General features: G+C 71.9%; 69 protein-coding genes and 3 pseudogenes (1 of these 72 cut by a window edge). 24 read left to right on the top strand and 48 right to left on the bottom strand.

Going from position 1 to position 81,041, the window contains the following annotated elements:
• Positions 1-209: 209 nt before the first annotated feature.
• Entirely contained in the window at positions 210-683 is a 474-nt protein-coding gene (locus tag ACF089_RS15265; RefSeq protein WP_392026233.1) for a pyridoxamine 5'-phosphate oxidase family protein, read from the bottom strand.
• A gap of 109 nt (positions 684-792) precedes the next feature.
• On the opposite strand from ACF089_RS15265, the gene ACF089_RS15260 reads away from it, so the two are divergent.
• Positions 793-2,436: an MFS transporter gene (locus ACF089_RS15260; RefSeq protein WP_392026232.1), complete on the top strand. Its 1,644-nt coding sequence runs from the start codon at positions 793-795 to the stop codon at positions 2,434-2,436.
• Positions 2,437-2,620: 184 nt separating this feature from the next.
• On the opposite strand, the gene ACF089_RS15255 is transcribed toward ACF089_RS15260, so the two are convergent.
• The 3 genes from ACF089_RS15255 to ACF089_RS15245 all read right to left on the bottom strand — a co-directional run bounded on the left by ACF089_RS15255 (position 2,621) and on the right by ACF089_RS15245 (position 10,136).
• On the bottom strand, positions 2,621-4,081 hold the full coding sequence (locus ACF089_RS15255; RefSeq protein ID WP_392026230.1) for a glutamate synthase subunit beta: 1,461 nt from the start codon (positions 4,079-4,081) through the stop codon (positions 2,621-2,623).
• Entirely contained in the window at positions 4,074-8,708 is a 4,635-nt protein-coding gene (gene gltB, locus ACF089_RS15250) for a glutamate synthase large subunit (RefSeq protein ID WP_392026228.1), read from the bottom strand. Before gltB ends, ACF089_RS15255 begins: the two co-directional genes overlap by 8 nt.
• Before the next feature lie 699 nt (positions 8,709-9,407).
• Positions 9,408-10,136: a VIT1/CCC1 transporter family protein gene (locus ACF089_RS15245; protein ID WP_392026226.1), complete on the bottom strand. Its 729-nt coding sequence runs from the start codon at positions 10,134-10,136 to the stop codon at positions 9,408-9,410.
• Positions 10,137-10,342: 206 nt separating this feature from the next.
• On the opposite strand from ACF089_RS15245, the gene ACF089_RS15240 reads away from it, so the two are divergent.
• Genes ACF089_RS15240 through ACF089_RS15210 form a run of 7 tightly spaced genes read left to right on the top strand, consistent with a single transcriptional unit; the run spans position 10,343 to position 18,555 of the window.
• The gene (locus tag ACF089_RS15240; protein ID WP_392026225.1) at positions 10,343-11,440 is read left to right on the top strand and encodes an ADP-ribosylglycohydrolase family protein; all 1,098 of its coding nucleotides are present in this window, start codon (positions 10,343-10,345) and stop codon (positions 11,438-11,440) included.
• The gene (locus ACF089_RS15235) at positions 11,437-12,783 is read left to right on the top strand and encodes an ADP-ribosylglycohydrolase family protein (protein ID WP_392026223.1); all 1,347 of its coding nucleotides are present in this window, start codon (positions 11,437-11,439) and stop codon (positions 12,781-12,783) included. Before ACF089_RS15240 ends, ACF089_RS15235 begins: the two co-directional genes overlap by 4 nt.
• Entirely contained in the window at positions 12,746-13,927 is a 1,182-nt protein-coding gene (locus tag ACF089_RS15230) for an ADP-ribosylglycohydrolase family protein (RefSeq protein WP_392026221.1), read from the top strand. Before ACF089_RS15235 ends, ACF089_RS15230 begins: the two co-directional genes overlap by 38 nt.
• The gene (locus tag ACF089_RS15225; protein ID WP_392026220.1) at positions 13,924-15,663 is read left to right on the top strand and encodes an ADP-ribosylglycohydrolase family protein; all 1,740 of its coding nucleotides are present in this window, start codon (positions 13,924-13,926) and stop codon (positions 15,661-15,663) included. Before ACF089_RS15230 ends, ACF089_RS15225 begins: the two co-directional genes overlap by 4 nt.
• Positions 15,660-16,547 carry a ribokinase gene (gene rbsK / locus ACF089_RS15220; RefSeq protein WP_392026218.1) on the top strand — a complete coding sequence of 296 codons (888 nt, stop codon included), beginning with the start codon at positions 15,660-15,662 and terminating at the stop codon, positions 16,545-16,547. The genes ACF089_RS15225 and rbsK overlap by 4 nt, the downstream gene beginning before the upstream one ends.
• A complete protein-coding gene (locus tag ACF089_RS15215; RefSeq protein WP_392026216.1) occupies positions 16,544-17,752 on the top strand; it encodes a CaiB/BaiF CoA transferase family protein in 1,209 nt (402 codons plus the stop codon). The genes rbsK and ACF089_RS15215 overlap by 4 nt, the downstream gene beginning before the upstream one ends.
• Entirely contained in the window at positions 17,749-18,555 is an 807-nt protein-coding gene (locus tag ACF089_RS15210) for an HpcH/HpaI aldolase/citrate lyase family protein (RefSeq protein ID WP_392026214.1), read from the top strand. Before ACF089_RS15215 ends, ACF089_RS15210 begins: the two co-directional genes overlap by 4 nt.
• A 96-nt stretch (positions 18,556-18,651) precedes the next feature.
• Here the strand turns inward: ACF089_RS15210 and ACF089_RS15205 are convergent, their stop codons facing one another.
• The 12 genes and pseudogenes from ACF089_RS15205 to hisI form a co-directional block, all read right to left on the bottom strand.
• The gene (locus tag ACF089_RS15205) at positions 18,652-19,128 is read right to left on the bottom strand and encodes a GNAT family N-acetyltransferase (RefSeq protein ID WP_392026212.1); all 477 of its coding nucleotides are present in this window, start codon (positions 19,126-19,128) and stop codon (positions 18,652-18,654) included.
• 343 nt (positions 19,129-19,471) lie between these two features.
• Positions 19,472-20,333: pseudogene (gene lgt, locus ACF089_RS15200) on the bottom strand (prolipoprotein diacylglyceryl transferase); the annotation flags it as partial.
• Positions 20,334-20,456: 123 nt separating this feature from the next.
• A complete protein-coding gene (locus tag ACF089_RS15195; RefSeq protein ID WP_392026210.1) occupies positions 20,457-21,404 on the bottom strand; it encodes a DsbA family protein in 948 nt (315 codons plus the stop codon).
• A gap of 86 nt (positions 21,405-21,490) precedes the next feature.
• Positions 21,491-22,315: a tryptophan synthase subunit alpha gene (gene trpA / locus ACF089_RS15190; RefSeq protein ID WP_392026208.1), complete on the bottom strand. Its 825-nt coding sequence runs from the start codon at positions 22,313-22,315 to the stop codon at positions 21,491-21,493.
• Positions 22,312-23,550: a tryptophan synthase subunit beta gene (gene trpB, locus ACF089_RS15185; protein WP_392026207.1), complete on the bottom strand. Its 1,239-nt coding sequence runs from the start codon at positions 23,548-23,550 to the stop codon at positions 22,312-22,314. Before trpB ends, trpA begins: the two co-directional genes overlap by 4 nt.
• Positions 23,551-23,900: 350 nt before the next feature.
• Positions 23,901-24,095, bottom strand: a complete 195-nt coding sequence (gene trpM, locus ACF089_RS15180) for a tryptophan biosynthesis modulator TrpM (protein ID WP_392026206.1) — start codon at positions 24,093-24,095, stop codon at positions 23,901-23,903.
• Positions 24,096-24,102: 7 nt separating this feature from the next.
• Positions 24,103-24,912: an indole-3-glycerol phosphate synthase TrpC gene (gene trpC, locus ACF089_RS15175; RefSeq protein ID WP_392026205.1), complete on the bottom strand. Its 810-nt coding sequence runs from the start codon at positions 24,910-24,912 to the stop codon at positions 24,103-24,105.
• A gap of 136 nt (positions 24,913-25,048) precedes the next feature.
• Positions 25,049-25,486, bottom strand: coding sequence for a DUF2752 domain-containing protein (locus ACF089_RS15170; protein ID WP_392026463.1), 438 nt, complete (start codon positions 25,484-25,486; stop codon positions 25,049-25,051).
• Positions 25,487-25,706: 220 nt separating this feature from the next.
• Positions 25,707-25,973: an HGxxPAAW family protein gene (locus ACF089_RS15165; protein WP_392026203.1), complete on the bottom strand. Its 267-nt coding sequence runs from the start codon at positions 25,971-25,973 to the stop codon at positions 25,707-25,709.
• Positions 25,974-26,161: 188 nt separating this feature from the next.
• On the bottom strand, positions 26,162-26,809 hold the full coding sequence (locus ACF089_RS15160; protein ID WP_392026201.1) for a TIGR02234 family membrane protein: 648 nt from the start codon (positions 26,807-26,809) through the stop codon (positions 26,162-26,164).
• A 41-nt stretch (positions 26,810-26,850) separates the two neighbouring features.
• A complete protein-coding gene (locus tag ACF089_RS15155; protein WP_392026200.1) occupies positions 26,851-28,347 on the bottom strand; it encodes an anthranilate synthase component I in 1,497 nt (498 codons plus the stop codon).
• 11 nt (positions 28,348-28,358) lie between these two features.
• Positions 28,359-28,733 carry a phosphoribosyl-AMP cyclohydrolase gene (hisI, locus tag ACF089_RS15150; protein WP_392026199.1) on the bottom strand — a complete coding sequence of 125 codons (375 nt, stop codon included), beginning with the start codon at positions 28,731-28,733 and terminating at the stop codon, positions 28,359-28,361.
• Positions 28,734-28,983: 250 nt separating this feature from the next.
• On the opposite strand from hisI, the gene ACF089_RS15145 reads away from it, so the two are divergent.
• Positions 28,984-29,622 (top strand): TIGR03085 family metal-binding protein, encoded by a 639-nt coding sequence (locus ACF089_RS15145; RefSeq protein ID WP_392026198.1) that lies wholly within the window; start codon positions 28,984-28,986, stop codon positions 29,620-29,622.
• 178 nt (positions 29,623-29,800) lie between these two features.
• Here ACF089_RS15145 and ACF089_RS15140 read toward each other — a convergent pair whose 3' ends face one another.
• From ACF089_RS15140 to hisD, 9 genes are all read right to left on the bottom strand, one after another.
• A complete protein-coding gene (locus ACF089_RS15140; RefSeq protein WP_392026196.1) occupies positions 29,801-31,006 on the bottom strand; it encodes a cytochrome P450 in 1,206 nt (401 codons plus the stop codon).
• A gap of 337 nt (positions 31,007-31,343) precedes the next feature.
• Positions 31,344-32,099, bottom strand: a complete 756-nt coding sequence (hisF, locus tag ACF089_RS15135; protein ID WP_392026194.1) for an imidazole glycerol phosphate synthase subunit HisF — start codon at positions 32,097-32,099, stop codon at positions 31,344-31,346.
• Positions 32,096-32,491, bottom strand: a complete 396-nt coding sequence (locus ACF089_RS15130; RefSeq protein WP_392026192.1) for a RidA family protein — start codon at positions 32,489-32,491, stop codon at positions 32,096-32,098. Before ACF089_RS15130 ends, hisF begins: the two co-directional genes overlap by 4 nt.
• On the bottom strand, positions 32,488-33,213 hold the full coding sequence (gene priA / locus ACF089_RS15125) for a bifunctional 1-(5-phosphoribosyl)-5-((5-phosphoribosylamino)methylideneamino)imidazole-4-carboxamide isomerase/phosphoribosylanthranilate isomerase PriA (RefSeq protein ID WP_392026191.1): 726 nt from the start codon (positions 33,211-33,213) through the stop codon (positions 32,488-32,490). The genes ACF089_RS15130 and priA overlap by 4 nt, the downstream gene beginning before the upstream one ends.
• Positions 33,210-33,851 (bottom strand): imidazole glycerol phosphate synthase subunit HisH, encoded by a 642-nt coding sequence (gene hisH / locus ACF089_RS15120; RefSeq protein ID WP_392026189.1) that lies wholly within the window; start codon positions 33,849-33,851, stop codon positions 33,210-33,212. Before hisH ends, priA begins: the two co-directional genes overlap by 4 nt.
• Positions 33,848-34,012, bottom strand: coding sequence for a hypothetical protein (locus ACF089_RS15115; RefSeq protein ID WP_392026188.1), 165 nt, complete (start codon positions 34,010-34,012; stop codon positions 33,848-33,850). Before ACF089_RS15115 ends, hisH begins: the two co-directional genes overlap by 4 nt.
• Entirely contained in the window at positions 34,009-34,602 is a 594-nt protein-coding gene (gene hisB / locus ACF089_RS15110; protein WP_392026187.1) for an imidazoleglycerol-phosphate dehydratase HisB, read from the bottom strand. Before hisB ends, ACF089_RS15115 begins: the two co-directional genes overlap by 4 nt.
• Positions 34,599-35,702 carry a histidinol-phosphate transaminase gene (locus ACF089_RS15105; protein ID WP_392026185.1) on the bottom strand — a complete coding sequence of 368 codons (1,104 nt, stop codon included), beginning with the start codon at positions 35,700-35,702 and terminating at the stop codon, positions 34,599-34,601. Before ACF089_RS15105 ends, hisB begins: the two co-directional genes overlap by 4 nt.
• A complete protein-coding gene (hisD, locus tag ACF089_RS15100) occupies positions 35,699-37,030 on the bottom strand; it encodes a histidinol dehydrogenase (protein ID WP_392026183.1) in 1,332 nt (443 codons plus the stop codon). Before hisD ends, ACF089_RS15105 begins: the two co-directional genes overlap by 4 nt.
• A gap of 180 nt (positions 37,031-37,210) precedes the next feature.
• Here hisD and ACF089_RS15095 point away from each other — a divergent pair, with 180 nt between their 5' ends.
• The 4 genes from ACF089_RS15095 (at position 37,211) to ybaK (ending at position 41,399) form a co-directional block, all read left to right on the top strand.
• Positions 37,211-38,812, top strand: a complete 1,602-nt coding sequence (locus ACF089_RS15095) for an oxidoreductase (protein WP_392026181.1) — start codon at positions 37,211-37,213, stop codon at positions 38,810-38,812.
• A 265-nt stretch (positions 38,813-39,077) separates the two neighbouring features.
• Positions 39,078-40,133 carry a hypothetical protein gene (locus ACF089_RS15090; RefSeq protein ID WP_392026179.1) on the top strand — a complete coding sequence of 352 codons (1,056 nt, stop codon included), beginning with the start codon at positions 39,078-39,080 and terminating at the stop codon, positions 40,131-40,133.
• An 11-nt stretch (positions 40,134-40,144) separates the two neighbouring features.
• Positions 40,145-40,885 carry an LON peptidase substrate-binding domain-containing protein gene (locus ACF089_RS15085; protein WP_392026177.1) on the top strand — a complete coding sequence of 247 codons (741 nt, stop codon included), beginning with the start codon at positions 40,145-40,147 and terminating at the stop codon, positions 40,883-40,885.
• A gap of 19 nt (positions 40,886-40,904) precedes the next feature.
• A complete protein-coding gene (gene ybaK / locus ACF089_RS15080; protein WP_392026175.1) occupies positions 40,905-41,399 on the top strand; it encodes a Cys-tRNA(Pro) deacylase in 495 nt (164 codons plus the stop codon).
• Between the two features lie 341 nt (positions 41,400-41,740).
• Here ybaK and ACF089_RS15075 read toward each other — a convergent pair whose 3' ends face one another.
• Genes ACF089_RS15075 through ACF089_RS15060 form a run of 4 tightly spaced genes read right to left on the bottom strand, consistent with a single transcriptional unit; the run spans position 41,741 to position 45,476 of the window.
• The gene (locus ACF089_RS15075; protein WP_392026173.1) at positions 41,741-42,367 is read right to left on the bottom strand and encodes a DUF2567 domain-containing protein; all 627 of its coding nucleotides are present in this window, start codon (positions 42,365-42,367) and stop codon (positions 41,741-41,743) included.
• Between the two features lie 34 nt (positions 42,368-42,401).
• On the bottom strand, positions 42,402-43,232 hold the full coding sequence (locus ACF089_RS15070; protein WP_392026172.1) for an ABC transporter permease: 831 nt from the start codon (positions 43,230-43,232) through the stop codon (positions 42,402-42,404).
• Positions 43,229-44,203, bottom strand: a complete 975-nt coding sequence (locus tag ACF089_RS15065; RefSeq protein ID WP_392026461.1) for an ABC transporter ATP-binding protein — start codon at positions 44,201-44,203, stop codon at positions 43,229-43,231. The genes ACF089_RS15070 and ACF089_RS15065 overlap by 4 nt, the downstream gene beginning before the upstream one ends.
• A gap of 37 nt (positions 44,204-44,240) precedes the next feature.
• On the bottom strand, positions 44,241-45,476 hold the full coding sequence (locus ACF089_RS15060) for an NYN domain-containing protein (protein ID WP_392026171.1): 1,236 nt from the start codon (positions 45,474-45,476) through the stop codon (positions 44,241-44,243).
• Positions 45,477-45,876: 400 nt separating this feature from the next.
• Here ACF089_RS15060 and ACF089_RS15055 point away from each other — a divergent pair, with 400 nt between their 5' ends.
• Positions 45,877-46,062 carry a hypothetical protein gene (locus ACF089_RS15055; RefSeq protein ID WP_392026169.1) on the top strand — a complete coding sequence of 62 codons (186 nt, stop codon included), beginning with the start codon at positions 45,877-45,879 and terminating at the stop codon, positions 46,060-46,062.
• An 81-nt stretch (positions 46,063-46,143) separates the two neighbouring features.
• On the opposite strand, the gene dnaE is transcribed toward ACF089_RS15055, so the two are convergent.
• Positions 46,144-49,686, bottom strand: a complete 3,543-nt coding sequence (gene dnaE / locus ACF089_RS15050) for a DNA polymerase III subunit alpha (RefSeq protein WP_392026167.1) — start codon at positions 49,684-49,686, stop codon at positions 46,144-46,146.
• 261 nt (positions 49,687-49,947) lie between these two features.
• Between dnaE and ACF089_RS15045 the strand changes: the two are divergent.
• From ACF089_RS15045 to ACF089_RS15010, 8 genes and pseudogenes are all read left to right on the top strand, one after another.
• A pseudogene (locus ACF089_RS15045) lies at positions 49,948-50,310 on the top strand (DUF2252 family protein); the annotation flags it as partial.
• 30 nt (positions 50,311-50,340) lie between these two features.
• Positions 50,341-51,948 carry a recombinase family protein gene (locus tag ACF089_RS15040; RefSeq protein WP_392026165.1) on the top strand — a complete coding sequence of 536 codons (1,608 nt, stop codon included), beginning with the start codon at positions 50,341-50,343 and terminating at the stop codon, positions 51,946-51,948.
• 299 nt (positions 51,949-52,247) lie between these two features.
• Complete coding sequence (locus ACF089_RS15035) at positions 52,248-53,024, top strand: HNH endonuclease (RefSeq protein WP_392026459.1); 777 nt, start codon at positions 52,248-52,250, stop codon at positions 53,022-53,024.
• 286 nt (positions 53,025-53,310) lie between these two features.
• Positions 53,311-53,895: a recombinase family protein gene (locus ACF089_RS15030; RefSeq protein WP_392026163.1), complete on the top strand. Its 585-nt coding sequence runs from the start codon at positions 53,311-53,313 to the stop codon at positions 53,893-53,895.
• 556 nt (positions 53,896-54,451) lie between these two features.
• Complete coding sequence (locus tag ACF089_RS15025; protein WP_392026161.1) at positions 54,452-54,991, top strand: ATP-binding protein; 540 nt, start codon at positions 54,452-54,454, stop codon at positions 54,989-54,991.
• Positions 54,992-55,044: 53 nt separating this feature from the next.
• A pseudogene (locus ACF089_RS15020) lies at positions 55,045-56,058 on the top strand (DUF2252 family protein); the annotation flags it as partial.
• Positions 56,059-56,124: 66 nt separating this feature from the next.
• Positions 56,125-56,805 (top strand): hypothetical protein, encoded by a 681-nt coding sequence (locus ACF089_RS15015; RefSeq protein ID WP_392026159.1) that lies wholly within the window; start codon positions 56,125-56,127, stop codon positions 56,803-56,805.
• Positions 56,806-56,989: 184 nt separating this feature from the next.
• Positions 56,990-57,805, top strand: a complete 816-nt coding sequence (locus ACF089_RS15010; RefSeq protein WP_392026157.1) for a DsbA family protein — start codon at positions 56,990-56,992, stop codon at positions 57,803-57,805.
• A 93-nt stretch (positions 57,806-57,898) separates the two neighbouring features.
• On the opposite strand, the gene ACF089_RS15005 is transcribed toward ACF089_RS15010, so the two are convergent.
• Positions 57,899-58,474 carry a dienelactone hydrolase family protein gene (locus ACF089_RS15005; RefSeq protein ID WP_392026155.1) on the bottom strand — a complete coding sequence of 192 codons (576 nt, stop codon included), beginning with the start codon at positions 58,472-58,474 and terminating at the stop codon, positions 57,899-57,901.
• Positions 58,475-58,497: 23 nt separating this feature from the next.
• Here ACF089_RS15005 and ACF089_RS15000 point away from each other — a divergent pair, with 23 nt between their 5' ends.
• Positions 58,498-59,682 (top strand): mechanosensitive ion channel family protein, encoded by a 1,185-nt coding sequence (locus tag ACF089_RS15000; RefSeq protein ID WP_392026153.1) that lies wholly within the window; start codon positions 58,498-58,500, stop codon positions 59,680-59,682.
• A 53-nt stretch (positions 59,683-59,735) separates the two neighbouring features.
• On the opposite strand, the gene ACF089_RS14995 is transcribed toward ACF089_RS15000, so the two are convergent.
• The 5 genes from ACF089_RS14995 to ACF089_RS14975 form a co-directional block, all read right to left on the bottom strand.
• Positions 59,736-61,325, bottom strand: a complete 1,590-nt coding sequence (locus ACF089_RS14995) for a Na+/H+ antiporter (RefSeq protein WP_392026152.1) — start codon at positions 61,323-61,325, stop codon at positions 59,736-59,738.
• Between the two features lie 324 nt (positions 61,326-61,649).
• Entirely contained in the window at positions 61,650-62,132 is a 483-nt protein-coding gene (locus ACF089_RS14990; RefSeq protein ID WP_392026150.1) for a GNAT family N-acetyltransferase, read from the bottom strand.
• Positions 62,129-63,070 (bottom strand): RluA family pseudouridine synthase, encoded by a 942-nt coding sequence (locus ACF089_RS14985; protein WP_392026149.1) that lies wholly within the window; start codon positions 63,068-63,070, stop codon positions 62,129-62,131. The genes ACF089_RS14990 and ACF089_RS14985 overlap by 4 nt, the downstream gene beginning before the upstream one ends.
• Before the next feature lie 155 nt (positions 63,071-63,225).
• Positions 63,226-63,786, bottom strand: coding sequence for a signal peptidase II (lspA, locus tag ACF089_RS14980; protein WP_392026147.1), 561 nt, complete (start codon positions 63,784-63,786; stop codon positions 63,226-63,228).
• 59 nt (positions 63,787-63,845) lie between these two features.
• Positions 63,846-64,784, bottom strand: a complete 939-nt coding sequence (locus tag ACF089_RS14975; RefSeq protein WP_392026146.1) for a TraR/DksA family transcriptional regulator — start codon at positions 64,782-64,784, stop codon at positions 63,846-63,848.
• Between the two features lie 625 nt (positions 64,785-65,409).
• On the opposite strand from ACF089_RS14975, the gene ileS reads away from it, so the two are divergent.
• Positions 65,410-68,556 (top strand): isoleucine--tRNA ligase, encoded by a 3,147-nt coding sequence (gene ileS, locus ACF089_RS14970; protein ID WP_392026144.1) that lies wholly within the window; start codon positions 65,410-65,412, stop codon positions 68,554-68,556.
• Between the two features lie 309 nt (positions 68,557-68,865).
• Here the strand turns inward: ileS and ACF089_RS14965 are convergent, their stop codons facing one another.
• The 12 genes from ACF089_RS14965 to murF all read right to left on the bottom strand — a co-directional run.
• Entirely contained in the window at positions 68,866-70,065 is a 1,200-nt protein-coding gene (locus ACF089_RS14965) for a DivIVA domain-containing protein (RefSeq protein ID WP_392026142.1), read from the bottom strand.
• Between the two features lie 64 nt (positions 70,066-70,129).
• Positions 70,130-70,420: a YggT family protein gene (locus ACF089_RS14960; RefSeq protein ID WP_392026141.1), complete on the bottom strand. Its 291-nt coding sequence runs from the start codon at positions 70,418-70,420 to the stop codon at positions 70,130-70,132.
• 66 nt (positions 70,421-70,486) lie between these two features.
• Positions 70,487-71,104 (bottom strand): cell division protein SepF, encoded by a 618-nt coding sequence (locus tag ACF089_RS14955; RefSeq protein WP_344475324.1) that lies wholly within the window; start codon positions 71,102-71,104, stop codon positions 70,487-70,489.
• A 125-nt stretch (positions 71,105-71,229) separates the two neighbouring features.
• On the bottom strand, positions 71,230-72,000 hold the full coding sequence (locus ACF089_RS14950) for a YggS family pyridoxal phosphate-dependent enzyme (protein ID WP_392026140.1): 771 nt from the start codon (positions 71,998-72,000) through the stop codon (positions 71,230-71,232).
• Positions 71,997-72,782, bottom strand: a complete 786-nt coding sequence (pgeF, locus tag ACF089_RS14945; protein WP_392026139.1) for a peptidoglycan editing factor PgeF — start codon at positions 72,780-72,782, stop codon at positions 71,997-71,999. The genes ACF089_RS14950 and pgeF overlap by 4 nt, the downstream gene beginning before the upstream one ends.
• Positions 72,779-73,975 carry a cell division protein FtsZ gene (ftsZ, locus tag ACF089_RS14940; protein WP_392026138.1) on the bottom strand — a complete coding sequence of 399 codons (1,197 nt, stop codon included), beginning with the start codon at positions 73,973-73,975 and terminating at the stop codon, positions 72,779-72,781. The genes pgeF and ftsZ overlap by 4 nt, the downstream gene beginning before the upstream one ends.
• A gap of 275 nt (positions 73,976-74,250) precedes the next feature.
• Positions 74,251-75,060 carry a cell division protein FtsQ/DivIB gene (locus tag ACF089_RS14935; RefSeq protein ID WP_392026137.1) on the bottom strand — a complete coding sequence of 270 codons (810 nt, stop codon included), beginning with the start codon at positions 75,058-75,060 and terminating at the stop codon, positions 74,251-74,253.
• 52 nt (positions 75,061-75,112) lie between these two features.
• Entirely contained in the window at positions 75,113-76,207 is a 1,095-nt protein-coding gene (murG, locus tag ACF089_RS14930; RefSeq protein WP_392026136.1) for an undecaprenyldiphospho-muramoylpentapeptide beta-N-acetylglucosaminyltransferase, read from the bottom strand.
• 6 nt (positions 76,208-76,213) lie between these two features.
• Complete coding sequence (gene ftsW, locus ACF089_RS14925) at positions 76,214-77,734, bottom strand: putative lipid II flippase FtsW (protein ID WP_392026135.1); 1,521 nt, start codon at positions 77,732-77,734, stop codon at positions 76,214-76,216.
• A gap of 90 nt (positions 77,735-77,824) precedes the next feature.
• On the bottom strand, positions 77,825-79,255 hold the full coding sequence (gene murD / locus ACF089_RS14920) for a UDP-N-acetylmuramoyl-L-alanine--D-glutamate ligase (RefSeq protein ID WP_392026134.1): 1,431 nt from the start codon (positions 79,253-79,255) through the stop codon (positions 77,825-77,827).
• On the bottom strand, positions 79,252-80,322 hold the full coding sequence (gene mraY / locus ACF089_RS14915; protein ID WP_392026133.1) for a phospho-N-acetylmuramoyl-pentapeptide-transferase: 1,071 nt from the start codon (positions 80,320-80,322) through the stop codon (positions 79,252-79,254). The genes murD and mraY overlap by 4 nt, the downstream gene beginning before the upstream one ends.
• Positions 80,319-81,041, bottom strand: partial view of a UDP-N-acetylmuramoyl-tripeptide--D-alanyl-D-alanine ligase gene (gene murF / locus ACF089_RS14910; protein WP_392026132.1) — the 3' portion only. 708 nt of this gene lie beyond the right edge of the window; 723 of the gene's 1,431 nt are visible here — the last part of the coding sequence; the start codon falls outside the window, past its right edge; it ends in the stop codon at positions 80,319-80,321. The genes mraY and murF overlap by 4 nt, the downstream gene beginning before the upstream one ends.

Raw genomic sequence — 81,041 nt, 5'->3', positions numbered from 1 at the left:
CTCACCCACCCACCTCGGGGCCCAGGTCCGTCCTCAAACGCCGGACGGGCTGGGTTTGTCCTCCCGGACCGCCGGCATACGGGGCGCGGGCTCCACATCTCAGCCCGGTCGGCGATCGAGGCGCGAGGCCCGGGGCGGAGCCCCACGACACACCTGAGCGCGATCCGCTCGGGCCCGGGCGGTGTGAGGGGTGGGCGGGTGGTGGGGGATCAGTCGCGGGTGCGGGTCTGTGCGGGGGCGCCGGGGCGCCAGGATTGGATCAGGAGGTGGTCGCCCCGCACGGAGGTGCGGACGACTTCGGTGAGGGTGACGCGGAAGAGGTGGAAGGGCGGGGGCTGGCCGATGGCGTCGCCGAAGCGGGCGATCTCGGCGGCGTCCAGAACCTCCGCCGCACGGCCGGCGATCTTCACATCGCCGCCGTCCATGGAGTCGTCGGCCCCGGGGTTGGCGTGGACGGCGAGGCGCGGGTCGCGGCGGAGGTCGAGGGCCTTGACCGAGCCGGGCATCATCCCGAGCCACAGCTCGCCGTCGCGGAAGATCACCTCAAGGCCGGTGACCCGGGGCGAGCCGTCCTTGCGGAGGGTGGCGAGCACATGGTGCCGGTGTCGTTCGAAGCGGGCCCGGACGGTGGCGGCGAGTTCGGGCTCGGCCGCCAGGAAGTCGGCCCACGAGGTCGTTGTCATACCCCAAGCCAATCACCCCATCCAGACACCCGCTGTCCGGATTGACCTCCGCGAGCGAGTACGGGGAGAGGGTTGACCTCAACTTAAGTTGAGGCGTGAGGGTGTGGCCATGAACCCACCACGCCCGTCCCGCTCCGTCCTCGGTCTGCTGACCGTCCTCCTCGGCTACTTCGTCCTGCCCATGGCGATGACGGGAACCTCCGTCGCCCTGCCCGAGATCGGCCGGGATCTCGACGCCTCGGGAGCCTCGCTCCAGTGGGTGGTCACCGGCTATGTGCTGGCGGCCTCGTCGGTGATGCTGGTCGCGGGCTCGCTGGGCGATCTGTTCGGGCGGCGCAAGGTGTACGCGATCGGGATCGCGCTCTACGCGGCGGGGACCCTGGCCGCCGCGGCCGGGCAGAGCATCCTCGTACTGGACGTCGCGAGGACCGTCGCGGGCGTCGGCGCGGCGGCGGTGATGGCGGGCGGGGTGGCGATCCTCGCGGGGATGTACGACGAGACGGCGCGGCCGAGGGTGTTCGCGACGGTGGGGACGACGGCGGGCGTGGGCATAGCGCTGGGGCCGACGCTGTCGGGCGCGCTGGTCGGAGCCTTCGGCTGGCGGTCCTCGTTTCTGCTCTTCGGCGCCGCCGGAGTGCTGATCCTGCTGCTCACCCGGCTGATTCCGGAGTCGCGGGCGGCCGAGCGGCCGACGGTGGACCGCCCCGGGGTGGTCACCTTCATCGCCGGTCTGGCCCTGCTGATGTTCGCCCTGACCCAGGGCTCCCGGGCCGGCTGGGTCAGTCTCGCGGTACTGGGCCCGCTGGGTGCGGGGGCCGCGCTGCTCGCGGTCTTCGTCGCCGTGGAGCGGCGCGCGGCGAACCCGGTGCTGGATCTGTCGCTGATCCGCGACCGGAGGTTCTCCGGCTGGCTGGTCGCCGCGATGGCCGTCACGCTGGGCTCGACCGGGGTGCTGGTCTTCCTGCCGACGTATCTCCAGGGCACGGGCGGTCTCACGGCGGCCGGGGCCGGGACGCTGATGCTGCTGATGACCGTGCCGGTCTTCGCGCTGCCGTCCTTCAGCGGTCTGCTGGTCGCCCGGGGGCTGCCCCCGCGACGGCTCGCGACGGCGGCGCTGCTGCTGTCGGCGGCGGGCAATCTCTGGCTGGCGCTGGTGCTGGCCCCGGACGCCGGCGCCGCCGCGCTCGCCCCGCCGCTGCTGCTGATCGGGGCGGGCAACGGGCTGGGGCTCGGGCAGTTCGACGCCCAGGCGCTCGGCTCGGTCTCCGCCGAGCGGATGGGCATGGCGTCCGGGCTGCTCTCCACGGGCCGCAGCGTCGTGGGCACGCTGGTGCTGGCGGGCTTCGGCGCGGCGCTGATGACGTTGGTGGAGTCCGGCCTCGGCGACCGGGCGGCGGCGGACCGGGTGGTGACGGGCCGGGGCGCGGAGATCGCGGGCGAGTTCACCGGGGCCTGGCAGACGCTGGTGGGCGCGATCGCGGCGGCCCTGGTCCTCGCCGCGGTGCTGGTGCGGTGGATGCTGCGCCCCGGCACCGCCCCGGCCGCCCCGGCCGCCCCGGGGCCCGGGGAGCCCGCGCCGGCCGAGCGGCGGACCTCGAAGGACCGGACCTCGAAGGACCGGGTCTCGGAGGAACGGGTCTCGGAGGAACGGGTCTCGGAGGAACGGGTCGCGAAGGATCAGGCCCCCGAGCAGCGAGCCTCGAAGGAGCGGGCCCCCGAGCACCGGACCTCGGCGGAGGCCCCGGCCGGCTGACAGCCCCGACGGCCCCGACGACCCCGACGACCGGGCGGCCCGGACGGCCGGCGGCCGGACCGCGAGAGCCGCGGTCCGGCCGGGGACGCGCAACAGCGCCCGCCCATGTCCGGTCGGGGACGGGGCAGGCGCCGTTGTCAGTTCCGCACGCCGTTGTACGGGACGATGGTGGGCCCTTCGGACGTCAGACGGTGAGCGCCCGGTCCGTGGGGCGGACCGGTGCGGGCAGATCGCTCGCGCCGGTCAGATAGCGGTCCACGCCGCGGGCGGCCGAGCGGCCCTCGGCGATGGCCCAGACGATCAGGGACTGGCCCCGGCCCGCGTCCCCGGCGACGTACACGCCGTCGACGTTGGTCGCGTACTCCTTGTCCCGGGCGATGTTGCCGCGCTCGTCCAGCTCCAGGCCGAACTGCTCGACCAGGCCGTTGGCCCGGTCGGTGCCGGTGAAGCCCATCGCGAGGGTGACCAGCTGCGCCGGGATGCTGCGCTCGGTGCCCGGCTTCTGGGTGAGCTTCCCGTCGACGAACTCGACCTCGACCAGGTGCAGGGCCTGCACCCGGCCCTCGTCGTCGCCCTCGAAGTGGGTGGTGGAGACGGAGTAGACCCGCTCGCCGCCCTCCTCGTGGGCCGAGGTGACCTTGTAGAGCATGGGGAAGGTCGGCCAGGGCTGGCCGGCGGCGCGCTCGTCGCCCGGCCGGGGCATGATCTCCAGCTGGGTGACGGAGGCCGCGCCCTGGCGGTGGGCGGTGCCCACGCAGTCCGCGCCGGTGTCGCCGCCGCCGATGACGACGACGTGCTTGCCCTCGGCGGTGATCGGCGGGGCGATGAAGTCGCCCTCCTGCACCTTGTTGGCGAGCGGCAGATACTCCATCGCGAAGTGGATGCCGCTCAGCTCACGGCCCGGTACGGGCAGATCGCGGGAGACGGTCGCGCCGGCCGCGACGACCACCGCGTCGTAACGGCGGCGCAGCTTGGCCGCGTCGATGTCGCGGCCGATCTCCACCTCGGTGCGGAACTTGGTGCCCTCCGCGCGCATCTGCTCGATGCGGCGGTTGATGTGGACCTTCTCCATCTTGAACTCGGGGATGCCGTAGCGCAGCAGTCCGCCGATGCGGTCGGCGCGCTCGTACACCGCGACCGTGTGGCCGGCCCGGGTCAGCTGCTGGGCGGCGGCGAGGCCGGCGGGGCCGGAGCCGATGACGGCGACGGTCTTGCCGGAGAGCCGCTCCGGGGGCTGCGGGGTGACGTCGCCGGAGTCCCAGGCCTTGTCGATGATGGAGACTTCGACGTTCTTGATGGTGACGGCGGGCTGGTTGATGCCCAGCACACAGGCCGACTCGCAGGGCGCGGGGCAGAGCCGCCCGGTGAACTCGGGGAAGTTGTTGGTGGCGTGCAGCCGCTCGGAGGCGGCCGCCCAGTCCTCGCGGTAGGCGTAGTCGTTCCACTCGGGGATCAGATTCCCGAGCGGGCAGCCGTTGTGGCAGAACGGGATGCCGCAGTCCATGCACCGGCCGGCCTGCTTGCTGATGATCGGCAGCAGGGAGCCGGGAACGTAGACCTCGTTCCAGTCCTTGAGACGCTCGCCCACCGGGCGGGTGCACGCGGTCTCGCGCCCGGTGGTCAGGAAGCCCTTGGGGTCAGCCATTGATCGCCGCCTCCATCATCTTCTCGGTGGTCTCCTGCTCGGAGAGACCGGCCAGCTCAGCGGCGTCCTTGGCGGCGAGCACTGCCTTGTACGTGGTCGGGATGATCTTGCTGAAGCGCTCGGCGGCGGCGGGCCAGTCGGCGAGCAGCGTCCGGGCGACGGTGGAGCCCGTCTCCTCCTGGTGGCGGCGCACGACATCGTGCAGCCACTGCCTGTCGGAGTCGGTGAGGGTCTCGACCGCGCCCAGGTTGCCGGAGTTGACGTTGTCCCGGTCGAGGTCGATGACGTACGCGACGCCGCCCGACATCCCGGCCGCGAAGTTGCGTCCGGTCTCGCCGAGGACCACCGCGTAACCGCCGGTCATGTACTCGCAGCCGTGGTCGCCCACACCCTCGGAGACCACGGTGGCGCCGGAGTTGCGGACGCAGAACCGTTCGCCGGTGCGGCCGCGCAGGAAGAGTTCGCCGCCGGTGGCTCCGTACCCGATGGTGTTGCCCGCGATGGTGGAGTACTCGGCGAGGTGGTCGGCGCTCCGGTCGGGGCGGACGATCACCCGGCCGCCGGAGAGGCCCTTGCCGACGTAGTCGTTGGCGTCGCCCTCCAGGCGGAGGGTGACTCCGCGCGGGAGGAAGGCGCCGAAGGACTGGCCGGCCGAGCCGGTGAAGGTGATGTCGATGGTGTCGTCGGGCAGTCCCGCGCCGCCGAACCTGCGGGTCACCTCGTGGCCCAGCATGGTGCCGACGGTCCGGTTGATGTTCCGGATCGGGACCTGGGCGCGGACCGGCTGGGCGCTCTCGGCGGAGTCGGCGCTCAGCGCGTCGACGGCCAGCTTGATCAGCTGGTTGTCGAGCGCCTTGGCCAGTCCGTGGTCCTGCTCGATCAGGGCGTAGCGCACCGCGCCCTCGGGCAGCTCGGGTACGTGGAAGAGCGGGGCGAGGTCCAGGCCCTGGGCCTTGAAGTGGTCGACCGCGCGCTCGGTGTCGAGGAGTTCGGCGTGGCCGACGGCCTCCTCGATGGTGCGGAAGCCCAGCTCGGCGAGGAGTTCGCGGACCTCTTCGGCGATGAAGCGGAAGTAGTTGACGACGTACTCGGCCTTGCCGGAGAAGCGGTCGCGGAGCACCGGGTTCTGGGTGGCGATGCCGACCGGGCAGGTGTCGAGGTGGCAGACGCGCATCATGACGCAGCCGGAGACGACCAGCGGCGCGGTGGCGAAGCCGAACTCCTCGGCGCCCAGCAGGGCGGCGATGACGACGTCCCGGCCGGTCTTGAGCTGGCCGTCGGTCTGGACGACGATCCGGTCGCGCAATCCGTTGAGCAGCAGGGTCTGCTGGGTCTCGGCGAGGCCCAGCTCCCAGGGGCCGCCCGCGTGCTTGAGGCTGGTGAGCGGGGAGGCTCCCGTACCGCCGTCGTGTCCGGAGATCAGCACCACGTCGGCGTGGGCCTTGGAGACGCCGGCGGCGACGGTGCCGACGCCGACCTCGGAGACCAGCTTGACGTGGATCCGGGCCCGCGGGTTGGCGTTCTTGAGGTCGTGGATCAGCTGGGCGAGATCCTCGATGGAGTAGATGTCGTGGTGCGGCGGCGGGGATATGAGCCCGACGCCGGGGGTGGAGTGCCGGGTCTTGGCGACCCACGGGTAGACCTTGTGGCCGGGCAGCTGGCCGCCCTCGCCGGGCTTGGCGCCCTGGGCCATCTTGATCTGGATGTCGTCGGCGTTGACCAGGTACTCGCTGGTGACGCCGAAGCGGCCGGAGGCGACCTGCTTGATGCTGGAGCGGCGGGCGGGGTCGTAGAGCCGCTCCGGGTCCTCGCCGCCCTCGCCGGTGTTGGACTTGCCGCCCAGCTCGTTCATCGCGATGGCGAGGGTCTCGTGGGCCTCGCGGGAGATGGATCCGTACGACATCGCGCCGGTCGAGAACCGCTTGACGATCTCGGAGACCGGCTCGACCTCGTCGATCGGGATCGCTTCCCGGCCGGACTTGAAGCCGAAGAGCCCGCGCAGGGTCATCAGCCGCTCGGACTGCTCGTTCACCCGGTCCGTGTACTGCTTGAAGATGTCGTAGCGGCGGTTGCGGGTGGAGTGCTGGAGGCGGAAGACCGTCTCCGGGTCGAACAGGTGCGGCTCGCCCTCGCGGCGCCACTGGTACTCGCCGCCGATCTCCAGCGCGCGGTGGGCCGGGGCGATGCCGGAGACGGGGTACGCCTTGGCGTGGCGGGCGGCGACCTCGTCGGCGACGACGGAGAGGCCCGCGCCGCCGATCTTGCTGGCGGTGCCGTTGAAGTACCGCTCCACGAAGGCCCCGTCCAGGCCGATGGCCTCGAAGACCTGCGCGCCCCGGTAGGAGGCGACGGTGGAGATGCCCATCTTGGACATGACCTTCAGCACGCCCTTGCCCAGGGCGTAGATCAGATTGCGGATGGCCCGCTCGGGCTCGATGCCGTCGATGAAGGTGCCGGCCCGGACCAGGTCCTCGACGGACTCCATGGCCAGGTACGGGTTGACGGCGGCGGCGCCGTAGCCGATCAGCAGCGCCACATGGTGGACCTCGCGCACATCGCCGGCCTCGACCAGCAGGCCCACCTGGGTGCGCTGCTTGGTGCGGATGAGGTGGTGGTGGACGGCGGAGGTGAGCAGCAGGGAGGGGATCGGCGCGTGCTCGGCGTCGGAGTGCCGGTCGGAGAGGACGATCAGCCGGATGCCCTCGGCGATGGCCGCGTCGGCCTCGGCGCAGATGGCGTCGATCCGGGCGGCGAGCGCGTCGCCGCCGCCGCCGACCCGGTAGAGGCCGGAGAGGGTGGCGGCCTTCATCCCGGGCATGTCGCCGTCGGCGTTGATGTGGACGAGCTTGGCCAGCTCGTCGTTGTCGATGACCGGGAAGGGGAGGGTGACGCTGCGACAGGAGGCTGCGTTGGGCTCCAGCAGATTGCCGGCCGGGCCGAGCGTGGAGAGCAGGGAGGTGACCAGTTCCTCGCGGATGGCGTCCAGCGGGGGGTTGGTGACCTGGGCGAAGAGCTGGGTGAAGTAGTCGAAGAGCAGCCGGGGCCGCTGGGAGATGGCCGCGATCGGGGAGTCGGTTCCCATGGAGCCGAGGGGCTCGCCACCGGTCCTCGCCATCGGCGCGAGGATGATGCGGAGCTCCTCCTCCGTGTAACCGAAGGTCTGCTGGCGGCGGGTGACCGAGGCGTGGGTGTGCACGATGTGCTCCCGCTCGGGCAGGTCCTCCAGCTCGATGGTCCCGGCGTCGAGCCACTCCTCGTAGGGGTGCTCGGCGGCCAGACCGGCCTTGATCTCGTCGTCCTCGATGATGCGGTGCTCGGCGGTGTCCACGAGGAACATCCGGCCGGGCTGGAGGCGGCCCTTGCGGACGACCTTGGCGGGGTCGATGTCGAGGACGCCGACCTCGGAGGAGAGCACGACGAGGCCGTCGTCGGTGACCCAGTAGCGGCCGGGGCGCAGACCGTTGCGGTCCAGGACCGCGCCGACCTGGACGCCGTCGGTGAAGGTGACGCAGGCGGGGCCGTCCCAGGGCTCCATCATCGTGGAGTGGTACTGGTAGAAGGCGCGCCGGGCGGGGTCCATGGAGTCGTGGTTCTCCCACGCCTCGGGGACCATCATCAGCACGGCGTGGGGCAGCGAGCGGCCGCCGAGGTGGAGCAGCTCCAGGACCTCGTCGAAGGAGGCGGAGTCGGAGGCGTCCGGGGTGCAGACCGGGAAGATCCGGTCCAGCTCGGCGCTGCCGAAGAGGCCGGAGGCGAGCTGGGACTCGCGGGCGCGCATCCAGTTGCGGTTGCCCTTGACCGTGTTGATCTCGCCGTTGTGGGCGACGAAGCGGTACGGGTGGGCCAGCGGCCAGCTCGGGAAGGTGTTGGTGGAGAACCGCGAGTGGACGAGGGCCACGGCGGAGGCGAGCCGGCGGTCGGAGAGGTCCGGGAAGAACGGCTCCAGCTGGCCGGTGGTGAGCATGCCCTTGTAGACGATGGTGCGGGCGGAGAGCGACGGGAAGTAGACGCCCGCCTCGCGCTCGGAGCGCTTGCGCAGGACGAAGGCCTTGCGGTCGAGCGCGATGCCGGTGGCCCGGGCGGCGGTGCCGGTGGCGGTGGTGCTGCCGGTGCCGGTGTCGCCCGTGGTGCCGGTGTCGCCTTCGGTCTCGGCACCGTCGGCGACGAAGATCTGGCGGAAAACAGGCATGGTCGCGCGGGCGCCGTTGCCGAGGAGGTCCGGGGTGACGGGGACCTCGCGCCAGCCGAGGACGGTGAGCCCTTCCTCGGCGGCGATCGTCTCGATGCGCGAGACGGCGTCCGCGGTGCCGGCCTCGGGGAGGAAGGCGATGCCGACCGCGTAGGCGCCGGCCTCGGGCAGCTCGAAGGGGCTGACCTCGCGCAGGAACGCGTCGGGCACCTGGAACAGGATTCCGGCGCCGTCCCCCGAGTCGGGCTCCGAACCGGTGGCACCCCGGTGTTCGAGGTTCCGCAGTACTGTCAGCGCCTGTTCCACCAGCTCATGGCTGGCAACACCGGTCAGGGTGGCCACAAACCCGACGCCGCAGGCGTCGTGTTCGTTACGGGGGTCGTACATCCCCTGAGGAGCGGGGCGACCGTCCATGGGCGACCAGGCGTCGGAACGCATCGGCTCTCCCGTCGTCGTCGTGGCATGTTCAGTACCGAGGGACGACGTTGGCCCTCCGCGAAATTTCGTGCAGGTTACATGATGGAGAGGTTCTCGGAAAGCGGATAGCTCATTCCAGCATGCGGACACCGCGCTCAGCGGTACAGGTGGGTCGCAATCGGACAGATCGGTATCCGCAGGACCTTCGCAAAGCAGGCTTCATTGCCCGCGGCGCCCTCGGCTCATGCCCGGTGATGAAGGATGTGAAACCGACGAGTTACGGCTACTTTTGCGGTGCCTTGCATAGTGTCTCACCCCAGAGGCGACGGGGCCGCCCCAGGGGCGGGGGCTTCGGCTCCGCGCTCCGCATAACGCGCGGGGCACGGGAGGGGAATCCCTTCCTCCGGAGTGGCGAGGGGCGGGGTTCGGGGCTTTACCCGGCCCGGGCCCGCCCAAAACCCGGGACGGCTCGCCCCGGCCGGTCCTCGCCCCGAGGGGGCGGGGCTCACGGCTCGCGCGCACTGGGCCGAGGAGGTCGCGCCCCGGGGGCGGGGGGCGGTGCGCCGGGGGGCGGCCGGGGCTCGGGCAGGGGGCGGCCGGGGCGCGGGCAGGGCCCGGGCAGAGGGCGGCCGGCGCGGGCAGGGCCCCGCCCGGGCCCTTCGCAGGGCCCTGCACGACCACGGGCCCACAGGGTCCGTACGGGCCCCGCGGGCCCACAGGTCAGAGGGCCGCGCCGAAGGCCATGCCCAGGCCGTAGGTCACCGCCGCCGCCGCACCGCCCAGCAGCAGCTGGCGCGCACCGCTGTACCACCAGCCGCGCGCCGTCACCCGGGCCACCAGCGCGCCGCAGCCGAAGAGCCCCGCCAGCGCCAGCAGCACCGCGGGCCACAGCGTCGTCGCGCCGAGCAGATACGGCAGCACCGGCAGGAGCGCGCCCGCAGCGAAGGAGGCGAAGGAGGAGACGGCGGCCACGGTCGGCGAGGGCAGATCGTCCGGATCGATGCCCAGCTCCTCCCGGGCGTGGATCTCCAGCGCCTGCTCCGGATCCCTGGAGAGCTGCATCGCCACCTCGCGGGCGAGCGCGGGCTCCACCCCGCGCGCCGCGTACAGCGCCGCCAGCTCCTCCATCTCGTCGACCGGGTGCTTGCGCAACTCGCGCCGCTCGACCTCCAGTTCCGCCTGGATCAGCTCCCGCTGGGAGGCGACGGAGGTGTACTCCCCCGCCGCCATCGAGAACGCGCCCGCCGCCAGACCCGCGAGACCCGTGATCACCATGGTCTGCTGGGAGGCCGCGCCGCCCGCCACACCCGTCATCAGCGCGAGGTTGGAGACCAGTCCGTCCATCGCCCCGAAGACCGCGGGACGCAGCCAGCCGCCGTTGACGTCACGGTGGGTGTGGTTGTCGCGGTGCGCCTCGTGCAGTGGCGCCTCGGTCTCGATGATGGACACAGCTCTCCCCTTCCCCAGATGCGGAACTGATCGTTCCGCACCGTTCGAACATCATCGAAAGTACGCACGAAGTAAGGGGCGCGCCAGCAAGCCAGGCCATACTTACCTCGCGTCGAGGGGGTGACAGAAAGGTTTCTTCGACTCGCGGACGACGACCCGGGGCACAGATTCAGCAACCAGGCTCGCGCGCGAAAGGGGCCCGTCCCATGGAGTTGGCCGCAGTCAGTCCGCCCGATCCGCCCGGGCCCGGCCCCGCCCTCCCGACGACCGGCCCCGCGCCGGACCCCGCCCCGACCGCCGCCCCCGCCCCGCCCTCCGCGCGGGAGCGCGCGTACGGAGCACTGCTGGGCCTGGCGGTGGGCGACGCGCTCGGCGCCCCCGCGGAGAATCTGCGGCCGTCCGAGATCCGCCGCCGGTGGGGGCGGATCGAGGGCTTCGTGAACGACGACCCGGCGGGCACGGACGACACCGAGTACGCGATCTTCTCCGGGCTGCTGCTCGCCCGCCACGGCTCGGCGCTGACCGTCGCCCATGTGGAGACGGCCTGGCACCACTGGATCGCCGATCTGGACGAGGGGCCGTTCCGGGGCGCCGGGTTCAGCGAGCGCGGCACCCTGGAGAATCTGCGGCGCGGACTCGCCGCCCCCATCTCGGCCCAGCACCGGCACGCCTGGAGCGACGGTCTGGCGATGCGCGCGGCCCCGTTCGGCGTGTTCGCGGCCGGGCGGCCCCTGGAGGCGGCCCGGCTGGTGGCGATCGACGGGACGGTCAGCCACGACGGCGAGGGCATCTACGGCGGACAGGCGGTCGCCGCCGGGGTGGCCGCCGCGATGGCGGGCGCGGGCCCGGCCGGGGTGATCGGCGCGGCGCTCTCGGTGATCCCGATGGACTCGTGGACGGCCCGCTCGCTGCGTCGGGGGGTGGTGACCGCGCAGCGCGACTACGCCGACACGCTCACCATGGAGCGGGCGGTCCGCTCCTCGGTGGTGATCGGCGGCTACCCCTGGACGGATCTGGCCCCGGAGGCGGTGGGCCTGGCCTTCGGCGCGTTCACCGCCGCCCGCGGCGACTTCCGTACGTCGGTGCTCACCGCGGTCAACATGGGCCGCGACGCCGACACCACGGCGGCGGTCGCCGGAGCGCTGGCGGGCGCGGTGTCCGGGGTACGGGCCATTCCGCCGGAGTGGTCGTCGGCGATCGGCCCGGTGCGCGGGAGCTGCCTCCCCTCCATGAGCGGTCATCACATCCTGGACGTCGCCGATCTGCTGACGCCCGACGAGGACCAGCCCCGGGCGGCGTCATGACCAGCACCGCCACCGACCCGGCCGTCCCGGAGCCCCCGGAGCCCCCGGATTCCGCGGCTCCCCCGAGCGCGTCGGACGCCCCCGGCCCGTCCGACGCGAGCGGAAGCGGAAGCGAGGCCGCCGGGGCGGCCGGCCGGCCCGGGCGGGAGCGCCTCGTGTTCCGCCGCGCCCGGCGGACGGGAAGCGGACGGGCACGGCCCGTCGAGGGGCTGCTGCTGGGCCTCGCGGCGGGGGACGCCGCCGGGTGGCCCGCCGCGCGGCACCGGGCGGCGCGGATGCCGGAGTGGACCCGCAGACTCACCCGGGAACTCGACACCTTCGCGGAGCAGAACGCCACCACCACCCTCCCCGTCCCCATCGCCCTCAACCAGCCCCCCGAGCCGCTGCGGCTCGGCCCCTCCGACGACGCCGAGTGGGCCGCCTTCACCGCCGAGACCGTCCTCGCCGCCGGGCGGCTCTTCGCCGGGCTCACCCCCGGCCGCCGGATGCGCGCCGCCGTCGACCTCGCCTGGAACTCCCTGGCGGGCGAGGTCGCCGCGGCCGCGGCCCGGGCCCCCGAGGTGGAGTCCGCCGTACTCCCGCTCCGCGCCCGGATCTCCGTACGCGCCGGACTGGGCAATCTCGCCACCGGGCTGCGCCCGCCCGCCACCGGTCATGACAACCCGCACTACTTCGACGACGCGGCCTGTGTCCGGGCCGCCGTCCTCGCCGTCGTCCACGCGGGCGATCCGGCGTCGGCGGCCGCGCTCGCCGAGTTCGACGCGCGCTACACCCAGGACGGCGACGGGGTGCACGGCGCGCGGGCCATGGCGGCGGCCGTCGCCGCGGCCCTCGGCGGCGCGGCCGTCGACGACGCCGTGGACGCCGCCCTCGCCCAGCTGCCCGAGGCCACGGAGATCGGGCGCAACGCCCGGCACGCGGTGGGGCTCGCCCGGGACGCCGACGCCGCGTTCGATCTCGTACCCCTGCTGGAGCATCAGATCGTGGACCACGTCTACAGCTACGGGATCGCGGCGGCCGAGACCGTGCCGGTCGCGCTCGCCATCGCCACGGCCGCCCGGGGCCGGGTGGCGGAGGCGGTGCCCACCGCGGCCTGTCTCTCCCGGGTCGCGGACTCGGCCCCGGCGCTCGCCGGGGCGCTGACCGGCGCGCTCGGCGGCGGGGACGCGATCCCGGCCGGCTGGCGGGACGCCTGCCGCACCCTGGCGGGGTGCGCGCTGCCCCGGCTCGCCGGGACGGATCTGGTGGAACTCGCCGGGATGCTCGCAGACACGGAACTGAGCGCCCCGGGTGGACAATTCCGACATGACCCAGACATCTCCCGCACATCCGGCACTCGATGACCGGATCGCCGGCAGTCTGATCGGCGCGGCCGTCGGCGACGCGCTCGGCGGTCCGGTGGAGGGCTATACGCCCGAGCAGATCGCCGAACGCCACGGCGGCCCGGTCCGCGGCGTCGTCGGCCCCTGGCACGGCGACGACTGGCGCACCGCCCGCCCGATCGCCCCGTACCACAAGGGCGACGGGCACGTCACCGACGACACCCTGATGACCCATGCCCTGATCAGGGTGTACGTCAGGGTCCGCGACCATCTCGACGCCCATGACATCGCGGACCACCTGGTGCCGGACCTGATCTCCACCCCCCGCTGGATCCCGGAGCTGGAGGCCGAGGCGCTCCCGCTCCAGCGGATCTTCCTCGCCGAGAAGTGGCTGGTGGCACGGCTCCACTACGGCCACCACGATCCACGCGAGGCCGGCTCCGGGAACATCGTGAACTGCGGCGCGGCGATGTACATGGCCCCGGTGGGACTGGTCAACGCGGCCAATCCGGAGGCCGCCTACGCCGAGGCGCTGGACATCGCGGGCGCCCATCAGTCCTCGTACGGGCGCGAGGCGGCGGGGGTGCTGGCGGCGGCGGTCGCGGCGGCGTGTCTGCCGGGGGCGACGCCCTCCTCGGTCGTCGACACCGTCCTCGGCCTGGCGAAGGACGGCACCCGGGCGGCGATCGAGGCGGTGGCGCTGGAGGCGGCGCGGCACACGGACCCCGAGGCGGCGATCGGCGCGCTGCGCACGGCGGTCGCTCCCTTCGACACGGTCGGGCCGGACTACCGCGCCCCCTCGCTGGCGGCCCGCCGGCCCTCCCGGGTGCACTCCGTGGAGGAGCTGCCCATCGCCCTGGGCATGCTGCTGGCCGGCGACGGCGACTACCGGCGGACCGTGCTGGGCGCGGTGAACTACGGCCGGGACTGCGACTCCATCGCCACGATGGCCGGGGCGGTCGCCGGGGCGCTGCGGGGGGAGGAGGCGGTGCCCCGGGAGTGGGCGAAGCGGGTCTCCGGGGCGAGCCGTCTCGATCTGCGCGCCCCGGCGGTGGAGCTGGCCTCGGTGGCCCGGGAGGTGTTCGCCCGCGACGGGGAGCGGCGGCGCGCCCACGAGGCCGCGTTCGCCGGGCTGACGGCGGACGACGAGGACGACGCCCGGTGACCGGGGCGCTGCGGCTGACCTGGGTGCAGCCGGAGGACCTCGTCGGGCACGAGCTGCGGCAGGCTGCGGAGGACGGCCGGGACGCGGCGGGGATCGCCGCCGTGTGGCGGGCGGCGGGCGGCCCGTGCGCGCCCCCGGCGGCGGGCGCCTCCCCGGCGCCCGCCGCGCCCGCCCTGCGGGCCCTGGCCGACCGGCTTCTGGACGAACTCGCCGCTCTGCCGGCCCCGCTGGCCGCGCTGGAGCCCACCGATCTCCCCGCCATCCGCGCCGCCTGCCCGGACTGGCCCGCCCCGCCCGCCCGCCCGGCGCACCGCGCCCCGGACCCGGCCATCACTCGGGAGCCGGCCCCGCCCGCCGCTCAGGAGCCGGACCCGGCGATCGCTCAGGAGCCGGCGGTGAGCACGAGAGCGGCGCTCGCCTCCTCCGTCACGCCCGCCTCACCCGTCACGCCGACCGCGCCCGCCTCCGGGACGGACCACCGCACCGCCTCCCGACCCCCGGCCCCGGCCCCGGCGCCCACCCCCGCTCCAGCTCCAGCTCCAGCTCAGCCACCCCCTCCCCCGAACCGGTCGAGCGCCCACGCCGTCGTGGTGTCACACCTCGTGGTGCCACCCCCCGTGGTGTCGGCGGCCGGGGTCCCGGCAGCGGACCGGGCCGGGATCTCCCCGGCCGGGGCGGGGCTCACCGTCGAGGCGCTGCACGCCGCGTGGCTCGGGCGGGCGGCGGGCTGTCTGCTGGGCAAACCGGTGGAGAAGCTTCCGCTGCACGGCATCCGCGCGCTCGCCCGAGCCACCGGGAACTGGCCGCTGCGCACCTGGTTCACCGCCGAGGGGCTCCCCGCCGAACTGGCCCGCGCGCACCCCTGGAACCGGCGCTCCGCGCCCACCTCGCTCGCCGAGAACATCGACGGCATGCCGGAGGACGACGACCTCGACTACCCCCTGCTCAACCTCCTTCTGCTCCAGCGGTACGGACGCGGCTTCCGCACCGCCGACGTGGCGCGGCTGTGGCTGGACGAACTCCCGGCCGGACGCGCCTTCACCGCCGAACGCGTCGCCTACCGCAATCTCCTCTCCGGGATCGAACCCCCGCTCACCGCGCTCCGCCGCAACCCCTTCCGGGAGTGGATCGGGGCGGCCATCCGCGCCGACGTCCACGGCTGGACCTGCCCCGGCGACCCGGGCGCGGCCGCCGAGCAGGCCCATCGGGACGCCACGCTCACCCACACCGCGAACGGTGTGCACAGCGCGATGTTCGTCGCGGCCGCCATCGCCTCGGCGGCCGGCGGCGGCGTCGATGTGCACGGCGCGCTCGCCGCCGGGCTCGCCGTGGTGCCCCCGCGCTCCCGGCTCGCCCGGGCCGTCCGCCTCGGCATCGAGGAGGCCCGCGCCGAGGACCGGTTCGACGCCGTCGTGGACCGGCTCCACTCCGTCTACGGCGACTGCCACTGGGTCCACGCCGTCCCCAACGCCGCCCTGCTCGCCGCCGCGCTGACCCACGCCGACGGCGATTTCACCGGCTCCATCTGCCGTGCGGTCTCCGGGGGCTGGGACACCGACTCCAACGGGGCCACCGCCGGATCGCTCGCGGGCCTGCTCGCCGGCCGGCCCGACGCCCTCCCCCGGCGCTGGACCGAACCGCTGCGCAATCGGCTCGCCACCTCCGTCGGCGGATTCGACGGCATCGGCTTCGACGCGCTCGCCCGGCTCACCCATCAGGAGGCACTCCGCCCATGACCGCCGTCGTGGTGCTCGGCAGCACCAATATGGACCTCGTGACCCGGGTGGCCGCCGCGCCGGGGCGCGGCGAGACCGTCACCGGACGGGAGTTCCGCACCGTGCCCGGCGGCAAGGGGGCCAACCAGGCCCTCGCCGCCTCCCGCGCCGGCGGGGACGTCTCGATGATCGGCGCGGTCGGCTCGGACGACTTCGGCGCGCTGCTGCGGCAGACCCTGGTCGCCTCGGGCGTCGACACCGATCTGCTGCGGACCGCGCGGGGGCCCTCGGGCACCGCGCACATCGTCGTGGACGACGACGGGGGCAACGCGATCGTCGTCGTCCCCGGCGCGAACGGGACCGTCACCTGTCTCGCCCCCGGGGACGAGGCCCTCATCGCCACCGCCGCCACCCTCCTGCTCCAACTGGAACTCCCCCTCTCCGCCGCGCTCGACGGCGCGCTCGCCGCCCGCCGCCACGGGGTGCGGACCGTGCTCACCCCCGCGCCCGTCCAGCCGCTCCCTGCCGAACTGCTCGCCGCCGTGGACCTGCTCGCGCCCAATGAGCACGAGGCCTCCGCCCTGACCGGCTTCGCCGACCCGCGCGCGGCCGCCGAGGCGCTGCTCCGCCGGGTCCCGGAGGTGGTGATCACCCTGGGCCGGGCGGGCTGTCTGTACGCGGCCCGGGGCGCCGAACCGCTCACCGTCCCCGCGCCCGAGGTCACCGCCGTGGACACCACGGGGGCCGGCGACACCTTCGTCGGGGCCCTGGCCGTCGCCCTCGGCGAGGGGAAGCCCGTCGAACGGGCCCTGCGCTGGGCCACCGCGGCCGCCGCCCTGTGCGTCCAGCGCCCGGGCGCGTCCACCTCCATGCCGTACCGCCAGGAGATCGACACCGCCTCATGACACAGACCGCCCCCACCGCTCCCGCGCCCCTTCGGGGGCTGCGCGTCCTGGATCTGGCGACCCTCTTCGCGGGGCCGCTCGCCGCCACCATGCTCGGCGACTTCGGCGCCGAGGTCATCAAGGTCGAACACCCCCGCCGTCCCGATCCGTCCCGGGGGCACGGGCCCGCCAAGAACGGCGTCGGCCTCTGGTGGAAACTGCTCGGCCGCAACAAACGGACCATCACCCTCGATCTCTCCTCCCCCGGCGGCCGGGACACCCTGCTGCGGCTGGCCGCCACCTCCGATGTGATCATCGAGAACTTCCGTCCGGGCACTCTGGAGAAGTGGGGGCTGGGCTGGGAGGAGCTGAGCGCCGTCGCCCCCCGGCTGGTGCTGACCCGGGTCACCGGCTTCGGGCAGTTCGGCCCCTACTCCCACCGTCCCGGCTTCGGCACCCTCGCCGAGGCCATGAGCGGCTTCGCCGCCATGACCGGCGAGCCCGACGCCCCGCCGACCCTCCCTCCCTTCGGACTCGCCGACTCGATCGCCGCCCTCGCCACCTCCTACGCCGTGCTCACCGCCCTCACCGCCCGCACCGCCACCGGGCGCGGCCAGGTGGTGGACCTGGCGATCATCGAACCGATCCTCACCGTGCTCGGCCCCCAGCCGCTCTGGTACGACCAGCTCGGCCATGTCCAGGAACGCACCGGCAACCGCACCCGCAACAACGCGCCGCGCAACACCTACCGCACCGCCGACGGACACTGGGTCGCCGTCTCCACCTCGGCCCTGTCGATCGCCGAACGCGTGATGCACCTGGTCGGCCGGCCCGAGCTGACCGAGGAGCCCTGGTTCGCCACCGGGACCGGGCGGGCGGAGCACACCGAGGAGCTGGACGCGGCGGTCGGCGGCTGGATCGCCCGCCGCACCCGGGCGGACGCGGTGGCGGCCTTCGAGAAGGCCGAGGCGGCGATCGCCCCCGTCTACGACATCCGCGATGTGATGGACGATCCGCAGTACCAGGCGCTGGACACCGTCACCGAGGTGCCCGATCCCGAACTCGGGCCCCTCCGTATGCAGAACGTCCTCTTCCGGCTCTCCGAGACCCCAGGAGCGATCCGCTGGGCCGGGCGGCCGCACGGGGCCGACACCGACGAGGTCCTCGGCGAACTCGGCCTGACCGGGGACGACATCGCCGGTCTGCGGGCCCGGGGGGCGGTGTGACCACCCCCCTCACCTATCTCTACGCCCCCGGCGACCGGCCGGAGGTGGTGCGCAAGGCGATCGCCTCCCGCGCCGATGTGGTGATCGTCGATCTGGAGGACGCGGTCTCCCCCGACCGCAGGAAATACGCCCTCGCCGCGACGGCGGAACTCCTCACGGCCCATCAGCCACTGCCCGTCCATGTCCGCATCAACTCCCCCGAGGACATCGAGACGCTGACCGGACTTCCCGGCCTCGGCGCCTTCCGTGTTCCCAAGGTCGCACACGCCACTGACATTCGCCGGATCGCGGAACTGGCCCCCGGCGTTCCGCTCCATCCGCTGCTGGAGTCCGCGCTCGCGATCGAGCACGCGTACGCCATCGCCACCGCGCACCCCGCCGTCCGCGGCGTCTCGATCGGCGAGGCCGACCTCCGCGCCGACCTGGGCGTACGGGACGGCTCCTCGCTGGACTGGCCGCGGATGCGGATCGTCGTCGCCGCCCGCGCGGCCGGTCTCCCCCCGCCGCCGCAGTCCGTGTTCCCCGACATCCGGGACCTGGACGCCCTCTACGCGTCCTGCGCCCACGGCCGTGCGCAGGGCTTCCTGGGCCGGGCCGCCATCCATCCCCGGCAGCTCCCGGTCATCGAGCGGGCCTTCCGGCCCACGCCGGGGGAGATCGAGGCGGCGGAGCAGATCGTCGGGGCGGCCTCGGCGGGCGAGGGCGCCCTCGCTCTGCCGGACGGCCGTTTCGTGGACGCGGCGATCGTGGCGGCCGCACGGCGCACCCTCGCCCTCGCCCACCGGGAGGACCCCTCCCCCTAGACCACCGGCCGCACCCGCCGCACCAACCGCACCAACCGCACCGACCGCACCGACCGCACCCACGACACCGGCCGCGCCGGCCCGGCGGGGGCGCGCTCAGGACCGGGGCGCGCCCACCCCGTCCCCCAGCCGCCGCTCGAAACACCGGGAGCCGCTCACCCCGGCGTACGCGCCGAAGTTCGGGATCCGCTCGTACCCGGAGCGGGTGTAGAAGCGGACGGCGTCGGGCTGGGCGTCCCCGGTCTCCAGCCGCAGGGCGGTCCAGCCCTGTCCGGCGGCCCACTCCTCAAGCTCGCGCAGAATCCGCGACGCCATGCCCGAGCCGCGCCGGGGCGGGGCGACGTACATGCGCTTGACCTCGCCGGTCCGCTCCCCCAGCCGGCGGAGTCCGGCGCACCCGGCGGCCGCGCCGTCCTCGTCGTACGCCACGAGGAACACCGCCATGTCCGCCGCCGACGGGGCCGGCCCGGGCTCGCTGTCCGTGGTGCCGTATCTCTCCGCGATCTCGGCCCGCTGCCGGGCGCGCAGCGCGACCGCGTCCGGATGTGCCCAGTCCACCTGTTCGATCTTCATATCGCCGGATTCTGCCGAAGGTCTGTTTCCGACGGGTAAATCCGGCCGATACGGAAGGGTCCGCAGGGAGAGGCGGCAGGGGGAACGGCGAGAGGCCGCCGGGAGCACCCTCTGAGGGTGCTCCCGGCGGCCTCGTCGTCAGTCGAGTGCCCCGCGCTCCGGCGCGGTCAGCCCTTCTCGGCCGAGGCCGACGCCGACCCGGAACCCGATCCGGACGACCCAGATCCGGACTCGGACCCGGACCCGGAAGACCCGGACCCGGCCGAACCCGACCCGGAAGAGCCCGACCCGGAAGAGCCCGAGCCCGACCCTGAGCCCTTGGCCGAACCGCCCTCCGCCTCGGCGTCCGCGTCCGCGCCGCCCTCGGCGCCGGCGCCGGTGCCGACACCGGCCCGCTCGGGTTCCACGATCTCCTCGCGGCCCGGCCGCAGCCGCGCCGAGACGACGATGTAGACCACGGCGAGGACGAAGACCACGATCGAGGTCCACACATTGAGCCGCAGGCCCAGGATCTCGTGCGCCTCGTCGACCCGCATGTACTCGATCCAGCCGCGGCCCGCGCAGTATCCGGCGACGTACAGGGCGAAGGCCCGGCCGTGGCCCAGCCGGAAGCGGCGGTCGGCCCAGATGACCAGCAGCGCGACGCCCACACACCACAGCGACTCGTACAGGAAGGTGGGGTGGTAGAGCCCCGCCTCCCGGTTCGGTCCCTCGCTGATCTTCAGCGCCCAGGGCAGGTCGGTCGGCTTTCCGTACAGCTCCTGGTTGAACCAGTTGCCCCAGCGGCCGATCGCCTGGGCGAAGGCGATGGCCGGGGCGAGGGCGTCCGCCCAGGCCGGGAGCGGGATGCCGCGACGGCGGCAGCCGATCCAGGCGCCGACCGCGCCGAAGGAGATCGCGCCCCAGATGCCGAGCCCGCCCTCCCAGATCTTGAAGGCGTCGACCCAGTTCTCACCGTCGCTGAAGTAGAGCTGATAGTCGGTGATCACGTGGTAGAGGCGGCCGCCGACGAGGCCGAAGGGCACCGCCCAGACGGCGATGTCGGCCACCGTGCCGGGCTTGCCGCCACGGGCGATCCACCGCTTGTTGCCGTACCAGACGGCTACGAAGACGCCGACGATGATGCAGAGCGCATAGCCGCGCAGCGGAAGCGGTCCAAGATGGATCGCGCCGCTCGACGGGCTGGGAATGTAGGCAAGTTCCATGGCAGGACCGACGCTACCCTGCCGCACGGCGGACCCGGCAACCCGCCCGGGCAACGTATGGATAACGGGGCCGCGCGGCGGGGGCCCGGCGGCGGACCGCCGGACCCGTGCGGCCCGGCCCGGTCAGGGAGCCGTGGCGGCCGCCGGGGTCGCCGACGGGGTGGGCGCGGACGGCGTCGCGGCCGCTCCCGGCGGCGGTGCGGAGGCGGCCGGATCCGAGGCGGGGGGCGCGGAGGCGGGCGGGGTGGAGGCGGGCGGGGCCGGCGTCCGGGTCCCCGGCTTCTTGCCCTTGTTCGCCTCGGCGACCCACTTCTCCAGATTGGCCACCGAGATCTGCAGACCGGCCTTGTCCGGGAAGATCGACTCCCCGTTCAGCAGCACGGTCGGCGTGCCCCGGAAGCCGCCCTTGGCGAAGGCCGCGTTCGACTTCGCGACCCAGGAGTCGTGCGCGCCGTCCTGCACACAGGCGCGGAACGCGGGCGTGTCCAGCCCGTCGACCTTCCCCGCCAGCTCGATCAGCCTGCTGTTCTTCCCGAAGGCGTCGTCGGACTCCTGCGGCTGGTTCTGGAAGAGCACGTCGTGGTACTCGGGGAACTTGCCCGCGTCCTGGGCGCAGGCCGCCGCGTTGGCCGCGCGCAGCGAGCCGGTGCCGCCCATATTGCCGTCGATGATCGTGGCGAGGTTGTACTCGACCTTCAGCTGACCGGACTTCGTCAGCTCGTGGACGGACTCGCGGAAGACGTTCTCGAACTGCGCGCAGACCGGGCAGCGGAAGTCCTCCCACACCGTGAGCGTGGACGGCGCGTCGCTCGCGCCGACGGGGATGGCCAGCTGCTCCTCGCCCTCCACGCCCGAGGGCGCCAGCAGCGGGCCGGAGGAGGAGCCGCCGTCCTTGTCCGATCCGGCGGTCGCCGCGATCACTCCGACGACGGCGGCCAGACCGAGAACGGCCACCACCGCCGCGGAGACGATCAGCGTCCGCCGCCGCTTCTCACGGGCCTTCTCCCGCTCGCGTTCCCTCTGGAGCCGCTCTCGCGCGGTCCCCTGCCGTTCCTGATTGTTGTCGCTCACATCCCGCAAACGAACCGGGGAGGCACGTACGCGCCTCCCCGGTCCCAGATCCACCCGTACGAGCGATCGCGTACGAGCGACGCGTCCTACGCTCCGGTGCGCCCCCGTCGTACGCCCCGGGCCAGCTCGGCGGCCAGCTCCCGTACGGCGACCAGGCCGGCGGGGCCGTCCGGGGCGTCGAGGAGGCGCTGGACGAAGGCGGATCCGACGATCACCCCGTCGGCGAAGCCGGACACCTCGGACGCCTGTTCGGCGTTGGAGACCCCGAGGCCGACGCAGACCGGCAGGTCGGTGGTGGCGCGGGTGCGCTCGACCAGGTCCTGGGCCTGCGCGCCCACCGAGGCGCGGGTACCGGTGACGCCCATCAGCGAGGCCGCGTACACAAAGCCGGAACCGGCCTCGACGATCCGGGCGATCCGGGCGTCCCGGCTGCTCGGCGCGACCACGAAGACGGTGGCCAGCGAGTGCTTCTCAGCATGCTCGCGCCACAGCCCCGCCTCCTCCACCGGCAGGTCGGGCAGGATGCAGCCCGCGCCGCCGGCCTCCGCCAGCTCCGCGGTGAACCGCTCGACGCCGTAGCGGTCGATCGGGTTCCAGTACGTCATCACCAGCACCGGCTTGCCGGAGGCCGCGTGGGCCTCGCGGACGGTGCGCATCACATCGGCGATCTTGACGCCGCCGCGCAGGGCGATGTCGTCGGCGGTCTGGATGACCGGCCCGTCGAGGACCGGATCGCTGTGCGGCAGACCCACCTCCACCACGTCGGCGCCCGCGTCCAGGACGGCCTTGACCGCCTCGATGCCGCCGTCGACGGTCGGGAATCCGGCCGGGAGGTAGGCGATCAGCGCGGAGCGGTTCTCCGCCTTCGCCGCCGCCAGCGTCTCGTTCAGAAGCCGCAGCTGTCCGCTCACTTCGCGTCCTCCCCGTCGTACAGCCCGAAGTAGCGGGCGGCGGTGTCCATGTCCTTGTCGCCCCGGCCGGAGAGGTTGACGACGAGCAGCCCGTCCTCGCCCAGCTCACGGCCGACGTCCAGCGCGCCGGCCAGCGCGTGCGCGGACTCGATGGCCGGAATGATGCCCTCGGTGCGGGAGAGCAGCCGGAGCGCGCCCATCGCCTCCTCGTCGGTGACCGCGCGGTACTCGGCGCGGCCGATGTCCTTGAGGTACGAGTGCTCCGGGCCGATGCCCGGGTAGTCGAGCCCGGCGGAGATCGAGTACGGCTCGGTGATCTGGCCCTCCTCGTCCTGGAGGACGTAGGACCGCGAGCCGTGCAGGATGCCCGGCTCGCCCGCGGTCAGGGTGGCCGCGTGCTCGCCGGTCTCGATGCCGTGGCCGGCCGGCTCGCAGCCGATCAGCCGGACGCCGGCGTCGGGGATGAGCGCGTGGAAGAGCCCGATGGCGTTGGAGCCGCCGCCGACGCAGGCGACGGCCGCGTCCGGGAGGCGTCCGGCGCGCTCCAGGATCTGGCGGCGCGCCTCGACGCCGATCACCCGGTGGAAGTCGCGGACCATGGCCGGGAAGGGGTGGGGTCCGGCGACCGTGCCGAAGAGGTAGTGGGTGCGGTCCACATTGGCGACCCAGTCGCGGAACGCCTCGTTGATGGCGTCCTTGAGGGTCCTGCTGCCGGACTTCACCGGGATGACCTCGGCGCCGAGCATCCGCATCCGGGCGACGTTGAGCGCCTGGCGCTCGGTGTCGATCTCGCCCATGTAGATGGTGCACTCCAGCCCGAAGAGGGCGCAGGCGGTCGCGGTGGCGACGCCGTGCTGGCCCGCACCGGTCTCGGCGATGACGCGGGTCTTGCCCATCCGCCGGGTGAGCAGCGCCTGGCCGAGCACGTTGTTGATCTTGTGGGAGCCGGTGTGGTTGAGGTCTTCCCGCTTGAGGAAGATCCGGGCGCCGCCCGCGTGCTGGGCGAACCGGGGGACCTCGGTGAGCGCGCTCGGCCGGCCGGTGTAGTTGACCAGCAGATCGTTCAGTTCGGCGGCGAAGGCGGGGTCGGCCTTGGCCTTGTCGTACTCGACGGCGACCTCGTCGACCGCGGCGACGAGGGCCTCGGGGATGAACTTGCCCCCGAACGCGCCGAAGTAGCCGGCGGCGGTGGGGACCTGACCGTCAGGGTCCGGAATGAAGAAGTCAGAAGACATCCGACGTACTCCTCGGGCGGGGCCGGTGAGCCCCGTAAGAGTGAAAGGTGCAAAGGACACGGTGTGCGCACGGTGACACGGTGTGCCGACGCCACGCCCGCGGCGGGCCGGTCCGGCTCGCGAGCCGGACCCGGGGCCCGGGCGGGAAGCGGACCGCGGCGCCGGCGGACGGCCGGGCGGCCCGGGGGCGCGTACCGGAGGACCGGTGGTACGCCGGAGCCGGGGCCGATGGGCCGAAGCCGGTACGCCGGAGGCCGGTGCGCCGGGGCGCGGGACCCGCGCGCCGGAGCGGAGGCCTTACGCCGGAGCGCAGGGCCGGTGTGCCGGAGCGGGGCCGGGCTTCGCCGGTGTCAGTGGTGCGCGGCGGCCGCGCGTCGCCATCGCATGCCGTTGACCTGGCCGGGCTCGGAGCCGATCACATAGCGGACCCGGCGGCCGTGCACCCGCCTGGCCGGCGCGCGGCAGCCCCGGGGGCGGCAGCCGCGCGCGAGGCGCGCGTACCCCTCCCCCGGGACGGGTCGCGGACGGCTCTGGGCGGCGGGCACGGAAGGTTCAGCTCCGCCCGTGGCGCAGGGCGGGGTGGGCGCCGGCCGCGACGAGGTCGGCGACGGCGGCCTTGGGGTCACGGCCGGTGACCAGGGACTCGCCGACGAGCACCGCGTCCGCGCCGGCGTTGGCGTAGGCGATGAGGTCGTGCGGACCGCGCACCCCGGACTCGGCGATCTTGACGATGTGCGCCGGGATGTCGTCGGCGACGCGCTCGAAGGTGGAGCGGTCGACCTTGAGGGTCTTCAGATCGCGCGCGTTGACGCCGATGATCTTCGCGCCGGCGGCCACCGCCCGCTCGATCTCGTCCTCGTCGTGCGCCTCGACCAGCGGGGTGAGCCCGATCGACTCGGCGCGCTCGATCAGCGAGACCAGGGCCTCCTGCTCGAGCGCGGCGACGATCAGCAGCACCAGGTCGGCGCCGTAGGCACGGGCCTCCCACAGCTGGTACGCGGTGACGATGAAGTCCTTGCGCAGCACGGGGATGTCCACCCGTGCGCGCACGGCCTCCAGGTCGGCGAGCGAGCCGCCGAAGCGGCGCTCCTCGGTCAGCACGGAGATGACGGCCGCGCCGCCCGCCTCGTAGTCGGCGGCGAGTCCGGCCGGGTCCGCGATCGCGGCGAGCGCGCCCTTGGAGGGGCTGGAGCGCTTCACCTCGCAGATCACCTGGACGCCTTCGCCGCGGAGCGCGGCCACGCCGTCCTTGGCCGCGGGAGCCTGGGACGCGCGCTCCTTGAGCTCGTCGAGGCTGACGCGCGCCTGCCGTTCCGCGAGGTCGGCGCGTACGCCTTCGATGATCTCGTCGAGCACACTCACCCGAGCGGCCCCCTTCCGGAACGATTGATGGTTAAGGATCAGCCATGTCGATGGTATCCGCAGCGGGGCTCCGGCCTCGCATCCGGTTGACGGCCGTCCCACTGGATGGGACTGCGGGCGGCCACCCCTGGGGACGTCAGGGGGCCAGCACGGAGCCGAAGGGGAGGTTCCGGACCACGCTGAACAGCAGGGCCGCCCCGCCGAGCGACCACCACCACACCGGGGAGAGGGAGAGTCCCGACGGTCTGGCCCTGAGGGCGCTCATCAGCCAGATCACCCAGACCACGGCGAAGACCAGATATCCGACGACGGCGATCGCGTTGGCCCCGAGCGCGGCGGGGAGATCCCCGGTGACGAAGGCGTGGGCGCTGCGCAGGCCGCCGCAGCCGGGGCAGTACACGCCGGTGACGCTCAGCAGCGGGCAGACCGGGTAGTGGCCCGGTTCGTTGGGGTCGACCGCGCCGACGTACGCGAAGGCCCCGGCGACCGCGGCCAGCGTGGCCAGGGGCGGGGCGAGACGGCGGGCCATCGGGGCGGGTCGGGGCGGCGGCCCGGGGGCGACGGGGGGAGTCATGGCGTCCACCCGGCGATTGTCCCCGTGCCGGGCTCCGCGGGCCCCCGGAACGCGCGAGTCCGCGCCTTCCCGGCGGCCTGCTCGGGGGCTTTCCCGGCGGCTTTCCCGGGAGCTTGCCCGCAAGCTTTCGCGGCGGGACTCACCGGGGCGGGGCGAAGGGCGTACGAAGGCGCGGCCCGGCGGTGCCGGTCCGCGCCTCGCGCCGTCGGGCCCCCGGAGGTCAGACGGAGGCCCCGCCGCGGGCGCGCGCGGCCACGGTGGCCCGCTCACGGGCCTCCAGCTGCTCGGCGGACTTCTTGGGCATGCCGAGGCCCGCCATCATCATCCCCAGGCCGACGGCCCCGCCGACGAAGATGATCACAATGCCGCCCCAGAAGCCGAGCGGGTTGGCGGCGACCATGAAGACGCCTGCGACACAGAAGCCGATGAACGAGATGACGACACCGGTCCAGGCGGCCGGGGTGTGTCCGTGGGCGGAGGCCGACATGAGTTGCTCCTCGTTGTGAAGTCCGTGGTGGGCGCGGCGCCGGCGCTCCGGGAAGAGCGCGGCTCCGTGCCGCCGAGCCGCTGTCCGGGACGGTGCCGGGGCTCGTCGCCCATTGTCCCGTACGCCGCGTTCCGGTACGCGTCCGGGGGCATGGAGTTGCCCGTACGGGGGTGCGGGCGGGCAGGCGGTCAGCCGGTCGGGTCCTCGCCGCGGTCCAGGGCCTTCCAGAGGTCCTCGGGCCGGTCGGGGTCGACGGGGGCGGGCTTGCGGGCCCGGGGCGAGCCGTCCCGCTCGTAGCGGCCCGACATGGCGGGCCAGCGGGCGCCGTAGCGGAGCGCGAGGAGCCCGGCGAGCAGGATCAGCACGGCTCCGGCGGTGGTCGCGTAGGGCCAGGCCGTATGGGTGAGGGCGTCGACCGTGGCGGAGGAGTCGCCGACGGTCCGCGCGGCCTGGTGGTCCAGGGCCTCGCGGTCGGAGGCGCCGAGGAACGCGGCGAGGCCGGCCCCCGCGCCGCTCAGGGCGAGCAGCGCCGACACGAGGACTCTGCTGGTGCGGCGGACGGCGAAGACGGCGACGAGGGCGGCCAGACCGACGATGGCGAGGGCGGTGGGGACACCGGTGACCTCGCTGCCCTTGGCGTCCAGCGGCAGGGCTCCGCCGCCGACGGCCGCGGTGCCCTCGGCCCAGATCTGGCCGGAGGTGAGAAGGACGACGGTCGCGCCGACGGCGCCGAGGAGCAGTGCCGCGGCGAGGCTCCGGCGGCCGCTGTCAGCGGCGGCGGCCGAAGCGGGGGTGGCGCGGGGCTGGGGTACGGGAACAGCACTCACATACCCCACTATCCCTTACGCCCCCCGGCGCTCGTCGGGCGGTCGGGGGGCTACCGGGCGGTACGGTCGTGCAGCCGGTTGGCGGTGTGGACGGCGCGGAGCACCGCGGCCGCCTTGTTCCGGCATTCGGTGTCCTCGGCGACCGGGTCGGAGTCGGCCACCACACCGGCTCCGGCCTGCACATACGCCGTTCCGTCGCGCAGCAGCGCGGTACGGATGGCGATCGCGGTGTCGGAGTCGCCCGCGAAGTCCAGATAGCCGACGCAGCCCCCGTACAGTCCGCGCCGGGAGGGCTCCAGCTCGTCGATGATCTGCATCGCGCGGGGCTTGGGCGCGCCGGAGAGGGTGCCCGCGGGGAAGCAGGCGGTGAGCACGTCGAAGGCGGTGTTGCCGTCGGCGACCCGGCCGGTCACGGTCGACACGATGTGCATCACGTGGGAGTACCGCTCGATGGACATGAAGTCGACGACCTCGACGCTGCCCGGGGCGCAGACCCGGCCCAGGTCGTTGCGGCCGAGGTCGACGAGCATCAGATGCTCGGCGCGCTCCTTGGGGTCGGCCATCAGCTCGTCGGCGAGGGCCTGGTCCTCCTGCGGGGTCGCGCCGCGCGGGCGGGTCCCGGCGATGGGGTGGACCATCGCGTGCCCGTCCTCGACCTTGACCAGGGCCTCGGGGCTGGAGCCGACGACGTCGAAGCCGTCGAAGCGGAACAGGTACATGTACGGGCTGGGGTTGGTGGCCCGCAGCACCCGGTAGACGTCGAGGGCGCTCGCCGTGCAGTCGGTCTCGAACCGCTGGGACGGCACCACCTGGAACGCCTCGCCGGCCCGGATGCGCTCCTTGATGTCCTCGACGGCGTCCTGGTACTGCTCGCCGCCCCATTTCGCGGAGAACTCGGGCAGCTCGGAGGGGGGCAGCACGGCGGGGGCGGAGGCGAGCGGCCGGGCGAGGTCGCGCTCCATGGCGTCCAGCCGGGCGACCGCGTCGGCGTGGGCCTCGTCGACGCCGGTGTCGAGGTCGTTGTGGTTGATCGCGTTGGCGATCAGCAGGACCGTGCCGTCCCAGTGGTCGAGCACCGCGAGATCGGAGGTGAGGAGCATGGTCAGTTCGGGGAGCCGCAGATCGTCGCGGTCGCCGGGGCCGATCTTCTCCAGCCTGCGGACGATGTCGTATCCGAGGTAGCCGACCATGCCGCCGGTGAAGGGCGGCATTTGGGAGGCCAGGTCGCGCGGAGTGTGCAGGGTCTCCACGGTGGCGCGCAGCGCGGCGAGCGGATCGCCGTCGAGGGGGACGCCGACGGGCGGGGTGCCCAGCCAGTGGGCGCGGCCGTCGCGCTCGGTGAGGGTGCCGGCGCTGTGCACGCCCACGAAGGAGTAACGGGACCAGGCTCGACCGTTCTCCGCGGACTCCAGCAGGAAGGTGCCGGGGCGTTCGGCCGCGAGCTTGCGGTAGAGCGCGACCGGGGTGTCGCCGTCCGCGAGGAGGCGGCGGCTGACGGGGATGACACGCCGGTCGACGGCGAGTTTGCGGAAGGTCTCCAGGTCCATGGCGGTCGACCCTACTCGCCGAGCGGGAGGGAGCCGGCGTCGAAGCAGGTGCGGTCGCCGGTGTGACAGGCCGCGCCCACCTGGTCGACCTTGACCAGGAGGGTGTCGCCGTCGCAGTCGAGGGCGACGGACTTGACGTGCTGGACATGACCGGAGGTGTCGCCCTTGACCCAGTACTCCCGGCGGCTGCGGGACCAGTAGGTGCAGCGGCCGGTGGTCAGGGTGCGGTGCAGGGCCTCGTCGTCCATCCAGCCGAGCATCAGCACCTCACCGGTGTCGTACTGCTGGGCGATGGCCGCGACGAGGCCGCCGGGGTCGCGCTTGAGGCGGGCGGCGACGGCGGGATCCAGGGAACTGGCGGGGACACTGCTGGTCATGCCCTCCATTGTGCCGCGCCCCGGCGGGCCGGCGGCCCGTTGTCCACAGGGCGGACCCCGGCTGACGCTTCCGGGACCCCGGCGGGGCCCGGGCGGGATCCGGAGACGGTCCGGGCAGGTCCGGGCAGGTCCGGGCAGGGCCCGGTGGCGGTCCGGGCGGGATGCGGGCGGCGCGGGCGGCCCCCGGTGCGGTCCGCGCGGGGCCCGGGGACGCACGGCCCGCCGGGCGAACGGGGCGCGGTCGCCGTAGGCTGGCCGTATGTCGACCCATGCCAAGCGCGAACGGCTCCTGCTCGCCGATCTGTTGGAAGCGGCGGGCCCCGATGCCCCGACCCTGTGCGAGGGCTGGACCACCCGGGACCTCGCGGCCCACACGGTGGTGCGCGAACGCCGCGCCGACGCGGCCGCCGGACTGCTCCTCTCCGTCCTGCGCGACCGGCTGGAACGGGTGCAGGCGGAGTTCGCCGCCAAGCCGTACGAGGAACTGATCCAGCTGATCCGCACCGGGCCGCCGCGGCTCTCCCCGTACGCCCTCAAGCAGGTGGACGAGGCGGCGAACACCGTGGAGTTCTTCGTCCACGCCGAGGATGTGCGCCGGGCCCAGCCGGACTGGACGGCGCGGCCGCTGGACGCGGTGTTCCAGGACGCGCTGTGGGCGCGGCTGGAGAAGAGCGCCCGGCTGCTGGGCCGGAAGTCGCCGGTGGGGCTGGTGCTGCGCCGCCCGGACGGGCAGACGGCGGTGGCGCACCGGGGGGCTCCGGTGGTGACGGTGACCGGGGAGCCGGGTGAGCTGACGGTCTTCGTCTTCGGGCGGCAGGACGCGGCCCAGGTGGATCTGGCGGGGGACGAGGAGGCGGTGGAGCGGGTGCGGAAGGCCTCGCTCGGCATGCCCCTCTGAAGCCGCTCGAGCCTCAGACGCCTCGGACGGCCCGGCCCGGGCGGTCCGGGGCTCTCCGCCGGCCCCGGCCGGCGCCCCGCGGCCCGGTTCTCCCGTACGGTCCCGTCCGCCCGGGTCCCCGCCGCCCCGTACGGCCCCGGGCCCGGCCCGTGCCGAAGGCCCCCGGGGCGCGGGGCCCTCACCAGCGGACCGGCAGCTCCCGTACGCCGCGTATCAGCATCCCGGGGAGCCAGGACAGCTCCCCCTCGTCCGTGTCCGGGGTGAGGGCGGGGAAGCGGTCCAGCAGGCCGCGGACGGCGATCCGGCCCTCCAGACGGGCCAGCGGCGCGCCCAGGCAGTGGTGGAGGCCGTGGCCGAAGGCGAGGTGGCCCCGGGCGTCCCGGTGGATGTCGAACCGCTCCGGATCCTTGAAGCGCGCCGGGTCCCGGTCGGCGTCGGCCACCGAGATCAGGACCGTGGAGCCCGCGGGGACGACGGTCCCGCCCATCTCCACGTCCTCCAGGGCCAGCCTCATGGTGCTGTTCTCCAGCGGGCCCTCGTAGCGGAGCATCTCCTCGACCGCCCCGCCGAGCAGGTCCGGGTCGGCGCGCACCTGGGCGAGCTGGTCGGGGTGGGCGAAGAGCGCGCGCATGCCGTTGGCGATGAGATTGACCGTGGTCTCGTGCCCGGCGACCAGGATCAGGAAGGACATGCCGATCAGCTCGTCGGGGGAGAGCCGGTCGCCGCCCTCGTCGACGACATGGATCAGCGCGCTGAGCAGATCGTCGCCGGAGCGGGCGCGTTTCTCCTGGACCAGCTCGCGGAGGTAGGCCGCGATCTCGCGGAACGCGTTCCCCTGGCGCTCGGGGTCGGTGGGCGCGACGATCTCGTTGGACCAGCCGCGGAAGGCGGTGCGGTCGAGTTCGGGCACGCCCAGCAGCTCGCAGATGACGGTCATCGGCAGCGGGAAGGCGAAGGAGGCGACCAGATCGGCCCGGCGCTCCTCGTTCGCCGCCATCGCGTCCAGCAGTTCGTCGGCGATCTCCTGGACGCGCGGGGCCATGGCCTCGACCCGGCGGGCGGTGAAGCCGCGGGCGACCAGCCGGCGCAGCCGGGTGTGGTCGGGCGGGTCCGACATGAGCATGTTGGTGAGGGCGGGCAGATCGGGGCCGACGCCCATGGCCGGGTTGGGGGGCCCTTTTTTGATCCAGTCGCGGCTGAGCCGGGGGTCGGTGAAGGCGGTGCGGCAGGCGTCGTGTCCGACGACGATCCACAGCTCCGTCCCCTTGGGATCGCGCACCTGGTGAACGGGTCCCCGCGCGCGGAGCGCGGCGTAGACGGGGTAGGGATCCTTGATGAAGTCGGGGCTGAGCTCCAACAGATCGGCGATGGGACGGGCCGCCATGCTGCTCCTCGCTGTTCACGTGTTACTCGCGGGTCCACAAGGGATCCAGCAGCACGCTAGCCCGGCTCCGGGGCCCGAAGAACACCACTTTCGGCCGTCTGGCCCGCTGTCCGGTCGCCGCGATGGCGCGATCCGGGCGGCCCGGGACCGGCGGACGAGGGTCGTCCGGAGGGGCCTTCGGCGGCGGAACGGCCGGGCGGCCCGGGTCCGGTGCGTCGCTCGCGCACCGGACCCGGGCCGCCGGACTCAGCGGACCGGACCCGGGGGCACGGGGCTCGGCGCACCGGACCCACCCGGGCCCACGGGGCTCGGCGGACCCGACCCGGGCCCACCAGGCTCAGCGGACCGGGTGACCGGCCTCGCGCAGCGCGTCCTTCACCTGGCCGACGCGCAGATCGCCGAAGTGGAACACCGAGGCGGCCAGGACCGCGTCGGCGCCCGCGTCGATCGCCGGGGCGAAGTCCGCCAGGCGGCCCGCGCCGCCGCTGGCGATCACGGGCACGGTGACATGCCGGCGGACCGCCGCGATCATCTCGGTGTCGTAGCCGTCCTTGGTGCCGTCGGCGTCCATCGAGTTGAGCAGGATCTCGCCCGCGCCCAGCTCGGCGGCCCGGTGGGCCCATTCGACGGCGTCGATGCCGGTGCCCCGGCGGCCGCCGTGGGTGGTGACCTCGAAGGAGCCGGAGGGGGTGCGGCGCGCGTCGACGGAGAGCACCAGCACCTGGCGGCCGAAGCGCTCGGCGATCTCCCGGATCAGCTCGGGCCGGGCGATCGCGGCGGTGTTGACGCCGACCTTGTCGGCGCCCGCGCGCAGCAGCCGGTCCACGTCGTCGGCCGCGCGGACCCCGCCGCCGACGGTGAGCGGGATGAAGACCTGTTCGGCGGTGCGGCGCACCACGTCGTAGGTCGTCTCGCGGTCGCCGGAGGAGGCGGTGATGTCGAGGAAGGTCAGCTCGTCGGCGCCCTCGGCGTCGTAGAGCTTGGCCATCTCGACGGGGTCGCCCGCGTCGCGCAGATTCTGGAAGTTGACGCCTTTGACGACCCGGCCGTTGTCGACGTCCAGGCAGGGGATGACTCTGACGGCGAGTGTCATACGGGCTCACTCCGATAGGCCTCGACCTCGACCTCGACGACCAGTCGCGGGTCGATCAGGCCGGAGACGACGAGCATGGAGGCGGCCGGGCGGGCCGCGTCGAAGAGTTCCTTGTGCGCGCGGCCGACCTCGTCCGCGTCCCGGGCGTGGGTGAGGTACATCCGGGTGCGTACGACGTCGGCGGCGCCGAGGCCGAGTCGCTTCAGCGCGCCGAGGGCTGCGTTGAAGGCGTTCACCGCCTGGTCGTAGGGGCCGCCCTCGGCGATCGCGCCGTCGATCACCGAGGTGCAGCCGGAGACCAGGACGAGGCCGCCGGGGAGTTCGACGGCCCGGGAGTAGCCGAACCGCTCCTCCCAGGGGGCGTCGGAGGCGAGTCGTCGTACCTCGGTCACGCCGACACCGCCGCGAGCGCTTCCTCCAGGGTGAAGGCCTTGGCGTAGAGGGCCTTGCCGACGATCGCGCCCTCGACGCCCTGGGGGACGAGGGAGGCGATGGCTCGCAGATCGTCCAGCGAGGAGACGCCGCCGGAGGCGACGACGGGCTTGTCGGTGACGGCGCAGACGTTCTTCAGCAGCTCCAGGTTGGGGCCCTGGAGGGTGCCGTCCTTGGCGATGTCGGTGACGACGTAGCGGGCGCAGCCCTCGGAGTCGAGACGGGCGAGGGTCTCGTAGAGGTCGCCGCCGTCGCGGGTCCAGCCGCGGCCGCGCAGGGTGGTGCCGCGGACGTCCAGGCCGACCGCGATCTTGTCGCCGTGCTCGGCGATGACCTTGGCGACCCATTCGGGGGTCTCCAGGGCCGCGGTGCCCAGATTGACCCGGGTGCAGCCGGTGGCGAGGGCGGCGGCGAGCGAGGCGTCGTCGCGGATGCCGCCGGACAGCTCGACCTTGATGTCCATCGCGCCGGCGACCTCGGCGATCAGCGCGCGGTTGTCGCCGGTGCCGAAGGCGGCGTCCAGGTCGACCAGGTGCAGCCATTCGGCGCCCGCGCGCTGCCAGGCGAGGGCGGCGTCGAGCGGGGAGCCGTAGGAGGTCTCCGTACCGGACTCTCCGTGGACGAGACGGACGGCCTGGCCGTCGCGGACGTCGACGGCGGGGAGGAGTTCGAGCTTGGTCACAGTGTTCCGATCCAGTTGGTCAGCAGCTGGGCGCCGGCGTCGCCGGACTTCTCGGGGTGGAACTGCGTCGCCGTCAGCGCGCTGTTCTCCACGGCGGCGACGAAGCGCTCGCCGTGGCGGGCCCAGGTGACCCGGGGCGCGCGGATGGCGGGGTTGGTCACTTCCAGGTCCCAGTCGTGCGCCGCGTAGGAGTGCACGAAGTAGAACCGGGCGTCGGGGTCGAGTCCGGCGAAGAGGGCGCTGTCGGCGGGGGCCTCGACGGTGTTCCAGCCCATGTGGGGGACGACGGGGGCCTTGAGCGGGCCGACCGTGCCGGGCCACTCGTCGAGTCCCTCGGTCTCCACGCCGTGTTCGATGCCCCGCGCGAAGAGGATCTGCATGCCGACGCAGATGCCCAGCACCGGACGGCCGCCGGAGAGCCGGCGGCCAACGATCCAGTCGCCGCGGGCCCCGCGCAGTCCGTCCATGCAGGCGGAGAACGCGCCGACGCCGGGGACGAGGAGTCCGTCGGCGTTCATCGCGGCGTCGAAGTCGCGGGTGATCTCGACGTCGGCGCCGACCCGGGCGAGGGCGCGCTCGGCGGAGCGGACATTGCCGAATCCGTAGTCGAAGACGACGACCTTCTTGGGTGCGCTCATGACCACACGCTCATCCGGAGTATGCCGGCGACCAGACACATGGCGGCGCCGATGGAGAGGAGGACGACGACGCTCCTGGGCTGCTCCTGCTTGGCGAAGGAGTAGACGCCGCCGAGGAGGAAGAGCCCGAGGACGATCAGGACGGTGGAGAGGCCGTTCACAGCGCGCCCTTCGTGGAGGGGAGGATCCCGGCGGCGCGCGGGTCGTGCTCGCTTGCGTAGCGCAGCGCCCGGGCGAGCGCCTTGAACTGGCACTCCACGATGTGGTGCGCGTTGCGTCCGTAGGGGACGTGGACGTGCAGGGCGATCTGGGCCTGGGCGACGAAGGACTCCAGGATGTGCCGGGTCATCGTCGTGTCGTACGAGCCGATCATCGGCGCCATGTTCTCGGGCTCGGTGTGCACGAGGTAGGGGCGGCCGGAGAGGTCCACGGTGACCTGGGCGAGCGACTCGTCCAGGGGCACGGTGCAGTTGCCGAAGCGGTAGATGCCGACCTTGTCGCCGAGGGCCTGCCTGAAGGCGGCGCCGAGGGCGAGGGCGGTGTCCTCGATGGTGTGGTGCGAGTCGATGTGGAGGTCGCCCTCGGTCTTCACCGTGAGGTTGAACAGCCCGTGCCGGCCGAGCTGGTCCAGCATGTGGTCGTAGAAGCCGACCCCGGTCGACACATCGACTTTTCCGGTGCCGTCGAGGTCGATCTCGACGGCGACGGACGTCTCCTTGGTGGTGCGCTCCACCCTGCCCACGCGGCTCATGCGCTCTGCTCCTTCTTCAACTCACGGACCGCGTCGAGGAACGCGTCGCTTTCGGCGGGGGTGCCCGCGGTGACCCGCAGCCGGCCGGGGACGCCGTTGTCCCGGACCAGGACGCCCCGGTCGAGAATGCGCCGCCAGGCGTCGTGGGCGTCGGGGAACCGCCCGAACTGCACGAAGTTGGCGTCGGAATCGGTGACCTCGTACCCGATGGCGCGCAGCTCGGCGACCAGGCGGTCGCGTTCGGTCTTCAGCTGCTCGACATAGCCGAGCAGGGTGTCGGTGTGCTCCAGCGCGGCGAGCGCGGTGGCCTGGGTGACGGCGGAGAGGTGGTACGGCAGCCGGACCAGCTGTACGGCGTCGACCACCGCGGGGCAGGCCGCGAGATAGCCCAGTCGCAGTCCGGCCGCGCCGAACGCCTTGGACATGGTGCGGGAGACCACCAGATGGGGGCGGTCCGCCAGCAGCGGCAGCAGCGAGGGGCGGTGGCTGAACTCGACGTACGCCTCGTCGACCACGACCAGCGACGGGCGGGCGGCCTGGGCCGCCTCGTACAGCGCGATCACGGTCTCGGCGTCGACGGCGGTGCCGGTGGGGTTGTTGGGCGAGGTGATGAAGACCACCTCGGGCCGGTGCTCGGCGATCGCGCGCCGGGCGGCGGGCAGGTCGACGGTGAAGTCGTCGGAGCGCGGACCGGAGATCCAGCCGGTGCCGGTGCCCCGGGAGATCAGACCGTGCATCGAGTACGAGGGCTCGAAGCCGATCGCGGTCCGGCCGGGGCCGCCGAAGGTCTGGAGCAGCTGCTGGATGATCTCGTTGGATCCGTTGGCGGCCCAGACGTTCTCGACGCCGACGGCGTGTCCCGAGGTGCGGGTGAGATAGGCGGCCAGCTCGGTGCGGAGTTCGACGGCGTCCCGGTCGGGATAGCGGTTGAGCCCGCGCGCGGCCTCCCGCACCCGCTCGGCGATCCGCTCCACCAGCGCCTCGGGCGGCGGGTAGGGGTTCTCGTTGGTGTTCAGCTGTACGGGGACGTCCAGCTGGGGGGCGCCGTACGGGGACTTGCCGCGCAGCTCCTCGCGGATGGGCAGGTCGTCGATCCTCACTTGCCGGGCACCTTCCAGGCGAATCGGGCCTTCATCGCCGCGCCGTGCGCGGGCAGGTCTTCCGCCTCGGCGAGGGTGACGACGTGGTGGGTCACCTCGGCGAGCGCGTCGCGCGTGTAGTCCACGATGTGGATGCCGCGCAGGAAGGACTGGACGGAGAGCCCCGAGGAGTGGCAGGCGCAGCCGCCGGTGGGCAGGACGTGGTTGGAGCCCGCGCAGTAGTCGCCGAGGGAGACCGGCGACCAGGGGCCGACGAAGACGGCTCCGGCGTTGCGCACGCGGGCGGCGACGGCGGGGGCGTCGGCGGTCTGGATCTCCAGGTGCTCGGCGCCGTAGGCGTTGACGACCCGCAGTCCTTCCTCGACGCCGTCGACGAGGACGATCGCGGACTGCCGGCCGGACAGGGCGGGCACGATCCGGTCCTCGACGTGCTTGGTGGCGGCGATCTGCGGCTCCAGCTCGCGCTCGACGGCGTCGGCCAGCTCGGTCGAGTCGGTGACCAGCACGGCGGCGGCCAGCGGGTCGTGCTCGGCCTGGCTGATCAGGTCGGCGGCGACATGGACCGGGTCGGCGCTCGCGTCGGCGAGGACGGCGATCTCGGTCGGTCCGGCCTCGGTGTCGATGCCGATCCGGCCGGTGAAGTAGCGCTTGGCGGCGGCGACCCAGATGTTGCCGGGGCCGGTGACCATGTTCGCCGGGGGGCAGCCGTCGGGGCCCTGGGTGCCGTACGCGAACATCGCGACGGCCTGGGCGCCGCCCGCCGCGTACACCTCGTCGACGCCGAGGAGGGCGCAGGCGGCGAGGATCGTCGGGTGGGGCAGACCGCCGTGCTCCTTCTGCGGCGGGGAGGCGAGCGCGATCGACTCGACGCCGGCCTCCTGCGCCGGGACCGCGTTCATGATCACGGAGGAGGGGTAGACGGACCGGCCGCCGGGGGCGTAGAGCCCGACGCGCTCGACCGGGACCCACTTCTCGGTGACGGTCCCGCCGGGGACGACCTGGGTGGTGTGCTCGCTCCGGCGCTGGGCGCGGTGGACGATCCTGGCCCGCCGGACGGACTCCTCCAGGGCGGCCCTGACCTCCGGGTCCAGCTCCGCCAGGGCCCGGGCGAGGGCCTCGGCGGGCACCCGGACGCGCTCCAGCTCGACGCCGTCGAAGGTCTTCGCGTACTCGATCAGCGCCTCGGTGCCGCGATGATGCACGTCCTCGCAGATGGGCCGCACCTTCTCCAGGGCGGCTTCCACGTCGAACTCGGCACGGGGCAGCAGGGCGCGCAGGGCGGCCCCCTCGGGGAGGGCGTCGCCGCGCAGATCGATTCGAGAGATCACAGGGTCAATTCTCGCAGACCGGATTCGGCTGCCGTTCCGCGTATCACTGGCTGATACACGTCGCCGGGCCCTCGCAAGATCGGATGACCACTAGCGTTCACCCGGTCACTCAGCGGGAAGAACGACTGTACGACACGGTGTGCGACGACTGATGCACACAGAGGAATCGGAGGAGCGGCCTTGACTGAGCCGCCGGACGACGGACCCCCGGACGGGCTGACCCCGACCGAGCAGCGGATGTGGAACGCGTTCCGGAACGGGAGCACCTACGATCTGAGCGATCCCGATCCGCTGCTGAACGACGCCTTCTCGCCGCGCCCCTGGGGATCCGAACGCAGCGTGCGCGCCTCGATCGTGGCGCGGCTGCTGCTCAGCGGGCCGTCGCCGCACCCCGGGCGGGTCGCGGCGCTCAAGCTGCGCGGGGCCGCGATCACCGGCACGCTCAAGCTCGCGGGCGGCAGCGTCTCGCCCTATGTGGAGCTGTACGGCTGCCGGTTCGAGAGCGAGGTGTGGCTGCCGGAGGCGCATTTCACCACCGTGCGGATGGTGGGCTGCGCGATCCCCCGGCTGGAGGCGGCCCGGCTGCGCACCGAGGGCGATCTGCATCTGCCGCGCTGCCGGGTGGAGCACGGGATCCGGCTCACCGACGCGCAGATCGGCACGGATCTGCTGATCAACCAGATCCACGTACGGCCGGACCGGCGGGGCCGGGCGATCACCGCGGACGGTCTCTCGGTGGCGCAGGACCTCCAGGCCGAGCTGATCGAGACCTATGGCGAGGTGAGTCTGCGCGGCGCGAAGGTCGGGGTGTCGCTGAGTCTGCGCGGCAGCCGGCTGCGGGCCGCCGCCGAGCGCCGCGCGTTCAACGCGCCCCAGCTCAGCGTGGAGCGGACGCTGTACATGACGGGCGCGTGGGTGAGCGAGACCACGGGCGATCCGAACACCACTCCCCCGTTCGGCATCGGGATCGACGACGCGCACCGGCGCAACACCCGGCTGCGGCCCTTCGAGTGCTACGGCGGGGTGCGGCTGGACGACGGCCGGTTCGGGGACGCGGTCGATCTGCACCGGGCGCGCTTCGTGATGAGCCAGGGCGAGGAGCTGTCGCTGCGCCGGATAGTCAGCCCCGAGCTGCGGTTCAACGCGCAGCGCCCCGAGGAGGGGCGGGTGGTGCTGAACGGCGCGAAGGTGATCACCCTGGTCGATCTGGCGGCGAGCTGGCCGGGGCCGGGCGGGCTCGCGATGGGCGGCTTCGTCTACGAGAACCTGGTGCCGTACGAGGAGTTCCCGCTCAGCCGCCGGCTGGAGTGGGTGGCGTCGGCGACGCCCGAGTACTCCCCGGAGCCGTACGAGCGGCTGGCGACCGTGCTGCGCAACAGCGGGGAGGACGCGGACGCGCGCGAGGTGCTGCTGGCGAAGCAGCGCCGCCGCCGCGAGACGCTGCCGCTGGCCGCGAAGCTGTGGGGCTATCTCCAGGACTGGACGGTGGCGTACGGCTACCGGCCCGGCCGGGCGGCGCTGTGGATGGCGGTGCTGTGGGCGGCGGGCGCGCTGGCCTTCTCCCAGGTGGATCCGGATCCGATCAAGAAGGAGGAGCATCCGCAGTGGAACGCGGCGCTCTACGCGCTGGATCTGCTGATCCCCGTGATCAATCTCGGCCAGGACGGGTTCTGGCGGCTGGAGGGGAACTGGCAGTGGGCGGGGGCGGTGCTGGTGATGCTGGGGTGGATTCTGGCGACCACGGTGGCGGCGGGGGCGACGAGGCTGCTGAGCCGGGGGTGAACTGCTGAGGCGGGGATGCAGTCCTGAGCCGAGGGTGCACTCCTGAGCCGGGGGTGCAGGGAGAGCGGAGCTGAGCCGGGGGTGGACGGAGTCCGGAGCTGAGCCGAGGGTGGGCGGGGAGCGGGGGTGAGACGGGCGGCGGGCCCGCTCGGTCACCCGCTCCGGCGTTTCTTTACAGTCTCTTGGCTTTTCCCAGGACAACCATTCCGGCCGCCACCAAAGCTTCACAGCCATCCTCTGGCGCGGCCCCTACCTGCGGTTTTCAATGGTCCGCACCATGTCATTGCTTCGAGCACTGCTGCGCACCGCTCGTATGATCCGTCACACACCGAGACTCGCCGACGGTCTGCCGCCCGCCGAGGCGGTGCTGCTCGACGCGCCCGACGACCGGCTCGGCCCGGCGCTGGTCGCGGCGGCGGTCGGCGAGTTCGAGCCCGCCGCGAAACTGCTGGCCACCACCCGGGAGGCGGCCCAGTGGGAGAGCCGGGACCGCTATGTGATGCGGCTGGCCGTCTTCGCCCACTCGCGGGGCGAGTGGCTCTCCTCGTGGCTGGCGGCCGCGCCGCGCGATCCGGACGCCCTGATCGTCAAGGCGGAGCTGGCGATCCGCAGGGCGTGGGACTCGCCGGCGCGGGCCGAACGGCTGCGGGAGGTCGGCCCGCTCATCGACGCGGCGGCGGAGGCGGCCCCGGCCGACCCGGTGCCCTGGCGGATCGCGCTGGACCACGCGCGCGGCGCCCACGCGACCCACACGGCGTTCGAGGCGCTCTGGGAGCAGGCGGTGCGCCGCTCCTCGCACCACTACGGATGCCATGTGGCGGCGCTGCGCTATCTGTCGGCCCAGTGGTACGGCTCGCACCGCGAGTGCTTCGACTTCGCGGAGAAGGCGGCGGCGGACGCGCTGCCGGGCTCGCTGGTGCGGGCGCTGCCGGTGCGGGCGGCGTTCGCGCGGATGGAGTGCCACACCTCCGCCGCCGGGGTGCTGGAGCCGGTACGGCTCTCCCACGCCCTGGAGGCCGAGCGGGTCGACGCGGCGGCCGATCTGGCGATCACCCTCTCCGGCGGCTACCCCGAGGGGGATCCCTGGCCCGCCGAGGTGCGGAATCTGACCGCGTACGTGCTGGTGGGGCGCGGGCGCTGGGCGGAGGCGCTGGAGCAGTTCCGGCTGATCGGGACGCGGGCGACCTCGTTCCCCTGGAACCGATTCTCCGACGATCCGCTCGGCCAGTTCCTCGACGCCCGCGACGGTGTGCGGATCCAGGTGGCGTCCACGACGCCTCTGGGGTCTTCCACCGGACGGAGCGGGCCCGCGGGCCATTAGGCTAGTCGGTTGTGACCACCGCTCGACTGCCCCTCTTCCCGCTGAACTCGGTGCTGTTCCCCGGGCTCGTCCTGCCCCTGAACGTCTTCGAGGAGCGATATCGCGCCATGATGCGCGAGCTGCTGAAGACGGACGCGTCCGAGCCGCGCCTCTTCGCCGTGGTCGCCATCCGCGACGGCCGGGAGGTCGCGACGACCGCGCCGGGTCTGCCGGACCCCACCTCGCTGCCGGAGCGGGGGCCGGCCGCGGGCTTCGGCGAGGACCCGATGCGCTCGTTCCACCCCGTGGGGTGCGTCGCGGACGCGGCGACCGTCCGGGAGCGCGAGGACGGCAGCTTCGAGGTCCTCGCCACCGGGACGACCCGGGTCCGGCTGCTCTCGGTCGACGCGAGCGGGCCCTATCTGACGGCCGAGCTGGAGGAGATCCCGGAGGAGACCGGCGAGGGCGCGGGGGCGCTCGCCGAGGGAGTGCTGCGGGCCTTCCGCGCCTATCAGAAGCGGCTCGCGGGCGCGCGGGAGCGGACCCTGTCCACGGGCGCGGAGCTGCCGGACGAGCCGTCGGTGGTCTCGTACCTGGTCGCGGCGGCGGCGGTGCTGGACACCCCCGCGAAGCAGCGGCTGCTGGAGGCCCCGGACACCGCGGCGCGGCTGCGGGAGGAGCTGGGGCTGCTGCGCGCCGAGACGGCGGTCATCCGTCATCTGCCCTCGCTGCCCGCGGTGCAGCTGACGCAGGAGCCCACCAACCCCAACTGAACGGACAGGACCCGGCGACGTGGCGAAGAAGGCCAGGAAGACCGGCGGCACCCCCGCCACAGTGGCCCTGACGGCGGCGGGCACGCCGTTCACGGTGCACGCGTACGAGCACGACCCCGCCTCCGCGTCGTACGGCGAGGAGGCCGCCGAGGCGCTCGGGGTCTCCCCCGAGCGGGTCTTCAAGACGCTCGTGGCCGAGGTCGACGGCGCGCTCACGGTCGCGGTGGTGCCGGTGGCCGGACAGCTCGATCTCAAGGCCCTGGCGGCGGCGGTCGGCGGCAAGCGGGCGGTGATGGCGGACCCGGCGGCGGCGGAGCGGACGACGGGATACGTCCGGGGCGGGATCTCGCCCCTGGGCCAGCGCCGACGGCTGCCGACGGTGCTGGACGAGACGGCTTCGCGGCATCCCACGATCTGTGTGTCGGCGGGGAGGCGGGGGCTGGAGGTGGAGCTGTCGCCCGGGGATCTGGCGGGGCTGACGGGCGCCGTGGTGGCCCGCATCGGCCGGGCGTGAGGGCTCTCCGGGGCCCGGGGGCGGGCAGGACGCGGACCGGATCGGCCCAGGGTCTCGGCGACGGGACGCGGACCGGACCGGACCCGGGGATCACCGGGACGCGGACCGGAGGAGCGCGGCGGCTCGCCGGGGCCCGGATCGGGCGGGTTCAGGGGCTCGACGGGGGCCCGGTTCTCCGGTATTCCCCTGAGGAGGGAGACCGTGAACCGAGGAGGGGCCGTGTCGAAACGCACCCGTAAGCGCAAATGGCGCACGCGTAAGGCGAACCACGGGCGCAGGCCCGCGTAGCCGTACCGCTGAGCCGTACCGCGTCCGCGGGCCCCTCCCCGGCCCGCGGGCGCTCACTTGTCCTGGGGGGACCAGTCCGGCAGCGGGGCCGGCTTCGGGTCCGGGTCCCTGGGGGTGAGCAGGGCCGTGAGCACGAGATGGACGAGCACGGCGGCCAGCGGCCAGGCCAGGAGCATGCCCTTGGCGCCCAGCTTGAGGGGAGCGTCGAAGGTGACGCCCCTGCCGACCTCCTTCGCGTGGGCCGCGACATCGGACGTCGGACCGAGCCATACGCCCAGCCGCCAGGCCAGCACGGAGGCCAGCAGTCCGCCGAGGGCCAGCGCGATCACCAGGACGATGCCGCCGCGGCGGCGGAGGAAGTAGACGGCCGCGCCGCTCAGCGCGCCGAAGCCCAGCGCCAGCAGCGCGAAGACGCCGTCCGCGCCGACCGCCGCCTCGCCCTCGGTGTTCTTCAGGAACACCGCCTCGCCGTCGGAGATCAGCGGCACACGCGGGGCCAGCCAGAGCCACAGCAGCCCCAGGGCGATGCCCAGGACGGTCACGGCCGACGCCACCAGAAGGCCGTCCCGCAGCTCCGAGCGGAGATCCGGATCGCCGGGGGCCGCGTACGCCGGGCCGGGCGGCGGGGGAGCCTGCCACGGGTTGTCGTTCGGCGGGGGCGGCGTCAGAGGTGCGGTCACCCCGCCATCGTGCCAGGCGGGCGCGGACCGCGCCTCACCGGACCGCTGCCCGCCGGTACGCCCAGGTCGCCACCGCCAGCGAGACCACGCCGACCACCGCGCAGACCCCGAGATCGAAGGCGACTCCCGCCCAGTCGGGATTCGGGTCGAAGGTCCTGGCCAGCGCCTCGACGCCATAGGTGGACGGGAGCAGATCACGCGCGTACGAGATCACCCCGGGCAGCCGGTCGGCCGGGAGCACGCCCAGCAGCAGGGCGGCGGACATGCCCAACTGACCGAGCAGAGTGGCGAGTTCCTGACGCGGGGCGAGCAGGCCCAGCGCCGCCCCGAGACCGGCGAGCGCCGCCCCGGCGAGCGGGATCACGGCTGCCAGCACCCACAGATGCGTCATCGGGAGCGAGAAGAGGACACTGCCGGCCACGGCGGTCACCACGGTGCCGGGCACGGTGAAGGAGGCGTACGCACCGGCCGCGCCGAGCACCACGGCCGCGGGCGGCACCGGCAGGGTGGCGTAGTGGTCGAGTCCGCCGCTCGCCCGCAGCTGCCCGAAGTACTGGGCGAGCAGATTGAGCGCCACGAACGCCACGACCAGCACGGACGAGCCGGCCACCACGGCCCGCGCCTCCGCGCCGCCGTCGACGACCCCGCGCATCAGGACCATGATCCCGACGGACTGGAAGGTCGCCACGAAGAGCAGCGGGATCCGGGCCACCCGAGCCCTCGACAGCTGGGCCCGGTACACCGCGCCCATCGCGGGCAGCAGCCGGGCCCGGGGCGCGAGCGGCGCGGGCGCCGTCACCGCCTCCGAATGCCGGTCCCTGATCTGTGTCCGCCCGGACACCGCCTCCACGGGCACGATGCTCACGCCTTGACCAGCCCCTTCGTCGCGTTCCCCCCGAGCGCCAAGTACACGTCCTCCAGGCTGGGCGTCGCCAGCGTGAAGTCGTCGAGCGCCGCGAATGCCGCGCCGCCCGTCACGGCGGCGACCGCCGCCCGCGCCTCGTCCGGGGCCAGCCGGAGCACCCAGCGGCGCCCGGACTCCTGTGCGGACTCACGCAGGGCGGCCACTTCCGGCACCTCCAGCGGCGCCCGCTCCCGCCACACCAATTCCACCCGCACTTCGCTCGCGACCCGTTCCTTGAGTCCGCCGGGGGTGTCGCAGGCGATCACCCGGCCCCGTTCCAGCACCGCGACCCGGTCCAGGACGGTCTCGGCCTCGATCACATTGTGCGTGACCAGCAGGACGGTCGCGCCGTTCTGGGCCCGTCTGCGGTCGACCGCGGCCCACACCGCCCGCCGCGCCACCGGGTCCATGCCGGCGGTGGGCTCGTCCAGGACGAGCAGCGGACGCTCCCCCACCAGCGTGGCGGCGAAGCAGGCGAGCCTGCGCTGACCGCCGGAGAGCCTCTTCAGCGGGCGCCCGGCCAGTTCGGTCAGGCCCAGCTCCTCCAGTACGGCGTCGCGCTCGGCGCGGGCGTCCCGGGTGGTCAGTCCGCGCAGCCGCCCGGTGGTCTCGGCGGCGAGCGCCACCGTCAGCTCGTCGAGCGCGGTGGACTCCTGACCGAGATAGCCGATGAGCCGGGAGGCCCGTTCCGGATGGCGTACGAGATCGTGGCCGAGCACATCGACGCTGCCCGAGTCGGGCCGCATCAGACCGGTCAGCTGCCGGACGAGAGTGGACTTGCCAGCTCCGTTGGGACCCAGCAGTCCGAAGATCTCACCGCCCCGGACTTCGAGGCTGATGCCGTCCGTTGCCCGCACCTCGGGCGTCGCCGGGACTCCTCGGCGGGCGCGCGCGGCAGGGTACGTCTTGACCAGTCGCCGCACCACGCACACCGTACTCACGAGGTACGAGAGTACGGGGTCGCCGGCGCTACTCCCCGGCGGGGGCGTGTTCCGCCGCCGCCCGTACATCGATCTCCCGCCAGAATCCCGCCCGGATCGCATAACGGTCGTGCTCGTCGATCTGATCGTCCTTGTGGGCGAGCAGACCGAATCGCGCCGCGTAGCGGAGCAGTTCGCCGTCGATCCGGTGCGGAACGCGCGGGTACATCGTCGACAGTTTCTGCACATGTCCGTTCTCGGTCAGCCGGGCCATCCAGCGCCGGGCGAAGACCTGGCCGACCTCGAAGGGATCGCCGCCGACGGTGGTGATGTCCTCCTCGCGGTCGGCCCAGCGCTGTTCGGCGCTGGTGAGCTGGGCGAGGGTGGGCAGGGAGGCCGTCTCGGGCGGCTCCCCCAGCGGACCGCCGGGGCGCTCCACCCAGCCCCGGTCGGAGGACCAGCGCAGGGTGGCGCCGGCCGGATGCTGCGGGGCGTGCGCCCCGGGCGCGCGCAGGCTGGCGAGATCCTTGGGGGTGGGCACCCCCTTGGCGGCGGAGGGGGCGGGGGCCGGCTCCGCGCCGTCCGCCGGGGCGGTCCCGGAGCCGTTGCGCGCGGCCTCCGGGGCCGCCGCCTGCGCGGCGGCGAGGGCGGACTCGGGCAGCGGGGCGGAGAGGATGGCCGCGATCTCGGGGCGGGGCACGGGCGGCGGGGCGCAGACCGCGCCCAGTTCCTTGGCCCGTACGGCGGTGGTGATCCAGGCCCGGTCCAGCACCCGGCGCTCGTCGGCCTCGGCGACCAGGTCCTCGGACTGGTTGTAGTCGCCGTCGGCGGCCTGCACCGCCCAGAGGTGGACGGCGACGCCGTGCTCCTTCGCGGACATCAGACCGGGCAGCAGATCGCCGTCGCCGGTCACCAGGACCACATCCGAGCAGGCGCGATTTCTGGCCAGTTCGGTCAGCTCGGCGTGCATGGCCGCGTCCACCCCCTTCTGGGCCCAGCGGCCGTCGCTGCGGGTCAGCGCGCCGAGGCGGACCGTCACCCGGGGCATCACCCGCAGCCGCCGGTGCTCCGGCTGGGGCACCCGGTCGGGAGCGCCGTCGAACCAGTAGATCCGCAGCAGGGGGCGTTCCGTATCGGCCTCGGCCAGCTCACGCAGGCCCTGGATGAGGGCGGCGTGGTCGACGGTGATCCGGGAACGCGTCGGTTCCCCGGCGAGCAGACTCGCGGCAGCGCCGAGCAGATAGCCGGCGTCCACCAGCACAACGCAGCGGTCCACGCGCTCCACCCTCTTTCGGGTACTCAGAGGTTCTGGGACTGAAGGTCACTGAAGGTCTTGGGGACGAGAAGAGATCCCGGAATGCTTGCGGATCTTGGAAATGAACTGATGGATCTTGAAAAAGATGCGAAGCGATCGTGACGGGCTGAGAAATCGGCGGATCCGGGAATCGGGGAGACGTGCGCTTCCCGGCGGCGGTTCCGGACCGGGGATTGTTCCGGGTTTCCTTCGAGTCTGCCCGACCGTGTGGGGGTTAACGGCCGGAACTCGATCATCGGCGTGGCGGAACCTGTCCGGGGACTCACAACAAGGTCCCTTACCCATAGCAATGATCCAAAATGCGACGCAACGCCCCATATGTGAGTCTGGTCGCGGCCCTGGCCCCGAGAACCCCCGATGGAGGCACACCATGGCCAAGAACAAGAATCGCAAGGGCGGCCATCAGCAGGACCGCTCGTCCGCCGCGGAACGCGGCAAGGAGGACGCCAAGTCCACCGCCTACGAGTCGCAGACCCAGAACCAGCCGCAGTCGCCGGCCCAGGGCAGCCCGGCGGACGTCGCCCGCAAGCACCAGCGGCGTTTCGGCCACAACTGACCCGCCCCACGGCTCAGCCGCGGCATGCGGAAGGGGCGCGCCCGTCGATACGGGCGCGCCCCTTCCGTGCGGTCGGACAGGTCATCCGGCCAGACACGACGGGCCGAGCAGCACCTTCAGATCGCCGAAGAGCGCCGGATCCGGCTGGACCCGGTGCCGGTCGAGCCTCAGCACCGTGGTCGAACGGGGGCCCTGGAGCTTGATCCGGACCTCCGTATTGCCCTTGTGGTGGCTGAGGATCTCCCCGAGCCGGGTGACCATCGGCGGGGTCACCTTCACCGTGGGGATGGTGACCACGACCGGGGCGTTGGTGCCCGCCGAGGAGAGGTCGGGGACCATCAGCTCCATGGCGACCAGCCGGGGCACGTCCTCGCGCTTGTCGAGCCGTCCCTTGACGAAGACGACGGTGTCCTCGACCAGCTGGGTGGAGACCAGCTGATAGGTCGCGGGGAAGAACATGCACTCCAGCGATCCCGCGAGGTCCTCGACGGTGGCGATGGCCCAGGCGTTGCCCTGCTTGGTCATCTTGCGCTGGAGGCCGGAGATGATGCCGCCGATGGTGACCACCGCGCCGTCCGCGTGCTCACCCCCGGTGAGCTGGGAGATCGCCGCGTCGGACTTGTCCGAGAGGACATGCTCGATGCCGAAGAGGGGGTGGTCGGAGACATAGAGTCCGAGCATCTCGCGCTCCTGGGCGAGGAGATAGGACTTCTCCCACTCCACGTCGGAGAACTCGACGTCGAGTCCGAAGCCCGGCTCGTCCCCGGCGCCCTCGTCGCCCATCCCGCCGAAGAGGTCGAACTGCCCCTCGGCCTCCTTGCGCTTGACCGCGACCACGTTGTCGATCATGGGCTCGTGGTGGGCGACCAGGCCCTTGCGGGTGTGGCCCATCTCGTCGAAGGCCCCGGCCTTGATCAGCGATTCCACGGTCCGCTTGTTGCAGACCACGGCCTCGACCTTGTCCAGGAAGTCCGGGAAGGAGGCGTACTTCCCCCGGGCCTTGCGGGAGCGGATGATCGAGTCGACGACGTTCGCGCCGACATTGCGGACCGCGGTGAGGCCGAAGAGGATCACATCGTCGCCCTGGGCGGCGAAGTTCGCCTGCGACTCGTTCACATTCGGCGGGAGCACCTTGATGCCCATCCGGCGGCACTCGTTGAGATAGACCGCCGACTTGTCCTTGTCGTCCTTCACCGAGGTCAGCAGCGCGGCCATGTACTCGGCGGGGTAGTTCGCCTTCAGATAGGCGGTCCAGTAGGTGACCAGTCCGTACGCGGAGGAGTGCGCCTTGTTGAAGGCGTATCCGGCGAACGGGACCAGGACGTCCCACAGGGCCTGGATCGCCTCGTCCGAGTACTTGTTCTTCCGCGCGCCCGCCTGGAAGATCGTGAAGTTCTTCGCCAGCTCCTCGGGCTTCTTCTTGCCCATGACGCGGCGGAGGATGTCGGCCTCGCCGAGCGAGTACCCGGCGATGATCTGGGCGGCCTTCTGGACCTGCTCCTGGTAGACGATCAGGCCGTGGGTGATGTCCAGGACCTCCCGGAGCGGCTCTTCCAGCTCCGGGTGGATCGGGGTGATCTCCTGCTGCTTGTTCTTGCGCAGGGCGTAGTTGGTGTGGGAGTTCATGCCCATCGGGCCCGGCCGGTACAGGGCCGAGACGGCGGAGATGTCCTCGAAGTTGTCGGGCTTCATCAGCCGCAGCAGCGAGCGCATCGGGCCGCCGTCGAACTGGAAGACGCCGAGGGTGTCGCCCCGGCAGAGCAGTTCGAAGGTGGGCGCGTCGTCCAGCGGAAGGGCGAGCATCTCCAGCTCGACGCCCTTGTTGGACTTCACCATCTTGATGGCGTCGTCCATGATCGTCAGGTTGCGCAGACCCAGGAAGTCCATCTTCAGCAGGCCGAGCGACTCGCACTGCGGATAGTCCCACTGGGTGATGGTGACGCCGTCGGTGTGCCGGACCCAGACCGGCGCGTGGTCGGTGATGGTCTCGCTGGACATGATCACGCCGGCCGCGTGCACGCCCATCTGCCGGACCAGGCCCTCGACGCCCTTGGCGGTGTCGATCACCTTCCGCACATCCGGCTCGTTCTCGTACATCCCCCGGATCTCGCCCGCCTCGCTGTAGCGCGGGTGCTTCGGGTCGGTGATGCCGGAGAGGTCGATGCCCTTGCCGAGGACGTCGGCGGGCATGGCCTTGGTGAGCCGGTCGCCCATCGCGTACGGATAGCCGAGGACCCGGGCCGAGTCCTTGATCGCGTTCTTCGCCTTGATCTTTCCGTAGGTGCCGATCATGGCGACCTTGTCCGCGCCGTACTTCTCGGTCACATAACGGATCACCTCCACGCGCCGGCGCTCGTCGAAGTCGATGTCGACGTCGGGCATGGAGACGCGCTCGGGGTTGAGGAACCGCTCGAAGATCAGCCCGTGCTCGATCGGGTCCAGGTCGGTGATCCCCATGGCGTACGACACGATCGAGCCGGCCGCCGAGCCACGGCCGGGGCCGACCGCGATGCCCTGGTTCTTGGCCCACATGATGAAGTCGGCGACCACCAGGAAGTACCCCGGGAACCCCATCTTGATGATGACGTCCATCTCGTACTCCGCCTGCTGCCGGCGGTCCTCCGGGACCCCGCCGGGGAACCGGCGCTCCATGCCGACCCGGACCTCTTCCTGGAACCAGGTGATCTCGGTGTAGCCGTCGGGGATGTCGAACTTCGGCATCAGGTTCCGGGCCTGGAACATGCCCTCGGTGTCGATCTGCTGGGCCACCAGCAGCGTGTTGCGGCAGCCCTCCTGCCACGCGTCCGAGGAGTCCACCGCGTACATCTCGTCCGTGGACTTCAGGTAGTAGCCCGCGCCGTCGAACCGGAACCGGTCCGGGTCCGAGATGTTCTTCCCCGTCTGGATGCACAGCAGCGCGTCGTGCGCCGCCGCCTCCTCCACATACGTGTAGTGCGAGTCATTGGTGACCAGCGGCGGGATCCCCAGCTTCTTCCCGACCTCCAGCAGCCCGTCCCTCACCCGCCGCTCGATCTCGATGCCGTGATCCATCAGCTCCAGGAAGTACCGGTCCTTGCCGAAGATGTCCTGGTACTCCGACGCCGCCTTCAGCGCCTCGTCGAACTGCCCCAGCCGCAGCCGCGTCTGCAGCTCACCCGAAGGACACCCCGTCGACGCGATCAGCCCCTCCGACCACTGGGCGATCGTCTCCTTGTCCATCCGGGGCCACTTCTGGAGCCACCCCTCCTTGTACGCGTCCGAGGAGAGCCGGAACAGATTGTGCAGACCCGTACGATTCGCCGCCCAGATCGTCTTATGCGTATAACCACCGGAACCGGACACATCGTCCCGCTTCTGATGCGGCTGACCCCACTTGACCTTCCGCTTCGTCCGCCGCGACTCCGGGGCCACATACGCCTCGATCCCGATGATCGGCGTCACCCCCGCCTTCTTCGCCGTGTGGAAGAAGTCGTACGCACCGTGCAGATTGCCGTGGTCCGTCATCGCGATATGGGACATGCCCATCTCATTGCACGCGTCGAACATGTCCTTCAACCGCGCCGCGCCGTCCAGCAGCGAGTACTGGGTGTGCACGTGCAGATGCGTAAACGGCGGTTTTGTCACGGCAGGGGCCTCCAGAGGAGCGGGCGACGTGTGGCGGCGGAGTGTCTGGGGAGACAGCGTCGAAGTCTACGACTCCCCACCGACGGACGAGGCTCCCGGCGGCGGTCCGGGACGGGGTCCGCACGGGCGTCCGAAAGCCGCCGGAGGGCGCTCGCGCGGGGGCACTCCCGGGACCCTTCGAACGTTGGAGACTGCGGGAACGTCCCCTCTTCCCGGGCCCGGCCCGGGATCCTTCCGTTCTGCCCCAGGAGGCACGCAGCGATGTCGGTACCGCACCCCGCCGAGGTCACGGCCGTCGATCGCGGTGAGGAGATTCTCACCGTGATCGGGACCGCCTTCGGCGAGCTCCTGGCCGCCGACCCGGCCGCCTTCCGGGTCAAGTTCCGGAAGATGGCCGCCTCGGCGTTCGCCTTCTACCGGGGCACCGCCTCCCTGTTCTACCGCGATCTGGAGCAGGAGCACACCGGGCGCGGCGACCACGGCATCCACAGCGGGCCGTATCTGGACGAGCGCACCAGCAGAGTGTGGATCCACGGCGATCTCCACGCGGAGAACTTCGGCACGTACATGGATTCCAACGGCCGGCTGATCTTCAATGTCAATGACTTCGACGAGTCATATGTCTCGTGAGGCTCTTAACGGTAGGGTCTCCGCGTGACCACCCAACCGAGAACGATCCGGCTGTATATCCGACTGAGTCGAACCACCGATGACAGCACGTCAGTTGAGCGCCAGGAAGCCGACGGGCGCGCCTTGGCGGCCCAACGCTGGGCAGGTGTCCCCGTGGTCGTGTATGTGGATGACGGAGTGAGCGGGGCTCTTGAGCCGACGAAGCGCCCGGGGCTGTCTCGCCTTCTCGAAGAGTGGCAGCGAGACGACGTCGTGATCGTATGGAAGATCGACCGCCTTGCCCGAAGCCTCTTCGGATTCATGGACATGGTGCGCGCCGCCGAGAAAGCCGGAACGGTACTTGTATCCATTCATGACACATTCGACCTGAGCACTCCGGCCGGACGGTTGCAGGCGTCCATTCTCGCCACCGTTGCCGAATGGGAGCGTGAGAATATCCGGACCCGCGTTCGCAACGCGCGACGATATCTCCACAAGGTCGGGCGATGGACGGGGGGACGCGTCCCTTACGGATTGAAGCCCGCCCCACACCCCGACGGGGCCGGCAAAGTTCTAGTCCGGGATGACGTGGCAGCAAAGGTCATTCGGGAAATCGTGGAGAGGATCAATGAAGGCGGTGCGATGACAGCCATTGCCGCCGACCTACAATCCCGGGGAGTCGCCTCCCCCCGGGTCCACAACAGCGGAAAGAAGGAACCGAAAGCAGCAGCATGGTCAAGCCGCACAATCCGCGTGATCATGGAGTCTCCCACAATCATCGGTCATCAAATTGATCCGCTGACTAAGCGGCTCGTCCGCGAAGAGGGCATTCCTGTTGAGGTCTGGGAACCGATCGTCAGCGAAGAGGAACAAGCGGCTGCCCTCCTTGCTCTTGCACCCCCGACGCCCCGAAAGCCCACGGCCGGAAGACACTGGCTGTACGGCGTCGCTCGCTGCGGAGTCTGCAAGGGAAACTTGAAGCGGACCAACGGCGGGACGAACCAACCGGGCATGGTCATTCTGCGCTGCCGTGGCACGTTGCAGAATCCGCATTCGAATGTGAGCGTGCGCGCCGAAGAGCTGAGCAAGCATGTGGATCAGGATGTTCGGGATCGCATAGGGAGCCTGAATGCGACTGAGCGCATCTACCACCCGGGAAATAGGACAGGCGCTGACCTTGACAGGATGCGCGCATTCCTATCCGAGCTTGAAGACGACCGCAAAGCAGGCATGTATTCGACACCGGAAGCCCTTGAACGCTTCAGACGACAGTACGCAGACACGGCAACACGAATTGCGGAACTCGAAGCGGTACCGGAGACGGAATCTGGATGGGTGACCGTCGATACCGGGGAGAAGTTCCGCGACCGGTGGCACCGCTGGAACGAAGAGCAGCGCGGAGAATGGCTCCGGGAGACGGGAGCAACCGTAACCGTATGGAATCCCGAAGTGCGTCGCGCACGGGTTCCATTGGGCGAACGCTGCGATATCAACCTGGGAGAATTCTTTGAGGACGCTGCTGTCGAATTCGCCACCATCATCACAGCCGAGACGGAAGAGCCGCCCCGCGCGTCCGCACGACTGACGCCAGAACAGCATGACGAGATCCGGCAGGACCTCTTGGACGGCATTGCACAACTAGAGGGCCTGTAAGCCCTGCCTGAACCCCATAGCGGCCCGTTGTCGACCGATCCCGACGGCGGGCCGTTCGGCGTTGCCAGAGTGCCGCGTACGGCCCCTGAGGGGGCGCACTGGTGGCTGCGCGTAGGGTCAAGGGGTTCGAACGTCGGTCATCGTTTCGTCGGGGGAATGGTGGATCGACGCTGAGGGGGGTGGGTTTGGATTACTCTGCTTTGCTTCTTTAGACCCCGCCCACGGGTACCCCCTTCCCCTTGCGGCTACTGGCCTTCAGCCGTCTCGCGACAAGGGTTCATGATCATCTTTTTGGGGAGGTGGGTCGGTTGTCGGCCCTTGAGGAGTCACGCGCCACGTGTTCGGAGTGCGGTGGTCCGCGCGCCCGTGAGGACCGGAGGACGTGCGGGGCGGTCCTGTGTCGCGAGTCGGTACGGTTGCAGGTGGCTGCCAAGAAGGCACGGGAGGCGGCTCGTGCTGCCGTGGGCGCGCCGCGCTGCCATCGCTGCGACCGGCCGCACGGGCGGGAATCGTGGGCGCTGTATTGCCTGCCTTGCGGGGAGGAGGTGGACGCGTCACGGGAGGCGGAGCGCCGGAAGCGTCAGCAGCGGGAACGGGAGGAGGCCGCACTCAGGCCGTGTCAGGGTCCGAACTGCACTGAGCGGGTGGGGCTGTCTGGCGGACGGGATCGTTCGTACTGCTCTGATGCGTGCCGTCGCGCCGCTGAGCACGTCCGTAAGCGCGCCAGGACCGACCCGAAGCCAGTGCCGTGCCGTCGCTGCGGGAAGCCTGTAGCGCTCAAGTTCCGGGACGGGGTGTGTCGGGCCTGTCAGAAGGTGCAGCGGACGGCCGCGCGGCGGGTCACGGTTCAGCGTCGAGTGCGGGAGGCACACGGAGATGCTGGGTGTTTCCACTGCTCCGCCCCTTTGCCGGAGGGAGGCGTGATCGATCACCTGATCCCGATATCGCGGGGCGGACTCTCGACGGTGGCGAACATGCGCGTGGTCTGTGTGCTGTGCAACGCGTCGAAGAAGGATCAGCTCTTGGACGAGTGGAAGCCGATGCTCTACGCACGGCAGGGAGACGGGCTCCGGTAGCCGCGACTGGCCCTCTTTGCGCGCTGCGCCCCACGCACCCCCCTGGGGAGGGTCCCCCTTGCCCTGGTGGTCCAGCACGGCAGGGAGGCTTTTCTTTCGTATGGCTCATTGGGGCGTTTGTGCGGGGCGTTGCGCTGTGTGACGGTCGGCGGAGCGTCTATCAAACGATGGTTTATGAGACGACCCCGCCGACCGCTCCCAACCCGCGAAACCCTGTAGCAAAACCCGTCTCAAAACATGCTCGAAACCCCTAGCGTTCTGAGACGGGTTCTGAGACGATTCCTGCATGACGACGAACACGAACACCGGAACCCTGATCGGCTACAAGCGAGTGAGCACCAACGCACAGGACGCACAGCTTCAGGCGGACGCGCTGAGCGACGCGGGTTGCACGCGGGTATTTGAGGACAAGGCATCTGGCAAGAATGCCGACCGTGCGGGCCTGATAGCCGCCCTCGACTACATGCGGGAGGGTGACACCCTGTGCGTGTGGAAGCTGGACCGGTTGGGGCGCTCCACTAAGGACGTGCTGACCATCGCCGAGGATCTGCACTCGCGGGGGATCAGCCTGCGCATCCTGACAGGGACGCTCGCCGGTAGCTACTCGCCGAAGGGTGAGGGGAAGTTCTTCTTCACGATGATGGTGGCGTTCGCCGAGCTTGAGCGAGACATGATCGTAGAGCGCACCAGGGCCGGCCTGGACGCCGCCAAGGCACAGGGGCGTACGGGGGGCCGTCCGGCCGTGATGGACGCTGACAAGCTCGCTGCGGCCCGTGCGCGCAAGGCTGCGGGGGAGAGTGTCACGGCCATTGCCAAGGCCCTGAAGGTGTCCCGTGCGACGCTGTATCGGGCGCTGAGCGATTCCGAGTAGTCCGAACCGACTTGAGAGGCCGTCCGCCCTGGTGGTGGACGGCTTTTCTCGTGTCCGGGGTGAGGGTGGGGCGCTGCGAAAGTTCAGATGATGACCTGTCTGGCGATCCCGGCCCAAGCATGAAATATGCATGCTGAGTGTGATCGCGTTTTTCAGGATGGTATGACTGTTTGACCAGCAAGAACACCAGAAACGGCGCACCAGAACGACCCCGCGAAGGGGCGGGGAGCACCCCTGAGTGCAGCGTTCAGAGATCGGAACACCGTAGCAACTCAGTCTGTGCGCGGGTTTCGGGGCGTACCGTACTTCCGTGATCACTCTGGAATGGGCACTACCCGAGTCAACCGGTTCGCTCACGTTCCCCTCCACGGGGGAGGCATGGGGCGCACTCCGCCTACTCGCTAACCAGGCCGACGCGACCACCCGCGCTGAGCTGGAAAGTGCGATGGGGATGCACTCGGCAGGGTCGGTTACGACGGCCGTAAGGGGTGGCGTGCCCTGGCGATATCGGCGTGAGGGGCTGTGCGTGACCATCGCGGGCATTTAGGCTGCGCTTATGCCTGAAGCTGGGATTGCATCCAGAACGCCGACGTTGACCGAAGTTGCCGACGCTATGGGCCTGTTGGAACGTCCACATGGGCCTGATGGGCGGTTCATCACATGGGCCTTCAACTGTGGGGCCGACCCCGCGTTCCGGGAGGTTCGCCCCTGCCGGAAGATCGCCGCTGAGATCGCCCTTTCGTGGGGGCATTCCCAAGAGACGGCCGACGCTGCCGAGTCCATCGTGGCTGAACTCATGGCCAACACCATGCAGCATGTCCCCATGGCGCACGAGATCGGCTCTGTGGCGCTCGTAGAGGCTTCCAACGGGTCCTTGGTCGTGATGGTCCATGACCGGTCTCGCGCGCGCCCATACCGACGCCTAGACGACAACGCGGAACGGGGGCGGGGCATCGAGCTTGTGCAGTCACTTTGCCGGGGGCTCGGTGGTCGGCTGGACGCACTCAGAGACAAGGACGGGCGCGGGAAGTGCTTGGAAGCGTGGCTAGGCCCGTGCCTGCCCTGGTTGCAGCGCGGAAGCCTGCCAAGGTACTGACCCGCTCCGCCTCTGCGTGTGACGCGTTCCACCCTGAAGGGGCTTACGGGAAGTACGCCGAGGCCTATGTCGGCCCCTTCACCTGGGACCTGAAGCGGCTGGCCGCCTCGCTGGCGCTGATCGGCTACACCAAGGCCTTCAGCGACGAGCAGATCAGCGAGCTGGTGCGGATCTACGCCGCCGCCTACCGCGAGCGGATCCATGTCCTGGCGAGCGGCGCCAAGGAGGACGAGGTCCCGCCCTTCAGCCTGGACACCGCCGAGGGCCCGCTGCTGGACGCCCTGCGGGACGCCCGCTCGCTCACCCGGTTCTCGCTGCTGGACTCGATGACCGAGATCCGCGACTTCGAGCGGCGCTTCTCCCCCGGCGGCGGCTCCATCGAGCTGGACGCCGCCACCCGGTACAAGGTCCTGGCCGCCTTCGACGGCTATCTGGAGACGCTGCCCGAGTCCAGCCTCACCCGGCCCGACTCCTACCGGGTGAAGGACGTGGTCGGCAGGCGCGGAATCGGCATCGGCTCGGCCGGCCTGCCCTCGTACAACATCCTGCTGGAGGGCAACAGCGACGCCCTGGAGAACGACGTCGTGATCTATATGAAGCAGGGGCAGACCCCGGCGGTCTCCCGCCATATCGACGATCCGGCCGTGCGCGGATACTTCCGGCACGAGGGCCATCGCACCGTGATCTCCCAGCGGGCGCTCCAGGACCACGCCGATCCCTGGCTGGGCTGGACCGAGCTGGACGGGGCCGGTCAGCTGGTCGCCGAGGTCTCTCCGTACGCCGTGGATCTGGACTGGTCGGACATCGACGATCCGCGGGAGATCGCCGCGGTCGTCGCGGACCTGGGCCGGGCCACGGCCACCATGCACGGCGCGGCGGACGACGAGAGCGGCCACTCGCTGGTGCCGTTCTCCACCGAGCGGGCCATCGACGCGGCGATCGCGGCGGACGAGAGCGGCTTCGCGGAGCTGCTGGTGGACTTCGCCCACGGCTACGGAGCACGGGCGCGGGCCGACCATCAGATCTTCGTCGACCTCTTCCGCAACGGCCGGATCCCGGGCCTCTGACCGGCCCGGCGCACGACAGGACGGCTTAAGACTCCTCTCACGGAGACATGACACACTCGGATGGCGATGGACGTATCGGGAGCACAGCTCAGGGCCGTGCGGGCGGCGATCTTCACGGCACTGGTCGTGACGCTGTCCGCCGCTTCCCATGTGCTGCTCTCCCGGACCCCGCTGCCGTGGACCACGGTCGCCGGGCTGTCGGCGGGCGTGTTCGCCGTGGCGTACGCGCTCTCGGGCCGCGAGCGGGGGTTCTGGCGGATCGCGAGTCTGCTCGTCCCGCTCGAACTCGCCGCCGACACGGTCTTCACCACAGGTCAGGACCTCTGTTACGGCCCCGGCGGCGGACCGGTCGCCGGTTCGCTGCGGGCGCTGGGCTTCGATGTGCTCTGCGGCGGCGTCGGCGGCGGACTGCCGGGGGTGAGCACCGCTCCGGGCGGGGCCGCCGCCCTGCCGGCCTCTCCCGACCCGGCGCTGCCCTGGCTGCTGCTGGCGGCCCATGTGTCGGTCGGACTGCTCGCCGCGGCCTGGCTGCGGCACGGCGAGGCCGCCCTCGCGGCCCTGGTGCGGACGGTGGGCGCGCTCGCCTTCCGGCCGCTGCTGATCGCCGTCGCCGTGGCGGCGGCCGCGCATCCCGCCGTACGCCGCCGGCTGCGCGTCCTGGCCCGCCCGGCCGTCTCCCGCACCCGGGAGCTGGTCCACTCCGTCGGGCGGCGGGGTCCTCCGCGCCCGGCCGCGGCCCTCGTCTGAGCCGTACCCCCGCAGGGCTCCCCCACCGGGGCCGTGCCTTCGCGCGGCCCTGATCCGAGCCCGCGCCTCCCCGGCGCCCCGCCCGGCGGCCCCGTGCGGCCCGGCGGTCCGCGCCGCCCGTCCCTTCTGGCCCTTTCCCCGTATCACCTCTCCCCGATACGACATCTTCCGGAGTGAAATCAGCATGAGCGCACGTAACAGCAGGACCAACAAGGCGGCGGCCCGCGAGCGGCTGCGCGAGGAGCGCGAGCGGGCGGCCAAGAAGGAGCGGGCCCGCCGGCAGCTCGTCGTCGCCGGGTCCACGGTCGCGGTCCTCGCCCTCGCGGGCGGCATCGGCTACGCCGTGATGCAGGCGAACGAGCCCAGCGCCTGGGACAAGGCGAAGGACGCCAAGAACGTCACCGCCCCCAAGAACACCAGCGGCGCCGACGGCACCGAGGTCGTCATCGGCAAGGCCGGCGCCAAGAAGACGCTGGAGCTGTACGAGGACTCCCGCTGTCCGATGTGCGCGACCTTCGAGCAGCAGGTCGGCGAGGAGCTGGAGAAGGACGTCGAGGCCGGGAAGTACAAGGTCAAGTACGTCGGCGCGACCTTCATCGACAACATGGACGACGGCGAGGGCTCCAAGAACGCGCTGAGCGCGCTGGGCGCGGCGCTCAATGTCGGCCCCGACGCGTTCATGGAGTACAAGGCCGCCCTGTACTCGAAGAACTTCCACCCCTCCGAGAGCGAGGACAAGTTCGCCAAGGACTCCTACATGCTGGAGATCGCCGACTCGGTCCCGGAGCTGAAGAACAACGCCGGCTTCAAGAAGGACGTCGAGGGCGGGACCTTCGACGCCTGGGCGATGAAGATGTCGGACACCTTCGACAAGAGCGGTGTCCAGGGCACTCCGACGATCAAGATGGACGGCAAGAACGTCACCGCCGCGGGCTCGGAGAACGCCCCGAGGACCGCGGAGGACTTCCGCGAGGCGATCGACAAGGCCCTGAAGGGCTGACCCGCACACCGGTCCGGGCCCGACCGGGGGCCCGGACCGGGGGCGTGTCCTTCGCCTGCCGGTCCGGGCCCGGGGCCGGACCGGGGCCCGCCGTCAGGAGTCCAGCGACTCCAGGAAGCCGAGCGACACCCGCCAGGCCGTCTCGGCGGCCTCCTCGTCGTAGTCCGGCAGCTCCGGGTCGGTGAAGAGATGCCCCGCGCCCGGATACCGGTAGACCTCCGCGTCGGCCCCCGCCCGCCCCATGCCCAGATACCAGGCGGTCAGCCAGTCGTGCGGCTCGAAGGGATCGGGGTCCGCGATGTGCAGCTGTACGGGCAGCTCGTCCACCGACGCGTTCACGGCGATGTCCGACGTGCCGTGCATCAGCAGCAGCCCGCGGGCCTTCTCGTCGCCCAGCGCCAGGGTCTGCGCGATGGACGCGCCCAGCGAGAACCCGGCGTACACCAGTCCCCGGTCCGAGTAGGGCGCGGCGGCCAGAACCGCCCGCTTCAGCAGCTCGTCCTTGCCGAGCCCGTCCTTGAAGGCCATCCCGTCCTCGACGGTGTCGAAGGTCCGGCCCTCGAAGAGATCGGGCGTCCACACCTGGTGACCCGCGGCCCGGAGCCGTTCCGCGGCGGAGCCCACCGCCGGGCGGAGACCGTATGTGGAATGAAGAAGCATGATGTGCATGCGGTCAGGTTACGTTCGAAGACATGGAGAACGTGCTTCGCCCATTGATCGTCCTCGGCGGGACGGTCGTCCTCACGCTGTTCGTGGGATGGCTGACCGACCTGCTGCTCCGCCGGGCCGACGCCCGGCACCCGGAGACCCCGCTGTGGGGTCTGCTGCGCCGCTGCCGCCTTCCGCTGCAGGTGGTGCTGAGCGCCGCGCTGCTGAGAGCGACCTACCGGAAGGCGGAGATCACCAGCCTCGAACCGTACCGGGCGGGCATCGGACAGCTGCTCTCGCTGGTGCTGATCGGAGCCTCCGCCTGGCTGGTCGTCAAGATCGCGACCGCGGTCGTGGAGTCCACCTACAGCCGCTACGCCAACGCCACCCGCGACCCCGCCCGGGTCCGCCGGGTCCGTACCCAGGTGACCCTGATCCAGCGGGTCGTCATCGCGGTGGTGGGGGTGGTGGCCGTCGCCGCGATGCTGCTGACCTTCCCGGCGATGCGGACGGTCGGCACCTCGATGCTGGCGTCGGCGGGCGTGCTGGGCATCGTCGCCGGTGTGGCCGCGCAGTCGACCCTCGGGAATCTCTTCGCCGGATTCCAGATCGCGTTCGGCGACATGGTCCGGATAGGCGACACGGTGGTCGTCGACGGCGAGTGGGGCACGGTCGAGGAGATCACCCTCACCTTCCTCGCCGTACGGACCTGGGACGAGCGGCGGATCACCATGCCGGTCTCGTACTTCACCAGCAAGCCGTTCGAGAACTGGTCGCGCGGCGGGGTGCAGATGACCGGGACGGTCTTCTTCCATCTGGACCACTCCGCCCCGGTGGCGCTGATGCGCGAGAAGCTGCACGACATCGTCCGGGAGTGCCCGGCGTGGGACCGCCGTGACTGGTCGCTCGCCGTCACGGACACCACGCCCACCACGATCCAGCTCCGCGCGGTGGTCACCGCGAAGGACGCGGACGACATCTGGACCGTACGGTGCGCGGTGCGCGAGCAGCTGGTCGGCTGGCTGCACGAGCACCATCCGTACGCGCTGCCGAAGGTGGCGACCGGACCTGCGGCGGAGCCTCTGGGCCGGGCGGGCCGGGAGCCGGGCGGCGGGACCGAGGACCGGGCCCGCCGCGACGGGAAGACGCCGGCGAGCGCGCCGGCCGGAGTCGTGGACCTGGCCGGCGGACCGGCCGAGGACGACCGGCCGCGCACCGGCCGGGGCTGACGGGCGTACGGTCCCCGGGACGGCGGAGGCGCCCGTCCCGGGGGCCGGCCGGTTCAGCGCAGGCTGCGTACGTCCAGATGCCGCAGCACCCGGTCCACCACCTCGGGGTCCGCGCCCGGCTCGCTGCGGGCGGAGAGCACCTCGTGGCGGGCGGCCGACATCATCTCGCGCTGGATCCGGTGGACGGTCCTGGCCCGCTCGATCCGTTTGGCGTACCAGTCGCGCCGGTCCTCCTCGATGATGTCCGGGCTGATCCTCGCCCCCACCTCGTACGCCCCGCGGAGCAGCCGTTCGCTGACCTCCTCGGGCAGCTCCTCGACCTCCTCGATCTCCCTGAGCCGGTGCCGGGCCGCGCGGGCCGCCCGCAGCGCGAGGCGGTGCTCCAGCTCGCGTTCGGCGCCGGCGTCGGCGCGCACCCCGAGCCGGCGGACCAGCCAGGGCAGGGTGAGCCCCTGGACGACAAGGGTGGCGAGGATCACCACGAAGGCGATGAAGACGATCTCGGAGCGGGCCGGGAAGGGATCGCCGCCGTCCGTCGTCAGCGGGATGGCGAGCGCGAGGGCGACGGAGGCCACCCCGCGCATCCCCGACCACCACACGACGACGGTCTCCCGCCAGCTGACGGGGATGTCCTCGTCGTAGTCGCGGCGGCTGTGGAGCCTTTTGGCGAGCCAGGTGGCGGGCAGCAGCCAGAGCAGCCGCACCCCGACGACCACCGCGGTGATCAGCGCGCCCCAGCCGAGGAGGGCGGAGAGCCGGCCGTCCTCCACGGTGCCGAAGACCATGTGGAGTTCGAGTCCGATGAGTCCGAAGGCGACCCCGGTGACCAGGGTGTCGATGATCTCCCAGAAGGTGTTCCCGGCCAGCCGTCCCATGACGTCGTCGGCGTCGGCGGCGTGCTCGGCGAGGAAGAGGGCGGTGGTGAGGACGGCGAGCACGCCGGAGCCGTGCAGTTCCTCGGCGAGGACATAGCTGACGAAGGGCACCATCAGCGAGAGGCCGACCTGGAGGGTGGGGTCGCCGAGGAGCGCCATCAGCTTGTTGGAGAGCCAGCCGAGTCCGAGGCCGACGGCGACGGCGACCACGGCGGAGAGCACGAGCTGTCCCCCGGCGGCGGGCCAGGAGAAGGATCCGCTGACGGCGGCGGCGATGGCCACGTGGTAGAGCACGATGGCGGTGACGTCGTTGAAGAGCCCCTCGCCCTCCAGGATGGAGACCAGCCGCCGGGGCAGTCCGAGCCGCCCGGCGACCTGGGTGGCGGCGACCGGGTCGGGGGGCGCGACCAGCGCGCCGAGCGCGACGGCGGCGGCGAGCGGGAGACCGGGCACGATGGCGTGGGCGACCGCCGCGACGGCCGCCGTGGTCACGAAGACCAGGGCGACGGCGAGCAGCAGGATGGGCCGGACATGGGCGGTGAACTGCCGCCAGGAGGTGCGCTGGACGGCGGCGTAGAGCAGCGGCGGCAGCACCAGCGGGAGGATGAACTCAGGGGGTACGTCGACGGTCGGCGCGAAGGGCAGAAAGGCGACCCCGGCCCCGGCGAGGGTCATCAGCACGGGCGCGGGGAGGTCGAGCCGCTCCCCCAGCGGCACGGTCACCACGGCTCCGAGCAGCAGTGCCAGCAGCAGTGCGACTTGGTCCACGAGGTGCCCTCCGGGGGTGATGAGCCGCCACGATCAGGCCACAGCCTGCCATGCGGAACATCCGATTCACCCGAAATGCGGCTTTAGCCGCCCGGCGGCCCGTGTCGGCGATCCGGGCCGGGCGGGCCCTTGGGGCCGGGCGAGCCTCGGGCCGGGCGGGCGCGGGCGCACGCGGCCCGGGGGGCGGCCCGGGGGGCGGACCGGGCGGCGGACCGGGCGGCGGACCGGGAGGCGGACCGGGCGGGCCAGGGATCATGCGCGGACCGGGCGAGCGGGCGGGACCGGGGGCCGCCTCCAGGACTAACGGGCGACAGGACTGCCGGGCTACAGAGCCCGGCGCATCGCCCGGTGGCCGATGCCGCCCTCGGAGAACTCCCCGCCGTACGCCGCGTACCCCAGCCGTTCGTAGAACCCGAGCGCGTGGGTCTGGGCGTGCAGATCCACCGCGGCGAGCCCGCGGGCCCGGGCCGCCTCCTCGATCGCGCGGACCAGCGCGGCCCCCACGCCCAGCCCGCGGGCCGGGGCGGTGACCGCCAGCCGGCCCAGCACGCCCACCCCGGCGTCGCCGCCGGCGCGGTCCGCGGCGGCGGGTCCGTGGAGCAGCCGGGCGGTGCCGAGCGGAAGGCCGTCCTCGCGGACCGCGAGCACATGCACGGTGTCGGCGTCCGCCGCGTCAAAGGCGTCGTACTCGATCTCCGCCGGGACCCGCTGCTCGGCGATGAAGACCTCTTCGCGGATCGCGAAGCAGGCGGCCCGGTCGGCCGGACCGTCGGCGATCCGCACCGTACGGAGGCCGCCCGGGGTCACGCACTCTCCTCCGCGATCGTGTCGAGCGCCCGGCGCAGATCGTCGGGGTAGCCGATCTCGAACTCCACCCAGCGGCCGTCCGACGGGTGCTCGAAGCCGAGCCGCACCGCGTGCAGCCACTGCCGGGTCAGCCCCAGCCGCTTCGCCAGCGTCGGGTCCGCGCCATAGGTGAGATCGCCCACGCAGGGGTGACGGTGGGCGGCCATGTGGACCCGGATCTGGTGGGTGCGCCCGGTCTCCAGCTTGATGTCGAGGAGGGAGGCCGCGCGGAACGCCTCCTGGAGGTCGTAGTGGGTCACCGACGGCTTGCCCTCGGCGGTCACCGCCCACTTGTAGTCGTGGTTGGGGTGACGGCCGATCGGGGCGTCGATGGTGCCGCTCATCGGGTCGGGGTGGCCCTGCACCAGCGCGTGGTAGCGCTTGTCGACGGTCCGCTCCCGGAACTGCTGCTTGAGCAGGGTGTACGCGCGCTCCGACTTGGCCACGACCATCAGGCCCGAGGTGCCGACGTCGAGCCGGTGCACGATGCCCTGGCGCTCGGCGGCGCCGGAGGTGGAGATCCGGTACCCGGCGGCGGCGAGGCCGCCGATCACGGTGGTCCCGGTCCAGCCGGGGCTGGGGTGGGCGGCGACGCCCACCGGCTTCATGATCACCACGATGTCGTCGTCGTCGTGGACGATCTCCATGCCCTCGACCGGCTCGGCCACGATCTGGACCGGCGCGGGGGCCTGGGGCATCTCGACCTCCAGCCACGCGCCGCCGTGGACCCGCTCGGACTTCCCGACGGCCGCGCCGTCGACCAGCACTTTCCCGGCGGCGGCCAGCTCGGCCGCCTTGGTGCGGGAGAACCCGAAGATACGGGAGATGACGGCGTCGACGCGCTCGCCCTCAAGGCCGTCGGGTACGGGCAGGGTGCGGATCTCGGGAAGGGTACTCACCCGTCGAGTATGCCTTGTCCCGGCGGCCGACCCGGTCGGTCCCCGTGACGAGGGCCCCGGCCGGACCCCGGACCGCGGGCTCCGGACCGCGGGCTCCGGACCGCGGGCTCCGGACCGCGGGGCTCCGCCCGGACCCGTGCGCACCCTCGGCCCGCTCAGTCCTTGTGGACGGTGCCGTCGGGGTCCAGCCCCTTGAAGGAGAGGATCACGATCAGAATGCCGCCGCTGACGATCGCGGTGTCCGCCAGATTGAAGACGGCGAAGTGCGCGGGGGCGATGAAGTCGACGACCGCGCCCTTGAAGACTCCGGGCGCGCGGAAGATCCGGTCGGTGAGATTGCCGAGCGCCCCGCCGAGCAGCAGACCGAGCGCGAGGGCCCAGGGCAGGCTGTAGAGCTTGCGCGCCAGTCGGATGATCACCACGATCACCGAGGCGGCGATGGCGGTGAAGATCACGGTGAACGCCTCGCCGATGCCGAAGGCCGCGCCCGCGTTCCGTACCGCCTCGAACCTCAGCCAGTCCCCGATGATCTCGATGGGCGCGTGGTGCTCCAGCCGGGCCACCACGATCATCTTGGTGACGAGGTCGATCAGATACGCGACCGCCGCGACCGAGAGAAGCACGGCGACTCTTCGCCTGCCTCGGGGCTGCTCGGCGGACGCCTCAGCCTCGTCGTCCACATCCGGCGTACCGATGGTGCGCTCCGCCTCTGCCACGTGAGTCCCTCAACCTAGGTGCCTGACTGACCACGAGGGTACGGCACACACGTACGGAGTCAGCCCCGGCGTTCCTGCTTCTGCTTGCACTCCACACAGAGCGTGGCCCGGGGGAATGCCTGCATACGGGCCTTGCCGATGGGCTTGCCGCAGTTCTCGCAGACGCCGTAGGTGCCGGCCTCCAGCCGCTGGAGAGCCCGCTCGGTCTGCTCCAGCATCTCGCGGGCGTTGGCCGCGAGCGACAGCTCGTGCTCGCGGGTGATGTTCTTGGTGCCGGTGTCGGCGTCGTCGCCGCCCGAGCCGCCGCCGGAGTCCCGCATCAGATGGGCGAGGGCCGCCTCGGACGCGGTCAGCTCGGCGTTCAGCCGGCTCACCTCGCCCTCCAGCTCGGTACGGGCCTCGGCGACCTCCTCCGGGGTCCATGGGTCCTCGCCGGGGCGGACCGCCAGCTCCCCGGGGGCCGTCGCCGCCGCGCGGGCCGTGGGCACCGCCGTACCGCCGCTCCCGACGGGCGCGGCCGCCGCGGTCTTCTTCGCTCGCACCGTTCTGGCTCCTGTCTGCTGTGCGGCCTCGGCCGCCCCGTGGGCCGCCGGGGCGGCCTTCTTCGCGGCGGTCTTCCCGGCCGCCGTCTTCTTCGCCGCCGTCTTGTTGGCTGCTTTCCTGGCGGCCGTCTTCTTCGCCGCGGTCTTCCTGGCGGGCGTCTCCCCGGCAGCCCCGTCCGTCTCTCCGGGCGGAGGCGTTGCCTTCTTGGCCGCCGTCTTCTTCACCGCGGCCTTCTTGGCGGGCGCCTTCCTGGCCGCCTTCTTGGCGGGCGCTTTCTCGGCCGCCGTCTTCTTGGCCGCCTTCTTCGCGGCCTTCCTTGGAGCCGCCCGCCCGGCGGCGCTCCCGTCCGCCGTCGCTCCGGTGGACGCCGGGCCCGTCGTGTCCCCGGCCGGAGCCGGGGCGGCGGTGGAATTCGTGGACGCCGGATCGCTCTCGGCGGTCTTCTTCGCCACCATGGCCGCGGCCCCTTCACATATTGTGATCTTGCTCGCGAATCGTGCTGGGACGATAAATCGACACCAGCGCCGCGGCAAACGGAGCACGCCGCGCCCGCGCCCCACCACGGCCCGCCGAAACGGACCTGCAACCGTTGTGCCCAGCTCCCCGCCCGGTAATCCGCCTCGCCGCCCGGCCGGGGACTTCACCGGCGCGCGTCTGACCATTCGGGTCACGCCCCGGCCCTGTACGGCGTACGGGACCGGCCCGCGCGCCCCCCGCCCCGCGACGGCCTCCCGCACCCCGGCGGGAAGGCCCGGGAGCCCCCCGCGCGACGCCCCGGAATATCCGGTCCCGGCCGCCGCGCCGAGCCCCTTACACTGGGGGAGCGAAAGGCTTGGATGGGGACGAGTAGCGTCGTACGCAGCCATGAGCGACCCGGGGACGGTGCGAGCCCGGGGGCGAGCGCGATGTGAAGCATCACCCCGGAGCCGCCGGAAGAAAACCGCGAGGTGACTAGACCCGGTGTCGCGACCCCAATGAGGGGGCGGTGCCGCGTGCGCCGCCAAGGAGGGTGGTACCGCGGGAGCAGTCAGGCTCTCGTCCCTCCGACGGAAGAGATCGCAGTCCGCCGGAGGAGCTTCGATGACACCCCCGCAGTACCAGTACCGCCAGGTGCCCGCCCAGGTCGACCTGCCCGCGCTCGAGCACGCCGTGCTCGACTTCTGGCGCGAGAACAAGGTCTTCGCCAAGAGCCTCGACCAGTCCGAGGGCCGCCCCGAGTGGGTCTTCTACGAGGGCCCGCCCACGGCCAACGGCATGCCCGGCGCGCACCACATCGAGGCCCGCGTCTTCAAGGACGTCTTCCCCCGGTTCCGCACGATGAGCGGCTATCACGTCGCCCGCAAGGCCGGCTGGGACTGTCACGGCCTCCCGGTCGAGCTGGCCGTCGAGAAGGAGCTGGGCTTCTCCGGCAAGAAGGACATCGAGGCGTACGGCATCGCCGAGTTCAACGACAAATGCCGGGAGTCGGTGAGCCGCCACACGGACGCCTTCGCCGCGCTGACCGACCGCATGGGCTACTGGGTCGACATGGACGACGCCTACTGGACCATGAAGCCCGAGTACATCGACTCGGTGTGGTGGTCGCTGAAGGAGATCTTCGGCAAGGGCATGCTCGTCCAGGACCACCGGGTCGCCCCCTGGTGCCCCCGCTGCGGCACCGGCCTCTCGGACCATGAGCTGGCCCAGGGGTACGAGACGGTCGTCGACCCCTCCGTCTTCGTCCGCTTCCCGCTGACCTCCGGCCCGCTGGCGGGCGAGGCGGCGCTGCTGGTGTGGACGACCACCCCGTGGACGCTGGTGTCGAACACCGCCGTCGCCGTCCACCCCGAGGTCGTCTACGTCGTGGCCACGGACGGCACGGAGAAGCTCGTCGTCGCCGAACCGCTGCTGGAGAAGGCGCTCGGCGAGGGCTGGGAGCCCACCGGCGACTCGTTCACCGGCGCCGAGATGGAGCGCTGGACCTACGAGCGCCCGTTCGACCTGATCGAGTTCCCGGCCGAGGCGCACTATGTCGTCAACGCCGAGTACGTCACCACCTCCGACGGTACGGGTCTGGTCCACCAGTCCCCCGCGTTCGGCGAGGACGACCTCAAGGTCTGCCGCGCCTACGGTCTGCCCGTGGTGAACCCGGTGCGCCCGGACGGCACCTTCGAGGAGGACGTGCCGCTGGTCGGCGGAGTCTTCTTCAAGAAGGCCGACGAGCGGCTGACCGCGGACCTCCAGGAGCGCGGCCGGCTCTTCCGCCACACCCCGTACGAGCACAGCTATCCGCACTGCTGGCGCTGCCACACCGCGCTGCTGTACTACGCGCAGCCGTCCTGGTACATCCGCACCACCGCGGTCAAGGACCGGCTGATCGAGGAGAACGAGAACACCAACTGGTTCCCCGAGTCGGTCAAGCACGGCCGGTTCGGCGACTGGCTGAACAACAACATCGACTGGGCGCTCTCCCGCAACCGCTACTGGGGCACCCCGCTGCCGATCTGGCGCTGTGAGGAGAACCACCTCACCTGTGTGGGCTCCCGGGCCGAGCTGACGGAGCTGACCGGGGCCGACCAGTCGGCCCTCGACCCGCACCGTCCCTTCATCGACGAGGTCACCTTCGCCTGCCCGCAGTGCTCGGGCACCGCGACCCGGGTGCCGGAGGTCATCGACGCCTGGTACGACGCCGGCTCGATGCCGTTCGCGCAGTGGGGCTATCCGCACCAGAACAAGGAGCTGTTCGAGCAGCGCTATCCGGCGCAGTTCATCTCCGAGGCGATCGACCAGACCCGGGGCTGGTTCTACACCCTGATGGCGATCGGCACCCTGGTCTTCGACAAGTCCTCGTACGAGAACGTCGTCTGCCTCGGGCACATCCTGGCCGAGGACGGCCGGAAGATGTCCAAGCACCTGGGGAACACCCTCGACCCGATCCCGCTGATGGACCAGCACGGCGCGGACGCGGTCCGCTGGTTCATGGCGGCGGGCGGTTCGCCGTGGTCGGCGCGCCGCGTCGGGCACAGCACGATCCAGGAGGTCGTGCGCAAGACCCTGCTGACGTACTGGAACACCGTGGCGTTCCAGGCGCTGTACGCGCGGACGTCCGGCTGGTCCCCGTCGGCCTCCGACCCGGCGCCCGCCGAGCGCACCGTGCTGGACCGCTGGCTGCTGAGCGAGCTGAACGCGCTGGTGGACCAGACCACCCAGGCGATGGAGAGCTTCGACACCCAGCGGGCCGGAAAGCTGCTCTCCTCCTTCGTGGACGATCTGTCGAACTGGTACGTGCGCCGGTCGCGCCGCCGCTTCTGGCAGGGCGACCCGGCCGCGCTGCGGACCCTGCACGACGTCATCGAGACGGTGACCCGGCTGATGGCCCCGCTGACCCCGTTCATCACCGAGCGGGTCTGGCAGGACCTGGTGGTCCCGGTCACCCCGGACGCGGTCGAGTCGGTGCATCTGTCGAGCTGGCCGGCGGCGGAGCTGGACGCGATCGACCCGGTGCTCTCCCGGCAGATGGCGCTGGTGCGCCGGCTGGTGGAGCTGGGCCGGGCGACCCGCGCCGAGTCCGGGGTGAAGACGCGTCAGCCGCTGTCCCGCGCGCTGGTGGCGGCGACGGGCTTCGAGTCGCTCTCGCCCGAGCTGCGCTCGCAGATCACGGAGGAGCTGAACGTCTCCTCGCTGGCCTCGCTCTCCGAGGTGGGCGGCTCGCTGGTCGACACGACGGCGAAGGCCAACTTCCGCGCGCTGGGCAAGCGGTTCGGCAAGGGCGTCCAGGCGGTCGCCAAGGCGGTCGCCGAGACGGACGCCGCCGCGCTGTCGGCCGCGCTCCGCGACGGAACCGCGTCCGTGGAGGTCGACGGTGAGACGGTGACGCTCTCCCCCGACGAGGTGATCATCACCGAGACTCCGCGCGAGGGCTGGTCGGTGGCGTCCGACGCGGGCGCGACGGTGGCGCTGGATCTGGAGATCACTCCGGAACTGCGGCTGGCCGGTCTGGCGCGGGACGCGATCCGGCTGATCCAGGAGGCCCGTAAGAACAGCGGGCTCGATGTGGCCGACCGGATCGCCGTGGTGTGGGCGTCCTCGGACCCGTCCACCGCCGAGGCGCTCACCGCGCACACTCCGCTGATCGCGGACGAGGTGCTGGCGGAGACCTTCAGCCGGTCGGCGCCGGACGGCGACGGCTACGGAGAGGCGTTCACGGACGAGCCGCTGGCGCTCACCTTCCATCTGCGCAAGGTGTAACCGCCCGCTGTAACCGCCCGCTCGAAGCGAAGGGGGCCGGGTCCTGGAAAGGACCCGGCCCCCTTCGCGTACGCCCGAAGCCGGCACCGGCCGCCACCGGGACTTCGGCTCCCCGCCCGCGACGTCCGGCTCCGGCGCCGGTCGCCGGCTCCGACCGGAGCGCCCGTCCACGGCGCGCGACACATCACAGGGGCACGGGACACGCGGCACACGGCACACGGCACACGACATGGGGCCGGGCCCAGGACATTCGTCCCGGGCCCGGCCCCATGTCTGCCGACGGCTACGCGCTCAGCGCGTGTGCGCCATTCAGTTGTCGTCCTCGTCGATCAGGAAGCCCCTCATCGGCGCCGGAGCCTGCTGCATCGGCTGCGGAGCCTGCGGCCGGACCGGAGCCATCGGCTGGGTCATCGCCGGGGACATCTGCTGCTGGCCGCCGTACGAAGGACCGCCGCCCATCGACGGGTTGCCGCCCATGGACTGGCCCATCGACGGAGCGCCGCCCATCGCGTGACCCATCGACGGGGCGCCCGCGGACGCCATCGACGGGGACGGCGGCAGGGAGGCGGCCGCCGGGGTGCGCGGCGGGGCCAGCGAGTCGTCGGCCTGGGTCTCCAGCTGACGCAGCTGGCTCTCCAGGTACGACTTCAGGCGGGTGCGGTACTCACGCTCGAAGCCCCGCAGGTCCTCGACCTTGCGCTCCAGCGTGGCCCGCGCGGACTCCAGGGAGCCCATCGCGACGCGGTGCTTCTCCTGCGCGTCCCGCTCCAGCGCGTCGGCCTTGGCGCGGGCGTCCCGCTCCAGGCCCTCGGCGCGCGAACGAGCCTCGCCGACGATCTTGTTGGCCTCGGAACGGGCCTCCGCGATCGCCTGGTCGGCGGTCTGCTGCGCCAGGGAGAGGACTCGGGCCGCGCTGTCGCCGCCGGGGCCCTGACCGGGCTGCTGCATCTGCTGACCGTGGCCGCCCATGGGGCCGCCCTGCATCTGGCCGCCCTGCATCTGACCGCCGGGGCCACCGGGGCCGCCCATCGGATTGCCCTGCATGGGGCCGCCCTGCATGGAGTTTCCCTGCATGGCGTTGCCCTGCATCGGGTTGCCCTGCATCGGACCGCCCTGCATGGGACCGCCGGGGCCGCCCATCGGGTTGCCGTGGCTGGGACCCGCCGGCAGCTGAGGCGCTCCACCGGGCAGCTGGGGCGGACCCATCTGCGGGGGCTGCTGCTGCTGGACGGGCGGGCCCGATATGGCGGCGGGCACCGGTGCGCCCGGTCCCTGCCGGCCGTCCTGCGGCTCCGGGGGTTTGCGCATGCCCTGCTGTTGCTGGTTCTGCGCGGCCGCACGAGTCGCCGCGGCCAGCTTGGCGCGCAGGTCCTCGTTCTCACGGAGCAAGCGGGTCAATTCAGACTCGACCTCGTCGAGGAAGGCATCGACCTCGTCCTCGTCATAGCCTTCTCGGAGGCGGACGGTCGTGAACTGCTTGTTCCGCACGTCCTCAGGGGTCAGCGGCATCTCTTCTTCACCTCTACGTAGTCGTCGGCAGTCGGCAAGACCGTATCGTCCACGGTTCTCTCCCTCATCTCGCGAATCCACCCACGATATTGAGCAGGATGTAGACGATGATCATCAGAACGAAGAAGGACAGGTCGAGTGCCACGCCCCCGAGACGCAACGGCGGGATGAACCGCCGAAGAAGCTTGAGCGGTGGATCGGTGACAGTGTAGGTGGCCTCAAGGACGACCACCATCGCCTTACCGGGTTGCCATGAACGGGCGAACTGGAAGACGTAGTCCATGACCAGCCGGAAAATCAGCACGACGAGGAAACACAACAGCGCGATGTAGACCACCTGCAGTGCGACGCCCATCCCGCGCTTCTCCCCTGTGCTCTCGTGGTCCGGCCGTACGGCCGGGTCGTCCCGGTGTGGTGCTTCTCAGCTCTGGTTGAAGAAACCGCCCTCTGCGATACGGGCCTTGTCCTCCGCCGTGACATCGACGTTAGCAGGCGACAACAGGAACACCTTCTGTGTCACCCGCTCAATGCTGCCATGGAGACCGAAGACAAGTCCCGCGGCAAAGTCGACAAGTCGCTTCGCGTCCGTGTCGTCCATCTCGGTCAGATTCATGATCACCGGAGTGCCCTCGCGGAAGTGTTCCCCGATGGTACGGGCCTCGTTGTAGGTCCGCGGGTGCAACGTGGTGATGCGGTAAGGCTCCCGCTCGGACACGACCTTGGGCATGATCACCGGCGCGTTCTTCTCCAGGCTCGGACGTTCAGGTGTGATGGACGCCACGGGGGCGATTCGTGCCGGACGTCCGTTTTCTGCGGGTAGCGAAGCGGGAACGGGCATCGGCTCGCGCTGCGGCGGCGGCTGCACCGCTCGTACCGGTTCCTCGCGTTCGACCTGATGCGGGGGCTGGTGCCTGCGGTGCTCCCGCTCGGGCTCCGGCTCGGGTTCGAAGTCGTCGTCGGGGTCAAAACCCCGGCCGTCGTACCCATCGTCCTCCACGAGGCCGAGGTAGACCGCCATCTTGCGCATCGCGCCGGCCATTGCTCTGAGTCCTCCGCTCTGTGGTGGATCGGCCTTTGTCACCAAGTGCCCGCGATCCACTGGGTCTGCCCGCTTTGCTACGGGAATGACCATATTTTCTGCTGTGGTCCGACTTCTTGGCGACGTTACCCGAGCCGGGGACGGACTCCGAGTACCGCAGTGCCGACGCGTACATGTGTCGCCCCGGCGGCCACGGCTTCTTCGAGGTCCGCACTCATCCCCGCTGACACCATGTTGGCAGCAGGATGCCCGATGCGCAGGCCGGATGAGAATTCCATCAGCCGCTCGAACGCCGCCCGTTCCCGTCCGGCGTACGCTCCGGCGAGGGGCGCGACGGTCATGAGACCGTCGAGCCGCAGACCTGACGCTCCGTCAATCGCCGCGGCCAGTTCCTCGATCCCGTCCGGCGCGACCCCGCCGCGCTCCCCGCGCGAGCCGGCGTCGGCGTCCAGCGCGACCTGGATCAGACAGCCCAGCTCACGGCCGGTGCGGTCGGCGGCCGCGGAGAGCGCCGTGACAAGTTTCATGCGGTCGATCGACTGCACCACATCGGCATAACTGGCTACGGAACGGACTTTATTGGTCTGAAGCTGACCGACGAAATGCCAGTCGAGGTCGAGATCGGCACAGGCGGCGGCCTTGGGGGCGGCGTCCTGGTCTCGGTTCTCGGCGACATTCCTCACACCGAGCCCGTGCAGCAGCCGGACGTCACTGGCCGGGTAGGTCTTGGTGACCACGATGAGCGTCACCTCGTCCCGGTCGCGGCCGGAGGCGGCGCAGGCGGAGGCGATACGTTCCTCCACGCGGGCCAGGTTGGCCGCGAGTTCGGCCCGGCGGGCCGCCGGGCCGGGGCCCGTCGCACCGTCGTGGCCGGGAATGTCGTCGCGGTCCGTCATGCTGCGCTCTCTCCTGCCGGGGAAGCGGCGTCCGGCTCCCCCGGGAGCGGCTCCAGCCAGACATATCCGGCGAGCCGTCCGGTGGTGCGGTCGCGGCGGTACGAGTAGTGGTCGTTCGACTCCCGGGTGCAGACCGCGGAGGCCCGCCGGTCGCGCACGCCGAGCGCCGCGAGCTGGGCGTGGACTCCGGCGGTGACGTCGACGGCCGGGGTCCCCCAGCTGGTCTCGGCCCAGGCGGCCGGTTCGACCGAGGCCACCTCCGCCCGCATCGCCTCGGGGACTTCGTAGCACCGGCCGCAGACGGCGGGCCCGGTGCGGGCGACGATCCGCTCCGGCCGGGCGCCGGCCGCGACCATCCCGGCCACGGTCGCCGGCACGATCCCGGCGACCATCCCCGGGCGGCCGGCGTGGGCCGCGGCCACCACTCCTGCGACCGGATCGGCCAGCAGTACGGGGGTGCAGTCGGCGGTCAGCACCGCGAGCGCGAGTCCGCGCCGGGCGGTGACCACGCCGTCCACCGACGGAACGGGCGCGTCGCCCCAGGGGGCGTCGACCCGGGCGACGTCCTTTCCGTGCACCTGGTTCATCCAGACCACGAGCCCGGGGTCGAGCCCCAGCTTCCCGGCGGCGATCGCCCGGTTGGTCCGTACGGCGCCGGGGTCGTCGCCGACCGCGCCGCCGAGATTCAGCTCCTCGTACGGAACGGCGCTCACCCCGCCCCACCGGTCGGTGAAGGCGAAGTGCGCGCCGTTCGCGTCTATCGCGTCGTGCCCCACGGTCACTTCAAGAAGTCCGGTACATCCAGCTCTTCGACCGAGGTGTCCGGGTAGGGACGGGCCGGCGGAACCTGGGGGGAGGAGGAGTTCAGGTCCTTCACGAGCGGAGCCGGCTCGGGCTTGGGCTCCTCGCGGACCGGCACCGTGCCGAGGCCGGACGGACGCGCGCTCTCACCGCGGGCCGGAGCGGCCTGCGGTTCCTCGCGCTTGCCGGACGCCGCGCCGAGGACGGTGTCCCGGCGGGCCGGCGGCTGGCCGCCGTCGAACCCGGCCGCGATGACCGTGACCCGGACCTCGTCACCGAGGGCGTCGTCGATGACGGCGCCGAAGATGATGTTGGCCTCGGGGTGCGCGGCCTCGCTGACCAGCTGGGCGGCCTCGTTGATCTCGAAGAGTCCGAGGTCGGAGCCGCCCGAGATGGAGAGCAGCACCCCCCGGGCCCCGTCGATGGAGGCCTCCAGCAGCGGCGAGGAGATCGCCATCTCGGCGGCGGCCACCGCGCGGTCGTCGCCGCGGGCCGAGCCGATGCCCATGAGCGCGGATCCGGCCTCGGACATCACGGACTTGACGTCCGCGAAGTCGAGGTTGATCAGACCCGGTGTGGTGATCAGATCGGTGATGCCCTGAACGCCGGAGAGCAGTACCTGGTCCGCGGACTTGAACGCGTCCAGCACGCTGACCTGGCGGTCCGAGATGGACAGCAGCCGGTCGTTGGGGATGACGATGAGGGTGTCGACCTCTTCGCGGAGTTCGGCGATGCCGTCCTCCGCCTGATTGGCGCGACGGCGGCCCTCGAAGGTGAACGGGCGGGTGACCACGCCGATCGTCAGGGCGCCGAGCGACCGGGCGATGTTGGCCACGACGGGCGCGCCGCCGGTGCCGGTGCCGCCGCCCTCTCCCGCGGTGACGAAGACCATGTCGGCCCCCTTGAGGACCTCCTCGATCTCCTCACGGTGGTCCTCAGCCGCCTTGCGGCCGACGGCCGGGTTGGCTCCGGCGCCGAGGCCCCGGGTGAGTTCCCGGCCGACGTCGAGCTTGACGTCGGCGTCGCTCATCAACAGTGCCTGAGCATCGGTGTTGATGGCGATGAACTCGACGCCTTTGAGGCCGACCTCGATCATTCGGTTGATGGCATTGACACCACCGCCGCCGACACCGATGACCTTGATGACTGCGAGGTAGTTCTGCGGTGCTGCCACGTCGAAGGCCTCTCGCCTCGAGATACGTGTCGTCATCGCGCGGTCTGCGCGCCATGACGACGGATGCCGATGGGACGGTCCGAAACGCCGACCCGAACCCTAACGTTGAAGTTTAGGGTTACCAGTGTGTCTGTCCGTTGGACTCTCCGAACAGGACACTAAGTCGACAAGTGGCGCGCGTTCAACGAACACGCCGAACCTCCCGTTTTTCTTTTCACCCTATGTGATCAGCCATTGCGCTGACCAGCCAGGGGGCTGGCCAGCTCGTTTGTGCGTCAACTCGGGGAAGCGGCAGGGGCGGTGGGGGCGCTCACATCGAAGTGCCGGGCCTTCGGCGCGGCTTTCATGAGCGCGGTGAGCGCCTCGGCCTTGGCCTCGCCGTCCTCGGGACTGCCCCAGACCACGGTCCTGCCTCCGGTCAACTCCACGACAATGTAGTCGTATGAACGCACCGCGACGGTACGCGCGTCCTTGGCGGCCTTCGCGGGCAGTTCGCCCCTGACCCGGACCGCCTCCTCGGTCAGCCGGGCCGCCGGGAAGCGGCGCAGGCTCGGGGCCCCGTCCGCCGCCAGTTCGAGCAGCGGGACGTTCTTGGGGGCCTTGTCGACCGTGGCGAAACGGATGCCCTTCGCGTCGACTTCGACGAAGCGCTTCCCCTTCTCCATCAGCAGTACGGGCTGACGCTCAGTCACTTCCAGGGTGATTCCGTGCGGCCAGGAACGGGAGACCTCCACCGAGTCGATCCGGGGAAGCCGTTTCAGCAGCCGGGCCTCAATTCCATCCGTATCGATGGAAATCACCGGAGCGCCCATCGGCACTCCGGCCGCCTCGGTGACCTCCCGGGCCGTCAGAACGTCGACGCCCGTCGCCCGCACCCGCTCCACACGGAGCCAGGAGGACCCGTACAGGACCCAGAGGGAGCCCGCGAGGAGCGCCGCGCCCGCCAGGGCGAGGAGCAGGGTGCGGCGGCCCGGGAGGCGCGGCCGGCGGCGCGGGGCGGGGTCGCCGGGGGGCGGGCCGGACGCCCCCCGCGGTCGGCGTGGGGGTTTACGGGCCCCGCGTTCGGCGGTGGTGGGTCCGGCCACGCTCCGGTCTCCTTCCGGCTGGGGTCCGGGGGGCTCCCCGGACCGCGCCGCCTCACGCCTGGCGGCGTGCCGCGATCGCCTCGTACACCATGCCGACCAGCAGGTCGTCGGCGTCCCTGCGGCCGAATTCGGCGGCCGCGCGGGACATCTCGTACAACCGGTGCGGATCGGCCAGCACCGGAAGGACATGGCCCTGGACCCACTGGGGCGTCAGTTCGGCGTCGTCGACGAGGAGTCCGCCGCCGGCCTTCACCACCGGCTGGGCGTTGAGCCGCTGTTCGCCGTTGCCGATGGGCAGCGGGACATAGGCGGCGGGGAGCCCGACGGCGGAGAGTTCGGCGACGGTCATCGCGCCGGCGCGGCAGAGCATCATGTCGGCAGCGGCGTAGGCGAGGTCCATCCGGTCCACATACGGTACCGGGATGTACGGCGGCATTCCGGGCATGTTGTCCACATGCGGCAATTCATTCTTCGGACCGACCGCGTGCAGGATCTGGATGCCGGAGCGCTGGAGCGCCGGAGCGGCCTGCTGGACCACCTCGTTGAGGCGGCGGGCGCCCTGGGAGCCGCCGGAGACCAGCAGGGTGGGCAGATTGGGGTCGAGGCCGAACGCGGCGCGCGCCTCGGGGCGCACCCGGGCCCGGTCGAGGGTGGCGATGGTGTACCGCAGCGGGATGCCGATGTAGCGGGAGTTCCGCAGCTTGCTGTCGGGCGTGGCGACGGCCACCCCGGCGGCGTACCGCGACCCGATCTTGTTGGCGAGTCCGGGACGCGCGTTGGCCTCGTGGACGACGATCGGCACTCCGCGCCGCTTGGCGGCGAGATAGCCGGGCAGGGCGACATAGCCGCCGAAGCCGACGACGCAGTCGGCCTTGGTCCGCTCCAGGATCTGCTCGGCCGCCTTGATCGTGCCGCGCAGCCGCCCGGGCACGGTGATCAGCTCGGGGGTGGGTTTGCGGGGCAGCGGCACGGCGGGGATGAGCGCCAGCTCGTAGCCGCGTTCGGGAACGAGCCTGGTCTCCAGTCCGCGTTCCGTGCCGAGGGCCGTGATTCCCACGGTCGGGTCCTGCCTGCGCAGGGCGTCCGCGAGGGCGAGCGCGGGCTCGATGTGGCCGGCGGTCCCCCCGCCGGCGAGTACGACATGCACCGAAATTCACCGCTCTCCGGACGGACGCTCTGTAACGCGCCGTCTCATCGTCTTCCATCTCACCCCTGGCCGCCGCATGGCCAGGGCCGCCTTCGCGGCGGGATCCTCTCGCGCGAAGGCGATCAGCAGCCCGATAGCGAACATGGACGGCAGCAGGGCCGACCCTCCGTAGGAGAACAGCGGGAGCGGCACACCGGCGATCGGCAGCAGACCGAGCACCGCACCGATGTTGACCATGGCCTGGGCCATGATCCAGGTGGTCACACCTCCCGCCGCGTACCTCACGAAGGGGTCCTCCGTGCGTCCGGCCACGCGGATACCCGCATAGCCTAGAGCCGCGAACAGGGCGAGCACCGACAGCGTCCCCGCCAAGCCCAGTTCCTCCCCGGCGATGGCGAAGATGAAATCGGTGTGGGGTTCGGGGAGTTGCCCCCATTTTTCCACACTCGCACCGAGTCCGGAACCAAACCATCCGCCGGAGGCCAGGGCGTAGATCCCGTGGACCGCCTGCCAGCACTCCCCCTGGGGGCCGAGGTCGATGGCGCCGACGCACATCAGCCGGGACATCCGGTTCTCGCTCGTTCTGATGAGCATGAATCCGACGAGGGCGGCGATGGAGAGCACTCCGGCGAAGAGCCGGGTGGGGGCGCCGGCCAGCCACAGCAGTCCGAAGAGGATCGCGGTGAGGATGATCGCGGTGCCCATGTCGCCGCCGAGCATGATCAGGCCGAGCAGCATGAAGGCGACCGGGACGAGCGGGACCAGCATGTGCTTCCACTGGTTCAGCAGCCGTCTGTCCTGTTTGCGGGCGAGCAGGTCGGCGCCCCAGAGGATCAGCGCGAGTTTGCCGAACTCGCTGGGCTGGAGCTGGAAGGGGCCGCCGAGGGAGAGCCAGTTCTGATTGCCGCCGACCGATTCCCCTATCCCGGGGATCTGGACGAGGACCATCAGGAAGACGGTCACCGTGAGCAGCGGATAGGCCAGGGCCCGGTGCAGCCGGGAGGGCAGCCGGGAGGCGAGCAGCAGCAGTCCGGTGCCGATGACGGCGGCCAGGAACTGCTTGCGGAAGAAGTAGGAGCCGGGCAGGGAGAGCGACAGCGCCTTGATCATCGAGGCGGAGTAGACCATCACCAGACCGAGCACGGTGATCAGCATGGCGCTGCCGAGGATGACGTAGTACGCGGTCAGCGGCCGGTCCCAGGCCCGGCGGGCGCGCTCGTACAACCGGCGCACTCCCCTGCCGCGCGGCGGTCCGGGGGTGGGGGGCGTCCGGGCGGCGCCCCGGGCGGGGGCGCGGCCGCGGGCCGGGCCCGTCGCGCCGCGCAGGGCGAGTCCGGGGCGGTGCGCGGGCGGTTCCGCGGGGAGGCCGGCGAGCGCGGGGGCCGGGAAGGGCGCCCAGGCGCGGGCCCGCCGCAGAAGGGCGCCGGTGAGGCCGCTCACGGGGTCCGGTCCCGGGCGCGCGGGGGCGTGCGGGAGCGCGGGCCCGGTGTCGCGGCCCGGTCCGGCGGTGGTGTCATCGGCCGGCATGGACGCTGTCCCCTCCAGTCGTGCCTGACGCGTGCCGTGTGCCCCGGGTCCGTCCCCGGGGCACACGGCACGGCGCGGAGGTCGAGCCGGTCAGGCGCGCTCGTTGGCGAGGTCGCGTACGGCTTGTGCGAACGCCTCGCCCCGCTTGTTGTAATTGACGAACATGTCCATCGAGGCACAGGCCGGGGCGAGCAGAACCGTGTCCCCGGGCCGGGCGAGGCGTGCCGCCTCCCGGACCGCCGCCGGCATCGCCCCAGTGTCGGTCCGGTCGAGGTCCACGACCGGGACCTCGGGGGCGTGTCGCGCCAGGGCTTCCCGGATCAGCTCACGGTCCGCGCCGATGAGGACGGCGGCGCGCAGCCGCTTCGCCGACTTCTGTACGAGGTCGTCGAAGGACGCGCCCTTGGCCAGTCCGCCCGCGATCCACACGATGGGGTCGTAGGCGGCGAGGGAGGCCTCGGCGGCGTGGGTGTTGGTGGCCTTGGAGTCGTCGATGTAGGCGACGCCGGCCACATCGGCGACCTTCTCGATCCGGTGCGGATCGGGCCGGAAGGCGCGCAGTCCGTCGCGGACCGCCGCCGGGGGCACTCCGTAGGCGCGGGCCAGCGCCGCCGCCGCGAGGGCGTTGGCGATGTTGTGCGGGGCCGGCGGGCTGACGTCCGCGACCTCGGCCAGTTCCTGCGCGTGGCTCTGCCGGTTCTCCACGAAGGCGCGGTCGACCAGGATGCCGTCGACGACGCCGAGCTGGGAGGGGCCGGGGGCGCCGAGGGTGAAGCCGATCGCCCGGCAGCCCTCCTCGACGTCCGCCTCGCGCACCAGGTCCTCGGTGGCCGGGTCGGCGGCGTTGTAGACGCAGGCGACGGTGTTGCCCTCGTAGATCCGGCCCTTGTCGGCGGCGTAGGCCGCCATGGAGCCGTGCCAGTCGAGGTGGTCCGGCGCGAGGTTGAGCACGGCGGCGGAGTGGGCGCGCGGCGAGGGCGCCCAGTGGAGCTGGTAGCTGGAGAGTTCGACGGCCAGGACGTCGTACTCCTCCTCGCCGAGGACGGCGTCCAGCAGGGAGACCCCGATGTTGCCGACGGCGGCCGTGCGCAGGCCCGCCGCTTCGAGGATCGAGGCGAGCATGCGCACGGTGGTGGTCTTGCCGTTGGTGCCGGTGACGGCGAGCCAGGCGGCGGGGGTGCGGCCCGGGCGGCTGTCGCGCAGCCGCCAGGCCAGCTCCACATCGCCCCAGATCTCGACGCCCGCCTCGGCGGCGGCCGCGAAGAGCGGCTTGTCCGGCTGCCAGCCGGGGGTGGTGACGATGAGTTCGGTGGCTTCGGGCAGGGTCGCGCCGTCGCCGAGGCGCACGGCGATGCCGCGCGCCTCCAGCTCGGCGGCCTGGGCCCGGGAGCGCTCGTCGTCGCCGTCGTTGACGACGGTGACCAGCGCGCCGAGGCCGTGCAGGACCGTCGCCGCCGGGATCCCGGAGACGCCGAGACCGGCGACGGTGACCCGCTTGCCCCGCCACTGCTCCGTACTCACTTGTCGGCCGCCCAGCCCGCGTAGAAGAGCCCCAGACCCACGATGACGCACATGCCCTGGATGATCCAGAACCGGACCACCACAAGGACTTCGGACCACCCCTTGAGTTCGAAGTGGTGCTGGAGCGGGGCCATGCGGAAGACCCGCTTGCCGGTCATCTTGAACGAGCCGACCTGGATCACGACGGACATGGTGATCAGGACGAACAGACCGCCCAGGAGCGCCAGCAGCAGTTCGGTGCGGGAGCAGATGGCCAGACCCGCGAGGGCGCCGCCGAGGGCGAGCGAACCGGTGTCGCCCATGAAGATCTTGGCGGGCGAGGTGTTCCACCACAGGAAGCCGAAGCAGGCTCCCATGAGGGCGGAGGCCACCACCGCGAGGTCCAGCGGATCGCGTACCTCGAAACAGGCCGCCGGGTTGGTCAGCTGCGCGGCGTTCGCGCAGGACTCCTGGAACTGCCAGAGGCCGATGAAGGTGTACGCGCCGAAGACCATCACGGACGCGCCGGTGGCGAGGCCGTCCAGACCGTCCGTCAGATTCACGCCGTTGGACATGGCGAGAATCATGAACAGCGCCCAGATGACGAACAGCACCGGGCCGATCGACCAGCCGAAGTCCGTGATGAACGACAGCTTGGTGGAGGCCGGGGTGAGGTCGCGCTGGTCGGCGAATTGCAGGGACAGCAGCGCGAAGGCGATGCCGACGATCAGCTGTCCCGTCATCTTCGCCTTGGCCCGCAGGCCCAGCGAACGCTGCTTGACGATTTTGATGTAGTCGTCCAGGAACCCGACCAGGCCCATGCCGGCCATCAGGAAGAGCACCAGGATGCCCGAGACGGTCGGCTTCTCCCCGGTGATCACCTTGGCGAGCGCGTAGGCGATCAGGGTGGCCAGGATGAAGGAGATGCCGCCCATGGTGGGCGTCCCCTTCTTGCTGCCGTGGGTACGCGGGCCGTCGTCCCGGATGAACTGCCCGTATCCCTTGCGGGCCAGGAGTTTGATCAGCAGCGGTGTGCCGATGAGCGTCAGAAAGAGCCCGATGGCCCCCGCGAAGAGGATCTGCCTCATCGGCCGGCACCCTGCCCATCCGAAGGCGCTGTCGTGTTGTCGAGCAGCGCCTGCGCGACCTGCTCGAGCCCCACCGATCTCGAAGCCTTCACCAGCACGACGTCTCCCGGGCGCAGCTCACTGCGCAACAGGTCGATCGCCGCCCGTGCGTCGGACACGTGCACCGACTCCTCACCCCACGAACCCTCGTTATATGCGCCCAGTTGCAGCCAGGACGCTTCCCTGCCCCCGACTGCGACGAGCTTGCTGACGTTGAGCCGGACGGCGAGCCGTCCGACGGCGTCGTGCTCGGCGAGCGCTTCGTCACCGAGTTCGGCCATCAGGCCGAGCACCGCCCACGTTCGTCCCCCCCGGGACTGCGCTCCCTGGCCCATGGCGGCCAGCGCGCGCAGCGCCGCCCTCATGGACTCGGGGTTCGCGTTGTAGGCGTCGTTGACGATCGTCACGCCGTCCGAACGCTCGGTGACCTCCATGCGCCAGCGGGAGAGGGTGCCGGCCTCGGAGAGCGCGAGGGCGATCTCGTCGGCGGGCATGCCCAGCTCATGGGCGACGGCGGTCGCGGCGAGCGCGTTCGACACGTGGTGCTCACCGTACAGCCGCATGGTCACATCACCGCACCCGGTAGGGGTGTGAAGCGTGAAGGCGGGCTGACCATGCCGGGTGAGCCGGACATTCTCGGCACGCACGTCGGCGTCCGGGGACTCTCCGAAGAGGGTCAC

Source organism: Streptomyces sp. NPDC014894 (genome assembly GCF_043080985.1).
Classification (GTDB): Bacteria; Actinomycetota; Actinomycetes; order Streptomycetales; family Streptomycetaceae; genus Streptomyces.
This window is presented reverse-complemented; position numbering and strand designations above follow the sequence as displayed.

Bases quoted from the DNA above. Each gene is read 5' to 3' on its own strand.
- ACF089_RS15265 (WP_392026233.1), bottom strand. From the start codon at position 683: ATGACAACGACCTCGTGGGCCGACTTCCTGGCGGCCGAGCCCGAACTC.
- ACF089_RS15260 (WP_392026232.1), top strand. From the start codon at position 793: ATGAACCCACCACGCCCGTCCCGCTCCGTCCTCGGTCTGCTGACCGTC.
- ACF089_RS15255 (WP_392026230.1), bottom strand. From the start codon at position 4,081: ATGGCTGACCCCAAGGGCTTCCTGACCACCGGGCGCGAGACCGCGTGC.
- gltB (WP_392026228.1), bottom strand. From the start codon at position 8,708: ATGCGTTCCGACGCCTGGTCGCCCATGGACGGTCGCCCCGCTCCTCAG.
- ACF089_RS15240 (WP_392026225.1), top strand. From the start codon at position 10,343: ATGGAGTTGGCCGCAGTCAGTCCGCCCGATCCGCCCGGGCCCGGCCCC.
- ACF089_RS15235 (WP_392026223.1), top strand. From the start codon at position 11,437: ATGACCAGCACCGCCACCGACCCGGCCGTCCCGGAGCCCCCGGAGCCC.
- ACF089_RS15230 (WP_392026221.1), top strand. From the start codon at position 12,746: ATGACCCAGACATCTCCCGCACATCCGGCACTCGATGACCGGATCGCC.
- rbsK (WP_392026218.1), top strand. From the start codon at position 15,660: ATGACCGCCGTCGTGGTGCTCGGCAGCACCAATATGGACCTCGTGACC.
- ACF089_RS15215 (WP_392026216.1), top strand. From the start codon at position 16,544: ATGACACAGACCGCCCCCACCGCTCCCGCGCCCCTTCGGGGGCTGCGC.
- ACF089_RS15205 (WP_392026212.1), bottom strand. From the start codon at position 19,128: ATGAAGATCGAACAGGTGGACTGGGCACATCCGGACGCGGTCGCGCTG.
- trpB (WP_392026207.1), bottom strand. From the start codon at position 23,550: ATGTCTTCTGACTTCTTCATTCCGGACCCTGACGGTCAGGTCCCCACC.
- ACF089_RS15170 (WP_392026463.1), bottom strand. From the start codon at position 25,486: ATGACTCCCCCCGTCGCCCCCGGGCCGCCGCCCCGACCCGCCCCGATG.
- ACF089_RS15165 (WP_392026203.1), bottom strand. From the start codon at position 25,973: ATGTCGGCCTCCGCCCACGGACACACCCCGGCCGCCTGGACCGGTGTC.
- ACF089_RS15155 (WP_392026200.1), bottom strand. From the start codon at position 28,347: ATGGACCTGGAGACCTTCCGCAAACTCGCCGTCGACCGGCGTGTCATC.
- hisI (WP_392026199.1), bottom strand. From the start codon at position 28,733: ATGGAGGGCATGACCAGCAGTGTCCCCGCCAGTTCCCTGGATCCCGCC.
- ACF089_RS15145 (WP_392026198.1), top strand. From the start codon at position 28,984: ATGTCGACCCATGCCAAGCGCGAACGGCTCCTGCTCGCCGATCTGTTG.
- ACF089_RS15140 (WP_392026196.1), bottom strand. From the start codon at position 31,006: ATGGCGGCCCGTCCCATCGCCGATCTGTTGGAGCTCAGCCCCGACTTC.
- hisF (WP_392026194.1), bottom strand. From the start codon at position 32,099: ATGACACTCGCCGTCAGAGTCATCCCCTGCCTGGACGTCGACAACGGC.
- hisH (WP_392026189.1), bottom strand. From the start codon at position 33,851: ATGAGCGCACCCAAGAAGGTCGTCGTCTTCGACTACGGATTCGGCAAT.
- hisB (WP_392026187.1), bottom strand. From the start codon at position 34,602: ATGAGCCGCGTGGGCAGGGTGGAGCGCACCACCAAGGAGACGTCCGTC.
- ACF089_RS15090 (WP_392026179.1), top strand. From the start codon at position 39,078: ATGGTCCGCACCATGTCATTGCTTCGAGCACTGCTGCGCACCGCTCGT.
- ACF089_RS15055 (WP_392026169.1), top strand. From the start codon at position 45,877: ATGGCCAAGAACAAGAATCGCAAGGGCGGCCATCAGCAGGACCGCTCG.
- ACF089_RS15030 (WP_392026163.1), top strand. From the start codon at position 53,311: ATGACGACGAACACGAACACCGGAACCCTGATCGGCTACAAGCGAGTG.
- ACF089_RS15025 (WP_392026161.1), top strand. From the start codon at position 54,452: ATGCCTGAAGCTGGGATTGCATCCAGAACGCCGACGTTGACCGAAGTT.
- ACF089_RS15015 (WP_392026159.1), top strand. From the start codon at position 56,125: ATGGACGTATCGGGAGCACAGCTCAGGGCCGTGCGGGCGGCGATCTTC.
- ACF089_RS15010 (WP_392026157.1), top strand. From the start codon at position 56,990: ATGAGCGCACGTAACAGCAGGACCAACAAGGCGGCGGCCCGCGAGCGG.
- ACF089_RS15005 (WP_392026155.1), bottom strand. From the start codon at position 58,474: ATGCACATCATGCTTCTTCATTCCACATACGGTCTCCGCCCGGCGGTG.
- ACF089_RS15000 (WP_392026153.1), top strand. From the start codon at position 58,498: ATGGAGAACGTGCTTCGCCCATTGATCGTCCTCGGCGGGACGGTCGTC.
- ACF089_RS14975 (WP_392026146.1), bottom strand. From the start codon at position 64,784: ATGGTGGCGAAGAAGACCGCCGAGAGCGATCCGGCGTCCACGAATTCC.
- ileS (WP_392026144.1), top strand. From the start codon at position 65,410: ATGACACCCCCGCAGTACCAGTACCGCCAGGTGCCCGCCCAGGTCGAC.
- ACF089_RS14965 (WP_392026142.1), bottom strand. From the start codon at position 70,065: ATGCCGCTGACCCCTGAGGACGTGCGGAACAAGCAGTTCACGACCGTC.
- ACF089_RS14960 (WP_392026141.1), bottom strand. From the start codon at position 70,420: ATGGGCGTCGCACTGCAGGTGGTCTACATCGCGCTGTTGTGTTTCCTC.
- ACF089_RS14955 (WP_344475324.1), bottom strand. From the start codon at position 71,104: ATGGCCGGCGCGATGCGCAAGATGGCGGTCTACCTCGGCCTCGTGGAG.
- ACF089_RS14950 (WP_392026140.1), bottom strand. From the start codon at position 72,000: ATGACGGACCGCGACGACATTCCCGGCCACGACGGTGCGACGGGCCCC.
- ftsW (WP_392026135.1), bottom strand. From the start codon at position 77,734: ATGCCGGCCGATGACACCACCGCCGGACCGGGCCGCGACACCGGGCCC.
- mraY (WP_392026133.1), bottom strand. From the start codon at position 80,322: ATGAGGCAGATCCTCTTCGCGGGGGCCATCGGGCTCTTTCTGACGCTC.